This is a genomic window from Treponema primitia ZAS-1 (genome assembly GCF_000297095.1).
In the GTDB taxonomy this organism is placed as follows: Bacteria; Spirochaetota; Spirochaetia; order Treponematales; family Breznakiellaceae; genus Termitinema; species Termitinema primitia_A.
This window is the reverse complement of record NZ_AEEA01000029.1, coordinates 1-98,641: the sequence shown is the minus strand read 5'-3', so window position 1 is coordinate 98,641 and position 98,641 is coordinate 1. Positions and strand designations below refer to the sequence as shown.

The 98,641-nt window shown below is 47.0% G+C and carries 88 protein-coding genes and 4 tRNA genes; 30 read left to right on the top strand and 62 right to left on the bottom strand.

All coding sequences use genetic code 11. The features are described 5' to 3' along the window. Window positions 1–1,273 precede the first annotated feature (1,273 nt). The 5 genes from TPRIMZ1_RS0104405 to TPRIMZ1_RS0104380 all read right to left on the bottom strand — a co-directional run bounded on the left by TPRIMZ1_RS0104405 (window position 1,274) and on the right by TPRIMZ1_RS0104380 (window position 4,585). Window positions 1,274–2,713, bottom strand: coding sequence for a DNA primase family protein (locus tag TPRIMZ1_RS0104405; protein ID WP_010255615.1), 1,440 nt, complete (start codon window positions 2,711–2,713; stop codon window positions 1,274–1,276). Continuing rightward, window positions 2,713–3,048, bottom strand: a complete 336-nt coding sequence (locus TPRIMZ1_RS0104400) for a hypothetical protein (protein WP_010255612.1) — start codon at window positions 3,046–3,048, stop codon at window positions 2,713–2,715. Before TPRIMZ1_RS0104400 ends, TPRIMZ1_RS0104405 begins: the two co-directional genes overlap by 1 nt. A 265-nt stretch (window positions 3,049–3,313) precedes the next feature. After that, window positions 3,314–3,502, bottom strand: a complete 189-nt coding sequence (locus TPRIMZ1_RS0104390) for a hypothetical protein (RefSeq protein WP_010255607.1) — start codon at window positions 3,500–3,502, stop codon at window positions 3,314–3,316. Next, the gene (locus TPRIMZ1_RS0104385; RefSeq protein ID WP_010255605.1) at window positions 3,487–3,687 is read right to left on the bottom strand and encodes a helix-turn-helix domain-containing protein; all 201 of its coding nucleotides are present in this window, start codon (window positions 3,685–3,687) and stop codon (window positions 3,487–3,489) included. The genes TPRIMZ1_RS0104390 and TPRIMZ1_RS0104385 overlap by 16 nt, the downstream gene beginning before the upstream one ends. A 130-nt stretch (window positions 3,688–3,817) precedes the next feature. Beyond that, window positions 3,818–4,585 carry a hypothetical protein gene (locus TPRIMZ1_RS0104380; protein WP_010255604.1) on the bottom strand — a complete coding sequence of 256 codons (768 nt, stop codon included), beginning with the start codon at window positions 4,583–4,585 and terminating at the stop codon, window positions 3,818–3,820. 1,068 nt (window positions 4,586–5,653) lie between these two features. Here TPRIMZ1_RS0104380 and TPRIMZ1_RS0104375 point away from each other — a divergent pair. Genes TPRIMZ1_RS0104375 through TPRIMZ1_RS0104365 form a run of 3 tightly spaced genes read left to right on the top strand, consistent with a single transcriptional unit; the run spans window position 5,654 to window position 6,343 of the window. After that, window positions 5,654–5,854, top strand: a complete 201-nt coding sequence (locus tag TPRIMZ1_RS0104375) for a hypothetical protein (protein ID WP_010255603.1) — start codon at window positions 5,654–5,656, stop codon at window positions 5,852–5,854. Beyond that, complete coding sequence (locus tag TPRIMZ1_RS0104370) at window positions 5,832–6,116, top strand: hypothetical protein (RefSeq protein WP_010255602.1); 285 nt, start codon at window positions 5,832–5,834, stop codon at window positions 6,114–6,116. The genes TPRIMZ1_RS0104375 and TPRIMZ1_RS0104370 overlap by 23 nt, the downstream gene beginning before the upstream one ends. 23 nt (window positions 6,117–6,139) lie before the next feature. After that, window positions 6,140–6,343, top strand: coding sequence for a hypothetical protein (locus tag TPRIMZ1_RS0104365; RefSeq protein WP_010255601.1), 204 nt, complete (start codon window positions 6,140–6,142; stop codon window positions 6,341–6,343). Window positions 6,344–7,211: 868 nt separating this feature from the next. Here TPRIMZ1_RS0104365 and TPRIMZ1_RS18445 read toward each other — a convergent pair. Then, on the bottom strand, window positions 7,212–8,720 hold the full coding sequence (locus tag TPRIMZ1_RS18445; protein ID WP_010255600.1) for a hypothetical protein: 1,509 nt from the start codon (window positions 8,718–8,720) through the stop codon (window positions 7,212–7,214). A 666-nt stretch (window positions 8,721–9,386) separates the two neighbouring features. Between TPRIMZ1_RS18445 and TPRIMZ1_RS0104350 the strand changes: the two genes are divergently transcribed. The 5 genes from TPRIMZ1_RS0104350 to TPRIMZ1_RS0104330 all read left to right on the top strand — a co-directional run bounded on the left by TPRIMZ1_RS0104350 (window position 9,387) and on the right by TPRIMZ1_RS0104330 (window position 15,829). Further along, window positions 9,387–11,003 (top strand): PucR family transcriptional regulator, encoded by a 1,617-nt coding sequence (locus tag TPRIMZ1_RS0104350; RefSeq protein WP_010255598.1) that lies wholly within the window; start codon window positions 9,387–9,389, stop codon window positions 11,001–11,003. A 114-nt stretch (window positions 11,004–11,117) separates the two neighbouring features. Beyond that, the gene (locus TPRIMZ1_RS0104345; RefSeq protein ID WP_010255596.1) at window positions 11,118–12,383 is read left to right on the top strand and encodes a cytosine permease; all 1,266 of its coding nucleotides are present in this window, start codon (window positions 11,118–11,120) and stop codon (window positions 12,381–12,383) included. A gap of 16 nt (window positions 12,384–12,399) precedes the next feature. Next, window positions 12,400–13,149, top strand: a complete 750-nt coding sequence (locus tag TPRIMZ1_RS0104340) for an aspartate/glutamate racemase family protein (RefSeq protein ID WP_010255595.1) — start codon at window positions 12,400–12,402, stop codon at window positions 13,147–13,149. 41 nt (window positions 13,150–13,190) lie between these two features. After that, the gene (locus tag TPRIMZ1_RS0104335; protein ID WP_010255592.1) at window positions 13,191–14,279 is read left to right on the top strand and encodes a DUF917 domain-containing protein; all 1,089 of its coding nucleotides are present in this window, start codon (window positions 13,191–13,193) and stop codon (window positions 14,277–14,279) included. Next, complete coding sequence (locus tag TPRIMZ1_RS0104330) at window positions 14,279–15,829, top strand: hydantoinase/oxoprolinase N-terminal domain-containing protein (RefSeq protein ID WP_010255589.1); 1,551 nt, start codon at window positions 14,279–14,281, stop codon at window positions 15,827–15,829. Before TPRIMZ1_RS0104335 ends, TPRIMZ1_RS0104330 begins: the two co-directional genes overlap by 1 nt. 172 nt (window positions 15,830–16,001) lie before the next feature. Here the strand turns inward: TPRIMZ1_RS0104330 and TPRIMZ1_RS0104325 are convergent, their stop codons facing one another. From TPRIMZ1_RS0104325 to TPRIMZ1_RS0104305, 5 genes are all read right to left on the bottom strand, one after another. Then, complete coding sequence (locus TPRIMZ1_RS0104325; RefSeq protein WP_010255587.1) at window positions 16,002–17,354, bottom strand: amidohydrolase; 1,353 nt, start codon at window positions 17,352–17,354, stop codon at window positions 16,002–16,004. Continuing rightward, complete coding sequence (locus TPRIMZ1_RS0104320; protein WP_010255585.1) at window positions 17,351–18,031, bottom strand: hypothetical protein; 681 nt, start codon at window positions 18,029–18,031, stop codon at window positions 17,351–17,353. The genes TPRIMZ1_RS0104325 and TPRIMZ1_RS0104320 overlap by 4 nt, the downstream gene beginning before the upstream one ends. A 14-nt stretch (window positions 18,032–18,045) precedes the next feature. After that, a complete protein-coding gene (locus TPRIMZ1_RS0104315) occupies window positions 18,046–18,768 on the bottom strand; it encodes a DUF5058 family protein (RefSeq protein ID WP_010255583.1) in 723 nt (240 codons plus the stop codon). A gap of 233 nt (window positions 18,769–19,001) precedes the next feature. Further along, window positions 19,002–19,075 (bottom strand) — tRNA-Arg (locus TPRIMZ1_RS0104310). Window positions 19,076–19,080: 5 nt separating this feature from the next. After that, window positions 19,081–19,152 (bottom strand) — tRNA-His (locus TPRIMZ1_RS0104305). Window positions 19,153–19,279: 127 nt separating this feature from the next. Between TPRIMZ1_RS0104305 and flgN the strand changes: the two genes are divergently transcribed. Genes flgN through csrA form a run of 5 tightly spaced genes read left to right on the top strand, consistent with a single transcriptional unit; the run spans window position 19,280 to window position 23,624 of the window. After that, window positions 19,280–19,780: a flagellar export chaperone FlgN gene (flgN, locus tag TPRIMZ1_RS0104300; RefSeq protein WP_010255581.1), complete on the top strand. Its 501-nt coding sequence runs from the start codon at window positions 19,280–19,282 to the stop codon at window positions 19,778–19,780. Between the two features lie 12 nt (window positions 19,781–19,792). Beyond that, window positions 19,793–21,670 carry a flagellar hook-associated protein FlgK gene (gene flgK, locus TPRIMZ1_RS0104295; RefSeq protein ID WP_010255579.1) on the top strand — a complete coding sequence of 626 codons (1,878 nt, stop codon included), beginning with the start codon at window positions 19,793–19,795 and terminating at the stop codon, window positions 21,668–21,670. 6 nt (window positions 21,671–21,676) lie between these two features. Next, on the top strand, window positions 21,677–22,924 hold the full coding sequence (locus TPRIMZ1_RS0104290; protein WP_026043516.1) for a flagellar hook-associated protein 3: 1,248 nt from the start codon (window positions 21,677–21,679) through the stop codon (window positions 22,922–22,924). A 17-nt stretch (window positions 22,925–22,941) separates the two neighbouring features. Continuing rightward, on the top strand, window positions 22,942–23,391 hold the full coding sequence (fliW, locus tag TPRIMZ1_RS0104285) for a flagellar assembly protein FliW (RefSeq protein WP_010255574.1): 450 nt from the start codon (window positions 22,942–22,944) through the stop codon (window positions 23,389–23,391). Then, on the top strand, window positions 23,385–23,624 hold the full coding sequence (gene csrA, locus TPRIMZ1_RS0104280) for a carbon storage regulator CsrA (RefSeq protein ID WP_010255571.1): 240 nt from the start codon (window positions 23,385–23,387) through the stop codon (window positions 23,622–23,624). Before fliW ends, csrA begins: the two co-directional genes overlap by 7 nt. 9 nt (window positions 23,625–23,633) lie before the next feature. Here csrA and TPRIMZ1_RS0104275 read toward each other — a convergent pair whose 3' ends face one another. From TPRIMZ1_RS0104275 to TPRIMZ1_RS0104230, 10 genes are all read right to left on the bottom strand, one after another. Further along, window positions 23,634–24,692, bottom strand: coding sequence for an HD-GYP domain-containing protein (locus TPRIMZ1_RS0104275; RefSeq protein WP_010255567.1), 1,059 nt, complete (start codon window positions 24,690–24,692; stop codon window positions 23,634–23,636). 16 nt (window positions 24,693–24,708) lie between these two features. Next, on the bottom strand, window positions 24,709–25,407 hold the full coding sequence (gene tsaB, locus TPRIMZ1_RS0104270) for a tRNA (adenosine(37)-N6)-threonylcarbamoyltransferase complex dimerization subunit type 1 TsaB (protein ID WP_010255563.1): 699 nt from the start codon (window positions 25,405–25,407) through the stop codon (window positions 24,709–24,711). 1 nt (window position 25,408) lies between these two features. After that, window positions 25,409–25,840, bottom strand: a complete 432-nt coding sequence (tsaE, locus tag TPRIMZ1_RS0104265; RefSeq protein WP_026043515.1) for a tRNA (adenosine(37)-N6)-threonylcarbamoyltransferase complex ATPase subunit type 1 TsaE — start codon at window positions 25,838–25,840, stop codon at window positions 25,409–25,411. Beyond that, a complete protein-coding gene (locus tag TPRIMZ1_RS0104260; RefSeq protein WP_010255559.1) occupies window positions 25,833–26,096 on the bottom strand; it encodes a hypothetical protein in 264 nt (87 codons plus the stop codon). Before TPRIMZ1_RS0104260 ends, tsaE begins: the two co-directional genes overlap by 8 nt. Before the next feature lie 36 nt (window positions 26,097–26,132). Then, entirely contained in the window at window positions 26,133–27,239 is a 1,107-nt protein-coding gene (locus TPRIMZ1_RS0104255) for a flagellar brake protein (protein ID WP_010255558.1), read from the bottom strand. A gap of 12 nt (window positions 27,240–27,251) precedes the next feature. Then, window positions 27,252–28,085 carry a hypothetical protein gene (locus TPRIMZ1_RS0104250; RefSeq protein WP_010255557.1) on the bottom strand — a complete coding sequence of 278 codons (834 nt, stop codon included), beginning with the start codon at window positions 28,083–28,085 and terminating at the stop codon, window positions 27,252–27,254. A gap of 3 nt (window positions 28,086–28,088) precedes the next feature. Further along, entirely contained in the window at window positions 28,089–30,128 is a 2,040-nt protein-coding gene (gene fliD, locus TPRIMZ1_RS0104245; protein WP_010255556.1) for a flagellar filament capping protein FliD, read from the bottom strand. A 21-nt stretch (window positions 30,129–30,149) separates the two neighbouring features. Then, a complete protein-coding gene (locus TPRIMZ1_RS0104240) occupies window positions 30,150–30,521 on the bottom strand; it encodes a flagellar protein FlaG (protein ID WP_010255554.1) in 372 nt (123 codons plus the stop codon). Window positions 30,522–30,720: 199 nt separating this feature from the next. Next, complete coding sequence (locus TPRIMZ1_RS0104235) at window positions 30,721–31,575, bottom strand: flagellin (protein WP_010255552.1); 855 nt, start codon at window positions 31,573–31,575, stop codon at window positions 30,721–30,723. Between the two features lie 288 nt (window positions 31,576–31,863). Continuing rightward, entirely contained in the window at window positions 31,864–32,724 is an 861-nt protein-coding gene (locus tag TPRIMZ1_RS0104230) for a flagellin (RefSeq protein ID WP_010255551.1), read from the bottom strand. 201 nt (window positions 32,725–32,925) lie between these two features. On the opposite strand from TPRIMZ1_RS0104230, the gene TPRIMZ1_RS0104225 reads away from it, so the two are divergent. Both TPRIMZ1_RS0104225 and TPRIMZ1_RS0104220 read left to right on the top strand, forming a co-directional pair. Further along, entirely contained in the window at window positions 32,926–34,086 is a 1,161-nt protein-coding gene (locus tag TPRIMZ1_RS0104225) for an FIST N-terminal domain-containing protein (protein WP_010255548.1), read from the top strand. A gap of 9 nt (window positions 34,087–34,095) precedes the next feature. Next, window positions 34,096–36,300, top strand: a complete 2,205-nt coding sequence (locus TPRIMZ1_RS0104220; RefSeq protein ID WP_010255546.1) for a response regulator — start codon at window positions 34,096–34,098, stop codon at window positions 36,298–36,300. Between the two features lie 3 nt (window positions 36,301–36,303). Here the strand turns inward: TPRIMZ1_RS0104220 and TPRIMZ1_RS0104215 are convergent, their stop codons facing one another. From TPRIMZ1_RS0104215 to TPRIMZ1_RS0104200, 4 genes are all read right to left on the bottom strand, one after another. Further along, window positions 36,304–38,601 carry an AAA family ATPase gene (locus TPRIMZ1_RS0104215; protein WP_010255543.1) on the bottom strand — a complete coding sequence of 766 codons (2,298 nt, stop codon included), beginning with the start codon at window positions 38,599–38,601 and terminating at the stop codon, window positions 36,304–36,306. Window positions 38,602–38,604: 3 nt separating this feature from the next. Further along, window positions 38,605–39,810: a hypothetical protein gene (locus TPRIMZ1_RS0104210; protein WP_010255541.1), complete on the bottom strand. Its 1,206-nt coding sequence runs from the start codon at window positions 39,808–39,810 to the stop codon at window positions 38,605–38,607. Between the two features lie 15 nt (window positions 39,811–39,825). Next, window positions 39,826–40,476: a TP0733 family outer membrane beta-barrel protein gene (locus tag TPRIMZ1_RS0104205; RefSeq protein WP_010255538.1), complete on the bottom strand. Its 651-nt coding sequence runs from the start codon at window positions 40,474–40,476 to the stop codon at window positions 39,826–39,828. A 67-nt stretch (window positions 40,477–40,543) separates the two neighbouring features. Further along, window positions 40,544–41,335, bottom strand: coding sequence for a hypothetical protein (locus TPRIMZ1_RS0104200; protein WP_010255536.1), 792 nt, complete (start codon window positions 41,333–41,335; stop codon window positions 40,544–40,546). Between the two features lie 87 nt (window positions 41,336–41,422). Here TPRIMZ1_RS0104200 and TPRIMZ1_RS0104195 point away from each other — a divergent pair, with 87 nt between their 5' ends. Together TPRIMZ1_RS0104195 and aroH are read left to right on the top strand one after the other, a co-directional pair. After that, window positions 41,423–41,776, top strand: coding sequence for a hypothetical protein (locus TPRIMZ1_RS0104195; RefSeq protein ID WP_010255534.1), 354 nt, complete (start codon window positions 41,423–41,425; stop codon window positions 41,774–41,776). Further along, window positions 41,773–42,141: a chorismate mutase gene (gene aroH / locus TPRIMZ1_RS0104190; protein ID WP_010255532.1), complete on the top strand. Its 369-nt coding sequence runs from the start codon at window positions 41,773–41,775 to the stop codon at window positions 42,139–42,141. The genes TPRIMZ1_RS0104195 and aroH overlap by 4 nt, the downstream gene beginning before the upstream one ends. Here aroH and TPRIMZ1_RS0104185 read toward each other — a convergent pair whose 3' ends face one another. Together TPRIMZ1_RS0104185 and TPRIMZ1_RS0104180 are read right to left on the bottom strand one after the other, a co-directional pair. Further along, window positions 42,142–43,332, bottom strand: a complete 1,191-nt coding sequence (locus TPRIMZ1_RS0104185) for an HD-GYP domain-containing protein (protein WP_010255530.1) — start codon at window positions 43,330–43,332, stop codon at window positions 42,142–42,144. Between the two features lie 221 nt (window positions 43,333–43,553). Beyond that, window positions 43,554–43,625 (bottom strand) — tRNA-Glu (locus tag TPRIMZ1_RS0104180). 99 nt (window positions 43,626–43,724) lie between these two features. On the opposite strand from TPRIMZ1_RS0104180, the gene TPRIMZ1_RS0104175 reads away from it, so the two are divergent. The 7 genes from TPRIMZ1_RS0104175 to TPRIMZ1_RS18440 all read left to right on the top strand — a co-directional run bounded on the left by TPRIMZ1_RS0104175 (window position 43,725) and on the right by TPRIMZ1_RS18440 (window position 49,397). Next, on the top strand, window positions 43,725–44,549 hold the full coding sequence (locus TPRIMZ1_RS0104175) for an RsiV family protein (protein WP_038077823.1): 825 nt from the start codon (window positions 43,725–43,727) through the stop codon (window positions 44,547–44,549). Further along, entirely contained in the window at window positions 44,546–45,304 is a 759-nt protein-coding gene (locus TPRIMZ1_RS0104170) for a pseudouridine synthase family protein (protein ID WP_010255528.1), read from the top strand. The genes TPRIMZ1_RS0104175 and TPRIMZ1_RS0104170 overlap by 4 nt, the downstream gene beginning before the upstream one ends. A 156-nt stretch (window positions 45,305–45,460) precedes the next feature. After that, complete coding sequence (gene murC / locus TPRIMZ1_RS0104165; protein WP_010255527.1) at window positions 45,461–46,831, top strand: UDP-N-acetylmuramate--L-alanine ligase; 1,371 nt, start codon at window positions 45,461–45,463, stop codon at window positions 46,829–46,831. Then, window positions 46,828–47,694, top strand: coding sequence for a YicC/YloC family endoribonuclease (locus TPRIMZ1_RS0104160; RefSeq protein ID WP_010255526.1), 867 nt, complete (start codon window positions 46,828–46,830; stop codon window positions 47,692–47,694). The genes murC and TPRIMZ1_RS0104160 overlap by 4 nt, the downstream gene beginning before the upstream one ends. Continuing rightward, window positions 47,691–48,239 carry a (d)CMP kinase gene (gene cmk / locus TPRIMZ1_RS0104155; protein ID WP_010255525.1) on the top strand — a complete coding sequence of 183 codons (549 nt, stop codon included), beginning with the start codon at window positions 47,691–47,693 and terminating at the stop codon, window positions 48,237–48,239. Before TPRIMZ1_RS0104160 ends, cmk begins: the two co-directional genes overlap by 4 nt. Next, window positions 48,240–49,067 (top strand): adenine glycosylase, encoded by an 828-nt coding sequence (locus TPRIMZ1_RS0104150; RefSeq protein WP_010255524.1) that lies wholly within the window; start codon window positions 48,240–48,242, stop codon window positions 49,065–49,067. Between the two features lie 84 nt (window positions 49,068–49,151). Beyond that, window positions 49,152–49,397: a hypothetical protein gene (locus tag TPRIMZ1_RS18440; protein ID WP_010255522.1), complete on the top strand. Its 246-nt coding sequence runs from the start codon at window positions 49,152–49,154 to the stop codon at window positions 49,395–49,397. Between the two features lie 65 nt (window positions 49,398–49,462). Here TPRIMZ1_RS18440 and TPRIMZ1_RS0104140 read toward each other — a convergent pair. The 4 genes from TPRIMZ1_RS0104140 to TPRIMZ1_RS0104125 all read right to left on the bottom strand — a co-directional run bounded on the left by TPRIMZ1_RS0104140 (window position 49,463) and on the right by TPRIMZ1_RS0104125 (window position 52,541). Then, a tRNA-Gly gene (locus TPRIMZ1_RS0104140) sits at window positions 49,463–49,534 on the bottom strand. A gap of 61 nt (window positions 49,535–49,595) precedes the next feature. After that, on the bottom strand, window positions 49,596–50,366 hold the full coding sequence (locus TPRIMZ1_RS0104135) for a DUF6675 family protein (protein ID WP_010255520.1): 771 nt from the start codon (window positions 50,364–50,366) through the stop codon (window positions 49,596–49,598). After that, a complete protein-coding gene (gene wbaP, locus TPRIMZ1_RS0104130; RefSeq protein ID WP_026043512.1) occupies window positions 50,367–51,806 on the bottom strand; it encodes an undecaprenyl-phosphate galactose phosphotransferase WbaP in 1,440 nt (479 codons plus the stop codon). A 24-nt stretch (window positions 51,807–51,830) separates the two neighbouring features. After that, a complete protein-coding gene (locus TPRIMZ1_RS0104125) occupies window positions 51,831–52,541 on the bottom strand; it encodes a CDP-alcohol phosphatidyltransferase family protein (RefSeq protein WP_010255515.1) in 711 nt (236 codons plus the stop codon). 80 nt (window positions 52,542–52,621) lie between these two features. Here TPRIMZ1_RS0104125 and TPRIMZ1_RS0104120 point away from each other — a divergent pair, with 80 nt between their 5' ends. The 4 genes from TPRIMZ1_RS0104120 to TPRIMZ1_RS0104105 all read left to right on the top strand — a co-directional run bounded on the left by TPRIMZ1_RS0104120 (window position 52,622) and on the right by TPRIMZ1_RS0104105 (window position 57,655). Beyond that, window positions 52,622–53,695 carry a glycosyltransferase gene (locus TPRIMZ1_RS0104120; RefSeq protein ID WP_010255513.1) on the top strand — a complete coding sequence of 358 codons (1,074 nt, stop codon included), beginning with the start codon at window positions 52,622–52,624 and terminating at the stop codon, window positions 53,693–53,695. Then, window positions 53,692–54,105: a hypothetical protein gene (locus TPRIMZ1_RS20405; RefSeq protein ID WP_026043511.1), complete on the top strand. Its 414-nt coding sequence runs from the start codon at window positions 53,692–53,694 to the stop codon at window positions 54,103–54,105. The genes TPRIMZ1_RS0104120 and TPRIMZ1_RS20405 overlap by 4 nt, the downstream gene beginning before the upstream one ends. Continuing rightward, the gene (locus TPRIMZ1_RS0104110; protein ID WP_232616736.1) at window positions 54,060–56,351 is read left to right on the top strand and encodes a hypothetical protein; all 2,292 of its coding nucleotides are present in this window, start codon (window positions 54,060–54,062) and stop codon (window positions 56,349–56,351) included. Before TPRIMZ1_RS20405 ends, TPRIMZ1_RS0104110 begins: the two co-directional genes overlap by 46 nt. Window positions 56,352–56,428: 77 nt before the next feature. Beyond that, window positions 56,429–57,655, top strand: coding sequence for a CDP-glycerol glycerophosphotransferase family protein (locus TPRIMZ1_RS0104105; protein ID WP_232616735.1), 1,227 nt, complete (start codon window positions 56,429–56,431; stop codon window positions 57,653–57,655). Here TPRIMZ1_RS0104105 and TPRIMZ1_RS20675 read toward each other — a convergent pair. From TPRIMZ1_RS20675 to loaP, 31 genes are all read right to left on the bottom strand, one after another. Beyond that, complete coding sequence (locus TPRIMZ1_RS20675; protein WP_198429897.1) at window positions 57,620–59,266, bottom strand: hypothetical protein; 1,647 nt, start codon at window positions 59,264–59,266, stop codon at window positions 57,620–57,622. The two genes, TPRIMZ1_RS0104105 and TPRIMZ1_RS20675, sit on opposite strands and share 36 nt — an antisense overlap. A gap of 7 nt (window positions 59,267–59,273) precedes the next feature. Beyond that, the gene (locus tag TPRIMZ1_RS0104095; RefSeq protein WP_232616734.1) at window positions 59,274–60,206 is read right to left on the bottom strand and encodes a glycosyltransferase; all 933 of its coding nucleotides are present in this window, start codon (window positions 60,204–60,206) and stop codon (window positions 59,274–59,276) included. A 140-nt stretch (window positions 60,207–60,346) separates the two neighbouring features. Next, window positions 60,347–62,017: a hypothetical protein gene (locus tag TPRIMZ1_RS0104090; protein WP_010255505.1), complete on the bottom strand. Its 1,671-nt coding sequence runs from the start codon at window positions 62,015–62,017 to the stop codon at window positions 60,347–60,349. A gap of 30 nt (window positions 62,018–62,047) precedes the next feature. Then, window positions 62,048–62,878, bottom strand: a complete 831-nt coding sequence (locus tag TPRIMZ1_RS0104085; protein ID WP_010255503.1) for a hypothetical protein — start codon at window positions 62,876–62,878, stop codon at window positions 62,048–62,050. A gap of 159 nt (window positions 62,879–63,037) precedes the next feature. Continuing rightward, window positions 63,038–63,322 carry a glycosyltransferase gene (locus TPRIMZ1_RS0104080; RefSeq protein WP_010255499.1) on the bottom strand — a complete coding sequence of 95 codons (285 nt, stop codon included), beginning with the start codon at window positions 63,320–63,322 and terminating at the stop codon, window positions 63,038–63,040. A gap of 32 nt (window positions 63,323–63,354) precedes the next feature. After that, window positions 63,355–66,123, bottom strand: coding sequence for a membrane protein insertase YidC (yidC, locus tag TPRIMZ1_RS0104075; RefSeq protein ID WP_010255496.1), 2,769 nt, complete (start codon window positions 66,121–66,123; stop codon window positions 63,355–63,357). Next, window positions 66,117–67,151 carry a CDP-glycerol glycerophosphotransferase family protein gene (locus TPRIMZ1_RS18435; RefSeq protein WP_332829109.1) on the bottom strand — a complete coding sequence of 345 codons (1,035 nt, stop codon included), beginning with the start codon at window positions 67,149–67,151 and terminating at the stop codon, window positions 66,117–66,119. Before TPRIMZ1_RS18435 ends, yidC begins: the two co-directional genes overlap by 7 nt. A 237-nt stretch (window positions 67,152–67,388) precedes the next feature. Beyond that, window positions 67,389–68,552 carry a glycosyltransferase family 4 protein gene (locus TPRIMZ1_RS0104065; RefSeq protein ID WP_010255487.1) on the bottom strand — a complete coding sequence of 388 codons (1,164 nt, stop codon included), beginning with the start codon at window positions 68,550–68,552 and terminating at the stop codon, window positions 67,389–67,391. Window positions 68,553–68,565: 13 nt separating this feature from the next. Further along, entirely contained in the window at window positions 68,566–69,633 is a 1,068-nt protein-coding gene (locus TPRIMZ1_RS0104060) for an NAD-dependent epimerase (RefSeq protein WP_010255484.1), read from the bottom strand. Continuing rightward, window positions 69,630–70,472 carry a hypothetical protein gene (locus TPRIMZ1_RS0104055; RefSeq protein ID WP_010255482.1) on the bottom strand — a complete coding sequence of 281 codons (843 nt, stop codon included), beginning with the start codon at window positions 70,470–70,472 and terminating at the stop codon, window positions 69,630–69,632. The genes TPRIMZ1_RS0104060 and TPRIMZ1_RS0104055 overlap by 4 nt, the downstream gene beginning before the upstream one ends. Before the next feature lie 34 nt (window positions 70,473–70,506). After that, a complete protein-coding gene (locus TPRIMZ1_RS0104050; protein WP_010255481.1) occupies window positions 70,507–71,790 on the bottom strand; it encodes a nucleotide sugar dehydrogenase in 1,284 nt (427 codons plus the stop codon). Window positions 71,791–71,798: 8 nt separating this feature from the next. Then, complete coding sequence (locus tag TPRIMZ1_RS0104045) at window positions 71,799–72,662, bottom strand: hypothetical protein (protein ID WP_010255480.1); 864 nt, start codon at window positions 72,660–72,662, stop codon at window positions 71,799–71,801. Then, window positions 72,663–73,610: a glycosyltransferase family 32 protein gene (locus TPRIMZ1_RS0104040; RefSeq protein ID WP_010255479.1), complete on the bottom strand. Its 948-nt coding sequence runs from the start codon at window positions 73,608–73,610 to the stop codon at window positions 72,663–72,665. Window positions 73,611–73,619: 9 nt separating this feature from the next. Then, window positions 73,620–74,621, bottom strand: a complete 1,002-nt coding sequence (locus TPRIMZ1_RS18430; protein ID WP_010255478.1) for a glycosyltransferase family 2 protein — start codon at window positions 74,619–74,621, stop codon at window positions 73,620–73,622. Window positions 74,622–74,638: 17 nt separating this feature from the next. Continuing rightward, window positions 74,639–75,898, bottom strand: coding sequence for an alginate O-acetyltransferase AlgX-related protein (locus tag TPRIMZ1_RS0104030; protein WP_026043509.1), 1,260 nt, complete (start codon window positions 75,896–75,898; stop codon window positions 74,639–74,641). A 47-nt stretch (window positions 75,899–75,945) separates the two neighbouring features. Further along, window positions 75,946–77,142 (bottom strand): MBOAT family O-acyltransferase, encoded by a 1,197-nt coding sequence (locus tag TPRIMZ1_RS0104025; protein WP_198429896.1) that lies wholly within the window; start codon window positions 77,140–77,142, stop codon window positions 75,946–75,948. 204 nt (window positions 77,143–77,346) lie between these two features. Then, window positions 77,347–78,954, bottom strand: coding sequence for a capsule assembly Wzi family protein (locus TPRIMZ1_RS0104020; protein WP_010255474.1), 1,608 nt, complete (start codon window positions 78,952–78,954; stop codon window positions 77,347–77,349). Beyond that, on the bottom strand, window positions 78,951–80,741 hold the full coding sequence (locus tag TPRIMZ1_RS0104015) for an ABC transporter ATP-binding protein (RefSeq protein WP_010255473.1): 1,791 nt from the start codon (window positions 80,739–80,741) through the stop codon (window positions 78,951–78,953). The genes TPRIMZ1_RS0104020 and TPRIMZ1_RS0104015 overlap by 4 nt, the downstream gene beginning before the upstream one ends. A 6-nt stretch (window positions 80,742–80,747) precedes the next feature. After that, window positions 80,748–82,586, bottom strand: a complete 1,839-nt coding sequence (locus TPRIMZ1_RS0104010) for a 2-aminoethylphosphonate aminotransferase (protein ID WP_010255470.1) — start codon at window positions 82,584–82,586, stop codon at window positions 80,748–80,750. A gap of 30 nt (window positions 82,587–82,616) precedes the next feature. Then, the gene (gene aepY, locus TPRIMZ1_RS0104005) at window positions 82,617–83,747 is read right to left on the bottom strand and encodes a phosphonopyruvate decarboxylase (protein ID WP_010255468.1); all 1,131 of its coding nucleotides are present in this window, start codon (window positions 83,745–83,747) and stop codon (window positions 82,617–82,619) included. Window positions 83,748–83,763: 16 nt separating this feature from the next. Then, window positions 83,764–85,065 carry a phosphoenolpyruvate mutase gene (gene aepX, locus TPRIMZ1_RS0104000; RefSeq protein WP_026043506.1) on the bottom strand — a complete coding sequence of 434 codons (1,302 nt, stop codon included), beginning with the start codon at window positions 85,063–85,065 and terminating at the stop codon, window positions 83,764–83,766. 2 nt (window positions 85,066–85,067) lie between these two features. Then, window positions 85,068–86,399, bottom strand: a complete 1,332-nt coding sequence (locus TPRIMZ1_RS0103995; protein WP_010255463.1) for a UDP-glucose dehydrogenase family protein — start codon at window positions 86,397–86,399, stop codon at window positions 85,068–85,070. A 21-nt stretch (window positions 86,400–86,420) separates the two neighbouring features. After that, on the bottom strand, window positions 86,421–88,058 hold the full coding sequence (locus tag TPRIMZ1_RS0103990) for a hypothetical protein (protein ID WP_010255460.1): 1,638 nt from the start codon (window positions 88,056–88,058) through the stop codon (window positions 86,421–86,423). Between the two features lie 46 nt (window positions 88,059–88,104). Further along, window positions 88,105–89,136: a 3-dehydroquinate synthase gene (locus TPRIMZ1_RS18425; protein WP_010255457.1), complete on the bottom strand. Its 1,032-nt coding sequence runs from the start codon at window positions 89,134–89,136 to the stop codon at window positions 88,105–88,107. 80 nt (window positions 89,137–89,216) lie between these two features. Further along, a complete protein-coding gene (locus tag TPRIMZ1_RS18420) occupies window positions 89,217–89,789 on the bottom strand; it encodes a helix-turn-helix domain-containing protein (RefSeq protein ID WP_010255455.1) in 573 nt (190 codons plus the stop codon). 182 nt (window positions 89,790–89,971) lie between these two features. Then, a complete protein-coding gene (locus TPRIMZ1_RS0103975) occupies window positions 89,972–90,811 on the bottom strand; it encodes an FAD binding domain-containing protein (RefSeq protein ID WP_010255450.1) in 840 nt (279 codons plus the stop codon). Next, entirely contained in the window at window positions 90,795–91,280 is a 486-nt protein-coding gene (locus tag TPRIMZ1_RS0103970) for a (2Fe-2S)-binding protein (protein ID WP_010255448.1), read from the bottom strand. Before TPRIMZ1_RS0103970 ends, TPRIMZ1_RS0103975 begins: the two co-directional genes overlap by 17 nt. After that, window positions 91,277–93,391, bottom strand: coding sequence for a xanthine dehydrogenase family protein molybdopterin-binding subunit (locus TPRIMZ1_RS0103965; RefSeq protein ID WP_010255445.1), 2,115 nt, complete (start codon window positions 93,389–93,391; stop codon window positions 91,277–91,279). The genes TPRIMZ1_RS0103970 and TPRIMZ1_RS0103965 overlap by 4 nt, the downstream gene beginning before the upstream one ends. After that, window positions 93,388–94,653, bottom strand: a complete 1,266-nt coding sequence (locus tag TPRIMZ1_RS0103960; protein WP_010255441.1) for a DegT/DnrJ/EryC1/StrS family aminotransferase — start codon at window positions 94,651–94,653, stop codon at window positions 93,388–93,390. Before TPRIMZ1_RS0103960 ends, TPRIMZ1_RS0103965 begins: the two co-directional genes overlap by 4 nt. After that, window positions 94,643–96,154 carry a polysaccharide biosynthesis protein gene (locus tag TPRIMZ1_RS0103955; RefSeq protein WP_010255439.1) on the bottom strand — a complete coding sequence of 504 codons (1,512 nt, stop codon included), beginning with the start codon at window positions 96,152–96,154 and terminating at the stop codon, window positions 94,643–94,645. The genes TPRIMZ1_RS0103960 and TPRIMZ1_RS0103955 overlap by 11 nt, the downstream gene beginning before the upstream one ends. Window positions 96,155–96,177: 23 nt before the next feature. Further along, the gene (gene loaP / locus TPRIMZ1_RS0103950; protein WP_010255438.1) at window positions 96,178–96,702 is read right to left on the bottom strand and encodes an antiterminator LoaP; all 525 of its coding nucleotides are present in this window, start codon (window positions 96,700–96,702) and stop codon (window positions 96,178–96,180) included. Window positions 96,703–96,801: 99 nt separating this feature from the next. On the opposite strand from loaP, the gene TPRIMZ1_RS0103945 reads away from it, so the two are divergent. Together TPRIMZ1_RS0103945 and TPRIMZ1_RS0103940 are read left to right on the top strand one after the other, a co-directional pair. Next, on the top strand, window positions 96,802–97,308 hold the full coding sequence (locus tag TPRIMZ1_RS0103945) for a hypothetical protein (protein WP_010255437.1): 507 nt from the start codon (window positions 96,802–96,804) through the stop codon (window positions 97,306–97,308). A gap of 23 nt (window positions 97,309–97,331) precedes the next feature. Beyond that, window positions 97,332–98,594 (top strand): SPOR domain-containing protein, encoded by a 1,263-nt coding sequence (locus tag TPRIMZ1_RS0103940; RefSeq protein ID WP_010255436.1) that lies wholly within the window; start codon window positions 97,332–97,334, stop codon window positions 98,592–98,594. The last annotated feature ends 47 nt before the right edge of the window (window positions 98,595–98,641 follow it).

Sequence of the window (98,641 nt, the reverse complement as noted above, 5' to 3'; positions counted from 1 at the left end):
TCTAAAAGAGAAAATAGGAGGGGTTTACTCTCTCCACTCCGCTGCGCTCCGTTCCGGTCGCAAACCCGTCCCTCAACGGCTCAAAGGGGGAGGAGCAGCCCACGGCCGTAGCCGTGGACCGAAAAGTAAAAAAACACCGGCATCCATGCCACTGTTTTTTTCTCACAGGCGGCGTCCTGCCGCCCCGCCCATACACCACCACAGATGGGCGTACTATGCCCACCCGGATTTTTGTCTTTCCATGAAACCTAGCGAACTTCATCTCCCGGCTGATGTAAGACGTAATCTCCACCGCTGCTGAAAGCCCACTCCCCGCAAACCGTTACATCTATCGCCAAAGACCGCCACCCCTTCGGGTAGGCGGCATGATCCTTCAGCGAAAACCATCATGCCATCAAGAGGCTCTGCCTGCTTCTTCCGTAAACCAGCCACCCTACGGGAGGCTGGCCGATTCCTCATTTTCGCATACCGTTACTATCACTGGCAAAGACCGCCACCCCTTCGGGCAGGCGGCATGAACCAACAGCGAAAACCAACATCCATCAAGAGGCTCTGCCCACTTCTTCCGTAAAATCAGCCACCTTACGGGAGGCTGGCCTGGTCCTCATCTTTGCATACCGTTACCATCACTGCTAAGAACTGTCACCCCTTCGGGGCGGCTGGCCGAGTTCCCGAACAGCGCCGCCACCGCTGGGCAACACGCCCTCTCTGCGAGAGCCATCCTCGCCGAAAGGCGAGTTCTTCTAATGAAGCCAACATACCGCCATCCCTCAAAATATTTCTCGATAAATTTCCCAGTGTATGGTTAGTGCAGAGAAAATCGAATTTTCGAAAAGTCCCCATTAGCTATTCCTCATTTCTATACTCTTTTTTAATGCTACTTATGCTACACTAAAAGAAAAATACTACACTAAAAAAGATAAGAGAATATGAACCAAAGGTCTTTATAAATCACTGTTTGATATTTTTTTGATGAGGGGAGAGCACGCGTCCCCAAAAATTTGTCAGCATTTGCTAGTTATCTGGTTTTCCAATGCAGCCTCGTTTCAAAACGTCGGAAAATGTATCATTCAAGACCATTACAGACCGTCAAAGATAAACACAGCCTATACGAAAAAAAGAATACATGCTTTGTTGACCACCCACGGAAAGGGGCACGGGGAAACCCGGAAGATTTGATACCCTGAGTGGGCCTACTTAAAAATGCTATACGAAGAACTCAATAAGTGTCTTTATTTCGATAACTTATCAAGCCGCTAACTCAGCGTTACTACTATGATTCCTTGATCATAATATTAACCCACCGCCGCGCATCGCTGAGCCGTTTCTGTCCAATCCCCAGTTCTTTCAAGCGCAGCCCAAAGAACTTTTCAGTGCATCCATGTTCATTATTCTCTTCGCACCAGTCCTGGTAACATTTGAACAGCTCCCGCGCCCGTATCTCGGCCCCCAGCTTCTGCTCACAGCGATCCTTGATAAAGCTGCCGATAATGTCCATTTCCTCCCGGTATTCATCGGTTGCGCTTTTAACTTCCGGCGGTAAACTCAGCCGTTCAGCCTTCCACCGCATAGCGCCTTTGATAAGCCAGTTCAAAATTCCCGACGATTCGGCCATGAGCTTGTCCCCTAAATTCAAATCCCGGTTTTCTTCCGCAATGGTCGTATTGAAGGGGATGATCCTGATCCGCCGCCAAATCCCATGGTCGGTTCCGCTAATCGTCGGCTTATGGTTTGTGGCCATGAATATCTTGAAAGTCGGCAAAAAGGTGAAATACTCGCTATACAGAAAACGGGCAGTCATACGGTCATTCCCGGTGATCTGCTTTATCAAGGATTCCGACAGTTTCCGCCCCTGTTCCGCTTCGGTGGTGGTTACAAAGTGCATACCCCGCAAACGGGCCAGATCATTGCTGTTAGTATCGCTCTGCTTCCGCATAAAGGTTTCAGTCTGCGTAGAAGTCGCATAATCCCCCAGGGCATGCATAATAACATTGATGCAGGTACTCTTGCCATTTGCGCCGTTGCCGATAAGGATGAACATGACTTGTTCAGTGGTATCACCCGTGATGCCCCAGCCAAGGGCGGTCTGTAGAAAGGTAACCAGTTCGCCGTTGTAATTCATGATTTCACGGATAAACTTCTCCCAGAGCGGACATTCCGCCGCCGGGTCATAGGTAAAGTTTGACATCTTGGTGATGTAATCTTCCCGCCGATGTTCCCGAAACTCTCCGGTCGTTACGTTGATAGTTCCGTTCTTCACATTAAGCAAAAAAGGGTCAGTATCAAGCTCATCAAACGTAATGGTTAGATCAGGATGGAGGCTGGCCGCTTTTATCAAGGCATCCCGCCGCCGCATAGATTCACTTTGAATGGCTGCTTTTTCGATGGTTTCCTTTTCGTGGAAATCATCGGTTTCAAGAATTTCATCGTAAATCGAACGGATCATATCCAGCCCTTTGGCATGGATCAGGGCGCCCGGATCTTCCTGCCAATAGCACCCATTCCAGACCAGCCAGGTTTTCCATTTCGGGACATAGCGGATATCAGTACCGTACTTTTTCTTTAGCCGTTCCGCATTGGTCGCATCGGTGAATTGGTACAAACCCTGTTTGAGCATGTGGACCCGGAACAATTCGTTGTCCTTCTCCTGAATATGCCGTTTCTCATGAAATTCGGCGGTACTTGACCGCGTATTATCGATATCGGAACCCATTAAAACCCTTCCTTCGCCAGTATGGCGTTATACATCTTGAAAACGTAATATACCTGATCAATGGCGTTTTCTTTGGTAACCGGGGGCATTTCAGCCTGAATCCGCTTTTTCGTTTCGTATAAAAGGCAGAGACTCCCGGCTTTTATTGCCCACTCTTCATTGACGAAGTACGCCAGCCCCCGGTATACGTCATCAGGCGGTTCAATATGCTTTTGCCTGAACATATTCATAAGCGTCTGGGCCATGATCGTTTCGTCTTTGAGAAACCCGGATAAAATCTTTCTTTCCTTCCGCGTTTTGAAACGATGTTTTTCCGTTGGATTGGCAAATCTCATAGTATCCTCCGTTTGGGATCGGGCGGTAGAAAGTCCACATGCAAATCTCCTTTTGTTTTCTTCCGGAACTCCCAAATTGAGCAGAGCGGTTCCGAACATTCAGTGATTGGATGCCCATTCATGCACCACTTGCAATACTTGAGAATTGCCTCGGTGCGATTACCAGTACAGTCATGATTTCCCATCTGGTATAATGGGCAACGGATATAAACACAATGTCTCTCCCCACAATCTTGGCAACGAAATTTAATTGCGTACTCAATGTTCATTTTTTACCCCCTTCATAGAGATGGCTCACTTCCCGCGTGGTCAGGAGCCGTTGCAAGTAATAATCCCGGAAGGTCAGCTCAAAGCAAATTTTCCCATGAGACGGGATTGCTGCAAGCTCCTTGGTGATGTCCGTTTTGATTTGGTCAAACAGGGTTTCGGCGCTGGGTATTACTTCCGTTCGCAAGGTGTTACCTCCCGTGCAGAAGGGACCAGGCTCTGCTCAAGGAACTGATCAATGTCCGCCTGGGTAAAGAGTACACGGGAGCCGACTTTCCGAAAGGAAATGCTTTTCCGCCGCCTGAGCCGGTCAAGGGTGACCGGCGCGATTCCGAGTAGTTTCGCCGTCTCCTGTTTTGAATAGACCGCCATAAAAACCTCCAACAAAGTTTTTTGAAGCGCCGCATAGCTATGCGCTGCGGCTCTTCATGGGTCTATTCTTGACTATTCTTATGTTCCCGTTTTCCGATTCTATGCCGATTTCATTCCGATTTTGTGAAAACTACAAATTTCTGGCAGTACTTATATATTTTTCAAGAGTGCCTTGACTGATTCTTGTATAAATGTATTGGGCATAGAGAGTAGCCGTTAGATTTTTTTGGTTTTTTGAATGATCAATAATCCATCCAATGATAGCCGTATCTTTATAGGTTCCTTTTGGGTGGAATCGCCCCTTAATATCCCGTTCAGCTTCTACCATGCCGCTATTCTTAATTAAGTCCATTATAACAGCCGGTATTTCTGTGGGTATTTTTTCGGTTTTTACATTTGAAAGTGCTGCTTGCCCAGCGAACTTTGTTTCAGAATCTTTAGTACTTTCGGGAGCAATAACTTTGCATTCAGCGCTTTCATCTATATGCAGTTTGTGTTTGTGAAAATCAATAGTGTCCCTGGTACCCGTAATAAGGGCATCCGTAAAACGCTTATCTTCTATTTGAAACTCATTAACCGGTTCTATTTCAATATAGTCGCGGAGGAGGATCACAAAATCATACTCAATAAGCAAAACCTTCTTTTGTGCGCTTGCTAAATCTATGGTACCAGTAAGGTAGTCCCTATAAATTGCCTCCAAGTCTACTTTTGAAGTTTCGCTCATTTCTATTAGATGGGTTTTGAAAATTTTATTATTTTTTTGAGCATGTTCATTCCACTTGTTTTTTATCTGGGGTTTTGCAAAAATATTCCTGAAGAAGTTTTTCAGCTTCTCTTTTTTAAGAATACGGACTTCTGCGGCCCAATAGTTTTTATTGTCAGAATCATCACTCATCATCCAGTGCCTCCCTGTCTGTCCGGTCCACATGGCTCTTTATCTATGCATAATTAGGTTAATCTTGTCATAATTGATTGGTTTGTCAAGTGTTTTTAACAGTTACGTGCTTTTTACAGCTACGATGCCCAGCAGTATCCTGGTAGCGCCCCTGCCTGGCTATCGACCCGGTCTGATAAGGCGGCGCTTATAGCCGTGAAAGGGTAAGTAAGCGCTACGGGGCTTGAGGGATGGTCGCATTTTTCATGCTTTGCATAGTTTGAAGGATGAAGAAGCTGCGGGCCTGATAGAATGCCCCGATTAGTTCGAAATGTCGGCGGATCATTGGGGACAGTTTCGGGAAAGGTCAATGATATCTGGAAAAAGGCCCTGCGATCAATTCAAGGAGCCGTTCCCGGACTTCCGGGAATAGGGGTCAGTACGCCGCGCTTTTTGCCTTTCCCGGCCTTCACGGTTGGAAAGTCTATAAACTGCCGCTTCCGGCCCTTGTACCTTGCCTGAAGTATCGGCTCAATTCGATAGGACAATAATTAATAGTGACAGATAAGTAAGCATCGCGAGGGTAGGGGCTGGTCGTTTTTTCTTGATTCGCCATAAGGTTAAGAGGAATAGTCCTGTGGGTTTGGGGTACTTGGGGGGATCTACCAGGCAGTTTCACTAAAGATCTTGAGCTTCAAAGAAAACCAATCTAACGAAAATAGTATCGCTACAAATCCAAATGAAAATTTAATTACGTTTGTGCCATCTACAGAAACAATCTTTAGAAACTCTACGATATGAATTGAACAAAGGAGAGCAAAAAGGACTTGAAAAGAGTAATATTCTTCTATATAATAGTTAATGAAAGATACTAAAGATAAAAGATGATTAGGGATTTCGGGATCTGTAAATCTGTTGGCTCAGCCTTCGTAGGTTCGAATCCTTCACTCCCCATCTAAGAGCTAATTCGTTGTGTTACAAAGAATTAGCAAAGCCCTCCAAAGGGCAGGATACCGGAAAAACCGGCTCCATCATTCAATCTTAGTCGGAAAGAGTTACGGGAAACCGTATCTGTTCCCACCAGGAGGAATTATGGGCCGGTCTTTTTATTTGTACCCCCGTAAAGATGGCGTGTTATATGCGGAGATAATGGACCCGCAGACCGGGATGCGGATTGTAAGCCGCAGCACCCGGACAAAGAACCGGGATGAGGCGGTTTTAACCGTGGGGCAATGGCTCAGAGACGGCATACCGACCCGGCGAACCGGAATTGCTGGAAGGGGACATTTTTAAGACCACTGTTTTGTTGACCGTAGCGGGTATTAAAAGTAGCGATAAACATAGCGATAAATTATCCCAGGCAGAAGACATCTTTTTAAAATCCATACTTCCTTATCTAAATGAAAAAGGACAAATAGATGCAAAAACAGCTAGTGATATAACTGGAAAATCGGCAGTAAGAATAAAGCAGTTTTTTACAAAATTAACCGAGGCAGGTATCCTGAAAAAATTCGGCGCCAATAAAAACAGAACTTATCAGCTAGCAAAAAAATAATTCTCGTTATTGGAGGCAGGGAAATGGTTAAAAAGAAAGAGGATATAGATAATTTTGTGGCTGAAATTACGGAACTTTCCAGGAAATATGGCATTGCTGTACACGGGTTTGACGGCGGGACATTTTTGACTGATTGTGAAAACATGGCCAAGGAAATCTGTAAGGATGGTGATTTTTTGTGGAACGAAAAAGAACAAAAGTATGAGATAAAAAAAATAAAACTTTGACTTCCCGCGCCCACTAAACAGCATGGGGCAATTCTGGTTCGCCTAAAGTATCCAAATAATCTCTCCGCTTCCTTGTAATCAAAGACTACCTTTCTATTTCGAGATGAGAATTCCATTATAGGATATAATATTGGCAACCGTACTCGAACTTGTCATTTCATCGGTGTAGTTGCCGAAGAAATAGCCAGCAAAAATATTATCCGCATAGTTGTATCTAGTGGAATGCGGGAACTGACAAAATTGATCTGATTGAAAATGAGGAATACGGCTATCGATGTTTGATAACATCAATATATTGTGTCCTTGATAAATTGGCAGTCGAGAATAAGACCTTCGCAAAAATCACTCCACGCAATCGTTTGGAGCGGAAACTTATCAATCAGGTTGCTCTGAGAGAGGCATTTATAAACGCCGTAGTTCATAATGACTACAATTTGGGGTGGCCTGTCGTTGAGTTCTTTTCCGACAGGGTAACAATCACTTCTACCGAGCTTTATCGTGGTGACATTCCTCTATGCAAGTGATTTATTGACCGAAAAAAATATAATCAAGCGAGAGGGTTCTGACAAGACAGGACAGTGGGTAACTTTAAATTGAATAAGATGGTATAAAAAAAGCGTACTTCCCCGTTTAATTGTTTCGCAAAACACCAATCTTCCCTGTTCCGGACAAATCTCGACAGAAGGTAAAAAAAACTTACAAATGATGAAATTGCATTAACTAAAAAAATGCTAGGCAGATATCTAACTCAATTTATGTGTTTAGTTTGTTTGGCTGAATATATGAATTGTACTGAAGATGACTTAAAAATAAAAATTGAAGAATTCAAAGAACAGGGTTGCGTTCTTTTTAAATGAAAAAGCGGCATTTAGCATCCTACTACCGTTACGTCTCCATTATTGAGCCACTTAATCCGATCCCCCCACGCAGGCTTATCAGGTCGGCGGTCAAAAATAATCAGGTAACACTTTACCGGTGTTCCGTCCTGTGAACGGCAAGCAGTATTCCCTGGTACACCAGCAAAACTATCCCGGTAACCCAGGGTTTGTTTGACACCCTCAGCCATTAGTGTCTCAAAGGACTTCCCCTGCCGGAGCAGTTTGATTTCAAGGATATTCCATTCCCCATGATATTCTACCGCCAGATCCATCCGGCCCCGGCCTGCGGCGTATTCCCGTTCTATGCGGCCTGAACCGTTGGTGATTCGTTGGAGGAAGGCCATAAGCAGCAAATGGGGGAATGCCTCGGGGTAGTCCGCCGCCTGCTCCCACACTTCGGAATTGTTCTGCCAGAAGCCCTGGAATGCCTTTAGCAGGGCGTCCATATCCAGGGTACCGTCAGGCTTCGCCCATTGCCAGGTTGAGGGGGGTGGTAAATTATCATGGTAGGGAGCGTCCAGGTAACGGGTCATAATTTCTTCGTAGATGGGATTGGAGATGGTAAATCCGGTTTGTGTATCCCAGCGTACCAGGCCCAAATCCATGGCCAGTTCTACATCCGGGCTGGTCCGGGACATGGCGAGGTTTGTTTCACCGGTGATGATGGTCTGTATCACCTTACGGATACGCTGATCCCGCAGCCGTTCACCCAAGGCGTCCAGGTGGGTTTCTCGGGCCTGGATCATCTGTTTGCGGGCTTCTCGGATGTGATCGATGGTTACTGTCTCGGTACTGTCTTGCTCTAAAACCCGCATGGTGGCCCGGCTAAACAGGGAATTGACAATCCAGGGTTGGCCCATGGACTGATCATAAATATAATCCAGGGCTTCTGTGGTAATCTGCTGTCCGGTTTCAACGGTTCGTTGGGCAAAAAGCCGTCCTATATCACTTTTTTGAAAATTGGATAAGGAGGCCGAATCTGATTTGATATTGAAGGGCGATCCGGGGTTGGGTGGGACGCCTCCTTTGGAAGCGGTGATATAGTCTTTTAAATCTCGCATGCCCACCAGGGCGATGGATACCGGGAAGGTTCCCACTCCACGGGAGGCAAACCCGCTCCTGAGCTGCCGGAGAAAGCTTATCAGGGTTTGATCAATCAGCACATCGACTTCGTCAAAAAGAACAATCAGTGGTTTTGGCGCCACTAATGAGGACCAATTTTTTAGTGTTTGGCCCAACATACTAACTGGATCAGTATCAATTATTTTCGGGACAGGAAGGCCGATAACCTCAGCATGAAATTGAATGGCGTGGCAGATCGCCGGTATAGACTTTTCCGGTTCTGTTATACCTTGGCAGGTTTCTACGGTGACATAACAGGCAATAGCCTCATTTCCTGCGTTTATTTCACGCATCCAACTTTGCAAAAAAGTGGTTTTCCCGGTTTGTCGGGGGGCGTGGAGTACCCAATAGAGCTTATCCCCAATATACCGGTGCAACTGGGCTCCTTGGAGCCGTTCTGCCGGGGGTAGCATATAATGATCGTCCGGATTACAAGGTCCAGTGTTGTTAAAAAATCGGATTTTTCGTTTACTCATCCTTGTTATAGTATATCCAAAATTGAGAAAAAGGAAGACTTTATGGGCTGGTTTAAGGTAATCCACTATATATGACTAATCTGATAATATATAGTGGTATTTTAGATATTCAGAGTAGCTAAAAATTCCTCTGAATTTGGCCTTTTTACCCCCGGTTATTTCAGGACCAAAACATCCGGCGGGGCTTGCCGTGAATCTCTATGCTGGGGACTTACTGGGTCTCGCTGTCCTGAAAACGGCAGCTGGGTGAGGTGGTATAATGGCAAGATAGAAGGGCTGAGAGTAGGATAGTCTAACGGCATTTGTATCTGTCGACAAATAAAAACAGTATAAGTAATAGGACAACGAATAGAAAAGCTAAGAGTAGTAAAGATGACTATTGACAAGTTTCTACTATCGGAATACTTCACTAAGGCCAAATATTGTCAAGCATCATTGTTTCTATCAACCGGCTGGGCTATAGGACTCTCATTAAAAAGGGATATTAAACATTGGGTAGTGGCAATTTAAAGTGCTAGTCAATAAGGCTAAATGATGGTACTATCAAGGTTAAGGGGTCCAATAATCATGAGCGTTACCGTCGCTGATTTAATGGCATTGCCCAGCTTGCGGGAAGCAAAAGTTTTAGCCGGCCGGCAGGGCCTGCAAAAGACGGTTACCACGATGAGTGTCCTTGAATATACCCGGACGGATACCACCCAGGAATATATGCTCAATGCTATTGAGTTCCTGGGGAGTGAGATTGTTATTACCTGTTTCGCCGATGTGCCGGATGATGTTGAGGCCCAGTGCGTTAATATGCGCCGCCTATCGGACGTCGGCATGGTAGGTCTGATTCTGTATTATGTGGGGATAATCATGCCCCGTGTGGATACAAAACTGATAGCGCTTGCGGATAGTCTGGATTTTCCCCTTATCTGTATGCCGGAAAACAGACCCAACCTGCGTTACAGTGAAGTAATCACCGAAATAATGAACGCTGTTTTTAAAGACCAGCAGACCGAAACCCATTATCAGGCCGAGATTCTGGAACGTATATCCCGGCTGCCGGTGTATCAGCGCAGCATCGGGACCGCCATGCGAATGTTAAGCGACCGCCTCCGTCTTTCCCTGCTGTTGACCGATGCGGCGGGGCAGCTTTTAAATAATGTGTATTGGCCGCGCACCCGTGAGCTGGACGCAGAACGTACTATAGCTGACTTTGACGGACTTGCAAGCGGAGAACTAACGAAAGAACAACTGTGTATATCCCGCCATCCGGTGCGTACCGCATCGGGTTCCCGTTTGGATTTATACATACTGCGGCAAGACGAAGCGGTGAGCGATGAGGATGCGGCGCAGATTACCGATGTGCTGAGAATCTGTATAAACCTCCTAAGTGAAAAACACGGAGAGCAGGTGCTGCCGGAGCTTGTGCAGGCTATACTCCAGGATGAGCCATTAAAAATGCGGCGTATCGCCGATGTATTTAAAATAGATGTGGCTTCCATTCATAATATGTGGATAATCACACCACCTGAAGGTACGGAAGATTCCATACAGCAGCGCAGGACACCGCAGGTACTCCTATCCCTTATCCGGACGGAACTTTCACCGTATTGTAAAACTATTATTGCGGATATTCATAATCAGGATGTGGTGGCTTTTATGGACAATCCTGTGGATTGTGATATATCCCTCCTTGCCGCTTCTTTGAGCGCTGCCATGAAGGGTGCGGGGATTAACGCCTTGCTCACGGTTTGTCTTAATTTAACGGAAACCACTCAGGTACGCCGGGCTTATCTGCAAAACAAGAAAGCCCTCGGTACGGCACAGCAGATATACCCTTGGAAAAGGGTCTTTACTCAAAGGGAAATCGCCTTTGCCGAAACCTGCCAGAATATCATGGCAGGAGGGGAGGGGAGGGTCAAAGAGTGTATCGCCGTATTGGATTGTCTTAACTCCGATGATGAGCGGCAGACTAATGACTCCTACGAAACCCTCACCGTATTTCTGCTGGACGCAGAAAGCAGTCAGGATAAATGCGCGGAATTATTGCTTTTCCATCGCAATACGATTAAGTACCGGATAAACCATATCAATGAACGCATGGGTTTCAAGATAGGGCATATGCCGGAAACCATGGAGCTTTATACCGCGGTGGCCCTGCGGCGTATTTTACAGGCCCGTGTTAAAATCGGATAAACTATTTGTCAAAAATGACAAAATGAAGCCCATATTTTTTCTGTTTTAGACAAAAGAAAAATGCCTACACTGATATACACTAACTCATGTCTATGATCAATAGGGGGTGTTATTGTGGAAAACAAGGTAACGGCATTTAAGATCGATGAAAGTCAGCGTCAAAGCTGGGTAAGTCTGGCGGCGGTATGGATAGGAGCCATGGTGTGCGTCCCCTGCCTCATGGTAGGCGGCTACCTCAGCATGGGATTCCCGATTTCTAGTATCGTGATATGTGTCATCATCGGATACGGCATCATCTGCGCGTATATGTGTTTTATGGGAATGCAGGGCTGCGATACCGGACTGCCCACCGTGTCCATGGCTTCCAACGCCCTGGGGGAAGGGGGCGCGCGCTTCCTCATCAGCCTGCTCCTGGCAGTTGCCTGTATCGGCTGGTTTGGCGTGCAAGCCGCTGTATGCGGCAGTTCCTTCAGCAGCATGATCGCATCGGCAACCGGTGTTGTCATTCCCAATGTGGTAAGCGGAATTTTCTGGGGGGTGGTAATGCTCCTTACGGCAATGTTCGGTTATAATGCGCTTAAATACCTTAACTACATAGCGATCCCCGCCTTGATACTCGTATTAGGGTACTCTTTTTACGCAGCGGTTATCCGGGGTAATGGTTTGCAGCTGATTCTGGATTATAAACCCGCCCAGCCCATGACCATTGTGGCGGGGATTAACCTGGTGGTGGCTACTTTTGCGGTGGGCGGGGTTATTTCCGGTGATTTTTCCCGGTATGCGCGCAACCGGAAAGATGTTATTAAATCAAATGTCATCGGCGTTTTCCCCGCAGGTTTAGTAATGCTGCTCCTGGGAGCGGCTTGCAGTATCGTTGCCGGGGAATACGACATCAGCAAGATTCTTGTAGCCCTGGGGCTTCCCGCATTTGGGCTTATCGCTTTGATCCTCGCAACCTGGACCACCAATGTGACTAACGCCTATTCAGGCGGCCTTGCGGTTTCCAAGATTCTGGGGCTTGACGAAAAAAAATTCAAAATTACCACCGGAATAGCCGGTGGGATAGGGACTATCCTGGGAGCGGTTGGGATCATCGATCGTTTTGTTTCCTTCCTGGGTATCATCACTTCCTTTATACCCCCGGTGGCAGGGGTGGTTATTGCAGCCTATTGGATCGTGGGGAAGGGGAAGAAGGAAAACTTTACATCCATCCCCGGTGTTAATTGGGCGGGAATGATTGCCTTTATACTCGGCGCGGCCATAGCGTTTATTACCGCCAATGTGGCGCCCTTCTTTGTTGCGCCGATTAACGGCATTGTTATTTCGATTGCCGCGTATATCATTCTGATTAAGTTTATCCCCGCAAAAACAGCAAAATGAAACAGGAGGTATGAAGATGAGGCTGCTTAATATTGTTCCCATTACCACTGATATCTGGAATACGGAATATGATACCTATTGCCGTAAGTACCTGCTCCCGGATACCAAGGTTGAAACAAAGAAACTTACCCATGGTCCTGCCAGTATTGAAAGCGAATACGATGAAGCCCTTGCGGTACCGGAAGTAGTTTTCCTGTGCCGTGAAGCGGAAAAAGAAGGGTTCGATGCGGTGTTTATAAATTGTTTTGGAGATCCCGGTGTGCGAGCCGCACGGGAACGGGTACATATTCCGGTGTTTGGCGGGTTTGGTCCGGCTATTTTCTATTCCCTGGGAATTGCCGACAGGATAGGTATCGTTACGGTACTTCCGGATGTTGTTTCCATGCTCCGGGGTTTAATCGCCAAGGAAGGACTCAAGGAACGGGTTACCTCTCTCCGCTATGTCAGCATCCCTGTTCTAGACCTTTCCGGTATTGAGAAACTAATCTCCGCTCTCATTACTGAAAGCAAAAAGGCCATAGATGAGGATGGAGTCGGCTCAATAGTCCTCGGCTGCACCGCCATGATTGGCGTTAAGGAAGCGGTGGAAAAGGGCTTAAGGGCCGATGGGTATAACACCGTTGTTATCGAAGCCGCCCAGGCCTCGTTGATGATGTGCGAGACCTATGTGCGGATGGGCCTGAGTCACAGCCGGATAACGTATATGCCCCCCAGGGATAAAGAGCGTTTTTGGTGGACCGGGGATGGCGTTCTTCCGATAAAGTAAAATTTCAGGCGCAAGTCTGAATCGAAGAAGGGGTATCTATTTTGAGAAAGATTGGCATAGAAGAAATTGAAGATATTGCCTTAGGCGCAGCATTGTTGGGATCAGGCGGCGGCGGCGATCCCTATGTGGGAAAACTTATCGCCATGGGGGCTATCCAGGAATGCGGCCCGGTAACCTTACTGAGTATCGATGAAGTGCCGGATGACGCCTTTGTGGTTCCCATTGCCATGATGGGCGCCCCCACGGTGCTTGCGGAAAAGGCCTTAGGGGGCAATGAGTATAAGGTATTATACGACATGGTCTCGCAATTCTATAACCGTAAGATTTTTGCCTTCATGCCTATAGAAGCGGGCGGGGTTAATAGTATGCTGCCCTTCGCCGCAGCGGCGCGTCTGGGCCTCCCCCTGGTGGACGTGGACGGTATGGGACGCGCCTTCCCGGAACTGCAAATGGTAACCTTCACCATGGCCGGGGTGAACGCTACCCCCATGGCCTTAACCGATGAAAAGGGCAACAGTGTTATTTTCAGAACCATCACGAATAAATGGACCGAGGAACTGGCGCGGGCGGTAACCATGAGCTGCGGCGGATCGGTATCGGTTAGTTTGTTTTGTACCGATGGCAGTATCGTAAAAAAATACGGCGTACGGGACATTATTACCCGCAGTCAGAAATTGGGAAAAGCCATTCGCACCGTAAAAGAAGGATCGGGCGTACCGGAAAAAAACTTTCTCGATGCCTCCGAGGGTATCAAACTGTTCCGCGGCAAAATCACCGATGTACTGCGGGAAGTGCGCGGCGGTTTCAACTATGGTAAGGCCCTGCTTGAGGGTATCGGGGAGTATAAGGGCAGATCCGCCTATACGGAATTTCAGAATGAAAATCTCGCCGCCGCGGTGGATGAGAAAATTCTTGCCACCACACCGGACCTTATTTGTTTGGTGGATACCGAAACCTTTAACCCCATACCAACCGATGCGCTTAAATACGGCAAACGGGTATTGATGATAGCGCTGAAATGTTTTGGAGCCTGGCGTTCCCCCGAAGGATTGGAACTCGTGGGTCCCCGCTATTTTGGCTACGACATTGACTATATCCCTGTTGAACTGCGGGTAAAAGGAGAGGCATAATGTACAGGCTGGGAATAGATGTGGGCGGCACCAATACGGATGCCGTATTGATAGACAAGGACCTCAAGGTAATCGCCGAAGTAAAACTGCCTACTTCAAGTGATATTCACGGCGGCATATCGGCGGCCATACAGGGGATACTTAAAAAATCAAAGGTAGACGCCAAACAGATTACCAAGGCCATGCTGGGCACCACCCAATGCACCAATGCCATAGTTGAACGAAAACACCTTGCGTCCATCGGCGTGCTGCGTATTGCAGCTCCGGCCACACTGAGTCTCCGCCCCATGGTTGACTGGGCCGCGGATCTGAAAATGATTGCCGCTGAAGTTACGATAATAGGCGGCGGGTTTGAACATGACGGTAAGGAGATCGCGTCCTTTGACGAAAAGGCTGCCCGCGCTTTCTTTGAACGATGCAAGGCAAGGGGGATAAAATCCGTCGCCATAAGCGGCGTCTTTTCCACGGTGCGGGAGGATCACGAATTGGAAGCCGGCCGTCTCTGTCACGAAGTAATGGGAGAGGATGTGTATGTTTCCCTTTCAAGCAAAATTGGTACCATGGGACTCATTGAACGGGAGAACGCAGCCATACTGAACGCTGCGCTGTACAAGGTTTCCAATATCTTTATTGACGGCTTTACCGACAGTCTTATTGAACAGGGAGTCGCCAATGCCGCAGTTTATTTTTCCCAGAATGACGGCACCCTGATGAGCGCTGAAACCGCCCGCAAGTATCCCATCCTTACCATAGCTTGCGGACCAACCAACAGTATCCGTGGGGCGAGCTATCTTTCAAAGGTGAACGACGCCATCATTATTGATGTGGGGGGCACAACCACGGATATCGGTATCCTTCACAATGGATTTCCCCGGGAGAGCAGTGTAGCCGTAACCATCGGCGGGGTCCGTACCAACTTCCGTATGCCCGACGTTGTTTCCTTTGGTTTAGGCGGCGGCAGTATTATCCGCGAAAAGGACGGCGCGGTAAGCATTGGCCCCGATAGCGTTGGTTACGCCATTACGGAAAAGGCCCTGGTTTTTGGCGGTGATGTGCTGACCGCCACGGATATCGCCGTCCGCCTGGGGTATGCCAAGATCGGCGACCCTTCCCTGGTTACCCATATCGACAAAGCAATTGCGGATAAGGCAATGGCCGGAATTGTGGAAATGGTGGAAGAACATATCGATGCCATGAAGATGTCCAATGAGGATGCCGATGTGATTCTTGTGGGCGGTGGTTCTGTTCTGTTGCCGGAACATCTTGCCGGGGTAAAGCGGCTGATAAAGCCTGATCATTTTGCGGTAGCCAATGCCATTGGATCGGGGATCGCAAAGATAAGCGGCGCCTATGAAAAGCTGGTATCCTATGATGAGACACCGCGGGAACAGGCTCTGGAAATTGCCCGAAAGGAAGCCATTGAAACAGCGGTCCAGGGCGGAGCAATCCCCGAAACCGTGGAAATAATAGACGTGGAAGATATACCCTTGCAATATTACCCCGGTAACACCTGCCGGGTTAAAATAAAGGCTGCGGGGGAGCTGGCGTAGGGTATTAGAGCCAGGATTTCCGGTAGCTTTGATATCTTCTTATCCTGTAAGTAATTACGACTGCGTCTGACACGACTCGAACGTGCTACCTACGGATTCGAAGTCTCTGTCCACTTTAGTATATATACTGAGTAAGGGAAGTAATCTTTCAAATTACTTCCCTTAACAAAACTCAGGGCAGGACCGGCTTATACGCATCCATACCTTTTCTGGCATTCCGGAATTCTTCCCATGCCTCTTCAATAACGATAGGATTTTTAAATGCGTCATATCCGGCCTGGGCCAAGGCCTTTCCCGCCTGCAATTCAGCCTTATGGCCGATTTCAGTTCCGGTACAGGCGGTAACCGCCCAATGGTGGAATGGCAGGCCCCCAATCATACCGGCGCCCATAAACTGGGTGGTCGGCAGAATATGGGTCACATCCCCCACATCGGTAGAGCCGGTCATGGGACTTACAATTCCTGTCAGCGGGGGGACCGCGGTATCAAGCAGTTCCGATACCGGTTCCTTACCCGTGGCGTTCCGGTAGACCTCGGCGGCAAACTTTTTATTCTCATCTGAATACTCTATGGGCGGAATTTTCAGCAGCGCTTCCTGGCAAAGTTTGTTCAGCCGGTGGTTGATAAAAACATCATAACAGCCTGCCAGAAGTTCATAATCCGTGCTGGTGCCGGTCATCTTGGCGGCCCCTTCGGAAACATCAATTACCCGCTTTAGCACCTCGTCGTTCGCGGAACGGGTTTGGGCGCGGACATAGTAGTAGAGCTGAGCATAATCAGGCACTACGTTCGGGGCAACCCCGCCATGGGTGTAGATATAGTGTATACGCACATCGGAGCTTACATGCTCCCGCAGATACTGTATACCAACGTTCATCAGTTCCGCTGCATCCAGGGCGCTTCTGCCCAGATCGGGATTGGCAGCGGCATGGGCGGTTTTCCCGTGGAAATTGAATTTCAGGGCGGTGCTTGACTGCATACTTTTTTCAAGGACAGCCAGGGCAAAGGGGCCGGGGTGCCAGGCAAGACAGATATCCAGTTTGTCAAACAGGCCCTGTTTGGACATGTGTACCTTGCCTTCCAGGGTTTCTTCCGCCGGACAGCCGTAGTAAATCAGGGTCCCGGGCAGTTTTTCCGTTTCCATGGCAAGTTTCAACGCCGATGCCGCACTCGCGCCCCCTGAAGCCATGAGGTTGTGTCCGCAGCCGTGGCCGGGGCTTTCCTTGGGAGTGCGGGTCGTTACCCTGTCCTGGCCAAGGTTGGGAAGGGCGTCAAATTCGCCCAGGATACCGATTACCGGTTTCCCGCTCCCATAGGTGGCGATTAAACAGTTTGCTTCCTCCGGTTTTCCGCTAAGCAGATTAAAAGCCTTTACCGTGAAGCCCTGGCCGCGCATAAACTCCGTAGTTTCTGCGCAGCTATGCTGTTCATTCATGGCTGTTTCAGGATGATCCCATAAACTGTCCGAAAGCTTTATCACATCCGCCGCATGGGAATCAAACCACTTTTTAATGGTTTCGTTCATTTGATTGCCCCGCGCTTATACAGGAAGTAAGCCCAGAGGACCGATAGAACAAGGGCCACCGGGAGCAAATAACTCTGATTTGCGGAAACAGCCGCATACCCGAAAATGACAGTACCCGCAATGGCCAGGATAACCGGCGCCGAAGCAATTTTAAAACTTTTCACAATGGCCGGTATGGCCAAGGGAGCAAAAATGGCGGGCATGATATTATCAAAGGCAGGCTTGAATACCGGCTTCTGCAGGAATGGAGCGATCTGCCCGATAAGCAGCATTCCTATAAACAATATCACGGTTGTTACAATTGATGAAACCCCAATCGCAATGGTTGCGACCGCATCGGCTTCGGGGGTTCCCGCATCAATATTACAGATTTTCTGCGCATTTTTTGCGGCTGGCACCTTCATGTTCATCATGTTGCCGGTGATAAAACCAAGGTACTGACCGCCGGCGCCGATGATGGGCGCATAGGAAACAAATTCGCAAACCGCAATGGGGCCGAACACCGCAAGCGCCGCAAGCAGGGTAAGAAGCATCTTCTGGACGTCGATGCTCACCCCAAAGGCTATCTGTATGCCAAGGGGAACCGCCACAAAGGTTAGAATAATAATAAGCGTAGAAATTATGCCGAACAGATGCACATTCTTATCATAGGTAGTGAAGATTTCTGAACTTTTCATGTCATACTCCTTGTTTATGCGTTACCGGCTATTACAGCCGCGACCATGCCCAGTACCATTGCAAGGGGAAAGGCAAAGTCGGACAGTGCTTTGACCTTCAGTTTTTTTGCGATGTATTCAATAAGCAATACAGCTATACCTGAAGCAATACATACGATGATACCGAGCCGACCGGCTGGGCTTCTGTAATTAAAGAAACGGGGCACCGCAATAACCGCCATAAGGCCGATAAACATCGCCGTGGTGGCAGGGCGAATAAATTCGCTGGTCTTTTGAAGGCTCTTTATACGTTTGTCATAAAAGCGCAGACCGATAACATTGGTCAGAGGCCATACAATGGCGGCGCCGCACATGACCCATACAACACTGGCAAACACCGTGGTACTGATACTGGTGTCACCAAGGCCGGTATAACCGTAGGCTTTGATAGTCATATCCGCACACATACTTTCATACATTGCCGAACCGATAACCGAAAGCCTGAGCCAGGGCACATATTTCCCCAGCACCAGTATCAATGCGGCAAGGGTTATGACAATAGGCAGGGACGGAACAACAGAAAAGATAGCGCTATTGACAATAACCTTGCGCACAGTACCTTTCTCCATACCAAGTTCCTGTATCCGTTTTGCACCCAAACGGATATAAACAAGAGCCTGGGCCAGTACAAAAACAACCGGTATGAGTACAATAAGAAACATAACCGGTGAATTCGCCACATCTAAATACCTGTCCATACTAAGCCTCCTTGAAAAATATTATGATGCCGGATTCCGCGTTATCCCGGCGCCATTATCTCTGTTACAGACCTCCCCGGGGAGGAACTGGAAAATCTGCGGAACGAGGGGCGTGTAGTTACTTGCGTACATAAGGTTTGAGGGAATGGTACGAGACCCTGTTTCCCCTTTATAGCAATTCATAATGACAAAGCCAATGTTTCTTAATTCATTGTTCTGTAAGTAATTACGATTGCGTCTGACACGACTCGAACGTGCTACCTACGGATTCGAAGTCCGTCGCTCTATCCACGTGAGCTACAAACGCATTTGGGTGGATGACGGGGTTCGAACCCGCGACGGCCAGATCCACAATCTGGAACTCTACCCCTGAGCTACATCCACCATGATAGCCCTCCAATATTTGCTTAAATCGACGGGTTTTGTCAATACCGCAGAAACATACCCGCCAATGAAAAAAATCTCCTTAACCGGCCCCTTTGAAAAGCCGATATTCAATTAGAGGTATTGTATGACGGTCGATCAGTATTCTGAATGTGCGCTCATATTAAAGCAAGAGATTGAGCTGCTGGAGCAGATACGTGCCCTCCAGGATCAGGTAAAAAATGCGGTTACCAACCGGCAATGGACCGATTTTGAGGCGCATTTGGGCTCCCTGGCGGCCATTGGCGATGAATTTGAGGCGCTGGACCTTGAACGGATAGCAATTTTTACCAATTATGCCAAACAGCTCGGTTTTAACAACGAAGGGGTGGGGTTTTATAGCTTCGCCGCCCGGCTTCCGGAAGCGGAACGGCGGGAATTGTCCGAATTATACCGGCGTATCAAGATGAAGACCCTGGAAGTACGGTTTACCAACGATTCCCTTACGGATTACCTCAACGAAACCCAGGCTGTTGTAAGCGGATTCCTGGAAGAAGTTTTTCCGGACCGCAGGGGAAAGATATATACCCGGCAGGGAACCCAGATTTCACCGGATATGCGGAGTATGGTACTGAACCAGAGTCTTTAAGGAGGCGTTGCCATGACATCTACCTTTGCGGGTATTGAAATAGGAAAGCGGGGGGTTATTGCCCATCAGCAGGCGCTGAATACCACGGGGCATAACCTTTCCAATGCCTCCACCGAAGGATATTCCCGGCAGCGGGTAGAAATGTCCGCCTTTGAGCCCATTTACCTCCCGGGACTGAACCGGGAGGAGACCCCCGGCCAGATTGGCCAGGGAACGGTGGTCGAGCGGATCGAGCGGATCCGGGACCAGCTGCTGGACCAGCGTATCATTGCCCAGGCTTCCGGAGAGGGGTACTGGAGTACCCGCGACCCCTATGTGCGTATGATGGAACAGCTCTACCTTGAGGTAGGCGATAATTCCATGCGGAGCGGCATGGATGCCTTCTGGGATTCCTGGCAGGAACTTTCACAGTACCCCTCGGATACTGCCCCCCGCCAAGCGGTGGTTGAGCGGGGAAGAACCCTGGTTGACGCCATCCACGAACGGTACAAGGGGCTTAAGGGTCTCCAGGATATGGTAGACCAGGATATACAGCTTACCGTGGGACGGGTGAACGATCTGTCAAAACAGATAGCCGGTCTTAACCGGGATATTCAGAAAATCCGGGCCCAGGGTGATAACCCCAACGATCTGCTGGATCGCCGGGACCTTCTGGTTGATAAGCTCTCTTCCATAATTGACGTTACCGTGGACAGCAGAGACCCCGACGAGTTTATGGTCCACACCGCCGGGTATATCCTAGTGCAGGGAAAAATAGGCCGCCAGTTTGATCTGCAGCAGGGGATTGAAACCGAAGGCTACTCCCGCATTGCCTGGAAGGACACCGGAGACGAAGCGCACTTTGCCGGCGGAAGCCTCGCAGCGTTACTGGATCTTAGGGATACTACCATCCAAGGCGAAATACAGAACCTGGATAATATGACCATGAACTTTGTGGATCTGGTTAACGAAGTACACCGTGACGCCTATGGCCTTAACGGAAATACGGGGCTGGATTTCTTCCAGGAATATCCCTTTGTTACCAACCTTAACGGAAACTACGACCGGGATGGGGATGGGACCTTTGATTCCACCTACATCTTCCGGATAAACGGTATCAATCGTCTGGAAGGCCAGGCCCAGTTGGGCTTTGAAGGGCAGATTACCCTGAGCGGCGCCGATGGGGATGTGCAGATTCCCTACTACCCCACGGACACGGTTACTGAAGTAATTGCCCGGATAAACAACGCCGGTGCGGAAGTTGTGGCCCGGCTCAACCGGGAGGGATTTCTTTCTCTCAAGGGAAGTACCGCAGAGGGCTGGGACAATCCCGACTTCGTTATCCGCCACATCGAGGATTCCGGGTATTTCCTCACCGGTTATGCCGGGCTCATAAATGACCGGGGGCCCGAAGGCGCCTATGACTGGGGCCGGGCGGACGCCATGACCGCCCTTTCCGGGGGCGTGCAGAAATACTCCGTAGCGCCGGTGGCCCATCCTTCCGGGTGGATCGATTTGAACCCCGCGCTGCTCCGGGATCCGAATTCTGTAGCCTCAGGGTTCGGCGCCAATGGCCGGTCCGCCAATCCCGGAAACGGAGAGGCCGCCCTGGCAATCGCCGCCATCAGGAATACTCCGGTGATGGTGGGAAACCAGAACACCTTTGATGATTACTTCGCCGATTCCGTAGGCAGAATTGGCCTTTTGGGGGAGCAGAGTAACCGCGCATTGGAAACCCAGAACCTTATTATGAAAAATCTCCGTGATATGCGGGAGTCAATTTCCGGGGTCAATATGGACGAGGAACTTGCCGCGATGATCAAGTACCAACACGGATATGCCGCCGCAGCGCGGTTCATCACCACGGTGAACACCCTGCTGGACACTATTATTAACAGGATGGGGGTATAATAAACCATGAGACGTGTTTCCACTGATATGCCAAACACCGACGTGCAGTACTATCTGCGCCGTCAGGAACAGGGCCTTAATGATATGCAGACAAAGATCGCCAACCAAACCAGGATCAATGAGCTCCGGGATGATCCCCTGGCTGCTGCCCATGCGGTTCGTTACGATTCCTACCTAACCCGGTTAGAGCGCTTTGAGAAAAACACCCTCTACGCCCAGGGTCACTACCGGATCACCGATGATTATATGAAGCAGGCCGTCGACGTACTGCAGCGGATTCGGGAGCTTTCGGTACAGGGTTCCAACGGCAGCTATGCGCCGGAGGATCTCCGGTACATGGGCCAGGAAATAAACGAGCTTATGAAGGAACTGGTTTCCATCGCCAACGCCAAGGGCAATGACGGCAACCAGATCTTTGCGGGGGACAAGGCCTTTACCGAGCCCTTCCGCATCGTGGAAGGTACCATCCCCAACGGCGGGGAGAACATGGTAGTCCGGGTTGAATACCGGGGCGCCGGGGCTGCCAGGCGGACCGAGATTACCGAAGGCGCGTATGCCAAGCTGGATATGGGGGGCGGGGAAGTTTTTTGGGCCGAGCATATGCAGATCTTCTCCAACTTTGACGCAACCAATTACCGCGTTACCGAACCCGGCGCATTTTATATTGACGGTGAGGAAATAAACGCCGGCCCCGGGGATAGCCTTCCTGCCATCGTGGCAAAGATTAACGAATCTGCTGCGGCGGTTAAGGCCTACATAGATCCGGTAACCAAGGGTATTGCCCTTGAGGGCACAAACCCGCACCTGATCCGCCTGGAGGACCGGTTTGATTCACGGATACTGCAGGATCTGGGGCTCATCACGAATTCCGGCGATCCCGGCGCTCCCAACTGGCATCCCTCAGCCCGGGTTTCCGGCGGTTCCGTCTTTGATATGGTTATCCGTCTGCGGGACGGGCTGTACCGGGGGGACGCGGAATTTGTGGGAGGCCAGGGTATAAGCGGCATCGATCTTGCCTTGGCCAATATGGAAAGCCGGCTCGCCGAGGTAGGCAGCCGGCAGGAACGGGTGGAAGCCACCTGGCAGCGTCTGAACAAGGAAATACCCGATGTGGCCGCCGCCTTTGCCCGGGAAGCGGGCCTGGACTTTACCACCGCCGCCACAAATCTGGGTATGATGGACTTTGCCCACAAGGCAGCCCTGCAGACCGCCGCCAAGGTCCTGCCCCCAACGCTGTTAGATTTTCTACGTTAAGTAAGAGGAGTGTTATTGTGAAGGTCGCAACAAAATCATATGGCCTGATTGAAGTGGATGAACGCCAAAGGATAAGCTTCCCCCTGGGGATCCTTGGTTTTGAGCCGGTTAAGGAGTACATACTCCTGGATGCGGAACGGCAGCCCTTCTATTGGCTTCAGGCTCTGGACGTGGAGCAGGTAGCGTTTATCCTGATTAATCCATTTCTGTTCAGGCCGGATTACGAATTAGACATCAACGATGAGGAACTGCAGGACATCGGTTTATCCGGTCCGGAAAAGGCGCTGATTTTTTCTGTGGTAACCATACCGTCCGATGGAGGTCCCATGACCGCCAATCTCCAGGGGCCCCTTATCATCAATCGGGAAACCCGGTCCGGTAAACAGGCTGTACTAACAGATCCCCGGTGGAAGACCAAACACGACATTATGAGCGAGCTAGCCACCGCGAGGAAGGGGCCATGCTGATACTATCCAGAAGGCTCAACGAAAAAGTAATGATAGGCGACGATATTTCCATATCGATTATTGAGATCCGCGGGGATCAGGTACGTATTGGGGTGGACGCACCAAAAACAGTAAAAGTGTTTCGCCAGGAAGTGTTTGACGCCATCAAGGCGGAAAATAAGGCTGCTGCGGAATCAAAACCGGTATTTCCGGAACTTGACTTCGGCGCCACCCGGGATCCGGACGCCCTATAGAATCCCCTCTTATTTGTCCTTATTTTTCTCAAAAAGATCATTAAACTTATCGGATGCGGTATAGAAGGTATCCAGTAAGGCGGGATCGAAATGGGTATCCTTTCCTTTCATCATCATATTGATCGCCGTGGGATGATCAAAGGGGGGTTTATAACTTCTCCGCATCCGAAGGGCATCGTATACATCCGCAATCGCCACAATCCGTGCGGCCAGGGGGATCATATTCCCTTCCAAATGGAAGGGATACCCCGATCCATTCCATTTTTCATGGTGGCTCAGGGCAATTTCCTTGGCCATGGGGTTTGGATAGGTTGAAAGGATAAAAGCGCCGTTCTTTGTATGCTCCTGCATTACCGACCACTCCCAGTCCGAAAGGGGGCCTTCCTTATTAAGGATATCGTCGGGGGTACCGATCTTTCCTACATCGTGCATGGATGCCAGAAGCCCGATATTGTCGATAAAGTCCGCGTCCACCCGTTCATACCCCGGCCTAAGGTGCAGTTCCTCCGCGAGACACCGGGAATAAAGGTTTACCCGGGAGATATGCTTCCCCGTATCGTTGTCCTTCAGTTTTGAAGCCTCCAGGAGACTGTTAAAAACACTGCGCAGGAGTTGGCGGTTCTCCTCGGTTACATCATCAAACATCACCACAAATTCTTTGGGATCCGTGATATTCAGTTCCGCCGGGAAAATGTAAACCTTAGCCTGTACAGTTACCATATTCCGGGACTTTATCCGGGCTTCCCCCTTCCAGGAATACCCATTTTCCCCATTGGTTACGATACTCCGAATCTCCCGTATATCCTTAAGGTCAAAGGATTTCCCAAAAACATCGATAAAATTATTTTTCTGGAGATGCTGAAAGGCGGAAAACAATTTTTTAGAACCCGGATTGGCGTAGAGTATTCGTAACTGATGGTTAATAATCAATACGGGGAATACACTCTCTTCAAATAACGCAACCGACGATACAAGCGGTGCAGTTACCTCAGAGTCATCATTAAGAAGATTATCATCACTTAAGGTTTCCAATACTTCAAGAGGTTCCAAATCTTCGGTATCTGACATAAAAACCCACTATATTTTATTTAGCTTTAAAGGTTAATTCAGCGTCACTCTTGCGTAAATAAAGGGGACCTGAAAAGACCTCCTGCGTTGCCTCTACTATATCCATTTTTTTAACAATGTCCAATAGCTCCCGGGCTTTTCCCCTTTTCCCCAGGGGATCAACAAAAAACCGGCTCTGGTCAAGGGAACCATCGAAAAGGGGCTTAAGTCTTTCCAATACCATCTCCGCCGCCGGACCGGTAATCATCACCGGATCGTCCCTAACCGCGCTTGCGCTAAGGGCCTCGGCAATTTCCTCCGGGGAAGCGTCCCGGTATGCCCCTTCCCGCAGCCCGCCTCTATACAGGGCGGTAAAAAAGCGGCCCTTCTTTGCGTCCATTGCCGGGAGGACTATCCCCGGCCAGGCTGCCTGGGACGCGGCCATGCAATCCAGGGTTGGCGCCGAAACCATGGGTATGCCCAGGGAAAGGGCCAGACCCTTGGCCGCCGCAAAGGCTATACGAAGCCCCGTAAAGGAACCGGGGCCCTTCATACAGGCCGCAAGCTCAAGGTCTGTGGGTTCAAGGCCGGCGCTGCCCAGCAAATGGTCCACCACATCCATGAGCAGTTCCCCATGGCGCAGCCCGCCATCCACCTCAAAGTACCAAACATCGGTCCCTGTGGCAAGGGCAACTGATAATACCGCGGCGGATGTGTCCAGGGCAAGTATATTCATCTCAAGGTTCCTCCAGGTCAATACTGCGCCGGCCATGGTCAAGCAGGGCAATCTCAATAATAATCGCTGAAGGGGGAATTGACAGGGGGAGACGTTCGCTCCATTCAATAACGGAAATCCCCTCGCCATAGATACACTCATTACCCCCCAGGGCTTCAAAATCATCATCTCCCTTGAGGCGATAGGCGTCAATATGATAGAAGGGTAGGGAAGGGCTATTATTGCCCGTGCTGTATTCGGAGATAATGGTATACGTAGGGCTGGTTACTTCTTCTAAAATGCCGAGACCCCGGGCAATACCCTTGGTAAGGCAGGTTTTTCCGGCGCCCAGACCACCTCTTAGGGCTACAATGCTGCCCTTTTTGAGGCCCCGGGCGATCTTTTCCCCTATGGACATGGTTTCTTCCGGAGAAGAAGAAACAAACCTAACCAGGGAGGCCCCCGTTTTCGTCCAAATCCGTTATAAACTGTTTTAATTCCCGCATCAGCGGAACCAGAGGATAATCAACCGGTTCGGCAATGGTAACAGAAACCTGATTCAGTCCGGTGGGCATGGTTTCAATGGTAAAATCAATGTTCCTGTCTACGCTTTTGCCCACAAGTTCAAGTTCAAGGATCCCGGTGAATAATCGCCGGTAATATATGGGTACATCTTTCCTTACGATATCTCTGATTTGTTTAATCTTCATCCCACCCTCTCTTTGTTTTAATTCAATTAAATCCGGTCAATCGTCACTGTATTCAAATACCATAGCGTTAATAGAATTCTGGGTCCTGCGGGGCATTTTAATAAATTTCATATGGATTGTTGCGTACATACCTCCCCGGTTAATCCTGAGAATCTGTCCCAGGGCAGCCATGGATGGGGAATTGCCATAGGCAAACTCTATTTTAACCCTAGAGCCTGGCTGTATATTCGCAGAGCTTCTAACAGAACACCCGCCTATGGAAATATCCATAATGGTTCCGGAATAACGGTGTTTATCCAGGGTCATCTTTTTCACTATCTTCCGGCGTACCTTCGTCTCCGTTACCATAACCAGGGAAAAATTGCAGTTGGTAGAGGTTTGCCTCCGCCGGAACCTGCGCTGAACCAGGGGCTTAACCCTGGCGGCATGGGCGAGCTTTAAAGCCGAACCCTTGGGGGTTTCTGAGACACCGAGTATTTTGCTATCAAAGGAATAACCCTTACTTGACTTGGTAAAGAATGAAAGGGAAACCCTGGAGCCGTTGGGGAATTTTACCGGGCTGCCTAGAGAGTTTTTTGGACTATCAACCAAAATCGAATCTCCCTTGGCATTGATTACCCTAATCTGGTAGGTTTCTCTGCCCACCGCAAGCATTGCCGCCATATTCGCCGGTATCTGGCGGGTTGATGTAGCGGTGGCAGTGGTATTTTGTGTAGCCTCAATAGAATTTCTCGTGGAAAAGAGAAGGGCTATCCGCTGCTGAACCACCGCTTCATCATCCGCGCTGTTTTCAATACGCTGGTACGTTCTCTTAAAATGCTTATCCAGAAGAGGAGTACTCTGTATCACCGAAAGGGGATCCGTTACCGCATCGTTTCTAAAAACATCCTCCAGCATCTTTCTCTGGGACTTATCCAGCCCGTAAGAATTGGCTATTCTCCGTATAGCGAAGACGCTGAACCGGCGCGGCGCTCCGGCGCCTTTTCGGTTTTTGACAAGGCCGGTGATTAGTAAAAGAAGGAAAAGCCCCCCAAGGAGCCCCCCTATAATCGGAGCTGTCCAGGGATTATCTTCACCTGAGGATTTAAAATAAACCATGCCATCTTGAAGAAGATAGAGCCCTAAAAACCCCCGGATAACCATATCCGGTACCTCCTATGCGGCGGCTGGGGTTTTTATAGCCGAATAAAAGGTCCGCAACCGCGGCGCCAGTTCATATTCCGCCAGATCCCCTACTAAAACCGCATCTTTTACTTCGTAGGCCGCCAGCAATTCCTTCAAGGCGGCGCTAAAATCGTCGATAAATGCGTTAAAAGGCATAGTATCGATTGTTATAGTATCGGTAATTATACCTTCCAGTTTTAGTAAAGAGAAGAGCCTAAAAAGCTTTTCAGCAATATTCGAAAAAAGTTGTACCGTTTCCGCGGCCCGGCTATCCTTACCGGTTTGAATATCCAGGGGCAGATCCTCAAGCCGTTTCGCCGTAGCCTCCACCAGGCTCTCCAGGCTGCTGAGTTCCAGCAGGGGGTCCCGTAGTTCCCGGAGCCGTTCGTCCACCAGCGCCGCAAGGGCGGCGGCGGCCAGGCCTTCTCCCCGGAAGCTGCGGCTTATGCGGTCAAATAAATCGGGGATCCGTTCCGCCAGGAAGCTTGCCGAAGGGCTTTCTTCCCATTCCCGCTGTATACGGCGCTGATCCTCAAAGGAGGCGTTTCCGTAGGCGCTAATATCCTGCTGAATATCCACCAGAGCTTCTGCCATAAGCAGGGGGAGGCCGGTGGTCCGTATGTCCAGGACTTTTATGCCCTCCAGGGGCCGGTCAAATGCATCATTTATGGAAGCGGCGTTAATAAGCTCGCCGTTTATACTCAGCCCGCTCAGGGAATACCCCGATCCGGCAAGCCAATCCCCGATACCCCCGAGGAGTTCCCCAATGTTTTTTTCTTTTTCAAGCACAATATCCGCGGGTTTCCCGTCAATTGTAATTACCATTTCTTACCTGCTATTATTGCTGTTTGACTGCTGGCTAAACTGATCCAAGGAAGTGGACATCCGTTCCATACGGGTAAAGGCCCCTTCCATTTGGCCATACTGTATCTTGAGGGAGGATTCCTTGCTGGCAAGCTGTCGGTCCAGGGTTTCCATCCGCCGCTGATCCTGGTCCACCCGGGAATCGATAGAGCTTGTTTTAAGGCTGATAATCCCCCCGGTCTCCACGTAGGGTCTGGCAAGGTTGTCTATGGTATAGGCCAATCCGGAATCCACCAGCAGATCCCCGTCACTGTCAAAACCGAAGAGCTGCCGTATCCGGGGAATCTGTGTTTCCAGGGCGGAGTCCAGAATTTTTTCGTCAATCTCAAGGTAGCCCCGCAGCCGGGAAGCATCGTAACCCGAGGAAGCGCCGGAACGCCGCACATCGGTACCCACGCCGATCTGGGAAAGTAGTAAGGGCGCGTCCGAAGTAGGGTAGGGCGTTGTGGCAGCCCGCTGGAGGGTATTTTTAAACTGGCTCAGGGTTGAATCCCCGGAGAAGGTACCAAGCCGCTTTCGGTAATTCTCCTGCTCCTCCGTGGTGAGGTAGCTCAGTTCCTGGATTATCCGATCGTCGTTCCGGGTTAAAATATTCACCTCCGCCATAAGGCGGTTATAATTCCCCACCAGGGAGATAACGCTGTCCTTTATCGCTTCCCGGTCGGGCTGAACCCCAAGACTCACCGGTCTGTCGGAGACAGTCCTGGGGGTAATGGTGACCCCGGGAATAAGATCGTCGATATTATTGCTTGGCCGTTTTATCTCGATACCGTCCATGGTGATAATCGCATCCGATGCAAGGGAAACGGGGTTATGGGCCTTGAAGCCCCCCCCGGTCGCCTGGGGATCGTAGATCCGGATATTTTTGATGGACACATCCCGGTGGGTATTACCATTTACCAATTCCATGGAAACGATGGTCTTATCCCCGGCTATATCCTGAAGCCGGTATTGGTAGGACTTAAAATCTTCGGAATCCGAAATGGGCGGCAAAATGGTAGTAGTTCCATCGGAATAGTTAAAGGTTAAAACCCCAAAGTCATCAACCCTGGGCGGGATTGGCGGAGGGGTCCAGGGGGGGAGGGGGGCCGATGAAAGGTCATTTTCTATGGTTATACCGCCATAACTCGCCGACCCCGTAGGGGGAAGCTCCGGGCCCGTAGGCGGCTGGGGTATGATCACGGCGCCATTCCTCTGTACCACCGTGGAGGCCTCAAAACTTACAACCAGCTCCGGGGAAGAACGAATAGCCACGCCGGGGCTTATAAACGCCCTGCCCCCTGCGTTGACACTGAGGATATTGTTTTCAAGGGATATGAGCTTGGGATCCGAATTACGCCCCGGCTGCACCGTGGCATCACTCAGGGCAAAATCGACCCGGGTATCGTTTACCCGCTCCGCCATGCCAATACCTATGGCCAGGGTTTCCGCATCTTCGGAAAAGCCCAGGCGGTTCTTTTCCCCGGTTACCAGGGATTCTATCAGCAGGGATCTAGTTCCCGGTTCAACCTGGATAAGGCTGGCCTGTATTTTTTCCTTTCCCCGCCTGTTTAGGGCCTCGGTAAATTCCCGGAGGCTGCCCCCGCGAAATGCAAAGGAGATCTGATCTTCCCCCACGGAAAAATTGTATGTTCCGTTGGGTATCCGGTAATTTTCCTCAAGGGGGGAGGATATGAACCGGTCCGCTGCGGCGACCTGCTTTACCGTAAAGCGATGGTCCTGCTCCGTTGCTTCCCGGGTGGCGATGGCGCTAATTACCGAATCGTCCTGGGAAATAACTATTCGTTCGTTAAAGGGGTTTTGAAAAGAAAAAAGGAGCCTGGCGCTGTCCCGCAGGGTACCCATGCGCCGGCCCATCTCCTGCCAATAGGTTTTTTCAGTTTGGAGTGTCTCTACACGCCTTTCCACGCGGTCCCTGGGAACACGCTCAACCTTCATCAGGTCATCAATGAGTTTATCGGTATTAAACCGGCTTTTTACTCCGGGCACATAAATATCGGACATACCCCGCTTGCTTCGGTAACCCTACACTTTTTCGTCGAATAAGAAACCGATGGTCTCCTTGATGTTATTATGCAGTCGTTGCAATTCTTCCGGTGGAAGTATCTTAATTACCTTATCGGTTTCGCCGTCGATGACCTTGACGATTACCTCATGGGACTCGTGGTCTACTTCGAATTTGAGCCTTCGATTTAAGGCCAGCGTGACCCGTTCAAGATCCGCAACGGTAGCTCCTATATCCACGGAAGCTTGTTCCACTGGACTCCGATTTCCCGGCAGGGTTGATTCAAATCTTTCTATTGCAGCGGCATGGGCTGCCGAAGCGGCCTTAGACGCACGAATCTGCGGGAGTTCCTGCTGGGGAATTACACCCCGAGCGGCTAATACAGTACCCATATAGGTACCTCCCAAAAAATATACATAATCTTCAAATTAAGAGAAGATCGTGGCTTTCAAAAAAGGGCGGAGAAGGGCGCGACTTCCCCGTCCAAGCAATCTTAGGATTGCAGCAATCAGCAATTGCACGCTTCAAAAGACGACGTCCAGAAGTCTCTCGTAACGCCTCACTGGTTATGAAATATTAGCCAAGTGGGCCCTAGCCCAAAAGCTGTAACACCGACTGGGTCTGCACATTGGCCTGGGCCAGCATAGCATTCCCCGCCTGGGACAGGATCGAATCCTTGGTAAAGGCAACCATTTCGGTCGCCATATCCGCATCCCGCACCCGGGATTCGGAGGCTTGGAGGTTTTCCGCTGCAACAGCGATTCCTTCCGCGGCCATTTCAAACCGGTTCTGATACGCGCCAAGATCAGCTCGCTGCTTGGAGATTAACTTCAATGCAGAATCGATTGAGCCGATAGCCTGATTGGCTTCCTCAGGGGAGACGATGGAAATATTCCCGTCCTCGCCCTGGGTGTTCTGTAAACCAAGTGCCTGAGCGGTCATGGTACCGATAAAGATCTGTTCGTTCTGATCCATATTGGCCCCGACCTGGAGCTGCATAATCCGGTTAACGGATGAATTCTGGGCAAAGGACCCGGTGAGGATGTTCATCCCGTTGTATTGAGCATGGCTCGCTACACGGTTGATTTCATCGACCAACTGGGAAACCTCAACCTGAATCTGCATACGATCCTCATCGGTATAGATACCGTTGGCGGACTGTACGGACAGCTCCCGCAGACGGTGCAGGATATCCTGGCTTTCCTGAAGGTAACCTTCGGTAACCTGGATAAAGGACACACCGTTCTGTATATTGCGCTCAGCCTGGTTCAAACCCCGGATCTGGCCCCGCATTTTCTCGGAGACCGCGAGCCCGGAAGCGTCATCGCCCGCCCGGTTAATACGCTGACCTGAACTGAGCCTTTCAATGCTCCGTTGTACATCGGCCTGCGTAACCCCAAGTGTGCGATTGGCAAACATGGCGCTCATGTTGTGATTAATAATCATATAACCCTCCTTGCGTTGGTAAGTATGGCTTTCCTTTGCCATACTCGAACCGCACGATAAGTCGCTCCGGAAGGAGGTTCGCGCCATTCCTCCCGGAACTTCTTTGTACGGAACGAAGCGGTTATCCCGGGTTACACCGGTTTAAGGGTGTATAAACTCCGTTATAAACGATCCGTACCGCCGTGCGCATGCGCTAAACGCGCCAACGAGGGTCTTTTTGTCAAAGAACAGGGTTGGGGGCGTCCTATCCTAAGACAGAACACCCCTTTCAGTTATAACTGTAATGTCTTATTGGAGAAGTTGCAAGACCGAGGTAGTCCGCTGGTTCGCCTGGGCCAGCATGGCCGTTCCGGACTGGGACAGGATCTGATCCCGCATATAGCTCACCATCTGGTTAGCCATATCGGTATCCCTGATCCGGGATTCCGAAGCCTGCATGTTCTCCGCTCCAACGTCCAGGCCGACAATGGCGTGTTCCAACCTGTTCTGGTAGGCGCCCAGGTCTGCCCGCTGCTTATTGATGAGTTTGATGGCAGCGTCCAGGGTCCCGATAGCCCGATTTGACTCTTCCGGGGACTGCATGTCCATAAACTCGCCGTTTCCGATATTGCGGAGCCCAAGTCCGAAGGAGGTCATGGTGCCGATAAACACCTGCTCCCGCTGATCCATGTTGGCGCCGATATGGAACCACATAGAGGCGGTGACCACGTTGTCCCCCACCTGGTGGGCGAAACGGCCGGTGAGCATGTTCATGCCGTTGAACTGGGCATGGCTGGCAATCCGGTCGACTTCGTCAATGAGCTGGGAAACTTCCACCTGGATCTGCATACGGTCTTCGTCGGTGTAAACACCGTTGGAAGCCTGTACCGCCAGTTCCCGCATACGCTGGATAATGTCCTGGGTCTCCTGGAGATATCCTTCGCTGGTCTGGATAAAGGAAATGCCGTTTGCGGCGTTTGCGGAAGCCTGGTTGAGCCCCCGGATCTGGCTGCGTAACTTTTCAGAAACCGCAAGCCCGGAAGCGTCGTCTCCCGCACGGTTGACACGAAGTCCGGAAGAAAGCTTCTCCATGGACTTGGTAAGGTTATTTTGGGTAACCTTGAGGGACCTGTCCGCAAACATAGCGGATAGGTTATGGTTGATGATCATATCATCCTCCTTGATAATGTCTCCCAATGCATCCTTGCTTTGGGTTGGTTAGGATCTAAAAGTCTTAATACTCCTTACCATTACCAGTTTCGGTAGAAAACGGCCTAAACTTTAGCTTTTTTTGATCCGTGCTTGTATATGTCAATTTTATGGAGTAAACTTCAAAAAATTGTAGAATATTTTACAAGTAGCGGGTAAAAAATGATAAAAATGCTGAATGCCAATACGGCGGAAATTGATGATGTTGACGCGGCGGTAGCGGAAATCCTTGCGCAGCTTGATTTATCGGGCAAATTGCTTAAAAATTCCGTGGGTATCATAGCCTGTTACCATGAATTTATCGAAACCGGGGTGGTGGAGGCGGTCTGCAAAAAGCTGCCCTTCGACGTAGTGGGTTGTACCACCGTGGGCAATGCGGTCCTGGACAAGTGCGGCCTGGAGCTTTTGAGCCTTTCGGTGCTGACCAGCGACGATGTAAGCTTTTCCGCCGCCATATCCGGGGAACTGGACCCGGGGGATATACGGCCTGCCATTACGGGGGTCTACAACCAGGCTTTAGCTTCCCTGGGCGGGGAACCGGCGCTGATACTTTCTTACGCGCCCATGATGAGTTCCGTGGGAGCCGCCCCGATTTTGGAAGAAATAAACAAACTGGGCCGGGGTATACCCGTATTCGGCACGATTTCTTGCGATTCAACCTCGGATCTCCATGAAAGCCAGGTTATCCATAATGGCGCAGCCTCTAAAAACACCCTGGCCCTGGTCCTGGTAAAGGGGAATATCCGGCCCGCCTTCCATGTAAACTCCATCTCGGATGACAAGATCCAGAAATTAACCGCCGTTATTACCGAATCCGAAGGCTGTCTGTTGAGAAAGGTGAATGATATGCCCTTCCTGGATTACCTTGAAACCATAGGGATTCCCAAGGAACGGGTCATTGAATCTCCCACTTCGTTTCCCATTATGGTAAACTACAATGACGGTACCAAGCCGGCCGGTCGGGGTATCTACGGCTTAAGCCCGGAAGGTTACGCCCTTTTGGGCGGGGAAGCGCCGCTGGGCGCCACGGTGGCCCTGGGAACCATAGACTATAAGGGGGTTCTGGAAACTGCCGAAACCGCCGTGAAAAGAGCCCTGGAGGACGGAACTATCAGTGGTCTCCTTTTGTACCCCTGCCTGACCAGGAACTTCATGCTTGGCCCCAACAGCGATGATGAAATGAAAAAGGTAATGGGGGTTTTAGGCGGAAAATACCCCTATCAAATATGTTATTCCGGCGGGGAAATTTGCCCATCATCCACAGAGGATGGCAAGCTTTTAAACCGCGTACATAATTTTACCTTTGCTATTTGCACTTTTTAGAGGAACATAATGGATAGCTCTGCAATTAAAAACAGTCCTGAATCCCGCACGGTAGAATCTCTGGCCCTTAGTGTGGGTCAAACCCTAACACCGGAGATCCTTGAGTACATTCGGAACCTTACGGGGGACAATACCCGGCTTTCCCGGCAGGCCCGCAGGCTCCAGGAAACACTGGACCGCAATAAACGCCTTGCCCTGGCATCCACTAACTTAGAATCCCTGCGGACCCTGGAGCAGGTGAAGCAGGAAAAGTATATGCACCTGCTCCTGGAAAACAGTCCGGATATGATCATTATTCTGAATGCGGAAAGCCGCTTTGTGTACTGTACCAACGCCTTTTTACGGGAAGCGGGGATAGAAAATTTTGGGCATATCAACGGCCGTCCTTACCGGGATGTGTTTGATAGGTTTGCTAACCCCGAGTGGGGGACCATGCTCTTTGAAATATTCCGTACCGCCATGGAGGAGCGGAAATCTCTGACCCTCCAGGAAAGGGTGGATATCAAGGCGGATGGCTTACCCCGGCGCTATGTTATCCATTTTACTCCCATGGTTTCCGGGGAGGACACCGTGGAGGGGGCCATGCTGATGCTCCACGATGTGGAAGAACTTGCCCAGGCCAAGGAAGCGGCGGAACGGGCCAGTTCCGCCAAGTCGGATTTCCTGGCCAATATGTCCCACGAGATCCGCACCCCCATGAATGCCATCATAGGGATGACCAATATCGCCAAATCTTCCAAGGAGCTGGAAAAAAAGGATTACTGTTTAGGGAAGATCGAAAATGCCTCTACCCATCTCCTGGGGGTTATCAACGATATTCTGGATATGTCCAAGATCGAAGCGAACAAGTTTGATCTTTCCTATACCGAATTTGACTTTGAAAAAATGCTTATCCGGGTAACCAATGTGGTGGAATTCAAGATTGAGGAGAAGTCGCAGAATTTCTTTATCCACAGCGATGAGGATGTTCCGGAATTTATCGTCTCCGACGAGCAGCGGCTCTTCCAGGTTATCGCCAACCTCCTCTCCAACGCCATAAAATTCACCCCCGAAAAGGGGAATATCACCGTAGACATCCACAAAATAGACGAGAAAGACGGGATCTGTACCATTCAGATCGAGGTGAGTGATACCGGGATTGGGGTTACGGAGGAACAGAAGGCCCAGCTTTTCAATTCCTTTGTGCAGGCGGACAGCAGCATCTCCCGAAAGTTCGGGGGTACCGGATTGGGGCTGGCTATTTCAAAACGTATCGTGGAAATGATGGACGGCAGGATCTGGGTGGAATCGGAATACGGCAAGGGCGCCACCTTTAAGTTTTATATCCAGGCTGAACGGGGGAAGGAATCCAAAAAGAGCGCGGTAAAGAAGGGTCTCCTGGAAATCGACAAGATCAATGTATTGGTGGTGGACGATTCCGAGGATCTTCGGGAGTATTTCCTGTCCATGGCCCGAAAGATCGGTTTCCATTGCGATGTCGTTGAGGACGGCCAGGCCGCGACCAAACTTATCGAAGAGGGCCGGCGTTATGATATGTTCTTTGTGGACTGGCGTATGCCCGGTGTCAGCGGTATCGAATTAACCAGGACCATCAGAAAAACTGTGGGAAACAAGGCAATAGTAATTATGATTTCTGCGGTAGAGTGGGCTAGAATCGAAGAGGAGGCAAAGGCATCGGGGGTAAACGGCTTTATCCCCAAGCCTCTTTTCCCATCCCTCCTGGTGGACTGTTTTAACCAGTACCTCAGCCCGGATACCGGCGGCGCCGCGGAAGAAACGGAGCAGTCCGAGGACCTGCACCTGGAAGGAAAGCGTATCCTCCTGGCTGAGGATGTGGAAATTAACCGGGAAATCGTAATAGCAATACTGGAACCCTACGGCCTCACGATAAACTGCGCCGAAAACGGTGTTGAGGTGGTCAAGGAATTCGAAGCCCACCCCTACAACTACGATATTATCTTTATGGATGTCCACATGCCCGAAATGGACGGCTACGAAGCGACCCGCCGAATACGCGCCCTGGACATACCCCGTGCCAGGGAAATACCCATCATTGCCATGACCGCCAATGTCTTTGCGGAGGATGTGGAAAAATGCATGGCCGCCGGGATGAACGACCATGTGGGCAAGCCCCTGGATATGGAACAGGTGATGACCGCCCTGAAAAAATACACCGGCCCGGAATATGCTCCCAAAGAACTTCCCTCCGCATAATTACTAAGTCCGGTTAATTCTTCCCTTAAGCAGCAGACTCCGCCACTTCCACCGTATTGGTCCCTGTTTAGCCCGGTCCCGGAGCATGGCTGCTAGGGCTTGAAAGTCCTTTGCCCCAAGCGCTTTATGGATAAAGCTCCCCCAGCTTGAACGTTCCGGGTCAAACCAGAGGGATATGTCCTTTTCGGTAAGAAGCCGCTCTTCAGCCTGGTCCAATACGGTCAGGGTAGTTTTGAAACCAGCCGCAGTAAAACTGTGTTCCATGGTTTCCCCATCCCAGATCCAGCGGCCGGCCCCTTCGGTCTCGGCGAAGAAAGCTTCTTCGGCCTTAACGAGGGCGTGGATCGGGGCTTCCTGAATACGGCCGGTTTCAGCTATAGAGGCTTCTCCGGCAATGATCCGGGATATACGCTCCCCAAGCTTCGGTGGGGACTGGAGCAGTACCAGATCCCCGCCATCCGCCAGCAGGCTGCGGGCGGCTTCTGCAAAGGCGGTAAATGCCGCCTGGGGAGTAATGGCGCCAAATCCCCGCCGCCAGGGCTCCCGGGCAAGGATATGGTCAAAGCTATGGCAGTCAAACCAGGCGTCCGCGTCTTCCGGAGTAGGCAGGAGCGGGCTCCCGCTCTTTTGTACGGCAATTATGGGCTGTTCAGGCTCATCGATCCCCGAGGCATAGCGAAGCAGGGCTTCCCGGGCAGTATCGCTGTCCACCAGGGCAGCGGACAGTCCCTCGGGGACGCGGCGGAGGCATTCCCAAAGGAGGAGTCCGTCATTGGCGGCGGGGATGAGAACCCGGTGGTGCCGGGCTATGGAACACTGCTCCAGAATGGTATCCCGGTCCGATAGGAGGAGGGCGCTTCGGCCGGATTCCAGCCGCTTGAACCAGCCTTCCCGGCCTTTTGAAGAAGCGGACCAGGAGAGGAATTCTCCATCGGCGGTATCGCCGTGGGCATCGCCCATGATAACCGCCGCCTGGAGTTCTCGCTTTTGTAACACCTCCTCCCGGATCTTTTCCTCATACCCAATCCGTGAGGGATTGTAGAAGGTTTTGCCCCGGAGCGCCGTGGGAAGATATTGCTGGGCAGCCCAATGGTCCCGGTATGCGTGGGGATAAATATAGCCCTCCCCGTGACCAAAGCCCTCCTTGTCCCGGCTTGCGTCCCGGAGATGGCTGGGAACCTCGGCGTCCTCCCTATCTACCTCTGCCAGAGCATCGAAGAAGGCCAGGGTGGTGTTAGACTTAGGAGCCGTAGCCAGATACAGGCAGGCGTGGGCCAGGGGAAAATTACCCTCCGGGAAACCGATGCGGTCAAAGGCCTGGGCGCAGGAGATAACCACGTTTATGGCAGCGGGGTCCGCAAGGCCTACATCTTCACTGGCAAGGATGATCATGCGGCGGAAAATAAACGAAGGATCCTCGCCGGCGCGGACCATCTTGGCCAGCCAGTACAAGGCGGCGTCGGGGTCGCTGCCGCGGACACTTTTTATAAAGGCGCTGATGGTGTCGAAATGGTAGTCCCCATCCCGGTCGTAGAGGACCGCCCGGCGCTGTATGCTTTCCTCGGCGGCCTCAAACCCAACATGGATTTCGGTACCCTCCATAGGGGGCCAGGGTACGGAGGTTTCAATCGCCAGTTCCAGGGCATTGAGGAGACTCCGGGCATCCCCACCGGCTACCTCTACCAGATGCTCCAGGGCGCCCTCCTCAAAGCTCACCCGCCACTTGCCGTAACCCCGTTCCCTGTCCGCCAGGGTCCGGTCCGCGGCTTCCCGGAGATTTACCGTAGTCAGGGGCTTTAACTGGAAGATGCGGCTCCGGCTGACCAGGGCCCGGTTCACCTCGAAGAAGGGGTTTTCCGTGGTGGCCCCCACCAGGATCACCGTACCGTTTTCCACCCAGGGGAGCAGGGCATCCTGCTGGGCCTTGTTCCAGCGGTGCACTTCGTCCACAAAGAGGATGGTCCGTTTGCCGTAGAGCCGCCGCCGTTCATCGGAACGATCTATGGCTTCCCGTATATCCTTTATCCCCGCAAGCACAGCGTTGAGGCTCTCAAAGGTACTTCTGGTAGTATTGGCGATTACCCGGGCCAGGCTGGTTTTTCCCGTACCCGGGGGCCCGTAGAAAATTACCGAGGAAAGGCGATCCGCCTGGATTGCCCGACGGAGCAGTCTGCCGGGACCGACGATATGATCCTGACCAACCACATCATCCAGGGTCCGGGGACGCATACGATCCGCCAAGGGGCCTTGATCCCGTCCCTCGGAAGTTCCCGCCCCCTGGACGGTAAAGAGATCATCCACCGCCTATTCTTCGTGGTTCCATTGCCAGCCTCCCCCGTTAGACCGATACCGGTAGGAATAGAGACCTTCCTTCGGGGTGGAAGCAAACATGATAGGATTTGGCTCTGCTTCGGAGATATGTTCCAAGGCATACATTGATGTGACCGGATATTTCTTGAGGGTCGAAACATAGTTCCCGTTTTTATCAATACTGGTAGGATCTCCAATTCCTGGTTCTTTGGGGTATTCCCCATCTACAACTCCGGAGTATATATTAAATGCCACTTCCTTATATCCATGGTTGGAGTAGCTTTTCCTTCCATCTATGCCTATAAGGAGCAGCATAGTGTCCGCAACAGGTTCAGATGAACTCCCCGTATAGGTATACGCCGGGGTCAAGGCTAGGGCGCCGGTAAAGGTTCCCCCCAATGATGTTGTGGGAACCGTAAAGCCGTCCTTCGTGCCGTACAAAATATAACCGTTTCTGCTGGCGGCTATGATATAATCGGCGCCGGTGGGCTGTAAAAATCCGGCAATCCTTGTGGGAATAGCATCCATGGGAACTGACACTGCGGCTGTAACATCAGGTGTGGCGATGGACGGATCTAATTGATCTTTCTTTACCATATGGATTCCGCTTCCCAGGGTTCCTAAATAGTAGACATCATCTATTTTTCCGGCTCCGCTGAGGATTCCATTTGTTTTCTCTAAAAAGTATAATTCGGTGCCTTTTTTATATAAAATCGCGTAGTCATTTCCCCCGCCGTTGCTTATGGATGCCCCCATAAACAACTGATCCTCGGTGCCGAATAAACTTTGCACAGTGTAGCCTTCGGCCTCGGTTGCCGCTGTAAGCCGCGTCCATTCGCTGCCGTCTTTTTCTTTTTGCCATACCTGAAAATTGCGCCCGGTACCAATAATAGACAGGGCATAGAGAAAACCTGAATCGGCGGCCAAATCCTGGACCTTTCCGCCGGGGCCGGAAGTGGATCTTTTCCAACGTCCGTTTCCGGTCAAATCATATTCAAAGATTCTACCGTTGGTAACATAGAGTTTCCCCCCCGCTTCGATTATTTTGGAAGGCCCCCCTACAATGAAAGGCTTAGTGGGCGGTACTTCATGGGATATATCATCAAAAATGGAATCCTGGGCGCAGCCCGCCGCTATAATCAGGAGAGGAAGTAAAACAGCGGGTGCAAAAAGTTTAATTTTATCATACAATGCAAACATTTTTCTCATCCTGTATTAGAAATGATATCGTGCTGATAAGGTAAGTTCTACGAAATTGCCATATACAGACCTATCCGCCCATTGAGGAACCCACCACCAGGCGGTGTTCAGCCCAAATGACCAGTCGGAATTAAAGCGCCAGAATAAGGATGCCGAGGGTTTTGCAAAAAACCCAAAATAACCTTCTTCCAAATATTTTTGCGGGGCAATGCCAACCATTAGGGCGAAGGGCGCTTCAAAGTGCCCCAGGATAAACTGATAGCCTATCCGCAGGCCCATGGGGACAATAAACATTACATTTTCCCCCTTTGTTGAAGCAAACATACCTCCCAATTCTCCCCCAAAAAACAAATGGCTGTTAAAAAAGTAGTTGTAAGAAAGGGCAAGAGTACCGCCTATGTTTACATTGTTGGACAGGATACCCGATTCTCCGACAAAAAATAGAGGAAACAGGGCGCCCAGGGAAATACCGAAAATCTTATCGCCCCGGGAATATACCTCAGGGATAGTGTCCGGCCAATCCGAATCTATGGGGAGCTGAACTCCTCCGCCTTCATCCTCATCGCCATCATCCCCTTCATCTTCCGAATCCTGAGCCGCCAAAGGAAACAGCAAAACCACAAGGAGTATCAAAAAGAAAAAAGTTTTAAACCGAGCTGCGGTCATGGATAAACCTCTCAATCAAGATATGCATAGAACATATTATACTAAAACCATCAGCATTAATACAACATCAGGGCCTGGGAAGAGCCAGATATTGGAGCAATACCGGGTATTTGGTGAGCAATTCACCATACTTTTCCAGTTCATCGAAACGAAACAGGGAATTGACGCTCCGCTCCGCCTGACCCGCCATTTCGGTTTTAAGGAACTCCTTCTGCTTATCAAGGTACTCCTCGTAAATCGACCGGGCCGTATTGTAGAGGGCAAGATCGGGCAGCTTGATGTTCTGAACGGTACAGGAAAAATTCTCTATATCCGGAAAAGCCTGGAGTATTTCCGTTTCTAACCGGGCAGCGGCGGCGGTTTTTACGGGGCCTTGGGTAAACTTTAGATCCAATGCATAGGCTTCAAGCCGCTCCAGGACAAAGAAATCAAGTTTTTCCGCCAGTTCATTTTCATAGTTCTCCAAACTCTCCTGGCCGTCAAGCCCTTTTTCGCGTACCAGGGATGGTAGAGAAGCGGCCCTTAGGGTAAAGGAAATAAGCGCCCCTAACTCGTAGGAAAAATCCGCGTTAATCCCCGCCGCAGCCGCATAGGTTTCCGCCGATGGCAGGTTCCCATCGGCGGAAATAGTCCTGGAAACCGGGTTCAGGGTAAAAACCAGGGTAACCGTATTGGTGGGAATAAGTTTATACCAGATCCAGCGGAATTCTCCCTCCCGTATCAAAATGGTATCAACGCCATGGGTTTTTGATCGTATCACTCCGTAGGAACCTGGTGGAACCGGCAGCTGCGCCCAGCCGAAAAAAAAGGCCGCTCCGGCAAGAATAAGTATTATCAATAACCCAACTACTTTCTTCATAGAACCTTCCTGATATATTATATTATAGTATTAATATGATAATATGTAACCCGGATTTCTAGCAATCCGTCAGAGGAGATCCCAGGGATGCCTGCTTCCCGGCCGTTAAAAAAACCTTTCATCGCGATCCTGGTAAAACGGGCGGTTCTTTTTTTCTTTTTGCTCAGCCTATTGGTGGTATACCTCTACGGTATCGGAACTGCCCAGGAATTTATGGACCGGACCCAGCTATTGCTCCTCCGCCTATCGGTTATCCTTGGGCTTTCCTTGGCGGTAAGCTCGATTTATGGGATTATTCTGAATGTATGGATTATCGTTCACGACAGAAAGTACCGCCTCCTGGGAGGCGCCGGATTATATATAGCCCTGGGAATATTCGGCGCCGTCATAGCCACCCTGGCGGCGTTTATCATAGTGGCGGCGGGAGGAAACAGAACATGACAGCGGACAAGCGGCTTTTCGCCCTTAGGGGGGCAACCCAGTGTAAAAACGATCCCCAGGATATGGTGGAACAGGTGGCCGCCCTTTATGACGAACTCCTGGTTCGCAATAAACTGGAAGAACCGGATCTGGTTTCGGTGATATTCTCGGTAACGGCGGATCTGGACGTACTAAACCCCGCCACCGCCCTGCGTAAATCCGGCCGGGCAGGGGAGACCGCCCTCTTCTCCCTCCAGGAATCCGCCGCCGTGGGGAGTCTTCCAAAAACCATCCGGGTCCTGATCCACTGCTACATGGCCGAAGGCGCCGTACCCCGCTATGTGTACCGCAACGGAGCGGAGGTCCTGCGCCCAGACATAAGCTAACTAGGTCCGTATACTTAAGGCTTTATCCATATCCTTCGCGATTTTTTCATCCACATAACCCTTTCCTGCCATATCATAGAGAATCTCCATGGTGGTTTTGTGATCCCGCTCGGGATGATAGGGCCGCGCTTCGCTTACCGCCTGGTATATATCGATACAGGCCATGAGCCGGGAATTGAAATCAAGCTCATCCGCCCCTTTCCCAAAGGGGTACCCGGAACCGTCCAGTTTTTCATGATGGTTGGAGGCCCAGCTCCGGATCTGTTCAAACCCGTCTATATCCCCAAGGAGTTCATAGGTTTTGAGTACATGCCCTTTGATGATATTGAATTCATGGTCGTCCAGTTTATCCGGTTTTTCCAGGATCTGCGTGGGAATAGTCAGCTTGCCGATATCGTGGAGACTGGCGGCAAGGTACAGCTCCGACAGCATGGTATGGTCATAGCCGTAGTATTGCCCCATGCTCCAGGCTTTGTCGGCTATCCCCGCGGAATGGCGGCGTGTAAAAGCGGATTTATAGTCGATAATATGGCTGACGAAGCCCGCAAGGTTCAGAATTACCTGGCTGTCCATGTCCATGGTCCAGGGGGGGATCAGCCTGTCCGCAGTGTCCAGGATCCGGTCATCCCCCAGGGAAAGAAGCATGGCTTCGTCCAGCGCCGCCAGCATAGCCTCTGCGGCAAGGGGGGTATGGATTACTCCGGTATTAGCGGCAATGTCCTGCCGGAGTTGGGGCAGTTGATCCAGGCTTACCCTTTGCAGGTGATGGGAAACATCGATAAAATCGGCAATCGCAATCAGCTCAGCCCCAAGGGGATATTCCCCCGCCCTTTTTCCGTAGGGCCCGTCGCCATTAGCCCGCTCGTGGTGATAGAGAATAAAGCCGTCGATGTTGGTTTTGAACTGCAGGGTATCCGCATTCCGCTGGCCGAACTCACAGTGGAGCTTCATGCTGGATTCCCGGCCTTCGCGTTCGGCTAAAATATATTCCGTAAGGGCGTTATCGTGGAGCAGCGCGCAGCTGGTCAGGGAGCCCAGGTCGTCTTCGTTTAGCCCCAAATGCCGTCCCATGGCGGAACAAAGGGCGGCAATGCGCTTTCCGTGGTGGGTACTTGCCCCCAGCAGTTCCCCTTCGACAATGTCCAGGGCAACTGCAATGGCCCCAACCAAGGCATCCATTCTGATAGTCATTATTATACTGTAGTACATCTCCTGGGGGAATTGCCTTACGGCTTCGGGCTCCTGCCCTCCGCCTCCAGGCCGGCCTTTTCGCCCGCGTCCATCCCTGGACGCTTTCCAGCGAAAAGGCTTCAATTCCCCACAGGGCTTTCCAGCCCTGTTCATTTTACCACGGAATTTTTGCGGCGCAAAAATTCCAAAACAAAAGCCGACTTAAGGGTCGGCTTTTGTTCCATCTCCTGGGGGAATTGAACCCCCGTTGTCGGGATGAAAACCCGATGTCCTAACCACTAGACGAAGGAGACACGACACCCACAAGGGGTAGCAGAAATATATAAAATTTCCCCAGTATTGTCAATATATTGCCTTGACTCTAAGGTATAAACACTTCAATACTTTGGTTTATGAAAACAAAACAATTGCAACGAACCATCCAACTGGCCCTTCTCTGCTTTTTGACTCTGTTTTCTGCGGCCTGTACAAGCACCGGATCGGCGGTTTCCGGCGGCTCAAGTCGGGAAGCCCGTGATTATATACCCCTGTACAGTCAGAGGACTGTTTTTCTCTATCCCGGTGCGCCGGATACCAGTCCCAAAATGGATATTGCCCTTTCATTATTTGATATCACCGCATCGGGGAAACGATTCATTCTTGATATTTTGTACGAGGGCCAAAATGCTGACGAATACGCCAATAAACGGCTCTACGGCTACGACAAAATGTACGGGGAAATGCGGCTTGTGGCGGAACGAATTCCTGATATGCCCAGGGAGGCGCTAAACTGGTTTTACAACGAAGCTTTTAAATTCAGCGCCGGTACTTCAAAGGTAACGGTAATCAGCCGGGAGTGGGAATATTATACCGGCGGCGCCCATGGTATGCGGAATAGGGACTATTATGTCTTTAGTCTGGATGAAAAGCGGCAGCTTACTCTCAATGATATCCTCCGGGAAGATACAAAATCAGACTTGAATGATCTGGTGGAAGCTGCGCTCCGTAAACTAATGGAAATACCGGACTGGATTCCCCTGTCCGAACAGGGATTCTTTGAAAATTCGGTGGATAAGCTGGAAGATTTCTTCTTAAATTCCCAAGGCCTGGGGTTCCAATGGGATCCCTATGAAATTGCCCCCTATGTGATGGGCCTCATAGAAATAGTCATTCCCTTTGATCAACTGGAAGGTCTGTTTACCGAACGCGGCCTTTCCCTGACAAAAGATTTTCGGTGATTCCTTGGGTACTGGCCGAAGCCGAAGGCTTCCTAGTGGTCTACAAACCCCCCCTGATGCACTCGGCGCCCCTTAAAGGCGGGGGAGGGGATACTCTCCTGGACTGGTGCGCAAGCCTCTACCCGGAGCTCCGTAGTCCCCGCAGCAGGCTTGAGTGGGAGGGGGGCCTCCTTCACCGGCTTGATTACGGAACCCGGGGACTGGTCTTGATTGCCCGGACCCAGGAAGCTTTGGAAGCCCTGGAAGAACAACAGGAGCAGGGGACCCTCGTCAAGGAATACGGCGCCCTTACAAGCCCCATAGTCCAGTCTCCTTTGCCGGGATTTCCCCCCGCAGGGTTTCCGGAAATTGCTACAAGAACGGTTCCTTTTGCCATTGAAAGCGGCTTCCGTTCCTATGGCCCCGGGAGAAGGGCGGTACGACCCGTCCTTCCAAATACTTCTTCCAAAAAAAAACATCCGGAGTTTATCCTGGATAGGGGAAGCCTCTATAAAACCGAGATTCTGGAATTGAATCCTACCGAAAAAGTCATCTGTCTCAGGGTGCGCATTGCCCGGGGATTCCGCCACCAGATACGCTGCCACCTGGCATGGTTGGGATATCCCATCCTCAATGACACACTTTACGGGGGGCTGCCGGAGCCGGATAGCACGGATCGTCCCTTGGCATTACAGGCCCAGGGCCTGTCATTCCGGGACCCCCTTTCCGGTGAGGACAGGAACTATCAGCTCCCGCCTATTATTGAGGATGTTTAGGGGTCTCACGGCGCGGTTGAAAAAAAAGATCCCATGGGCTACCATGGCTGTATGAATTTTGAGAAGCTTCTTTCCTGGAACGGTTCTCGAACCGATAGCTCCGGAACTTCGTTGCCAGCGCCGACTGTTTATTTCATCGGTATCAAGGGTACCGGTATGTGCGCCTTGGCGGAACTACTCCACAATTCAGGGTTCAATATATCCGGATCCGATAGGGATGAGGTCTTTTATACCGATGGGATCCTCAAGGAACTGGGCGTTCCCTACTATGAATCCTTTGCCCCCGAACATATTCCCCAAGACGCCGTTCTGGTGATCCGTTCGGCGGCCTATTCCAGGGACAGCAACAGTGAAATTGCGGAGGCGGAAAAGCGCGGTATCCCGGTGCTGAAATATACCGAGGCCCTTGGCGCCTATTCTGCCCTTTTCGACTCATCCGGTATTGCCGGCGTCCACGGGAAGACCACTACCACCGCCATAGCGGGAACCCTCATACGGGCGGCGGGGCTTCCTGCGCGTATCCTCGCGGGAAGCGCCGTTAATGGATTCGGCGGACGCTCAACCCTCAGCCTTGGAAACAAATATTTTGTAGCCGAAACCTGTGAATACCGCCGGCATTTTCTGTCCTTTCATCCCCGGCGCATTGTCCTGACCAGCGTGGAAAGCGATCATCAGGATTATTATCCTACCTACGAATCGATCCGGAATGCTTTTATTGAATATGCCAAGCTGCTTCCCATCAACGGTGAATTGATTTACTGCGCCGATGATCCCGGTGCAACCGAGGTTGCCAATTCGGTCAACAAGGGGATCGTCAAGCTTATTCCCTATGGTGTACATGCCAAGGGCGATTTTAAAATAGTATCACTGCAAACAGGGGAGGAACGGACTACCCTGCGGATAGCGGGATTTCCCGGAGAATTAAAGCTGCGTCTTCCCGGACGGCACATCGCCCTGGACGCCGTTGCAGCCCTGGCCCTGACGGACTCCCTGGTAAAAGCGGAATACGGCGGATGGACCGGCGAGAAACGCGAAGCGGTACGGCAGGCCCTGGAAGATTTCCGGGGCAGCCGGAGGCGGCAGGAGATCCTCGGGGAAGCGGGGGGCATACTTTTTATGGATGACTACGGACACCATCCCACCGCTATCCGAACCACCCTGGAGGGGCTGCGGGAATTTTACCCCAAACGCCGGATTGTTCTGAGCTTTATGTCCCACACCTATACCAGAACAGCAGCCCTGTTGGATCAGTTTGCCGCTTCCTTTAAAACCGCTAACCAGGTGGTACTCCACAAAATCTACGGTTCCGCCAGGGAAGTAGTTAGCAGCGAAGTTACCGGCCGGACCCTCTTTGAAAAAACCAAGGAGCTTCAGGACGGAGTGTACTATATTGAAGAGCCCGTGGGGGCGGCGGATCTTTTAAAGGGAATACTTAAGCCCGGGGATCTCTTCCTTACCATGGGCGCCGGTGATAACTGGAAGCTCGGCAGGGTTCTTTTTGATTATTACCAGGATACTGCGCAATGAAAAGCATGACCGGCTATGCCAGCCAGGAAATTCAGGATGAAAATATCTCCCTTTCGGTGGAAATAAAGGGCTATAACAGCCGTTTCCTGGATCTTTTCGTCAACCTTCCTCCCTTCCTGTCTTCGTTGGAAAGAGAAATCCGGGACTATGTTGCCGGCAGGCTTAATCGGGGAAAGGTAGAGGTGAATATCCGTGTTAAGGAACGTAATTCCGATATTTTCATTTCGGTAAATCATAGGGCAGCTAAAACCTATTATGACAGCATCCTTGATTTAGCCGGAGAGCTCGGCCTGCCGGAAAAACCGGGTTTGGCATTGCTCCTGGGAATGGAAGGGGTACTGGAGATAGAAAAGAACCGTGACGACCAGAAGTACCGTAGTCTTATTACCCCCCTGCTTCAGAAAGCTGTGGACCAGTTCGAGGTGGAACGGGTTCGGGAGGGAAAGCATACCCAGGAAGATATACTGGGTCACATCGCTTACCTGGAAGAAGCGCTTAAGGCCGTATCCGCCCATGTCCCCGTCCTAGAAGCTTCCATTCAGGAAAACCTAAAAACCCGGTTCGCCGAATTACTGGGGGACCGGATCGACGAGAACCGTATCCTGGCTGAAACCGCAGTATTGCTAATGAAATATACCATTTCTGAGGAATTATCCAGGTTATCCTCGCATCTTGCGGAGTTCCGTTCCGAAACAGAACGGAACCCAAGCCCCGGGAAGAAACTCGACTTCCTCTGCCAGGAGATAAACCGGGAGGTCAATACCATTGGATCCAAAACACCGGTTCTTGAAGTAAGCCGGGCAGTGGTGGATATGAAGAACGCCCTGGAAAATATCAGGGAACAGTTAAGGAATATAGAATGAAAGACGATGCACGCATCGAAGGTCCACGGATCGCCATATCGGGAAAAAGCGGGTGTGGCAATACCACGGTCAGCAAGCTGGTTTCGGAGCTGCTGGGGCTTCGGTTTATTAACTTTACCTTCCGCAGTTTAGCTTTGGAGCGGGGAATGAGCCTTGAGGAAGTGCTCACCCAGGCTGCTGCGGACGATTCCTGGGACCGTGAAGTGGACCAGCGGCAGCTCAGTATCGCCCGGGAGACCGGAGGCTGTGTACTTGGTTCCAGGCTGGCCATATGGATGCTGGGCGAGGCGGATCTCAAGGTATACCTTACGGCAGCGCCGGAAACCCGGGCAAAACGTATTGTTAAGCGCGAAGGCGGAACCATTGAGTCCGTGGCGGCCTTTACCGCAGAACGGGATAGGCAGGATCGGGAACGGTACCTGCGGATATACAACATTGATAACGATGACTACAGCTTCGCAGATCTTGTTGTGGACACCGATACCCTTGATCCTAAGGGGATTGCGGACCTCATAGCAGCCAAGGTCAAAGAAAAACTAAGCTGAATGGACCGGACAGAATTCAGAAATATTATCTATACCAATTTTAAAAAAGCGGGGAGGGTGTTCCCCTGGCGGGAGGATACGGATCCCTGGGGTGTTCTGGTTTCGGAGTTCATGCTCCAGCAGACCCAGACCGATAGGGTTATCCCCTACTGGGAACGGTGGATGAAGCTCTGGCCAAAACCGGGGGATCTGGCAAAGGCTTCCCTGGAGGAGGTGCTTCGGGAATGGAGCGGCCTGGGCTACAATCGCCGAGCCCGGTACCTCAAGGAGTGTGCCGCTTGCATCACCACCGAATATCACGGGAAGGTTCCGGATACCCCCGAGGGACTGCTCCCCCTGCCGGGAATCGGCGCCTATACCGCCGGGGCTATTTCCTGCTTTGCCTATAACTACCCCGCGGTTTTCATCGAAACCAACATACGGGCAACGGTGATCCACTTTTACTTTCAAGATCGCCTGAAGGTATCGTCCGACACCAAGGTGTCGGACGCTGAAATTTTCCCCATCCTTGAATCGGTGCTGGATAAAAAAAATCCCCGTAAATGGTACTGGGCCCTGATGGATTACGGGGCGGCGCTGAAAAAAATCACCCCAAACCCTAACCGCCACAGCGCCCATTACACCCGGCAAAGCCCCTTCGAAGGTTCCTTCCGGCAGGCCCGGGGCCGCCTAATTCGTACCCTGGTTTCCGAAGGGCCCGCCTCGGTACAAGAACTCCGCAAGCGCACGGGAATAGAAAAGACGGATCTTTATAAAGCCCTGGAAGCCTTACAAAAGGAGTCCATGGTAGCGGAAGAGGACGGGGTTTACCGGATAGGCGCCATCTAAGTAAGCATAATAATTCTTCTTAAAGGCTTACTGTTTTTTACCGATATTTAAACTAAGGAATCCAACCACTAAAGGAGAAGTACCATGGCAAAATGCCCACATTGCGGGAAAGAACTTGAATTTACCGTAATACCTAAAAAGCCAAAGGCAGTTAAGGCGGTTAAGGCCGCTGCAACTAAGGCAAAGACTGTTAAAAAAGGCGCAGCCACAAAAACAAAAACCGCAGCCAAACCGGCGGCTAAAAAAGTTTCCGAACCCAAGAAGGCCCCCGCTCCCAAGAGGCCCCTTCTCAAGAACCCCGACTTTTCAACCCCCGGTACAGGGACCTGACAAAAAAAGACTGGGTGTGCCACTTGCAACGGAGTTCCCGCGCAAACACCCAGTCTTTAAACTACAGCGGATGAAGGGAGTCGAACCCTCGTCTCCAGCTTGGAAGGCTGGGGTAATAGCCGTTATACGACATCCGCAAGTTTTTTCTACCTAACTATCTTACCCAAAAAACCATATTCGTGTCAAGTTTCGCATCTTTTACTCTGATATATTATCAATTAACCAGCTTAAAATAACTTCAATCCGTTTTCGGATAGCTGAAGGGATGTTTATCCTGTTCGAAATGAAATTGGAAACCTCCGCTGCGGCGGCACTATAAACCAAAACCCCCTCAGCAACCGGTTCAACATAGAACAGGGCCCTGAATTTTCCCTCTTTAATTACCGGAATAACATAGGAGAGGTTCCTGAAATTCGATAACCCATACAGCAATCCATAGGATTCGGTAAAAATATCCGCCTGATAGTAGGAATTGCCGAAATTAACATCCTTCAACAATACATAGACTCTGTCCGACTTGGGCAGGATAGTGGAATCCACAGGGTCCGGTATAGCCCTGGTTCGCCTTGGACTTTCAATACGGGTCGCATCCTCAAAAAGAGGGACATTTTCATCCCGGGTAGCGGAATGGTACAAACGCCCCTTTAAACCGCGTATCTTCCCCATGGCATTGTATATCGCTAAAAGTCCTATCGGTTTATCAAGATAGGGTATTACCGTCAAGGATTCCACCAAACAGGAAGGGCGCAGATCCGTTATCGTTAAATTGAAAATTTTCGTTCCGATTTCCCCGGAGGGTAATAAACCCAGGCTGGCATCCGCATTCCCGGATTCGGTGAGGATGCCGGAAAATACCGTTTCTCTTTTTTCCGTATCAAGGTTTGGAAACAGATCATTAAAGGAACGGAGCTGACCAAAGAGGGAAAAAACATTCAGGAACATCAGGAGCAGAAGTACCTTTATCTTCACCTAATAAGCTCCCTTTCCCCTAACCACAACCCCAACGGTTTTATACAGAATCCAAAGATCAAGCCACACCGACCAGCTCTGCAGATAATAGGTGTCAAAGGCTACCCTTTCCGCATAATTTGTATCCGACCTTCCGGAAACCTGCCAAAGTCCGGTAAGCCCCGGCTTGACGGAAAAAATGCGGTTATAATCTTCACCGTATTTTTCGACTTCCTCATCCACCACCGGGCGTGGCCCCACAAGGCTCATTTCGCCTTTAACGATGTTAATCAGCTGGGGAAATTCATCAAAACTGGTCCGCCGCAAAAATCGGCCAATTCCGGTAACCCGGGGATCGTTTTTCAGCTTGTGGTTTGTTTCCCACTCTTCCTTGATCTGGGGATTCGATTCCAGCATTATTTCAAGCTGTTCCTCGGCGTCAACCACCATGGATCTGAATTTATAAGCCTTAAAATGTTTGTTGTTAAGTCCAAGCCTGGTATGCCCGTACAGTACCGGCCCGGGGGAGGAGAGTTTTATCAGCAGGGCAAAAAACAGCAGCCCAGGCAGTATGAGAATCCCCCCTACAATAACGATGCTCAGATCAATAAATCGCTTAATCCCCAGGTTCCAGAACATTTTCAGTTTCTGGCTGGTAGCGAGCCCGAGGATCCCCTCAAAGTCCCGCACGGACATCCAAATATTGGTTATGCTAAAAAAATCGGGGATTAACACATTATACCGGAACGCCGAAACCGAGTAGTTAAGGAGATGGGCCAGGACTTTACGATCCAGTTTTGGCATAGCTACAATAGCCGTTTTTATATTGTACCGCTTTACCAGTTCCGGCCCGATACCGGTATCATGAATGATAGGAACCTCCTGGTATTCCTCGCCCGTGGAGGGATCGTCATCCAGGATGAGGACCGGCACATACCCAATCCTGCGCCGGAGACAGCGATCCACCACCATGCGGCCTGTGTTCCCCCCGCCGAATATAACCGCCGGAATACCCCCCAGTTTCGACTTCTGCAGGATCGCCCGCATACAGGATCGGCAGATTAAAAGGATGATGGTTGAAAAAACAAAACTGATAATAAAGGCCACAGAAATGGGATCAAATTCCGTATCCTCAATATATCGGGAAATAATAATTCCCCCGTGGGCCATACCGGAACCAATGGTAAAATGCCGCAGCTCCTCCGCCGGCGCCAGGGAAATCCCGGGGTACAGCCGGGCTATCTGGAACACCACAATAAACAACGGCAGATAGGGCCAATAAGTAACAAAGGACTTAAAGTTAATGGCGCTCATGTCGTAGAGGTTAACCAGAAAGAAACCCGCCCCAAAGGAAACCATGACCCCGAAAAGATCGGCCAAAACCATAGCAGTAGTTGTAAGGGCAGAACTAGTCCGCCGGTATCTGGTCCTATACCAAACATCAAAATCTGACAGAGTCATATACTACTAGCATGATAAAAAAAGTTAAGTTTGACAAGATTCTTTTCTGCTCTTCCCGGCTAAATTTGCCTTTTTCGCTAACTTAAAAATCGTTGCTGCACATCCACCCAGGTAAAAGAGCAGGTTGAAGGCAATAATATACTCCATTCCGCCTGAAAAATGGCAAATAATCAGGGCAGGCATGAGAAAACCGGTAACACCTACGTTTTCCGCTAATTTCCGTTCAAAGGAAACCGATCCATGGGCGGTTTTACCTTCAATATTCTTATAGATTTGATAGGCTACCCGAGTAAGCAGATTGGCCGATGATGTCAGGGCGGTAAGCACCAGGATCCACCACCAGCCGGTCCGTAGGTACACATAGATACCGGTGGATAGAAACACCGCCGTGTAGGCAATAAATCCCATCACCGCGTCTGCCCATCCGCCCCAGGGGCCGGCAGTTTTAGTTACCCGGGCAATATTGCCATCCACACAGTCAAGAATTGAAAACATATTAAGGATGATGGCGCCCCAGAGGGGAAGCGCAAAGCCCTCAAGGGAAAAGAGAACACCCCCGGTCAGGCTAAAAATAACCGATATGTAGGATACCCCATTTGCACTTAAACCCAGGGCCAGGGCAAGCCATGTTATCGGGATAGACAGGGGACGCAAAACAAAACGGGTCCAAAGACCATCCTGCTGCCGCTTCTCCGGGGGCAGGGAATCGATAATATCCCGAAAGGTGTACGCCATAGGTTTGTCTCCTCTGCAATTTTTATCTATAAATATACCACCGATTGACAGAATGAACCATAGTTCCCTATTATTTATCTATGACCGTTGTTCATGTGCTTGAACCCTTTGCATCCGGTGTCACCACCGCGGTAATTACCATAACAAAACAACTGCCAAAGATAAAGCACATAGTAATCCACGGTTCACGGATGTGGGTTGATGAAGCTGCCAACGTACGAAACAAATTTCCCCCGGGGGTGGAATTTATTGCATGGCCCTTCGCGGATCGGGAAATAAACCTGATTAAGGATGTCCGTGCCCTCGGATCGTTGATCCGCCTTTTAAAACCCTACCAAAAGCTTCCCGAAACGGTAATCCACCTCCATTCCTCAAAAGCCGGTTTCCTCGGACGCTTGGCGTGCAGGCTTCTCGGTATATCCCGGGTAATCTATACCCCCCACTGCGCCGCTTTTATCCGTACCGATATCGGGTCCCTCAAAAGGCGGCTTTTCCGCTTCCTGGAGAGGGTAGGCGGATGGTTTGGGGGAACCGTGGTGGGATGCGGCAAATCGGAGGCGGAAATATACGCCCCCCTTGGAAGAAAGACCCTCTATGTATGTAACGGGGTTGCCCTTACCCCAATAAGAAAAGCCCCGTTTCCCCGGCTCGTCAGCTTTGTAGGGATTGCGGGTACCCAAAAAGATCCGGCCCTGTTTAATGAAATCGCATCGGTTTTTGATGCCGATTGCGTCCCCTTTTGCTGGGTCGGGGAGGGGCCCCTGGGGGATACGCTGAAATCAAAGAACTGTACCATAACCGGCTGGGTGGACAAACAACAGGTGGATTCCTATTTAGCGGAAACCCTGGTGTACCTTTCCACTTCCGCCTGGGAGGGCCTTCCCTTTGGGGTACTGGAGGCTATGAACGGTTCCTGCGCATTATTGCTGCGGGATGTACCGGGAAACCGTGATCTGGTTAATCCCGGGGAGAACGGGTATATCTTTAAGGATGCGCGTGAAGGGGCGGAGCTTCTTGGCCGTATGCTCCAGGACCAGGCTAAAACTATTGCCATGGGCGCAAAAAGCAGAAACATGGTAGAAACCGATTACTCGGTTGAAAAGATGGGGGAGGGCTACGGTACGATATATACAGCCCTTGCGGTATCGTCATGAGTATACCAGATATACTGTATACCCTTTGTATCTGGCCCATACGGGCTATCATTGAATTCCTCTTTGTACTTTTTAACCGTACCTTTTATGACGCCGGGCTGGCCATTATCGGCTTAAGCGTTGTGGTAAATACCCTGCTGCTGCCTATCTACACGGTTGCCGACCGCTGGCAGCAGGAGGAACGCGGGCTCCAGGATCGGATGAAAAAGAAGCTTGCGGATATCCGGGCTGTTTTTTCCGGTGATGAACGGCAGCTGATCATCAACACCTATTACCGCCAGATGGGATATTCCCCCCTCTATGCCCTGCGATCCAGCGTTGGTTTTTATTGCAGATTCCTTTCTTTTTCGCAGCCTATCAATTTTTGGCCCATACCCCGTCCCTTGTCGGCGAATCATTCCTGCTGCTAAGAAATCTCGGCCTTCCCGATGGGCTTATACCGTTTGGCGGCCGCACTTTTAATATCATGCCCATTATCATGACTGCGGTAAATATTGCTTCAGCTTTCATTTACACCAAGGGATTAGGTAAACGGGAAAAGATACAGCTCTTTGGAATATCCTTTATATTTTTAATTCTGCTCTATAATTCACCTTCGGGACTTGTTCTCTACTGGACCTGCAATAATGTATTCTCCCTGGGGAAAAACATCGCCTGCGCTAAACTGAAAGCCCCCGGTAAGGCGCTTCAACTGGTGATCTCAGTTTTTGCGCTTCTCCTGATAATCGGGTCACTGTCCGGCGCCTTTGATATCGATCGGTACGTTTTTTTATTCACCGGCCTGGGGTTAGCCCTTCTGGCCGCTCCTTTTGTTTGGAAGGGGCTTATCCATATAGTCTCCGCCCACCCATTGCCTGCGGCAGACTGTGTTAAACTGTATTTTTCCGCCCTCGCTCTGCTCTGCCTGATCATGGGCGTCCTTATTCCCGCTCAGGTTATTGCCGCATCGGTTGTAGACTTTAACGCTCCATTCCAATTCATCATCCAAACCTTTTTGCAAAGCCTTGCTTTTTTTATACTGCTGCCCCTGTTGATCTGGTTATTTGCAAGCCAATCGGTGCGGACTATCCTTTCCTTCACATTCAGCATATTAGTCATATTGTCCCTCATTTGTTTATTTGCCCTAAGCGCTTCCTATGGGGCTATGACCAATAGTTTTAAAATTGAGGATACCCAGGCAATTGTAAACGCCTTTCCTTTTTGGGCGAATATTGTCGCGGTGCTTATCGCCTGCAGTATAAGTGGTGTTTTTATTTTCTTCCATTTGCAGAAAATTGTTTCATCGCTTTTCAACGCCACAGCCATAGCGGTACTGGTGTTAACTATTATCAATATTAACAGCATCCTTAGCGAATCGAAACAGCTTTCCGAATTACGGGAAGCCGCCGGTTCCCGGGACATATCCCAGGTGGTATTTCCCCTTACAAGGACAGGAACCAATAACTTTGTTGTCTTTCTTGATCGGGCTACGGGCATAGCCCTGTATACTGCCCTGGAACAGATGCCGGGTTTGGCTGAAAAACTTGACGGTTTTACCTGGTACCCCAATACCATGTCCTTCGGCGAATGTACCATTGTCGGGCTCCCCGCGATGATGGGGGGGTATGATTATTCTCCCGATAACATCAATGCCAGGGATATGGTTAACCTGAAAGACAAGGTGAATGAGGCGCTTACCATGCTGCCGAGAATTTTCGGCGAAGCAGGATACCGGGTATCCATCACGGACCCATCCATGACAAACCTCCAACTTGTCCCGGACCTTACCGTTTTCAGCGGCATGAAAAATGTGAGCGCCCAAAATTTGGATGGCAGATTTGACCGGCGCTTTATGGAAGAATTCCCCCATGAAGCGGAACGGCTTATTGATAGTTTTGATTTTGATATTCTATTCCGGTATGGGCTATTCAGGATTGCCCTGCCTGCCCTGCGGTACGGAATTCACTATAAAGGAAGCTGGTGGAGGGACGGGGCTTCAAACGCCTATGGCCGGGGACTTACCGAATATGCGAGCCTCTATTATCTGTCCGATGTCTGCGCCGCTGATACCGGGGTCGATACTTTGAATATTTTTATGAACGAGACTACCCATATACCAGGGGCTTATACCGCAGAATTAATACCCGTGCCGGGACCAATACGCTACAGCCCGGAGGAGATTACCCTATTTGGTTCCGAAGATAACACATCGTATATGTACACCTTTATGGCTGCCATGAAAGCCCTGGGCCGTTGGATAGATTCACTAAAGGAGATGGGTGTCTATGATAATACCCGGATCGTTATCGTTGCCGATCATGGGGATGGGTATAGTACGGATATTTTTAAATATACCAATATGACATCCTATAACCCCTTGTTAATAGTAAAACAACCGGGCGTTCATGGAACTTTGGCTATATCCGGTGAATTTATGACCAACGCCGATATGAGTACCATTGTGACTGCGGATATGGAAAATCCGGTGAATCCCTATCTGGGAACACCCATAGGATCATCACCAAAGGAGGGACCACTGACGGTTGTAAATGCAGTTTCTTTTCAACCCCGCCGCCACGGACCGATTTTTCTCAACCTAAGCGGAAAGAGAAAGCTCGTAGCCCCTAATATTTTTAGCGCCGATTCATGGGAGCCATGGCAGAAAGTAAAACAATGAAAAAAGTATATATACTGTTATTTGCACTAATACTGCCTTTCCCGCTCCATGCATATATTGATCCCGGCACAGGGAGTATGCTCTTTTCACTATTAACCGGTTTGGCGGTTACGGTCTTTTTCTTTTTTAAAAATGTTCTTATTAAAATTAAAACCGGATCCCTGTTTAATAAAAACAGTAAACGCAATTCTGAAACCGCTTCAGCAGCCCGGCCTCAGCTGGTTATCTATTCTGAAGGGAAACAGTATTGGAATGTATTTAAGCCGGTACTTGAAGAGCTGATCATCCGGGGGATGCCCTGCGTTTATTACACGAGCGGTGAAGATGATCCGGGCCTGTCGTTTCAAGCGCCGGATAGTTTATTGGAAAAGAAGTTTATCGGGAAGGGAAACGCGGCATACAATTTTTTAAATTTCCTTGAAGCTGATGTCTGCCTTATGACTACCCCCGGCCTTGATGTATTACAGCTTAAACGATCTCCTGGGGTAAGGCATTACGCACATATACTCCACATGGTTACCGACGCAACCACTTACCGCCTCTTCAGCCTGGACTATTACAATTCAGTTTTTTTAACCGGTGAGTATCAAAAGAAGGATATACGGCAGCTGGAGGAACAGCGGGGTACAGCCCGTAAGGAGCTATTTGTTACCGGATGTACCTACCTTGATGTAATGGCGGAACATATAAAAGAATTACCGAAAGAGGGGGACCATAAAAAAACAGTTCTAGTGGCCCCATCCTGGGGGGCAAACGGCATTATGCGCCGTTACGGCTTACGCTTACTGGATCCCCTCGCGAAATCTTCCTACAGAATAATTATCCGTCCCCATCCGCAAAGTATGATTTCAGAAAAAAACACCATAGAAACGCTGCAGAAAAGTTTGGATTCCTATAAAAATGTGGAATGGAATTTTGACGTAGAAAACTTGACAGCCCTGTCCCGCGCCGATGTGCTTATTTCCGATTTTTCAGGGGTGGTGTTTGATTATGTATTTTTATTTGACCGCCCGGTAATTTACCCCCGTTTCGATTTTGATAAACGGCCATACGATTTAGCGGATATCGAAGATGAAGCCTGGACCTTCCGAGCCATACGGAACCTGGGTACCGCGGTAAACGAGGATGATTTTGAGAAAATAGAGGGGTTTCTTGACAGAATTATCGGAGGGGGGGAGAAGAAAGAAATAAGCGGGAAGTTACGGAACGAAGCTTATATGTATCCTGGAGAAGCAGGTAAAAGGGTAGTTGATGCACTTTGCAGCATTTTACAATACCCCCAAGGTATATCTGACGCCAATTGAAAACCGGAAAATGAATTCATGATCCTGCGATGCCTTCCATATCATAATACTATCGGCCACCCCGCTGTCGGAATCGGGGGATGAATTCATAGTTATATCCGCCGGTTTAAGTTTAAGTTTATTGAAAATTCCGCCAAGAGCGGCGGCGGCATAAAAACCCCACGGACCGATATGGCGGGAAGCATTCACCCGGAATTCAAGGCGTTTTTCAAGCTCCGCATCATCCAACAGCCGGGTTCCTCTTTCTCCGCTGGGTATTTTTGACCGTGCGGTATAATCCTGCCAAGGATTGGCCAAGGAGCTGTTCCCGGTAAGGGAGAATTCAAGTTCAGATGTTACCAAAAAACCGGAGAACTTGTTCTGGTAATCCACCTGGAAGGCAATATTGTTTTCTCCGTGTTTATAACCAATCATATTATCTTCGATAAGAATAGAAACCAGATCCCCCGTACTTTCATCATCGTAGTACTGTGCTTCAGGATAGTAGGTGTACCCGTAGGCAGTCCTGACATCATCCCCGGAATACCTGCCTTCCGGTGAGCCTACGGGTTCAAAGGTATATTTAAGAGCGCCGCCGTGGTGAAACCCAAACCGACCGTAGGGTGTATGAAGCCTTCCGCCTAAGGCCCAGGCTGCTTTCCATGGATTATCGGCAAATCCATCGTACAGGAATTTCAGGAACTCAAGGCTAAAATCATCAACCAGCACCTGGGCATAGGCGCTCCATAGGTCCTTTTTATCAATGTCCCAAAAAAGACCGAACATGTTGTTTTCGTTTGAATCCGTGGTCCAGGGGCGTCCGGGGGTGACCTTTACGTATTGTATAAAATATTGGGGAATAGGATTAAGAAAATATTCCAAATCAAATGAGCGTCCGGTATAAACCGCAGCATCCAAAAACCCAAGACGCCAATCCTTCACCTTTACTGCATAAATTTTGTAATTCGCCCCACGGTCGGGGAAACCTATATCTTTAATATTATCATCATCAGGAGAATGAAGGTCATCATAATCAATGGGACCAGCCAGACCATCCGGCTGGTTTTCTTTTCTCCAATGGTATTCATTCCACACAGGACTCGAAACACTATTACGGGAATTCATTTCTATCCACTGGGTCTGGTAGAGAAAGCGCGGTCCGTCATATTTTATATTCAGGGTATTGGTAGAATGACCCAGGGAGTTGATAAACAGGGAGTAGGGTGAATCCACAACATCATAGATCCTGAATCGGCCAAGGTCCGCACTGAAATTCCATAGATTAAAATTGAGCCCCCCTTCATTCATAAAGAAGTAATGCCCCATAAAACTTCCTGCGGGGATCATCACCCGGGATGGTGCGTATTTCTGATCATTTGCCATGGCAAGATCGGCCACTAAGCTAAAATGGCTGGTAACAAAATCCATGCGAATATTATTCGCATTGTAGAAGGATTCCTCCTTAACCCCCAGTTCGACGCCAAAGCCAATGTTCATGAAGTCAATATCCATGGCATCAAAAGCGGGGATCAATACCTTGCGCTTAACATCCGTTTCCGGCGCCTCCTCCGCAATAAGGGACATGCAAATAAACGCTAAAACACACACACTAACAAATACTTTTTTCATCATCTTCCTCTTATACTAATATGTCTTGAAAAAGTGAAGTAAACCGATCTTCAAGACCGTACAATTGATCGCAGTATTGCTCCCAGGCATTCCGGGCGATACGCTGTCGTTCCAGATCATTCCCCAGATAGATTTCTGCCTTTTCTATAATATCCGTTCCATCCCAGTTGGTGGGAACATAGGTTTCGTAGGGAATATACACATTGGGCCAGGTTTTTAGATGGGACATATCGGGTTTTAGAAGCAAGCTGCCGGAAATAATCGCTTCAAAATCCCGGAAGCAGACTTCACCCCAACCGAAGGGAGATAGGGTTATCTTTGCATCCCGCAGTTCCCGGTAATAAACATCCTGTGAAACCATTCCGGTTAAAAAACGTGTATCATCCTTTATTTTTTCAAGGTATAAACGCCGCTGATAAGAGATGGATTCACAGGATACGGGATCGATCCGGGCATGAACTGCAATAGTCCTGACGGAACCTGAAAAATCCGACGGAGCCCTTTGCCCGGGTTTAAAAAACCGCCTCAGATCGGGAAGACCCGCCCGGGCTAATACCGTCCCCATACGCTGGGGCCAATTCCTGCGGGGATAATTACCCACACCGATATTCCAGGAAAGCTCTATTTTTTTAGTATCAGCGGTACTAATAGCCGGGACACACCGGTATTCTCTATCTTTATCATATATGCCATATTTTTGATGATAATAATCGGCAAAAAGATTTTTTGCGTAAAGATCCTTACAATAATTATTTAAATCAAAAAATACCGATTTGTAAAAAAGCCGGTCCACATAGGGAAGCAGATCCAGACGATTGGTACCAGCTTCAGGTTGGCCGTTTAAAAAAACTATGGTTTTATACTTATCCCGTAATCGTCTAATTAGTTCATATTCTCCGTCGATCAAATCCCTGGGGTCTCGATACTGAAAACACCGCTCCATAAAAAGGAGGCTATTTTTATCTTTAGTTAGGCAATATTCAGCCGATTGGGTAAAATGAAACAGGCGGCGGAACTTTTTAATAAAAAAAGGTTCCATGGTATGGAAGAGGGATATACGCTCATAGCAGGCCAAGACAGTAATCAAAAGTAGGTTTTCCCTTGAATTTTGTACCTTAGTCCAAGGTTTAATTCAAAACCAATATCTCCATCATTTACCAATAACGCCGGGGTAAAAGAAAACTGAAGAAATTTCCAGGTATAAGCACAGGGCAGATCCAGGGAGAAAAACCAGTACCGGGATTCATCTGCTACACCGTCATTACTATATCCGGTTGTAACAAGGTTTGCCCCTCGTATTTTTGTTAACAATAATAAATCTGCGCCGATTTCAAAGGAAGGAATATCAGAAATAGTAAAACTGCTTGTTACGCGTCCCCAATACACCCCAGGTCCGTAAGGACTTGTTAAAGGCAGTAGAACTCCGTCATTACTTGGCGAATAACGGTATATTGCCCTTGCAAGATAGACGCCGCCCCAGGGTTTGCCGTCATCGGGTTCACCGTCATAGCCATAATTACCCCAAAGGAAGTGGGTAGCGCCGGCTTCAAACAGGAAATTCGCTTTTAACGCTGGGGTAAGTAAATTATATTCCAGCTGCAAAATTCCTGCGGGTATGGTTGGCACCTCGGAATCATTAATCCCAATAAAATTGGCGTTTATATCGTCAAACCCGACAATTCCTGAAAGGGTTAAGCCGGGGTACAATGCCCATGAAGCATCAAGTACCATATTAAGATTATTGGGACGCACGTCCGCATTATGCCAAATTTGTATTGGAATAATATCGGTCATCAAGAACATATTATTACTGCGGGCGTATACTACAGTTCCCCCAAGCCCTGTCTTTATCTGTCCAAAATTCCATTGAAAGCGATGGGTGGCAGTCAAAATAATAGTAGGATTTTCATCCATCATAAAACCGAAATTTTTGTATGCATCGTAATAATAACCGTTATAACCCCCATTTAGTATATTTTTTCCCTCTAGTTTTTTTGCTCTCCTTGCCTGAATAGTGGAAAGTGAATAGTCCATACTAAAGGGTCCAATGGGAGTAGATATTCTGAGACCGTCTAAATAGGGTAGGGATGCAGAAGGGTAAAGAGTTCCCCCGGGAGTATTTCCAAAGTGAACCTTATCCCGGCCTAAACCAACATTAATATGTTCACCGTTCCAGAAAAGCATACCCCTGTTAAGGATATCGAAATTGATATCCAGCTCGGAATCCGGCGCGGGGAAAAGGAAATTATTCGTCGGATCGTAGTCATCGTACCAGGCCTTGCGCAGGCCTATCTCCCCCTCTACATAAATCCCCGTAAAAGTACCTATCCCAGCATTAAGGTCTAAAATAGGCGGAGCAGAAAGATACTGTCGTTGAAAATCCATGCCATTCTTTACAAGCTCATCATCAGCTAAAACCGAAGCAGTACGAAGACGATGTACATAGGAAGCCGTAAGGTTTCCCTTGAGTGAAATATTATTCTCCTGCTGGTTTTTAAATTCAGCAATTAAACTGTCCAGAAGACGTTGATCCTGTTCTGATGAAAGAGGGGGAAGTTTCTCTGCAATATCCAGAAGGTCACTGCCATGAACTGGGAATGCGCTAAAGGGGAAAACCTTTTTTGCCCTGCTATATAGGTAGCGCAGGGTACGTACCTCCGACGAATCGATAAAGTAGGTTTCTCCAAACGATAATCCTGGTAAAGAAAACCATAGAACAAAAAACAAGATGAATAAATATTTTTTCGGTTTCATACGACTTTCCTTAAAGTATATTAAATAATATCACTTTTTCACTATATTTCGTATTACAGAAAAAATGCCATTAAAAAACACTTTTACAGGCGGATTAAAGCAAAAATAAAGTTTTATTTTCTCAAAAAGATAAAAAAACTGTCCAAACCGCCCACAAAAATGAACTACCTGAGGGAAAACTTGTTCCCCTTTTTTTATAAAAAAGGCAAAACCTTTGATGGAATCCAGACGAATGTGATCCGCCCCTATGAGGGTACGGGAAAACCGGCCATGATCCGCATAGGGCGTTTCTCCCTGTTTTGCCAGGGCTATAGCAAAATAGGGCTCATCGGGAAGCATCTTCTCTCTGAAGAAGGGTACCGCAAGTTCATCATGGTTTTGCATATAATCATTTGCCGTATCAAAAACTGCTTTAGATTTTTCCCCGGTATCAAATAATAGCATACCGCTGTTAAGCTTCGGTATCCAGGGCAGGGATAATTTGTCCATTATTTTTTCTATATCAAAATACCATTCCCCATTTTTTATCAGTTCCCCGGTATACGCAAAAGAACGGTCTTCTAGAACTTCCCAATAGGAATCTATACCAGTCATCACCAGAGAATCGGCGTCCAGATAGAGGGTCTTTTCAAAGGGTGTATACCTATGCAGCATAGTTTTGGCGGCAAAGGGATCTCCATACTCTGGGTTATAGGGAATCAGGATATCATAATAACCGGAAAGCAGGGTAGGGTTGTCGGTAATGACCGCCCGGACAGTGTGGGGTGTATGCAGCATACAGGAATAGGCCAGGTACTTTGCCTGGGTGATGTATTTTTTGCCGATAGCAATGGTTAGGAGACCTTTTTTTATTTTAGCCATGGTGTTTACTTGAATTTTTATCTGATTTTTGGAATTAATATTTTAAAAGTATTATTTTCCCATATCTGACTATAACCCTTATCTTGTCCGTATTAGCGGGTTCATTCCGGCTAACTCCTTCACTTTTAGGCCATGTTGTACTTCTCATCTGAACTTTCGCTAATACAGCAATGGGTAATTTTTTACATTCCATTTGGGCTTTCTGTATTTAAGACCTGCAATAATTGCATTGTCCAGACTGCTGTTTTTTCGTAAATTTACACCAATAAACTGATAATTTGATAATATTTCTTTAAGAATAACATCCCAGCTTTTGTCGGGACTTTCATCATTAACAAGAATAATTTCATATTCAAATTCCTTTAAAGCATCTTTAAACTGACGAATAAGTTCGGGTAGAATATTTTCGCTGTTATAAACTGGAACTCCGACACTTATGTCCATATTAAAATCCTTTTATCATTCACTAATTTTTACTAGTTTGTTTTAAAATCTTTGTATTGCAATTCACGCCAATTCTTCTGATCAAAAATAGGATTATGCACGTAAAAAAACTTAGAATTGTCCTGTAATAAGGTATTGCCGGTATAGAAGGAAGTATTAGTATATCCTTCCGTAAATATATAGATGCCATCTTTCTTGTCAGGCTCCAAAGCTCTTTTTGTAAATGGATTTATGGGATTTTCAATAATATCTTTTGTTGCCAATAATGGCACGTCCGCATTTGTCATAAAGTCGTTATTTGTTTTCAAATCATCCTTATCGGAAAAATCTTTAATCAAAAGTATGGGATTATAAGGAATTACATAGTCATTTTGGAATGATGTAAAATCCGGGTTAGTTAATCCTCCGTCGCCATGATCGGATACAATAATTATACGGGTATTATCCCAAACCCCATTTTGTCGGAGATAGTCAAACCACTTTGCTAAAAGAATATACGAAGCGCTATTTGTATGATAATATTTAAAGGAAATTAGATTTCCAAAAATATTCCTACCATGGTTTATTATATCTTTTTCGGCGGAATAATCCGGATACTGCAAATAAACAGCATCATGGGTTAGATTGTTTACTAAAATAGAAAATGTATTATCGTTTTCCGTTATATTTGTTATCTGTGGTAAGTAAAATAATGATGCATAATTACTAATGGTTGAAAGTGGAATTCCCGAATCAGTAGAAAAATCAGCAGTACTCCAATAATTTCCATTTTGATAGAGAAAATCACGTAGAATGTAGGGTGATGCTTCAAGTATGGCAAATGGTAATATATTACGATTTAATAACTGTGCAATTTGAGTTATTTCAATATATTCATCAAGTCCCATTATATCATGAATATATTTTTTAATGTATGCAGTGGAAATATTCTGAGCTTTTATCCCCCTTTGTGTAAAAAAATCGGGATTCATTGGAGATTCATAATTTACATATGGCATATCAGTTACGGTTATATTAAAACCATGTTGTTTGAATAATTTGGGAAGCACTAACATGGATTCATTATGTTTATCCTTCATTTTCTCGCTGTTTCTTTCATTCATGTTTATCGGAGTATATTCATATCCGCCAAAAAGAGGCGGTGTTCCAAAAAGAGTTCTACGGAAAAAAGAAAGGGTATTTGGATAATAGGTAAATCCTGAAAAACTTTGCCTAAATTCCGGTCTTTCTTCCAGGAATATAGGAAAATATGAACTTATGGCGGTGTCCAACATGATAATAAAGACATTCTTCCCTGTCTTACCCAAAGTAAACACGGGAGAAATTATGTCATTAGTATCGTTAGAAATGGCATTATTGGTTATTTGATTTTGAAATTCAATATCATGATCAATAACAGTCTTAATTTGAAAAAGTTTACTCGTACATAGGAATATATTTCCTAGAATACAAATACTTAATAATCCAGATATTAATTTTGTTTTTTTAAAAACGAATAGCAAAGATAATAATATAGAGGTAATAACACAAGCTAAAATATTTACTAATTGTCTTGATAGAGATCCTGCAAGGAATATGCCGTCACGGAGTTGAAAATTCAGTGATTGAGATATTATACCATAATTACCGCTAAAAACAAAGAAATTTAAAAATGAACAGATAACCAATAAAGGAAATAATACGGACAGGACAATTTTAATTTTATTAGATGCAAGAAAAAATAAATACAATGGCCAAAATACTAATAAGCCAATGGCCTGTATAGCAGGAGATACAAGAAGAGAAAAAGGACTCGATATTTTAGGAATTGATGCAAATTGCACAGGATCTGAAGCAACAAGGTTAAAGGGTATAAAACATCCGATAAATAAACAAAGATTGACGCATGATAGTATCATTATATTCTTCGTATCTTTCAAATTAACAGAAAATAATCCGCTCCATTTTTTAACAGCACATTTTACGAAAAATAAATATAATGGTATGCCGGTAAATACAATAAATACAATAGCTGAAAAAAATTTATTTCTAAAGGCACGCATTGGATTGTTGTAACGAAAGAACAATACATAGACCATGAAAGCACCGCATAAAACACAGCCGATAGCATAAAGAATTTTAAGGGGGTTTTTAATTTTAAATAAGATATTCTTTACTAAAGAAAAAATATTATTCATTGTCCAATATAAAACAAGGCCAGATGGTGAATTATATAAGAGCACTAAAAAAATAAGAGACATTAAAAGAAGTTGAATCTTTTCTTTTTTTGCAAATCCTTTGGCGTAAACAAGACCAGAAATTATATTTATAATAGTCATTAAAATCGGTAATATATTAATTGAAAAATTATTTATGGAAAAAAGAGCATCCGGAGTACTTAAATCACTTATCAAAAATAACGATTTACCGGTTAATGAATCCAAGTGGGACAAAAAAGAATAAGCGGCGATAAAAAATGGTATTTGTATCAATAAACTCAAAGAACTACGCAGAGCCATTATAGGGTGATAATGATGCTCCTTATAATGCATTGCCAGGATCATGTATTGTTCATCACCCTTAAAATATTTTTTTATATCCGCAATGCGGCTTGCCATTTTCTTTTGTATATCCCGTTCAACCTGCTGTAACTGTTCAGCCTTAGCATATAATGGCAGACATAGTAAATTAACTGTAATACTGAGTCCTGCAAGGGAAATACCGATATTTTCCTTAAAAAGAGATATAGATAATACCGCATAAATAGACTCAAGTAATAATTTTACTGGATAAATTATTATGTTAAAAAGGATGTTTAACATGATGCTTTGATACGCTCCTTTGTTAAAACCAGGAAATCCACCGATCTCTCCCCGCTCTCTCCGATATACTGCCATGCAGTTTCTTTTGCGGTTTTTCTCGCCGCTGTTAATTTTTCATTTTCAGAGGCGTTCTTTATTATATCTACTATATTTTCTAAATCATCTTTTTTTAATTCTGTTCCAAATAATTTTATCATTTCAAATTTTTTGGGAATATGATCTAAGTCTGCCGCATCATACATTTTAATATTAAAATATGCGTTTGAATATATTACTGGCTTATTAAAAAGAAAAATATAGTCAAAAATAATTCCGGAAAAATCGGAAAACATTACATCTGCCCTTGCTAAGGAAATAATATTTTCCGGATTATAATCCCAAATGATATTTTTTGAATTTTTATACTTTTCTTCGAGCCTCAAGAGCATTTCCCCTTCGTTTTTCTTAGATTGTGGGTGAGGTCTGATAATAATTTTCCATCCAGTATCCAAAAGCGGATTAATAAGCTTTTCGCCAAAAATATTTAGCAGCGATCCTGGTCCCCAGGAAGGGGAAATAAGCACGGTAAATATATGATTTTTTTCAACTGGTACTTTTCTTATTTTCTCATTATAAATATCAAGATATGTACTTCCAACTACTTCGAGTTCTTTATGTTTTGTCGATCGTATTTTTTCTAATTTCCTTATATCGCTAATCTGATAAGTACCGCTTAATAAAATTGAATCAAACCAATCAATGCCAAACAAACGATAGCAAGTAGCATCTCCGGTATCATGAAGTATATGTGAATAATGTTTAACGCCCTTGGATCTCTTAATTTGAAATACCTCTATACCAGGGGTTGTCATGAGGCATATATCAGCTTCAAGAAAATTTAATCGCGCAAAAGCCCTGTTACCTGTGCCTATATATTCGGCTGAAATAAATTTATATTGTTCTTTAAAGACAGGATCATCTTTGGCAGATGTTAAATATAAAACTTTTTTCTCTTTTTTTTCAAATGCGTCAAGAATTGGCTTAAACACATTCCAATATTGAATACCCTCATTGTAAATTACATATTCGTTTTGATTATTCGAATAATTTTTATTATTCCCGATAAAAAAATATTTTATTTTAATTATCAATGTTCTAAAAAAAAATAAAGAACTGCGGCAAGACCTATAAAAAGAGAAAAAAGCATGCTTCCGGTTCCAGGATCAATATATAATAAGAGCATTTTTGCTTATCCTTTTTTTCATTTATTCATCCTAATCTAACCTTTATTTACACGCTCTCATAGTATTTTCAAATTGCTCTGCCCAGTCGAAATGATGAACCGCAGCTCTTTCTCCGCATAACTTTCTGATATGCATATAAAAAGATGTGTCTTTTATGCATCGTTCAATCCTATCGGCAATTTGCAGTATATTTCCGGATTCAAACAGTAATTCAGGATAATGAAGCAGATCCGGGACCCCGCCGACTTCAGAGGCTATTACCGGACATCCTGAATGAAGAGACTCAAGTACCGTATTTGGAAAAGCGTCATAAAGGGTAGGATATACCATCAAATCAGAATTGATAAGATAGGGGAATGGGTCTTTAAAACCATCTATTGAAATTAATTCTTCGATATTCAATTTTTTTATAAGATTTTCTGTTGGATCAATATTTTCAAGACGACCAAGAATACGGCAATGAAGAAAATCATATCCTTTATTTTTTAAAATACTAAGGGCTTTCAATAAATCCCATAATCCTTTACTTGCAGAAAGAGAACCGACATAAAGAATATTTTTAACTTGTGATGACGTATTTTTGTTTTCATATTCTAAAGTACACCGTGGTAAGCCTATGTTTCCAGGGATAACAACCGTCTTTAACTCGGGACATCTGGTTCTTTGAACAAAACGTTTCATATCTGCACTATTTTGAAAGGAAATACGTTCTGCATATCGGGCAACCTGTTTTTCTCTGAAACGGTTTATTGGTTCATAGAGTAGTGAAAATAGATATTCCTTTAAAGACATACCTCCACTTGCCCGCAAGATATGTGCACGATCTATATCATTACAACGGAACCCATAAAACAACGGAAGCCGTAATTCCATTCTTAAATACAATGCAACTTTTAAATGGGTATCTCCGAATATCTGAATAAAATCTATAGGAAAAAAATTATTTACGTTTAGTTCTTTCTTAATACTCGCTATATTTTTTTTTACATTTTTTTTAAAAAGATATGAGGCTGGAGGAAATCGATGACGGATATATTTTATAGGTATTTTAACCACGGTAAAATAACGAGGTGTGTAATCGAGAAAACTGTTTATAATAACAAAAACCCTGTTGCCCCGTTCTGCAAGGGCTTCCATGAGTTCTAAATATCGTCTATTTCCCCCTGTTCTAATTTGGTTTAGTAAATAAATTCCAAGTATATTCATTATAATATTTTGATTATTCCTTATTTAAATAAAATGATTTATACCAGGTAACAAAATGTTTGATCCCTTCCCGTATACTGGTTTGTGGACGGTATCCTGTATCCTGTTCAAGGGCATTGCAGTCGGCCCACGTGGCAGGAACATCCCCGGGCTGTATGGGCAGCATATTTTTTTTCGCTTCCATACCTAATTCTTCTTCCAGGGCGTGAATGAAATCCAGTAAACGCACCGGGGCGCCGTTGCCTATGTTGTACACCCGTGCAGGAGCCGGACCTTGTCCGCTCCGAATTCCGTCCCAGTCAGGGCAACCACGGGGTATACAGGACATAATTCGGGTAATACCCTCAACAATATCATCCACGTAAGTAAAATCCCTCTGCATATTACCATAATTAAAAACGTCTATAGGTTTACCTTCAAGGATTGCCTTTGTAAACAGAAAAAGCGCCATATCCGGTCTACCCCAGGGACCATATACCGTAAAGAAACGCAGTCCTGTTGTTGGTATGCCATACAAATGTGAATAGCTATGGGCCATAAGCTCGTTACAGCGTTTGCTTACCGCATAGAGACTGGCAGGATGATCCGCAGCGCCGGTTTCTGAGAAAGGCTGGATGGTATTAATACCGTACACAGAACTGGAAGATGCATATACCAGATGTTTTACCGGAAAAGCCCGAGCAGCTTCAAGAATATTTAAGAACCCCTGTATATTGCTTGCTATATAAACATCCGGATTGGTAAGGGAATACCGTACTCCGGCCTGAGCGGCGAGGTTTACAACAGTATCAAATAATTCTTTTTTGAAAAGAGCTTTTATCCCTTCCGAATCAGTCAAATCAATACGTACAAAACTAAGATTGGGATGAATGGAAGATGTGATTTTTTGAAATCCCTTTCCGTGTTCCGCCGCATCCTGCGGCACATTTAACCCCAACTGCGCAAGTCGCCCATATTTTACCCGAATATCATAATAATCGTTTATTATATCAAGCCCTACGATTTCAATGTCCTTCTTTACAAGACGCATCGCAAGGTGAAAACCGATAAAGCCCGCCATTCCTGTTATAAGAATTTTCATGCATCAGTATCCTTATTATTATTTTTTCGCTTAATTTTTTTTACTATATCCTTACGGCGCCACCAGATTTTTTCCATCACCTTAAAGACAGCATGGAAATAAATAGACATTTTACCTAATAGTGATATTGGAACAATAAACGAATATTCCCGGCATATATCTCCGCCAAATTCTTCTTTAAAATGATTTATTAATAATCGCTCTGTAAGTATTTTACCGCCATACCAGCCGCCAAAATCATAGCATGATAGACCATCATTTTTAAAATGCAGTATATCATCCCAATGTAAAAAACGATTTGCCCGCCCAATGAGATTTCGATATTCAGAATCTTCACTTGCACGAAAATGGGACGCCGATTGATGCAGCCGCACCGTATTATCCGATATTATATAGGCATGCATTGCCAATAGGGTATCATCCTTAATGGCGCTCCGTATGCATAAAGTTCCATTTTCATAAAATTGTTTAAGATCGGAAAAGTGTATTTTGGATCTGTTTTTTGAACCGGCAAAAGTATTAAAAAAATCCATATATTGGAATAATTTTTCTTTATTCTTTTCATTTTTTTCTAAGTGGGTAACACATTGTATATCATCCCGTTCATTTGCCCGGTTAATTTTATACCGGGCATTCTTATGTATAAGCGATAATAATTCTGCTTCGGTTTTCGTTAAATCCGAAACAATGGTAAACCTTTCTTCAATAGAAACAGCTTTGAGATGTTTCTCCCGGGTAAATTTATATATAAAAACATCTGTTTTTTTATCGGGTAATTCAGAAAGATTGTACCAAATTTCAGCGATCTTTACACCGTTTTTCTTACGGTAATATATCATTCCCAGCTCCGTTATACAGTGGATAGTAAATATCTTATAATCGTTTATCTATCATTTCTCTAGGCCAAAATCCTTTTACATCGTAGACGATACCCTTCGGGATAAGTATGTTTCTGGGATTAATGGTTTTAAATTCGCGGTGAGCTACCGTCAGCATACAGGCATCATATACGGCGCTGCCAGAAGGTTCAGGCAGGGCGGCCAATATGTCAATGCCATATTCAGCGGTAACCTCTTTTGCATCCGCCCAGGGATCATATACAGAAACAATACATCCATATTCCAATAATTCCTGGATAACATCAATGACACGGGTATTACGAATATCCGGACAGTTTTCCTTAAAAGTAATACCTAAAATAATAATCCTTGCTCCGGACACGTTTATTCCGCGGCGTATCATCATTTTTATCAGATCCGATGCGACATAGATTCCCATATTATCATTTAGGCGCCGGCCTGCTAAAATTACTTCGGGATGATATCCTATTTCTTGGGCTTTATAGGTTAAATAATAGGGATCAACACCAATACAATGCCCACCGACTAATCCCGGCTTAAAGGGCAAAAAATTCCATTTTGTTTCAGCTGCTTCCAATACTTCAGTTGTATCTATGCCCATACGTGCAAATATAATCGCAAGTTCATTCATGAAGGCAATATTCAAATCACGCTGGGTGTTTTCTATAACCTTTGCGGCTTCAGCTACTTTTATGGATGAAGCGCGATACGTTCCCGCGCTAATTACGGAAGCGTAAATCCTGTTAATAAATTCAGCGGCTTCCGGAGAGCTCCCACTGGTAACTTTAACAATTTTATCCACCGTATGTACGGTATCACCGGGATTAATACGCTCGGGGCTATATCCAACAAAAAAATCCTTATTAAATACAAGGGAACTTTCTTTTTCCAAGATAGGAACACAGACCTCCTCTGTACATCCGGGATATACGGTAGATTCGTATACAACCACAGCGTCTTTTTTCATCGTCTGTCCAACCGTAGCAGATGCGCCTGTTAAAGGAGTGAGATCCGGTGTATTATTACGGGTTATCGGGGTTGGGACCGCAACGATATACACATCTGCGCCAATGATGCGTCCTTTATCTGATGTAAAGGATATATTTTTGCTTACCGAATGTAAATCATCACTTGTAATTTCACCGGTTTTGTCATAACCATCATTTAATTGATTTACCCTAACTTTATTTAAATCAAAACCAGTCACCTGATATTTATGGGCAATGCGAACCGCTAAAGGAAGTCCAACATAACCAAGTCCTATAATAACAATTGATGGTTTCTCTATAAATGGCATAAAAACTCCTAATTGAATGGACACAATATCCTAGTTTTGATATCACGTAATATAAAATGCTTTGAATAATTAACAGTATGTGTACAAACTGCATGAGAACTTCGTTCAGGTAAAATAGTATTTATTTTTTTTTCTTTATATGAAAATGTATCTAGCTGTAAAATTTCATTAATATTAACTTCCGTGCCATAATTCTTTACACAATTTTGAGCTGAACGATTGAGTTTTCCGGTATTTTTGTTCAAACAAATAGCCCCAGCCAGGCGACTATTACTCAAATTTGAGCAAATAGGATTTTGTGGATGTGGAATCCAATTATCGGAAGGGAATGTATCTGAATAGAAAAGAGATAAATTTTTATTCCGCAAATACGATTTTATACCAATACTAGTAAAAAGCCACCAATAGGAATCATAATAAAAAACAGTAGAATCAACTGCCTCAATATTTTTCATTAACGTTTTTTCATAGTTCCATGCATAGGGAAAATTGGTTGCTTTGTATAAATCAATGGTTTTATTTTCATGCGTTTCAGGTATCATATACCAAATAGTTTGGTCATTTTCAATCACAGTAAAAACATTTGGAAAAGAAAGGTGGTAATCCTTTTCTAATATTTGTACAAAGGATGAATAAGTTAAATCAGGATATAATTCTATAAAACCCAGAGTTCCGTTATTTGATCCTATTTGCTGTTCTACAAAAATATAAGTCTTATTATTATATTCAATAGGGAATGGATCCGCCCAGATGTAATTTTTAGGAGGTACAATTGGTTTGATAATAGTACCTTCAAGATTGCAAACTAGTAATGACCATTGTTCGTAAAAAAGTATTCTAATTAGTTTTTGCTTTATCCGTTTGAATACCATTTAGTGCTTTCTTAATTTTCTTAATAATTTGTATACTATCCCACCATAGGGAATAATTTTATTAGTGATTCTTTCAAATTGTAATACCTCATTCTCACTTAAAGCCCATAATGGTCTTCTGGGAAAAATTTTCAATTCACCATATCTTTCTTTTATTCGAGGAAATATATCAGGAGGGATAGTATAATAATTTTCTTTTAGTAAGTCAGAAAATAGCTTTCCGTTTATATTATTTTGATCCGCATCCCTCCAGGAAGCTGCAAAATGATGACATAGGCAAGTATTTGTACTAAAAACAGATACCATCATTTCATTATTATAATTCGAAAGAGGAGAAAAATAATCCTGGGGATAAATTTTAATTTTGTTTATAATCATTGGGTTTTGTTTTCCGCGAAAGTGACCTTCGATACTAAGAGAACAATTATCTGTTTCTTCAAGGCTACGTAAATAAAGATTTACCAGATCAGGAATGGGAAATTTCTTTATAACGTATCGCAGGGGAGTTGAGAAAGCTGTTTCATACAAATTCATTAAAAATGAGAGAACTTCATGTGTTGTCCCGCATTTTACACCCATTGAATGGGCAGTCAAGTCTCCATCCCGCTCACTTTCAATGCCAATAAAAAGGGTATACTCTTCTGTTTTCTGAGCTTCTTCATAAATATTTCGAAAAACATTACCATCTAATATTTCAATATCCGCATCAAGATATACTCCGCCATATTTCTCTAATAACCAGCATCGAAAATAATCACTTAAATAAGCATGGTTTTTTGTTTTGGTCATATATGAAGTATATGCATTTAAATCAAGGGGCAAATTATTTTTATCCCAAAACATTATCTCAAAATCAGGCAGCTGTTTTTTCCATGTTTCAAGATATGACAAAAATGGATCGGGACCATTATCAAAATTGAAAAATATCCTATGAATTATTTTTTTCATAAATAGTTATTATCCGTGTTTAAGAAGTGCTTTTAGACTTTGCTTAATAAATTTATAATTGTTTCTTAAAAGATAACATAATTTTGGATTCAAAGATAACAAAACTAATATTTTATTTCTTATTGGATAAGAGAAATCAAATAAAATATGCATCACATTGTCTTTTACAAATCTTGTTAATGTTTTACATGATTTGTTAATATAATCATTTACTGAAATATAATACAGAATTAATTCACTAGCATCATTGACTTTTCTGGTTATTATTATCTTTCTAATTTTTTTATTAGTTTCGATCTTTAGCATTTTTTCATAGACTAAAAACGCAGTTTTTACATCTTCTGTTAAACCTTTTTGGTTAGTAACTGAATCAGGATTATTAATGAAATAATTATAATATGCATGTGGCGAATAAATTATTTTTTTGGCATATCTTAGAACTTCATAATATAGTAATAGATCCTGCCCCTTTTTAATTTTATCATCAAACTGAATATTACATTCCTTGAAAAAATACGAACTAAATATCTTATCAGTAACAACTCTGGAAATATCCTGCTTTAACATTGCATAAATTGCATTTTGGCCATCATAAAGAGTTTCAACCTTTCTTCTCTCAGATATTACCCCAATGTCATCATCAGATGTTACTCTTTTTCGGCAACATGCAGAAATATCTGCGGAATATTTTTTTGCATTCTCATATAAGAATTGAAACATTTCAAGTTCGCACCAATCATCCGCATCAATAAAACCAATCCATTCCCCCTTTGCTATATTCAACCCTGCATTTCTCGCAGAAGATCTACCGCTATTCTTTTGATGAATAACAAATATCCTGCTATCTCTAACGGCATATTCATCACATATATCAGAGGATTTATCTGGGGATCCGTCATCGACAAGGATACATTCAAAATCAGTAAATGTCTGCGACAAAATACTGTCAACACATTTTTGGAGATATTTCTCAGCTTTATAAATGGGAATAATTATTGAAATTATAGGCATAAATATTACCTTTTTTCTTATTCAAAATCAAATAAATTGTTAGAAGGATTATATGAATTGATTTCTTCAATAACATTGGGGTTATACATAATAATTACCATATCCGGCATATTTTTCTCAATATAAGTTTTTATGCTCCCGTCAAAACTTCTCAAGTCAACAAAATCAACATTTTTTATAGAAAGCGATAAAAAAGGAGGAATGTACCGCCCAAAGGATTCTACAAGAAATAATATTTTTTTATCAATATTCACTAAATTATTGGTTATAGTAACAATTGGGTTACGTTCATAACAAAATGCACCATAGGGATCAGAATTATAATAATCAAGATTTTTAATACGATCATAATCATAAAATATGTCAAATGACCCCTGTTTATTAATATTTCGCGATGGAATTTTAAATATAAAATCCGTATTAAAAATCGGGTAAATTAAAGTAATGTCTTCTGGGGCAGCTCTTGCCAAAGTAACTTTTCGTCCGTATGATCCCAAAAACCAATCATTATAAATATCATAGGTAAAATTATCAGGGTCATAGATATTATAGCCGATTTCAAAATCATTATTTAGATTTAAATATTCACTAAGTATACCAGTAACCCAGAGGGCAGTTTTTGCCTTCCAATGGGGATCTGTCTTGTAAAACAAATTGTGATGGTCTAAATTTTGCTTGAGTATATATTCTCGCAAGTCAAGAATAGGAACATTTTCTTGAGATAATGCATACAACAGATTATCTGCATTTTTATTTGAGAAATCTGTGTTTATATTATCTTTTTTGCTGATTTTGGAAGGGATTTGTACATACAAAAAATCAATATTCAGACCATTCAGGAATTGATTAAAATTACTTAACTCCACTGCATGAGGGGAAATATTTTTGATTTCATCTACACTCTCAGAGAGCCATCCATCACCTAAATCAAATATTGTTTCATGCAAAGGCCAGCCAAGAAATTTCTCATATTGGGCAGCATATTCTGCCATCTTTTCATGATAAATTAAAAGATTATTTGTGTACTCTACAATATTTTCTTCAATATTATTAATATTATTTTTCACTTTATCAGGAATACTTATTTTTGAAACTTTATTAAAGGTATTTTCAAATGGATATAATTCAGCCCATTTTATATTTTCATTTTTATTTGAAAATACTTCAGCAAAAACATCTGATCGATCAAAAAACACCATATGTGTAAAGGCATTATCAATATGAAACATTTTTAAAAGAAATATATTAGTACCAAAACGTAATAATATTGTAGACATGAAAAATATTATGATGAAGATGCATATTCTTACGATTATTCGTTTCATTAAAAATTAAAATAAATAAAAGGATTGTATGTCGATTTAATGCATATTAAAAGAGAAAGAATGAATACGAAAATTAAACCTACTGAGGATACACATTTATATATATTCGCATTTTTTAAAAACTTTTTCTTTAATAGAGAAGCAATCGGTGTCGATAATAATATTCCGATTAATAAAATTACTTTTCCAAATTTAAAATATAAAAAAAATATTTCATCGGTTAATCCGATCGAACCAAACCAAAACATCGCACTTAAATATTGTCTGGCCAGGCTTATACTTTCTGAACGAAATAACACCCAGCCTATAATCACGAAAAATAAGGTATATATATGGGAAAAAAATCCTATATGTTTTTCAAACCCTACAAATCGCTCTGTTATAAGTAATAGAAAATAAAACAAACCCCAGGCAATAAATGTCCAATTGGCTCCATGCCATATTCCTGTTAATAGCCATACAATAAAAAGGTTAAATACAAGCCGTTTTTTTGATACCCGGTTTCCTCCCAAAGGAATATACACATAATCACGAAACCAGGTACTCAAAGATATATGCCATCTTCTCCAGAAATCGGTAATTGAATTTGCTACATACGGGTAATTAAAATTTTCATGAAAATGAAACCCAAACATCATTCCTAGACCGATTGCCATATCAGAATATGCTGAAAAATCAAAATAGATTTGTAGGGTATATGAAATTGCCCCAAGCCAAGCGGATGCAACCGATAAATTTCCATTCAATAAAAATATTTTATCGGCTATAAACCCGGCATAATTAGCAATAAGCATTTTCTTGCCTAGACCTATTATAAACCGTGCCATACCATCGGTAAACTCTTCCGGTTTCTCAATGCGATTATTGATCTCTTCAGCGACAGTTTCATAACGTACAATAGGTCCAGCAATAAGTTGCGGAAACATTGAAATATATAAGGTTGTATTAATAATGTCTTTTTGTACCGTTGCTTTTCGATAATAAACGTCTAATACATAAGAAATCATCTGGAAAGTAAAAAAAGATATCCCTATGGGCAAGGTAATATTGATTAAAATTTTATCATTTCTTAGAAGGAATCCGATATTTTTTGTAACAAATGACAAATATTTAAATATAAAGAGAATGCTTATATTAACAATAAGCGCAAATAACATAAAAGTTTTACGTTTATTAAGGTTCTCTTGCCTATCCATTATAATAACTAAAATCCAATTAATAGCTATGGATATGATCATAATAAAAACAAATAATGGTTCGCCCCATGCGTAAAAAAGCAAACTCGCAACAAGCAAAAAGGAATTTTTAAACTTTCTACTTTTCCATATTGGATTGTAATAACAAATAAGAGTAATAGGAAGAAATAGTAATAAAAAAACAGTTGAAGAAAATAGCATAGATTAAATCTTTATTGTAACACCCAATGAAAGATGAACATTATAACTGATAAAATCTGTATCAGGATCGTAGGTTGGACTGTATATATGTGAATAAATAAAACTAGAATAGGTCCATAAATTTTTATAAATATTAGTATAATTAGATAAAGCACCTGATAAGTAGGCCTTTAGATAATCTCCGTTTTTCTTAATAAACCATACATAGTCATTGTCAATGTTTTGTCGTTGAATAGATAGGGTTGAATATCCTTTTTCATAAAATAAGGTAAATCCAAAATACTGGCTTTTGCCGCCAGTTCCCAAACCACTTCCTAACCACTGACCTCTGTTTGTATGACCCTGTTTGATTATGTGGTGTGCATAAAATGTAGTTCCCCCTCCCATGAATTCATATTCTCTGGATGATTCAATATCTGTGATTTCCAGCAGCAATTCTCCCTGCAGCGCAGCATTAAAGATAAAATTCTTTCGAGCGCCAACAGTATATGCTTCGGTATGGTAGGGATTTCTGATTAACCGTGAATTTGTGCCAAAGTCATTTCTTGCCCATTCAAAATAAACTTCAAAACCAACAGTTGGAAATATATAATCTAAAACAAGGGAAGCCCTTTGATCCCGCTCATCTTCTCCTGCGGATGTTTGCATAAAAGGTACTAATAGCGTAAAGATTCCGGTAGTGTCAAAATCGTCCCACTTGGAAAGCATGATCCGGTTAACGCCTATGGTAAAGCCTTTTAAGAAAGAAGGCGGCGCGTAGGCTAATGAAAGACCTGTTATTAGATTGTGATCATTAGAGGAGTTTGAGTCAAAAAAATCCGACTCGGAGAGGTATCCCCACCATGTGCGGGCTTCTATATCTCCTATGTACCAATTTAATTTTGGAATCGTTATAGGCTGCTTTCTAAGGCCAATATCAAGTTTTGGCCAGGGCGGAGCATTATTAGATAAAATAATAGGGTTAATTATCGCCGGGCCAAGCCAAATATTTTGGGTACCAAAACCTATGGTTAAAGTTTTCCATGAATACCTGATTTCAGAATCCCCGAAACTAAATTCATAATAAGGATCGTCGCCAAAACGTTGTGGCGCATCAATTGAGGTTAAACCATAATAACCGTATTTGGCGGCTTCGCCATCAGAATATGCGGAGGGAACTAAATCAAATGGTTGATTTTGCGAAAACGCAAATTCAGGTTTGAGGGTTAACTCTAACCCATACAACTCAAACCGACCACCGGCACTTAAACTAGTATTGAACCCCTTTCCCTGCCAAAGGGTACTGTCATTTTGTCCATAGGGATTAGTTGTGTTGTAGGAGGTAAAAATTTCCGGGCCATATATGCGCATATAGGTGTTTTTAAATATTTCATGCTGTTTACCGAGATTTAAACCCTGCCAGGGGTGTAAGGCGTCTTCGTTGATTTCCCATACCGAATCTGATAAGGTTCGATAATTAAGATAGGACCGTTCCGTTAAACCCTGTAAGGCAAGGAAATCATAATATTTTTCGTTATCGGAAAGTAAAATTTCCTGTGCTGGCATATAAGCGCTATAAATAGTAATAAATAAACTTGCAAAAAACACACATTTCTTTTTATTATTTATCACTTAGATCCTCCATCCGCCATTTTCCTAAAGCTGCTGTTTCTTTGATATAATTCATTATAACTTCCATGATCCACGATTATGCCCTTTTCCATGAAATATATCACATCACAATTTTTTACTGTAGTAATGCGATGGGCAATCATGATAATGGTTTTTTTGTGGCTTAAATTCTTAATGGCATCCATAATTGCATTTTCTGTTACACTATCCAGTGCACTTGTGGCTTCGTCCAGAATAATCACCGAAGGGTCATGATAAACAGCCCGGGCAATACCGATACGTTGACGCTGTCCACCGGATAGCCGTATACCACGTTCACCGATAACAGTATTATATCCATCTGGCAGCTCGTTAGCGATAAATTCATGAATATTGGATAATTGGGCAGCTTTAATTACCGCATCCTCATTTATTTTTTCAAAGGCAATACCAAAGGCAATATTATTACGAATAGTATCATCGGTTAAGTATATTGACTGGGGAACATAGCCTAAATTCATTTGCCAATTCTTTCTATTAGAATCGACAATCTCTGTATTATCAATATAAAGCTTGCCTTCTTGGGGTTCTAATAATCCTAAAATAATATCGACCAAGGTTGTTTTTCCACAACCTGTGGAACCGACTAAGGCAATAGAAGTATTGGATTCAATAGTTATATTTTGTTTTTTAATTATATCTTTTTGTGTATTAGGATACGAAAAGGATATGTCCTCAAGTTTTATATACTTAGATATATTCATTTTTGAAATGCCATCTGCTAAATCATTGCCTGCAGGAAGTTCGGTAAGATCCTTATGGAGTATTTCGGTTATTGGAAAGTAATATTTAATACTGGCAATAGCCCTAAATATCTTTTGTAGTGATGGCAAAAGTCGATATGCGCCAAAGGCATATACGGTTAATACAGGAAGAAATACGTCAATTCTTAATCCGGAATTTATCATCATAATAATTACAGCAACAATTCCACCCATAGCAATTGTTTCAAGCAGGTATTTTGGAAGATCATTAACAACATCACTTGTGGCATCATTCATTGCAAATTTTCTTGAAGGTCCTTCAAAAAATTTTAGAAATACTTTTTCTTTACCAAGAATTTTTATATCCTTAATTCCTCCAAAGGTCTCACTTATATATTTATACTTTAAACTGTGCTGTAACGTCCGCTCTTTTCCTTTTTTTGCTAAATATTTTCTTACGATTGAATAAATTATAATATATAAAGATCCAAGCGTTAAACTAACCAATAATGCCAAAACCGGATTAACTATTACTAGTAGAATAATTATAGCCAGGGAAATTATAGAATTGGAAATAATTTGTAGAAACGCAATGAGTATGTAATTAACAAACGTTCCAACTTCATTGAGAATGTTTTTTGATAAATCAGATGTGTTTATATTTAAATAGAATAAATAGGGTTGCCGCAAATATTTTTCAAAAAGCCGCATGGCAATTGAATGCCGTCTTTTAGCAGAATAGAAATAAATCAAAAAATTAATGCATGAAAGGAATAAATTACTAAGCGCTAAGATAATAATAACTACAACACCGGAGGCAATGATAAAATCGGTATCGGAGGAAAAGTTAAAAATTTCATAAATCTTATTTAAATAAATATTTGAATGTATTATCCCCGGATTTGATATTACAGAAATAAAAGGTCCGATTGAACCAACCCCAATTAATTCGATGAAACCCATGATGAGCATAGCAAAAAGAACTAATATCAGCTGATTTTTTTCACGTTTGTTGAAAAACGAAAGGATTAATCCAAATTTCATTACAATTTATCCTAATGTCCCAATATATTCTTCAAGAACCGTAACAAACCGGGCCATCTCTTCCGGCTTAATATCGCCGATATTGGCAATGCGGAAAGTATTGGCGTCCGATAACTTCCCGGGATAAATGGTAAAGCCATAACTGCGGGAAAGATCGTGGAGGGTCTCGAAACTATAGGCGGGGGAGGGGGGATCGATGATGGCGGTGATTAGCTTTGATTGAGCTTCCTCAGCAACGAGCATCTTGAGGTCCAGCTTTTTTACACCCCGCACCAGATGGTCCCAGCAGGCGGAATAACGGGCGTAACGCCCTTCTATGGTTTCCAGCTTAGTTTCAATGATAGCCTGACGGAGTGCATAGAGGGCCTGAACTGGCGGGGTAAACCGGGTCTGTTTAGTTTTCTTGAAGTTTTGATACTGATCCCAGAGATTAAGATAATAATTTCGCATGGGATAGTTTTTTGTCGCCTCCAGGGCTTCCTTGCGGCAGAATACAAAGGCTACACCGGCCATACCTTGGATGTTTTTATTTGAAGTGGATGCCATAAAATCAATATTGTCCCTGTCCATATCTATGGGTATAGCTGCGAAGGCGCTCACGGCATCTACAATGGTAGTGATGCTGTGTTCATGGCAGAACTTACAAAGTTCTGGAACAGGGTTAAGAAGCCCTGTTGTAGTTTCATGGTAAACAATGGCGAAATGGGTAAACTTTTCTTCCAGAAGTTTTGTCTTAACCGCATCCGTATCAAGGGGCAAAAAACCGCTGCTCTTAAAAATTTCAAAGTTGAGTTTGTAAACTCCGGCTATTTTAGCAAACCGGCTGCCGTAGGCGCCATTATCAATAATAAGAAGTTTCCCCGTATCGGGAACACAGGAGGAAATCATCACTTCGTCGGCGGCGGTTCCGGAACCGCCAAAAATTACGGTCTCTACGCGGTCCGGTTTACCGGCCATTAGGGAAAGTTCCCTGCAGATCCATTCCATCACATCCCCAAACTCCTGTTCCCGGGGACAGATATCGGCGCAGACCTGGGCATATTTTACACTGTCGCTGGTGGTGGCCGGGCCGGGATTTAACAGAACTTCCCGCCGCACAGAACGAAGGCTTTCCGCTTCCTTTATACGGGGATAGATACTATTTACCGCCATGGCAAGGTGGTTTTCATCATCAACCTCTCGCCAAAGGTAATACTCAATTTTGCGGATATAGATTCTGTTGCTCTCGGCAGACTGGGATACGGCAGCCATGGCGGTTTCGTATTCCATCTTTGGTTCATCGCCAAGATGGGCCGTCATGTATGCTGCCATTTTATCCAGGGTATCCTTGGTAAGCCGGGTAATTCCTACCAGTTCACCCGCCGGCTCTCCAATGACGGCGCGGTTCTTGGAATGTTTCGTAAGGTTTCCGTTCTGGTCCGCCTCCAAATATACCTCATCACCGGAATTGGTAGGGCCCGAAGCCAGAAGTACGTTTTGATGAGTCTCATTGATCAACACCGCAAGCCCCGCGGAGTCGTAGATTAGATCCGACTCCAGGAGGAGGAAGTCACCCTTTACCGCTGGAACACAGCAAGCGAGGGTACCCATGCTGCCGGTCGCGGCGTAACGATCATTTTTTAGGAGGGTGATGCAGGGATACTGTTTGGCTAAGCGTTCATACCATTCGCTGCAATGGCCGGTACCGATGATCACTTCCTCAATGCCTGCGGCAAAGAGTTTTTGCACCGACCACTCAACCATAGCGATGCCGCCTATTTCGATGAACCCCTTGGGCATTGCGGCTGTTTTATCCTTAAGCCGTGTCCCTAAACCACCGGCCATAATCACTGCTTGTTTTATCATTACTGGTCCTCTTATTGTATTACAGTTGTATTACGAATTATTATCCAGGGATTTCATCAATGCCTGTTTATTCTCCACCGGGCTTGATTTTGGCCGGCCTAGGTCCTTCCTTGCGCCTTTGCGGATACGGATTTCTATAAGGACAGGACCCTGTTTTTTTTCTTTCAAAGCAGTCCGCAGTTCTTCTGCGCTTCTTACGGTACGGGCTTCGGAATATCCGCAGGAACGGGCAATTCCGGGAATATCTATCTTTAAACCAAGGGTAGGCTGTCCTCCAACAGAATCGTGGGCGCCGTTGTTCAGAATAATGTGACGGAAATTAGATGGTTTCCGGTTTCCAATGGTCGCCAAAGCCCCCATGTGCATGAGCAGGGCGCCGTCCCCGTCAAGAACCGTAACGGAAAAATCCGGTTTTTGCAAAGCTACCCCAAGGGCTATCTGGGAAGCGTGCCCCATGGAACCCACGGTTAGAAAGTCTTTCTCGTGTCCCTGGCCAAGTCGTTCCCGAATTTCGTAAAGCTCCCGGGAAGCCATACCGGTAGTGGAGAAGTAAATCTCCTCAGGATCAGAAGAACGGATTACCGTTTCTATCGCCTCTTCACGGCTTAGTTCGCCTTGATCCGGCTCTTTTTTTTGCAAAGCATAGGGGGCAAAGGTATCCTTGCGGATCACCAGGGCATGGGGGGTATTTTTTTCGTTTATCGAATTGAAACATTCGTTCAGCTGGTGGCGGAATTCGTCCTCATTTTCAGAAAGAACAAAATAGGGGATGCCCATGGCTTCAAGGATGGATAAGGTAACCTTGCCCTGTTTTGCATGCTGTGGTTCATCCTTAACCCCCGATGGTTCCCCCCGCCAGCCGATCACCAGAAGCATGGGGATTTTATACACATCGGCGTCCGCCAGGGAAAGCAGAGGGTTCACGGCGTTACCGATTCCGGAATTCTGCATATATACCAGGGGAATTTTCCCTGTGGCAAGATGGTAGCCCGATGCCAGGGATACTGCGGCGCCTTCGTTTACGGCGATGATGTGGTTTGCTTCACCGGCGTGATCCGTAACATAGGCACAGAAACTTTTTAGGAGAGAATCGGGGACACCGGTAAAAAAACCGGTTCCCCCTTTGGTGAGCAAATCGTAAAATAGTTTTACTTCAATCATAGTTTTACTATCAAACCTATTTTGTTCCGGGAATTAATTCCAGGATTTCTTTGATGGGCATACAGAGGGAATCCGCTTCCAGGGATCGTTCGTTTTCCAGGATGACCCTGGCGGTATTCATCATGGCCGGATAGGAGGAACGGAGCATATGGTTCGCGTAGATAATGACTTTGGCGCCCCAGGAGGCCAGTTCCTTTTCGGTGAACCGGTTATATGTGGTAGGTACTAAAATTATAGGTACTTGGGAATATTCTTTGTGGAATATTTCGCAGAATTCTTTGATGTCCTCGCCGTTTTTTTCCTTACTGTGGATCATGATGCCGTCCGCGCCGGCCTTAACATAGGCTGCGGCCCGTTCAAGGGCATCGGACACCGGAAAACCTGCGATAAGGCTTTCCAGACGGGCGATAATCATAAAGTCCCGGGTTACCTGGGCCCGCTTACCGGCGCCTATCTTTTCGCAGAACTCGGGGATAGAAGCCAGCTCTTGGTTTACATCGGTACCGAAGAGGGAATTTTTTTTAAGCCCCACCTTATCTTCGATGATCACCGCGGAAACCCCGTTCCGTTCCAGGGTCCGTACGGTAAACACGAAGTGTTCCGGTTTGCCCCCGGTGTCTCCATCAAAAATAATCGGTTTGGTGGTGCATTCCAGGATATTGGTTAGATCCTGAAGCCGGGTGGTAAGGTCCACCGCTTCGATATCGGGCTTACCCTTGCTGGTAGAATCGGTGAGGCTGGATGACCACATGCCGTCAAAGCTGTGCTTGCCGTCATCCTTGCCTATTTCCAAATTTTCTATGATAAGCCCCGAAAGCCCGGAATGGGCTTCCATGATACGCACCACGGGCTTAACATCAATGAGTCGTCTTAGGGCTTTAAGCCGGATATCCGGGGTGGTACCGATAGAACGCTGGGCTTCGTTTATGGCGGTGGAATTGATTCCCTTGGTATAGGGGATTTCTATTACCGCTCCCCCCTGTTCCGCCATGACCGCGTAAACCTCTTCCCGTATCCTGCTTAAGGGACCGGTTTTCCAGTCATCACCGTGGATGATGAAGTCGGGCTTGTACTTTTTCAGGTTCGGTACGTAACTCCACTCTTCCTGGGACACCACCCGGGCCACGCCTTTGATATTTTCCACCACCGCCTTTCGCTGATCGTAGCTAAGATAGGGGAGTCTTTTATGGGCAGCGATAGCAGAATCGGTGAGGAGTCCCACCAGGACTTCACCGTGTTTTTCCGCTTCCTGAATGATGTTGATGATCCCCGGATGAATGATATCCCCGGTCATGCCCAAATAGATGGTCTTCATAATTCCTATCTCCCCACAGAAAAGTACTGCAGACCCGCTTCTTCAACTTCTTCCCGCTTGTAGATATTTCGGAGATCGAAAAAGAGGGGGAGGGTGAGTAATTCTTTTATTTTAACTAAATCAAGATTTCTGAATTGATTCCAGGGAGTAAGGATTACCAATGCGCCGGCGCCTTCAATTGCATCGTATTCCCCCTTGGCAAAGAAGATACTGCCCTTTATCGCATCAAGACGCCATGCTGCCTCTTTCATGGCCCCCGGGTCCCAGACCCGAAGTTTGGCGCCGCGCTTTACCAGCCCTTCACAGATAGTGATGGCCGGCGAATCCCGCATATCATCCGTATCCTGCTTGAAGGCCATCCCAAGGATGGCGATGGTTTTACCCACCAGGGAACCGGGTCCACCAAAACCGGCCTCGATCTTATCCGTCATTTTGAGCCGCTGCCGTTCATTGGCTGCTATGGTGGTTTCCACTAAAGAAAGGGGGGAATCAAAATCCCGGCCTATCTTGGCCATGGCCTGGGTATCCTTAGGAAAACAGGAACCTCCGTAACCGGGACCGGGGTGGAGAAACTTGGAACCTATCCGGCCGTCCCGTCCCACCGCCTTGGCCACATCCTGCACATTGGCCCCGACCTTTTCACACAGGTTTGCTATTTCATTGATGAAGGTAATTTTTAAGGCTAAAAATGCATTGGAGGCGTATTTGATCATTTCCGCCGATTCCAGGTTTGTCTCTATGTAGGGAGTATCATTAAGATACAGGGAACGGTAAATGTCTTTCATTATTTTCCGGGCGCTATCACTGTCACTACCAATAACAACCCGATCCGGATGGGTAAAATCCTGAACCGCCGAACCTTCCCGGAGGAATTCGGGATTGGAAACCACGTCGAAGGGAATATCCAGATCCCGTTTGGCAAGTTCCTCTTTTATCCAGAGGGAAACCTTATGGGCCGTTCCTATGGGGACCGTACTCTTATCCACCACCACGAGATAACTATCCATGGCAGCGCCAATCTCACGGGCAACCTGTTCCACAAAACGGAGGTCGGCGCTGCCATTGTCCGCCGGGGGGGTCCCCACGGCGATAAATGCTACGCTGTTTTTTTTAACCGAACCTGCAAGGTCCGTGGTAAACATCAGTCTGCCGGCCTTAGTATTTCTATCCACCACTATATCCAACCCTGGTTCATAGATGGGGATTTTGCCCCCTTTGAGGGCTTCGATCTTTTCCGGGTTATTGTCCACACAGGTAACGGTATTTCCAAAATCCGCAAGACAGGCGCCGGAAACTAATCCCACATAGCCGGTACCGATAACCGTAATACTTACCATTCTTTATTCCTTTGAAATATCTTAGAAGAAATGTCCTACGCCAATGTATATTTCCCGAAAATCTCCAGCTGGGAAATTTTTATTTTGGAATAGTTTCTGCAAATTCCACCCTAAACTGCCCCGTATATAAAAACTGCGCCATGAAAGGGGATAGGCGATAAATTCAAAACCACCGGTAGGAATAATTTCCTTAAAAGAGTAGGTTTCACCATGGGTATCTTCTCCCCGTAACAAAGCTAAATCAATAAATGGCGCAAAGTGTAGTTCAAAATTGAACGGCCGAAGAGCCCGATATCCAAACCACTGGGAGGGGAGGAACTGGAGTACCCTCAGGGGGAATTCCATGTTTAAGGAAAGCATAGCGTCGGCCTGGAGGGAATCATTTATCATGCCCCGCAGGACATCTCCGGCTTCAATGTTGGGATTGTTAAAATACTGCCGGTACTGAAGCCGGCTGGAAATGCCAAAGAATGAGCTTATCTTAAAGTGCCCTATGGCGGTAAATTTCAGGTCGATGTCCCATTTTGAAGAATAATTATTGAATTCGTTTTCGTTTTCTAAACTGATATTGGTACCCGATCGATAATTTCCGTTCCAGTTAATCTGCCCAAAACCAAAACTTTGACTAAAGATGGTAGCCGGACCTTCCCGGTATTCACCAATATCCCCGCCGGGGCGGTAATTGATTTTCTCCGTAATTTTAGGCGTATAGGTCAGATTCCCAAAATCACCAACCTCAATCCCTGTGGGTATCTCCCATTGCACATAGGCTTCACTGGACATAAACCAAGTATCGGGGAAAAAATCATCATCGGTACCGGTTCTATGCTTTTCATCATCACTGATCTCTTCATTGAGAATAAAGGCCTGGTTTAGTCCAAAGGTAAAGGTACTGTTTATCAAGGATGGCAGTTCAAGGGAAATACCTGTGGTATTTTTATAGTAGAAGGGATCGGTTTCGGTATATCTAAAACTATTATCAAAATTAAAATTCCATGTATAGCCGAATAATTGGAAGGGGGTATCCGAATCGATATCCATAAAAACGGAGTTTTTACTATTCTCCAATTTATATCCCAGATCGATTGCCAGGGGGCTCATGGTTCCCAAAAAGTTATAGTCCCTGGCTTTTAAAGTAAGAGAAAGACCGGTGTTGGAATCGTATTTAGGTTCAGGGAGGATAATGAAATTCCAAGTATCCGCAGTATAGACCGCGAGATCCACCGGAACCAATCCATCTGCCCCGGCTTCGCCGATGGTATACTCAATTCGGGATTGATCCGCTTCCAATACCCGCTGGTTCCGCAAAATCTGGGTCTTACGCCGTATGTAAGTTTCCAGAGCCCGCTGTCCGTGCAGACGTTCCCCGACTTTCAAATCCACCTTATCCATAAGAGCGAAGGGGCGGGTGTGGCCGTTGATATTAAAATCAATTTTCTGTATGAAGTATACCGTCTCTTCCAGTATCATTGCGTAGTCTTGCTGCGGATCGGGGGATGACTCCCGGAACAGATCACCGTCCGGCAAATCGCTGTCCGAAAAACTGTCGGCCGACAGTTTGTCGGAGTGATCCAAAGAGACTTCCTGGGCGAAGAGAGGCATCCATGCAAGGATACTGAGAAATGCTAAAAAAACCAAAGAAGGAGTTTTGCTGATCATTGTTGTAATTTTCCTTTGATTATTTGTTCTATAAATTTTGGCTCTATTATATCCGCAGAAACCAAGACCGCCCGCTGTGCATCGGGAACAACAAAGGTAAGTTTACCGGCTTTCTTTTTTTATCCCCCGCAAGGGCCTGCATGAAAAGTGCGGCATCCGTCATTGACGGATGGGGAGCGGTAGTTTCATAATCGTAAGCGGCGATGATCTCCGTAATTTTCCGGGCCCGGCTTTCCGGGGTTATTCCTAAGACCAGCCCCAGTTCGCAGGCACGGACCATGCCCCAGGCTACTGCTTCGCCGTGGGAAAGATTTCCTAACCCGGCGGCCGCTTCCAGGGCATGACCAAACGTATGGCCAAGGTTGAGAAGCGCCCGCTCTGTACCCTGCTCTTTTGGATCCGCTTCCACGATCCGGCCCTTGACCAGAACTGCCCGTTCGATCAGTTCCCCAAGGGTGGAAGGAACGCCGTTAGTAACACTGAAGGGTCCCAATGCTTTAAGTTTATCCAGGGAAACCTGTGTTTCCCCGGTTTCTACGCGGGGAACTGCGTCGCAAATAGCGGAATCCAACACGGCGGTCTTTATCAGTTCCGCCATACCGGATTTCCATTCCCTGGGGGGCAGTGTTTTTAACGCATCCAGGGGCATATAAATATGGGAGGCGGGGAAAAAAGTCCCCACCAGATTTTTTATACCTAAAAGGTCAAACCCGGTCTTCCCACCTACTGCGGCGTCTACCATTCCAAGGAGGGTGGTGGAAATAAGGCAAAGCCGGGCGCCCCGCATATACACCGAAGCTGCAAAGGAAGTCATGTCCGTGACGACGCCGCCGCCTATACCGATAAAAAGCCCGTCCCGTCCAAGCCCGGCGCCCTTCGCCGCAGTGATGATGTGTTCAACCGATGCCCAGCCTTTTCGGGTTTCACCGCTCTCAAGAACACAAAGGGGACGATCCTGGGAACCCAGGATTTTTTTTGCTATGTACTCCGTATTGGTATCGCATACCAGAAGAACGCCCCGGGAAAGGGCAGCTCCGGCATCCTCAAGGATGGTCGCCAGCGAAGGGAGCTGTTCCAATATATGTACCCGTGAAAGCTCTTGGCCAAAGGTAAAACTGTAATCACCCTGTTTCTTCGTATAAACCTTCCTAAGTTGTTCTAGACCAAAGCGGGTTTAGCGGTTTTCTCAATTACCATCCGGGAAAGAAAGAGAACATTCTTTTTTGGCTGGATCTGGGTTACGGGGATGGTTTCGGCATATACCGTCAGAATATTTTTTCCCAGAAGGTCCCGGGCAGTATTTTCATCCACGGTTTTAAGGAAACTCAGGCCGTGGTAGTGGCAGGAATGTTCCACGATGAAATCAAGATCGCTCACCCCTACAAGGAGTACCGCGGTAATATTCTTCCGTTTTGCTCCGAAAATCGCATCATCGATCCTATCCTTATAAAAAAACACATTCCCTATGGTCCGTTTAAAATACCCGTAACTGCGGCGAATTATCTCGTTCATCCCCTCCAGAGTTACGGCGTACTGAATATTTCGGCTGTTGAGTTTTTTTATGGTAATCCACCCCTTATGGGCCAGCCGTTTGAGGATAGAATTAGTCATCCCCAGGGATGTTCCCGCCAACTGGGCCAGATCCCGCTGGCGCAGGGGTAACCGACTTTCCGAGGAATCGTATACCTTTTCGAGAATGACGTACTCTGTATCCAAGGGATCGTTATTCATAGCAGACTCGAAATTAGGGTAAAAAAAGGCCTCTTCCGGATAAAATTCCGGAAAAATTCATAAAACGAGGTTTGACACACTCGACAGAGCATAGACGGCCGAAACACGTTCTATGATACCGCATGTTTGTTCAGTTCGTGAACAATATAGCATGGCGGTATAGGAATTTCAATAGAAAAGACCTAATCAGAAAGGCTTAAAATGCAGGATTCAACAAAATTAAAGAGCTTCGCCCGGAGCATGAAACCCGGGATCTCCACCGCCGAAAGAAAAGTCTTCCAGAGTTCCGAAAAATGTACCGCATCCCGGCGATCCAGGGGGAGCTGCTTCCCCACAAGGACGGTTTCGCTGTTTTTATCCCGCAGCACAATCTGTCCGGCAAATACCATACGCAGATCCGTAAGAATATTTTTCTGTATCCGGGCCATAAATACCGCGCCGCCCCCGGATTCGTCCACCGGGTACTGGTCGGAGAATTTCTTGTACAACGAATATTGCCATTGTTCCAGGGGTATGCGTATCCGGGTGAGCAGTTCCTGGGGGTTAAGGGCCAATGGACCGGGAAGCGTGGAAAACCGGGAAGCGGAAACCCAGCGGATTTCGTCGGCGGTCCGCAGCTCATACCGGGCATCCAGGGCAACCAGGGGAGCGGCGGCGTCCAGGCGGCGGAAGGGGTTGCAGATATTGCCGCCTATGGTTATGAGGTTTCGTACCTGTGGACTGGCTATACTTAAGAGGCTTTGGGTAAAGGCTTCCGGAACTGTCTTCCCAAGGCGGATGATCTCGCTGATCTTAACCATGGCGCCGATTTCCAGGTACCGCTCGGTCCGGGTAATCCGGTGAAGTTCGTCCAACTGTTCCAGGGCAAGGATATTCCGGGGGAGACTGAGGATCTGTTTACCCTGGTTTCGCAACAGTTCGGCGCCGCCGGCAAAGGGGACAGCGTCGGGGAACCGGGTCCAGGCGGAGAACAGTTCAGGCAGGGAGGAGGGGAAAAATACCTGGTTATGCAGAGCGTCCATATAACCTCCGCTGCCGGATATCGCAGGTGGCTAACACACCCTCTATCAAACTATCAGGTTCGGTACAACGGCACTTAATGCCCTTGAAGGCCGCCAAAATCTCATCCCTGGTGGGCCGGAGATTTCCCTCCAACAGGGTTTCCACGGCGAGTATCTTTCCTGCGTCACAATACCCGCAGTTTTCCACCCCGGACCGGGAAAAACCCTCTTTAATATCCTGGTATTCATCGGTCTGGGAGAATCCCTCTATGGTGATGATTTCGCTTCCCCGGATCCGGAAGGCGGGTATGAGGCAGGAAGGAACCACCTTGCCGTTAAATATCACCGAGCAGGACCCGCAGACTCCGCTTAAACAGCCTTCTTTGGCCCCGAGGAGCTTGAAATGGTTCCGCAGAATGTCGATAAGCCGGCGATCCGCATCGGCCTTTACCACCACGTCTTCACCGTTAAGGATAAATCCCAGGGTCATGCCTCACCCTCCCGTTTTTTTAGCTTAAGCGCTTCCCATACATCCCGGGCGGTGATGGGAATTTTTTCAAAGGGATAGTCCATAGCCTGGGATACCGCCTGCACATAGGCTGCGGGGATACAGCTATAGGGCAATTCTCCAATGCCCTTGGGCTTTACCGTATCATTCCATATAAAATCTATCTGAATATGGGGAATATCCTGGGGGCTGGGGATATCGTAATCATAGATATGCCGCAGGGGTATTTGGCCGTCCACGTAGGAAAGCTGTTCCCGGGAAGCCCAGCCCAGGGCTTGGATAATCGAAAATTTCAGGGAACGCCGGGCCCGGATTTCCGAAAGTATCTTTCCTGCATCAACCCCAAGCCAGGCGCCGCGGATCTTCGGGGTATACTCAAAGGGATCCACTTCTACTTCCACCACCGCCGCTCCCAAGCTGAGCAGGGACAGGGATTGGGCATCAAATATTTTACCCTCCCAGTTCGGAGCCTTTGTGGGGCGATAGGCTCGGTGTACCGTTATGGGCAGGGGGTCCCGAAAACGCTGCTTCCGGATATCCCCGCAGGCCTTTTCCACCAGTTTTGTGAGGATGCTTATGTTTCGGGAAAGGGTATCCGGCCCTGAATCGGGGGTGTCATCGGTGGATCCAAAAACAATGCGGACCGCAGCGGGCTCCAGGGATAGACTTTCCGCAGCAATATTCCTCCAGAGATCAAACGCATCATCGTTGGAAGGGCTTATACTGGTTCTGATCTCCAGGACACCGTCCTTATCCAGGGTAGCATCCACCGCGTAACTTGCCTTATCACCGCTGTTATACAGAAGGCCGCTGCCCTGATAGGCGCAGGATATACCAATACCCCGGAAAGTTTCTGTCGGACTTCGCGAAACATCCGGGCGATCCCCTGCTCTGTCTGATCGGCGGCGATCCCGGAGCAGCTCATAGGAGGCCCATTTACGGTGATAGTCACTCATGGCTGCGGCGGTATCCAGCAGCGCATCAAGGGGAATTGGATCCTTAATGGGGGCGCCTATGATCAAGTTTTTTTGATGGCTAAATGAGTTATTCTTTCGCCATTCCGCCGGATCCTGCTTAAGGGTATCGGCGATGCGGGAAATATGCCGCTCCATGGCGAAAAAGCCCTGGGCAAGACCGAACCCCGAAAAGGGTCCCCCGGGAGGAACGTTGGTTTTAACAGCGGAACCGGTGATTTTTACATTCCGGTGTTTATAGCCTCCCAATGCGCCCAGACAGACCCGGTCCAGAATCTCATCGGTAAAGACACCCTGGGCGCCCATGTCCGCAATAGCATGGATTTGGGTGGCCAGCAGGCGTCCCTGTTCATCCAGGGCGCTGGAAATACGGATTTCGGTTCCGTTCCGCTTTGGGGAATACCGGAAATCATCCTCCCGGGTCAACAGGATCCGTACCGGTTTTTTTGTGAGCCAACTCCCCAGGGCGGCATGGCAGGACACCAGGGAGGGGTACCACAGTTTTCCGTCCATGGGGATTCCGCCGCCCACCGGTTCTACCGTAACTGTTCGGGGATCAATTTTTAATACCTGGGCTATTGAATTACGGACATGAAAGGGCCATTGGGTTGCCGTATGGATCAACAGTTGTTCTGAATACACCGCGATGGCCCCAACGGGTTCAGAATACCAATGCTCCTGTATGCCGGTTCTATAGATACCGCTTATTATGGATTTGGATTCTCCCATGATAGTATCGCTGTCGCCTATTATTATTTCCCGTCGGGCAAAGAGATCTTCATCCTTAAGGGAATTGAGGGAAAAAACCGGCAATTCTTCTTCCGCCTGGATACGGCATTGGGCCGCAAATTCTTCCAGCCGCGATTCGTCGGGGCCTACCAGGATGGCTACGGGCTGGCCGAAATAAGAAAGTTCATCCCTTGCCAAAACCGGAACGGCAAAGTCAAAAAGCTGATTTTTTCCGGGAATGTCCTCCGCCCGGATCAGGGTATACGAAGCGGGCATACGGGGACAATCAATGGAATTAAGCCTGCCCTTGGAAACCGTTGAACGGATGGTTAACCCGTACAGAGTTCCCCGGATCGAAATATCTGAAACAAATCCTGGCCTTTCCTTCAAAATTCTGTCCTGTTCTCCTGTTTAACCCCGGTGATGACCCTTTCAATCTGCTCCTGCTCCATCCCGGGCCAAATGGGAAGAGATACGATCCCCTTAAACCGTTTTAACGATTCGGGAAAATCCTCCGGAAGAAGATTATGCCGTTTTTTGTAATAAGGCATAATATGCAGGGGAATAAAATGTACCGAAACGCCGATACCCCTATCCTGAAGTTTTTCAATCATAGTATCCCTTGAAAGGCCAAAATTTGCAAGGTTTACGCGCAGTGGGTAGAGATGCCAGGCATTTTCGTCTCCCGTTGGGGGTAGGATAAAGCGGTTGTCAGCGGCAAAGGCGGCGTTGTACCGGGCGGCTATTTGCCGCCGTTCTTCCAAAAGACGCCAGGCACGTTTTAGCTGAACCCTTCCCAGGGCGGCCAGAAGGTCCGGCAGGTTATACTTAAACCCCGGTTCCACCACCTCGTAATACCAGGAGGCTTTCCGGTCCGTATAGCGATTCCACACCGCCCGGTCTATGCCGTGGGAACGCATTATGGCAATCCGGTCTGCGATGGCCTGGTCCCGGGTTGCCACCATTCCCCCCTCGCCGGTGGTGATAGTCTTCGTGGCGTAAAACGAAAAGACCCCGGCATCGGCCAGGGTTCCCGCGAAACGTCCGTCCTTCAATCTTGAAGGAAACGCGTGGGCGGCGTCTTCAATTACCTTAACGCCATAGCGATGGGCAATTTCCATGATGGCCTTCATATCGCAGGAGAGGCCGCCGTAGTGGACTGGGATCACCGCCCGGGGCTTTCCCGTGGGGCCAAAATCACCACGGCCGTCGGATTTTTGTCCAGCGGACTTTAGTCCACCGTATGCGGGCAAGCCGCGGGACAAGCGGTCCAAGGTTCTCTCCAGAGCAACCGGGTCCATAAGGAAAGAATCGGGAGCAAGATCTACAAAGACCACTTCGGCGCCTAAGTAACGGGCTACTTCGGCGGTGGAGGTGAAGGTAAAGGAAGGGACCAGTACCGTATCTCCGGGACCGGCGCCGCAGGCTTCCAGGGCAAGGTGGAGACCGGAAGTTGCGGAATTCACCGCCAAACAGCGCAACTTGCTGGAAGGACTATCAGAAAGGAATTCTTCAAATTCCTTTTCAAAGGCCAGCGCCTCTTTCCCGGTGGTAAGCCATCCGGAACGGAGCACCCTCAGAACCGCTTCTTCCTCTTCTTTTCCGATAAAGGGACGGGCAAAGGGTATATCTTCGGTTCCTTCAGTACCCATTAACGGTGATCCCTTGGGCAAGGCGCAGAGGCATGAGACTGGGAATGGCATCTTCCAGAATTTCCCGGAGGAGGGCAGTGTTCCGGTACTGTTTCGCTTGTTCCGGATCAAAATGGACTACGGGCTTAAGTTTTTCCAGCAAATCCTCCGGATCAACCGTGGAAGGCCGTTTCCGCTCCACCCGGCGTATCCGTTTGAATTCGGTGTCCAGGGGGATTTCATCCTTTCCCCAGAGATCCTCGTCCAGCCGTTCCCCGGGCCGCAGCCCTATATATTCGATCTTAATGTCCTCTTCCGGCTCAAAGCCGTAGAAGCGTATCATCTGTTCCGCCATGTCCCGGATCCGCACCGGTTCCCCCATGTCCAGGAGGTAGAGCTTGCCGCTTTCGCCGACCCCGCCGGCTTTGAGCACCAGGGAACAGGCTTCGGGGATGGTCATAAAATAGCGGCGCATCTCCGGATGGGTGATGGTTACCGGGCCGCCTTTTTCGATCTGCTTTTGGAAAAGGGGCATGATGGAACCCCGGGAACCCAGAACGTTCCCAAACCGTACCACCATATAGTTTATTTTTTCAGCTTCCGACGCAGCCTTGGCTGCTGCTTCCAGGACCAGCCGCTCGCAGAGGTACTTGGAAGCGCCGTAGACCGAAACGGGGTCCACCGCTTTGTCGGTGGTGATAAGGACGAAACGCTTTACCCCGTTATGCCGGGCGGCGTTTATCAGATTGTCGGTACCGAAAAAATTGTTTTCAATGGCAGCCACGGCATTTTCTTCCATCATGGGCACATGCTTGTAGGCAGCGGCGTGGAAGATAACATCAGCCTTGAGCCGGGCCAGGATAAAGTCCATATATTCCCGATCCTTGAGGTCCCCGATGATGGGGATAAGGGTAGTTTTTTCGCCAACCCCCTCCTCCTGGAGGATCCTTAGTTCTCGATCAATCTGGTAGATGGAATTTTCGCCATGCCCAAACAGGTAGAGCCGGGACACACCGCCGGAAAGGAGCTGCCGACAAAGCTCGCTGCCGATGGACCCCCCCGCACCGGTAACCAATACCCGCTTGCCCCGCAGGTAGGCCAGGCTCTGTTTCAGGTTTACCGCCACCGGGGTACGGCCAAGCAGATCCTGGGGGTCGATGGAACGGGTCTGGATCAGGTGGGCATCATCTTCGACGCTTTGGGACATACCCGGAAGTATCCGGATACGTATAAAGCCCGCCCGTTTGAGTATGCCGTAGATTTCTTTTAAGTATTCCCGGGAAGCCCCGGGCATGGCTATGATAGCTTCGTCCGCAGGGTTCATCCGCAGGAGCCGGGCTACATCCTTGATGGGCCCCAGAACCGGGATGCCATCGATTTTACGGCCTATGTTATCGGGATCGTCATCCAGAAAGGCGACGACCTCCCCGAAAATAGCCTTTGTTTTAATCTCATTTGCCAGGGCTTGACCGGCAAACCCCGCTCCGATAATGTACAGACGTCCTGATTTTTGTGTATCCATATATTATCCCCCCCCTCTGAAACTCAGCGCTTTGTTCCTATCACCTCGAAAGCCAGGTCTATGGCAAAGGTATCGTCATACAGGTCCAGCTTGATCTTTGCCCGCCCTTTTCTTTTATCGACCTTTATAATCTTTCCCTCAAGCCCCATTAATGGTCCATCGGTCACCACTATGCGGGAATTTTCATCAAAATAGACCTTTGATTTTCCTGCCAGGGGACCAACGTTTTTGATAAAATGAAGCACCAGTTCCAGGTCCTTATCCTGGAGGGCGCAGATGTTTTGGTTGGATTTCAGAAAACGGTAAAACCCGTCGGTGGTACGAAAAGCCCATTGGTAGGTATGAACATCCTCTTCCTCGTCAATTTCAATAAAAACATAGCCCGGAAATATTCCCGTATTGGTTTGGGAAATCTTATGCCGACGCCGTATATCAATCTGCCGCTTGGGAAAATAGGTTTTTATACTTATATCCGGGTGCAATGCATTAAAAAGCCGGATATACTTTTCTTCGGCCCTGGTTTTTACCTGAATAGCATAGTACTTCATTAATAAAAGAATATCATGCCATACGTTTTTTAGCCAGTAGTCCCGTTCCGCCGCTTTAGATTAGGGCTGCTTATGCCGATAGGTTAAAGGGGGTTCACCATGTTTGTAAAAAATATTAGTATCATTACATTTTTGGCCGTGGTCTTAGCCGTTTCCGCCCAGGGGGCCACGGTTTCTTTTATGGTAATTGAGACCGGACTGAGGGAGGAGACCCCTACCATAGAGTCTTCAAGGCTCTGGGAAGACGCGCTTTTGGGTGTATTTTTCGATACCGGCCATATTGTAAGTAATACCCCTATCCTGAGGGTCTCGCAAAAGCCTCAGAAAAACCTTCCCGACGAGGCAAAGGCATCCCTGGGAGAAGCCCTTGATGGGGGAGCGGACTTTTTTATCCTGGCGGTACTGGATTATGAAAACCAGCCTAAGATCGGAATGGAGCTTCCGAAACCGCGCAGTATTTCCATCAGGCTTTTTAAAACAGAGCCCTACCGTTTTTTATTTTCCCAAGAATATACTCCCGCAGCTGAGGTCCATACCACGGATAGGGATGATATGGCCAATGCCATGAGCGCGGCCAGGGTTATAGCGGCGCATCTGAAAGATTAACAGAGAAAAAGGATAGGAATAGTATGAAAAAAATCAATATCGGCCTATGCGTTTTAATGGCAGCCTTGATTTTTATCGGCGCTTCAGTATGGGAGGGTTCTGCTGCGGTATCTACTTCGGGAGAGTTTCCTGAGGGGGCTTATTATGCGGCAACCAATTCCTTCCCCCGCAATACGGTGGTGGATGTAACCAATCTGGAAAATGGCAGGACTATTCGAGTAATCGTAGCCGCCAGTCTGGATTCCCCGGGGCTGCTGGCCATGCTTTCCCGGAATGCTGCCACCGCCATAGGCATACAAACCCGGGGCATAGGTCGTATCCGCATGACCCAACCCTCGGATCCTGTCGCTTACTCCCGCTTTACCGATGATCGCGAATTGTCGGGAAACCCGGAAGATCAGGTCAATATCGCGCCTAATACGCCTGCTGTGGTCAGTTCCACCGTACGAACCGCTAGAACCGGGGATCTTGCATCTGCAAACCCGGAGGATCGGTTTTACAGTGATGTTGTAAACAGACCCGAAACGTATAACCCTCCACCGGTGAGCTATCCCGCCGATGGGTCTGTACGTGTTGAAGCGAGGCCTAACTGGCTTCCCGAAGAAGTCGAGCCTGCGCCGGTCATTGCAGAAGTTGTCTATCCGGAAGTACCCCCGGCTACGGATCCTGAACCCACCCTGATTGCAGTACCAACACCCGAACCGGCTTCACCGCCCCTGGTACTGGTAGCCCCGGCCTCTAAGCCGACTGCGCTGCCTCCACCCCCACCACCGCCGGTGATTACCCTCGTTCCCGCCGAGGAACGTCCTCCCCAGAGTGCGGTGACCATAGCCCCAAGGACTGAAATACCGCCTGTTGGGTCACAGCCATCCAAGGATGATACCTATCTGGACCCGCGCTTTTTCATCGGCCCTATTCCTCCGCACGAGCGGCCTGCACCCCGATCTGCCCCTCAGGCAACAATTGCCTCCGCGCCCCGGACAGCTTCGGTGGTTCCTCAACAGCCGTCATTACCCAAGGGGTCGATTTTCTCGGTTCCCATAACCAACCAGCTGGAAGGTGGTAAGTACTACGTACAGATTGGCGCCTTTACCCAGCCTGATACCCTTGAAGTCGCAGTGACCCGTATTAACAGAAGATATCCGTTGACGGTTCAGCCCGGAGGATCCCATAATAGCCTTGTTTATCGTTTACTTATTGGACCCCTTAATGTGGGGGAGAGCGGAGCGGTTTTACAACGGGTTAAGAGTAACGGGTATCCGGATGCGTTCGTGAGGTATCAATAAATCCCCCTATGGACCCTGGTAGGTTACCGGGAACGCACTAAAACTAT

Bases quoted from the DNA above. Each gene is read 5' to 3' on its own strand.
- TPRIMZ1_RS0104405 (WP_010255615.1), bottom strand. From the start codon at position 2,713: ATGGGTTCCGATATCGATAATACGCGGTCAAGTACCGCCGAATTTCAT.
- TPRIMZ1_RS0104400 (WP_010255612.1), bottom strand. From the start codon at position 3,048: ATGAGATTTGCCAATCCAACGGAAAAACATCGTTTCAAAACGCGGAAG.
- TPRIMZ1_RS0104385 (WP_010255605.1), bottom strand. From the start codon at position 3,687: ATGGCGGTCTATTCAAAACAGGAGACGGCGAAACTACTCGGAATCGCG.
- TPRIMZ1_RS0104380 (WP_010255604.1), bottom strand. From the start codon at position 4,585: ATGATGAGTGATGATTCTGACAATAAAAACTATTGGGCCGCAGAAGTC.
- TPRIMZ1_RS0104375 (WP_010255603.1), top strand. From the start codon at position 5,654: ATGGGCCGGTCTTTTTATTTGTACCCCCGTAAAGATGGCGTGTTATAT.
- TPRIMZ1_RS0104365 (WP_010255601.1), top strand. From the start codon at position 6,140: ATGGTTAAAAAGAAAGAGGATATAGATAATTTTGTGGCTGAAATTACG.
- TPRIMZ1_RS0104350 (WP_010255598.1), top strand. From the start codon at position 9,387: ATGAGCGTTACCGTCGCTGATTTAATGGCATTGCCCAGCTTGCGGGAA.
- TPRIMZ1_RS0104340 (WP_010255595.1), top strand. From the start codon at position 12,400: ATGAGGCTGCTTAATATTGTTCCCATTACCACTGATATCTGGAATACG.
- TPRIMZ1_RS0104330 (WP_010255589.1), top strand. From the start codon at position 14,279: ATGTACAGGCTGGGAATAGATGTGGGCGGCACCAATACGGATGCCGTA.
- TPRIMZ1_RS0104325 (WP_010255587.1), bottom strand. From the start codon at position 17,354: ATGAACGAAACCATTAAAAAGTGGTTTGATTCCCATGCGGCGGATGTG.
- TPRIMZ1_RS0104320 (WP_010255585.1), bottom strand. From the start codon at position 18,031: ATGAAAAGTTCAGAAATCTTCACTACCTATGATAAGAATGTGCATCTG.
- TPRIMZ1_RS0104315 (WP_010255583.1), bottom strand. From the start codon at position 18,768: ATGGACAGGTATTTAGATGTGGCGAATTCACCGGTTATGTTTCTTATT.
- flgN (WP_010255581.1), top strand. From the start codon at position 19,280: ATGACGGTCGATCAGTATTCTGAATGTGCGCTCATATTAAAGCAAGAG.
- flgK (WP_010255579.1), top strand. From the start codon at position 19,793: ATGACATCTACCTTTGCGGGTATTGAAATAGGAAAGCGGGGGGTTATT.
- TPRIMZ1_RS0104290 (WP_026043516.1), top strand. From the start codon at position 21,677: ATGAGACGTGTTTCCACTGATATGCCAAACACCGACGTGCAGTACTAT.
- csrA (WP_010255571.1), top strand. From the start codon at position 23,385: ATGCTGATACTATCCAGAAGGCTCAACGAAAAAGTAATGATAGGCGAC.
- TPRIMZ1_RS0104275 (WP_010255567.1), bottom strand. From the start codon at position 24,692: ATGTCAGATACCGAAGATTTGGAACCTCTTGAAGTATTGGAAACCTTA.
- tsaB (WP_010255563.1), bottom strand. From the start codon at position 25,407: ATGAATATACTTGCCCTGGACACATCCGCCGCGGTATTATCAGTTGCC.
- TPRIMZ1_RS0104260 (WP_010255559.1), bottom strand. From the start codon at position 26,096: ATGAAGATTAAACAAATCAGAGATATCGTAAGGAAAGATGTACCCATA.
- TPRIMZ1_RS0104255 (WP_010255558.1), bottom strand. From the start codon at position 27,239: ATGGTTATCCGGGGGTTTTTAGGGCTCTATCTTCTTCAAGATGGCATG.
- TPRIMZ1_RS0104250 (WP_010255557.1), bottom strand. From the start codon at position 28,085: ATGGTAATTACAATTGACGGGAAACCCGCGGATATTGTGCTTGAAAAA.
- fliD (WP_010255556.1), bottom strand. From the start codon at position 30,128: ATGTCCGATATTTATGTGCCCGGAGTAAAAAGCCGGTTTAATACCGAT.
- TPRIMZ1_RS0104240 (WP_010255554.1), bottom strand. From the start codon at position 30,521: ATGGGTACTGTATTAGCCGCTCGGGGTGTAATTCCCCAGCAGGAACTC.
- TPRIMZ1_RS0104235 (WP_010255552.1), bottom strand. From the start codon at position 31,575: ATGATTATTAATCACAACATGAGCGCCATGTTTGCCAATCGCACACTT.
- TPRIMZ1_RS0104230 (WP_010255551.1), bottom strand. From the start codon at position 32,724: ATGATCATCAACCATAACCTATCCGCTATGTTTGCGGACAGGTCCCTC.
- TPRIMZ1_RS0104225 (WP_010255548.1), top strand. From the start codon at position 32,926: ATGATAAAAATGCTGAATGCCAATACGGCGGAAATTGATGATGTTGAC.
- TPRIMZ1_RS0104220 (WP_010255546.1), top strand. From the start codon at position 34,096: ATGGATAGCTCTGCAATTAAAAACAGTCCTGAATCCCGCACGGTAGAA.
- TPRIMZ1_RS0104210 (WP_010255541.1), bottom strand. From the start codon at position 39,810: ATGTTTGCATTGTATGATAAAATTAAACTTTTTGCACCCGCTGTTTTA.
- TPRIMZ1_RS0104205 (WP_010255538.1), bottom strand. From the start codon at position 40,476: ATGACCGCAGCTCGGTTTAAAACTTTTTTCTTTTTGATACTCCTTGTG.
- TPRIMZ1_RS0104200 (WP_010255536.1), bottom strand. From the start codon at position 41,335: ATGAAGAAAGTAGTTGGGTTATTGATAATACTTATTCTTGCCGGAGCG.
- TPRIMZ1_RS0104195 (WP_010255534.1), top strand. From the start codon at position 41,423: ATGCCTGCTTCCCGGCCGTTAAAAAAACCTTTCATCGCGATCCTGGTA.
- aroH (WP_010255532.1), top strand. From the start codon at position 41,773: ATGACAGCGGACAAGCGGCTTTTCGCCCTTAGGGGGGCAACCCAGTGT.
- TPRIMZ1_RS0104185 (WP_010255530.1), bottom strand. From the start codon at position 43,332: ATGACTATCAGAATGGATGCCTTGGTTGGGGCCATTGCAGTTGCCCTG.
- TPRIMZ1_RS0104175 (WP_038077823.1), top strand. From the start codon at position 43,725: ATGAAAACAAAACAATTGCAACGAACCATCCAACTGGCCCTTCTCTGC.
- murC (WP_010255527.1), top strand. From the start codon at position 45,461: ATGTGCGCCTTGGCGGAACTACTCCACAATTCAGGGTTCAATATATCC.
- TPRIMZ1_RS0104160 (WP_010255526.1), top strand. From the start codon at position 46,828: ATGAAAAGCATGACCGGCTATGCCAGCCAGGAAATTCAGGATGAAAAT.
- cmk (WP_010255525.1), top strand. From the start codon at position 47,691: ATGAAAGACGATGCACGCATCGAAGGTCCACGGATCGCCATATCGGGA.
- TPRIMZ1_RS0104150 (WP_010255524.1), top strand. From the start codon at position 48,240: ATGGACCGGACAGAATTCAGAAATATTATCTATACCAATTTTAAAAAA.
- TPRIMZ1_RS18440 (WP_010255522.1), top strand. From the start codon at position 49,152: ATGGCAAAATGCCCACATTGCGGGAAAGAACTTGAATTTACCGTAATA.
- wbaP (WP_026043512.1), bottom strand. From the start codon at position 51,806: ATGACTCTGTCAGATTTTGATGTTTGGTATAGGACCAGATACCGGCGG.
- TPRIMZ1_RS0104125 (WP_010255515.1), bottom strand. From the start codon at position 52,541: ATGGCGTACACCTTTCGGGATATTATCGATTCCCTGCCCCCGGAGAAG.
- TPRIMZ1_RS0104120 (WP_010255513.1), top strand. From the start codon at position 52,622: ATGACCGTTGTTCATGTGCTTGAACCCTTTGCATCCGGTGTCACCACC.
- TPRIMZ1_RS20405 (WP_026043511.1), top strand. From the start codon at position 53,692: ATGAGTATACCAGATATACTGTATACCCTTTGTATCTGGCCCATACGG.
- TPRIMZ1_RS0104105 (WP_232616735.1), top strand. From the start codon at position 56,429: ATGCTCTTTTCACTATTAACCGGTTTGGCGGTTACGGTCTTTTTCTTT.
- TPRIMZ1_RS20675 (WP_198429897.1), bottom strand. From the start codon at position 59,266: ATGATGAAAAAAGTATTTGTTAGTGTGTGTGTTTTAGCGTTTATTTGC.
- TPRIMZ1_RS0104095 (WP_232616734.1), bottom strand. From the start codon at position 60,206: ATGGAGCGGTGTTTTCAGTATCGAGACCCCAGGGATTTGATCGACGGA.
- TPRIMZ1_RS0104090 (WP_010255505.1), bottom strand. From the start codon at position 62,017: ATGAAACCGAAAAAATATTTATTCATCTTGTTTTTTGTTCTATGGTTT.
- TPRIMZ1_RS0104085 (WP_010255503.1), bottom strand. From the start codon at position 62,878: ATGGCTAAAATAAAAAAAGGTCTCCTAACCATTGCTATCGGCAAAAAA.
- TPRIMZ1_RS0104080 (WP_010255499.1), bottom strand. From the start codon at position 63,322: ATGGACATAAGTGTCGGAGTTCCAGTTTATAACAGCGAAAATATTCTA.
- yidC (WP_010255496.1), bottom strand. From the start codon at position 66,123: ATGTTAAACATCCTTTTTAACATAATAATTTATCCAGTAAAATTATTA.
- TPRIMZ1_RS0104065 (WP_010255487.1), bottom strand. From the start codon at position 68,552: ATGAATATACTTGGAATTTATTTACTAAACCAAATTAGAACAGGGGGA.
- TPRIMZ1_RS0104060 (WP_010255484.1), bottom strand. From the start codon at position 69,633: ATGAAAATTCTTATAACAGGAATGGCGGGCTTTATCGGTTTTCACCTT.
- TPRIMZ1_RS0104055 (WP_010255482.1), bottom strand. From the start codon at position 70,472: ATGATATATTACCGTAAGAAAAACGGTGTAAAGATCGCTGAAATTTGG.
- TPRIMZ1_RS0104050 (WP_010255481.1), bottom strand. From the start codon at position 71,790: ATGCCATTTATAGAGAAACCATCAATTGTTATTATAGGACTTGGTTAT.
- TPRIMZ1_RS0104045 (WP_010255480.1), bottom strand. From the start codon at position 72,662: ATGGTATTCAAACGGATAAAGCAAAAACTAATTAGAATACTTTTTTAC.
- TPRIMZ1_RS0104040 (WP_010255479.1), bottom strand. From the start codon at position 73,610: ATGAAAAAAATAATTCATAGGATATTTTTCAATTTTGATAATGGTCCC.
- TPRIMZ1_RS18430 (WP_010255478.1), bottom strand. From the start codon at position 74,621: ATGCCTATAATTTCAATAATTATTCCCATTTATAAAGCTGAGAAATAT.
- TPRIMZ1_RS0104030 (WP_026043509.1), bottom strand. From the start codon at position 75,898: ATGTCTACAATATTATTACGTTTTGGTACTAATATATTTCTTTTAAAA.
- TPRIMZ1_RS0104025 (WP_198429896.1), bottom strand. From the start codon at position 77,142: ATGGATAGGCAAGAGAACCTTAATAAACGTAAAACTTTTATGTTATTT.
- TPRIMZ1_RS0104015 (WP_010255473.1), bottom strand. From the start codon at position 80,741: ATGAAATTTGGATTAATCCTTTCGTTTTTCAACAAACGTGAAAAAAAT.
- TPRIMZ1_RS0104010 (WP_010255470.1), bottom strand. From the start codon at position 82,586: ATGATAAAACAAGCAGTGATTATGGCCGGTGGTTTAGGGACACGGCTT.
- aepY (WP_010255468.1), bottom strand. From the start codon at position 83,747: ATGATTGAAGTAAAACTATTTTACGATTTGCTCACCAAAGGGGGAACC.
- TPRIMZ1_RS0103995 (WP_010255463.1), bottom strand. From the start codon at position 86,399: ATGGTAAGTATTACGGTTATCGGTACCGGCTATGTGGGATTAGTTTCC.
- TPRIMZ1_RS0103990 (WP_010255460.1), bottom strand. From the start codon at position 88,058: ATGATCAGCAAAACTCCTTCTTTGGTTTTTTTAGCATTTCTCAGTATC.
- TPRIMZ1_RS18420 (WP_010255455.1), bottom strand. From the start codon at position 89,789: ATGAATAACGATCCCTTGGATACAGAGTACGTCATTCTCGAAAAGGTA.
- TPRIMZ1_RS0103975 (WP_010255450.1), bottom strand. From the start codon at position 90,811: ATGGACGCTCTGCATAACCAGGTATTTTTCCCCTCCTCCCTGCCTGAA.
- TPRIMZ1_RS0103970 (WP_010255448.1), bottom strand. From the start codon at position 91,280: ATGACCCTGGGATTTATCCTTAACGGTGAAGACGTGGTGGTAAAGGCC.
- TPRIMZ1_RS0103960 (WP_010255441.1), bottom strand. From the start codon at position 94,653: ATGGGTACTGAAGGAACCGAAGATATACCCTTTGCCCGTCCCTTTATC.
- TPRIMZ1_RS0103955 (WP_010255439.1), bottom strand. From the start codon at position 96,154: ATGGATACACAAAAATCAGGACGTCTGTACATTATCGGAGCGGGGTTT.
- loaP (WP_010255438.1), bottom strand. From the start codon at position 96,702: ATGAAGTACTATGCTATTCAGGTAAAAACCAGGGCCGAAGAAAAGTAT.
- TPRIMZ1_RS0103945 (WP_010255437.1), top strand. From the start codon at position 96,802: ATGTTTGTAAAAAATATTAGTATCATTACATTTTTGGCCGTGGTCTTA.
- TPRIMZ1_RS0103940 (WP_010255436.1), top strand. From the start codon at position 97,332: ATGAAAAAAATCAATATCGGCCTATGCGTTTTAATGGCAGCCTTGATT.